The organism is Mesorhizobium sp. CNPSo 4670 (assembly GCF_057784235.1).
Window position 1 is genome coordinate 165,788 of record NZ_JBWJFQ010000007.1, and the last position, 100,504, is coordinate 266,291.

Consider the following 100,504-nt stretch of genomic DNA (forward strand, 5'->3'; position numbering starts at 1 on the left):
CCGCGCCGGCGTCGACCGTGTTCTGACGCTCGACCTGCATGCCGGCCAGATCCAGGGCTTTTTCGACATCCCGACTGACAATCTGTTTTCGGTGCCGGTCATGGCCCGCGACGTGAAGGCGAAGTACAAGCAGCTCGGCAATGTCGTGGTGGTGTCGCCCGATATCGGCGGCGTAGTGCGCGCCCGTGCGCTGGCCAAGCGCTTCGACGCGCAGCTGGCCATCGTCGACAAGCGCCGCGAGCGTCCGGGCGAATCGGAAGTCATGAACATCATCGGCGCCGTTGCCGGCAAGGATTGCCTGCTGATCGACGACATCGTCGATTCCGGCGGCACGCTGTGCAATGCCGCCGATGCGCTGCTGGCCAACGGCGCCACCAGCGTCACCGCCTACATCACCCACGGTGTCCTGTCGGGCGGCGCCGTCGCCCGCATCAGCGGCTCGAAGCTGCAGGAACTGGTGATCACCGATTCCATCCAGCCGACGCAAGGCGTGCTCGACGCTCCGAACATCCGCGTCATCTCGATCGCCGACCTGATGGGCGAGGCCATCTCACGCACGGCAACCGAGGAATCGGTGTCGAGCCTGTTCGACTAGGCCCGCCCGAAACAGCCTCAACCTTCGAAATAGCCGGGACGATCGAGGTCGGCAATCAACCCCGGCTGCATCGGCTGCCATCCCAGCGCCTGCCTGGTCTGCTCGCTGCAAGCAGGCCAATCCATGCCGAAGAAGTGGCCGAGGAAGCCGAAATGGTCGGCTGCTTCCTCGCGGGTTTTGGAGACCACAGGCAGCTTCAGCCGGCGGCCGATGATCTCGGCGATCTCGCGCGTCGGTACACCCTGGTCGGCAACGCCGTGATACCTGGCTCCCCCGGTCCCCTTCTCGAGTGCCAGCCTGAAGAGCCTGGCGGCGTCCAGCCGGTGCACTGCAGGCCAGCGGTTCGTCCCGTCGCCAATATAGGCCGAAACGCCTTTTTGACGCGCGATGCCGATCAGCATCGGTACGAAGCCATGATCGCCGTCGCCGTGGACCGAGGGTGAAAGACGCACCGCCGAGGCGCGCACGCCGCGCGCCGCCAGCGCTTCGGCCGTCACTTCCGAGGCACGGGGATAGGAAGCGGATGGGGGAACAGGCGCGTCGCCCTCGCTCGCCATGCTGCCGGCCGGCGTCAGCAGCGCCAGGCCGGATGTGACGAGCAAGGGCCGCTCGGAGCCTTCGAGTTCCGCCCCGAGCGTCTCGATGGCGCGCCGGTCGGCCTCGCAATTCGCCGCGAATTTCGAGAAGTCATGGTTGAAGGCGGTGTGGATGACGCCATCCGAAAGGGCCGCTCCACTGCGCAGGCTTTCCAGTTCCTCGATATCGCCGCGATGCGCCTTGGCGCCCGCAGCGACAATCGACCTCGCACCTGCATCCGAACGGGCGAGGCCAAGCACCTGATGGCCCGCTCCAATGAGCTCCCGCACAACCGCCGAACCGACAAAACCGGTGGCACCGGTGACAAATACACGCATCGCGATTTCTCCTTTGTTTGGTCAAGGGCCGCACTGGCAGCCCGTTGCCGAGGAGATACGGGATTGAGGAAATACGATCTATGCTGTAAAGTCCGTATTATCTTCGCAATCGTCCGGAATGCTCATGGATCCGCTCTCAGATGTGCTGTCGCTGCTGAAGCCGCGCAATTACCTGTCCGCCGGGCTGGAGGCCGGTGGCGACTGGTCGATCCAGTTCCCCGACCAGCAGGCAGCCATCAAATGCGGTGCCGTGGTATCCGGCCAATGCTGGCTGTCCGTGGACGGCGTCGCGGATCCGGTCCGGCTGGAGACGGGCGACTGTTTCCTGCTGCCGCGCGGGCGACCTTTCCGCCTTGCCAGCGACATGGACCTGCCGTCGGTCGATGCCCGCACCATCTTTTCCCCAGCCCGCACCGGTGGCGTCACCTCGCATAATGGCGGCGGCGATTTCCTTCTCGTCAGCAGCCGCTTTGCCCTATCCGGGGACCACGCCGGCATCCTGTTGCGGATGTTGCCGCCGATCGTCCACATCCGCAGCGACTCCGATCATTCGGCGTTGCGCCGGCCGGTGGAGCGGATGATGCAGGAATTGCGCGAGCGCCGGCCGGGTGGCTTTCTCATCGTCGAGCATCTCGCCCACATGATCCTGATCGAGGCCTTGCGCCTGCATATGGCGGAGGGCTTGCGGGGCGGCGTCGGCTGGCTGTTTGCGCTGGCCGACAAACAGATCGGCGCGGCGATCGGAGCCATGCACGAAGACCCGTCGCATGGCTGGACATTGCAGGCGCTGGCCGAGCGCGCCGGCATGTCGCGGTCGACCTTTGCCCTGAAATTCAAGGCAATGGTCGGCGCTCCGCCGATGGACTACCTGACGCGCTGGCGCATGCTCTTGGCCGGCGACAGGTTGGCGAGTTCCAGCGATCCTGTTTCCGTCATTGCGCTCTCGCTCGGCTACGAATCCGAAAGCGCCTTCAGCACCGCCTTCAAGCGGGTGATGGGCTGTTCGCCACGCCAACACAGTCGTGGCCGGGCGCCGGCTTCCGCCCCGCATGGCGAGGAGATCATCCGCACCAGCCTGCCCGAGCCGGTCGCGGGCTGAAGGCCGCGCATAACGCCGAAATCATGGACTTTCCAACCGAAGCGCAGCGCTTGGCCGACGTATGCCTTCGCCGCTGTCACGCGCACCGCGCATGTAGCCGCGCGGCGACGCGCCCAGCATGCGCTTGAACATGGTGATGAAGGCCGGCACGCTGTCATAGCCGAGATCGAGCGCCACCCTGGTGATCGGCTCGCCGTCGGCCAGCCGCGGCAGGGCTGCAAACAGGCAGGCCTGCTGGCGCCAGGTCGACAGCGACAGGCCGGTCTGGCGCTGGAAGGCGCGTGTGAAGGAGCGGCGGCTCATACCGGCGGCGTCCGCCCATTCGTCGATCGTCGCATGCGGCGAAGGTGCCGCCACGAAGCGCCGGCAGAGTGCCGCCAGCCTGGGATCGGACGGGAACGGCAGGCCGAGTGGCCTTTCCGGCAGGGTCGGGATTTCATGCAGCAGGAGATTCATGATCAGCCCGCCACGCCCTTCCAGCACGCCGCCTTGGGGCAGCTTCTCGGACTCCACGATCAGGCTGTGCATCAGGTCGGTGACGCCGACCACCCGCAAGCCTTCCGGCAGCCCCGGAATAGCCTGCGGCATGACATAGACCGAACGCATCGAGACGTCGCCCAGCATCTCGACCGAATGCTCGGTGCCGGCCGGAATCCACATCGCATGATCGGGCGGCACCATCCAGCGCCCATGGCGCGTGGTCACCAGCACGACGCCGACCAGCGCGTGCAGCAACTGGTTGCGGCTGTGGCGGTGTTGCGGCACATGATAGCCGTCGGGATATTCGGTCGGCAGCGCCACCGCCGGCCCGACTGCTTGCTCCAGCCACAGCCAGCGGCGCTCGTGCAATTGCTCGAGGTTGGCATTACCCGTGTGAAAGATTTCCCTGCCGTGCGGCATTGGGTATGGCCCACTTGCGAAACTATTGGACCAAACCACGAAAGAAGTCGCCCCGCAAGCGGCTTATAAGGCAACCGTCCTAGTGCGGTCTGCAGGAGCGTCCGCCAGAGCTGCCCGCGGGCGTGCCCGCCAAAAAGACCACGGAGCCTACCTTGACCGATACGACAGCCGCCAGCGTCGCGCCACCAGCGACCGTCAGTCACGCTTCAGCCCAGGCGACGGCCTTCACCGTCATCCTGGCGGTGAGCTTCTGCCACTGCATCAATGACATCATGCAGTCGCTGCTATCGGCCATCTATCCCTTGCTGAAAGAGAATTACGGCCTCGACTTCTGGCAGATCGGCCTCCTGACCTTCACCTTTCAGGTGACCGCATCGCTGCTGCAGCCAGTGATCGGCATGGTCACCGACAAGCGCCCGATGCCCTATTCGCTGCCCTACGGCATGGCGTCGTCGCTGATCGGCCTGGTCGTGCTCGCCTATGCCGGGCACTATTCGCTGCTGCTGATCGGCGCCTCGCTGATCGGCATCGGCTCGGCGATCTTCCATCCGGAATCCTCGCGCATCGCCCGCTTTGCGTCGGGCGGTCGCTTCGGCCTTGCGCAGTCACTGTTCCAGGTCGGCGGGAATTTCGGCCAGTCGATGGGGCCGCTGCTGGCTGCCTTCATCGTCGTGCCGTTCGGCCAGACCAGCATCTCGTGGTTCGCCGTCGGATCGCTGATCGGCATCATCGTGCTGTGGCAGGTCGGCGGCTGGTACAGCCGCCTGCGCGCCGCACAGGGCAACCGCAAGACGGCAACCTTCGTCTCGCCCTTCCCGCGCCGCAAGGTGATGAATGCATTGATCGTGCTGACCCTGCTGGTGTTGAGCAAGAACGCCTACATCGCCAGCCTCGCCAGCTACTACACCTTCTATTCCATCCATAAATTCGGCGTTTCCGTGCAGATGTCGCAGGTCATGCTGTTCCTGTTCCTCGGCTCCTCGGCACTCGGCATCCTGCTCGGCGGCCCGTTCGGCGACCGCTATGGGCAGAAAGCGATGATCTGGTTCTCGATCGTCGGCGTGCTGCCCTTCACGCTGGCCCTGCCCTATGCCAACCTCGAATGGACGATGGTGCTGACGGTGCTGATCGGCCTGATCCTGTCTTCGGCCTTCTCCAACATCGTCGTCTTTGCGCAGGAACTGGTGCCGGGACGTGTCGGCATGATTGCCGGCATCTTCTTCGGCTTCGCCTTCGGCATGGGCGGCATCGCGGCCGCCGTGCTTGGCGTCGTCGCCGACATGAAGGGCATCGAGTTCGTCTTCCAGATCTGCTCGTATCTGCCGCTGCTCGGCCTGCTGACGGTGTTCCTGCCGAACATGCGGGAAGCCAGGAAGGCGGCGGCGGCAATCAGCTGATATCAGCCAGTCTTCAGGATTCTGAGTGAGGGCGTGGCAACTGCCACGCCCTCACTGATTCTTTCGTCATGCGCCGGGTAAAAGCCTGTTATTGTTCGAAAAACGTGCAACAAATGGCGCTGACGGCAAGGCTGGGTCAGCGAACGCCTTCAAGTTGAACATAAAGGTACCGGGCTCAGCGCGACTGATCGATGAGCAGCGCTCCGCGTCAGGAAAGGCAATCTGTAATGTCCAGGCTGAAAGACAAGGTCGCGCTGATTACGGGTGGCACCAGCGGCATCGGCTTGGTGACGGCGCGACGTTTCATTGAGGAAGGCGCGCGCGTCGCCATCACCGGTACCAATGCGGGCCGTCTCGAGGAAGCGCGCAAAATCTTGGGCGGCGATGTGCTCATCATCGCCTCCGACGCCGGAGATGCCGCCGCCCAAAGCGACATTGCGGGGCGGATCGGCGAAACCTTCGGCAAGCTCGACGCTCTCTTCCTCAACGCCGGCATCGCCGATCTGCGCCCGCTTGGCGACTGGACCGAGGCAGCGTTCGACAGGAGCATCGATGTCGACCTCAAGGGACCGTACTTCCTGGTCAAGGCGCTCGTTCCGCTGTTTTCGAACCCGTCATCGATCATCCTCAGCGGCTCGGTCAACGCGCATATGGGAATGGCAGGAACGCATGTCTATTCGCTGGCCAAGGCTGGCATGATTTCGCTGGCGCGGACGCTGTCGGGCGAACTGATAGGGCGCGGCATTCGCGCCAATGTAATCAGCCCGGGCCCGATCGACACACCGCTCAATGACAAACTTGGACTGGATCCGGCTGCGGCGAAGGCCCGCGCGAAAGCGGTGGTCGGCCTGGTGCCCGCGGGCCGCTTCGGAACCGCCGAGGAAATTGCCAATGCGGTGGTGTTTCTGGCCTCGGACGAATGCCCGTTCATGGTCGGTGCGGAAATGCTGATCGACGGCGGCTTGAGCATCGCCTGAAATCGGCAGGGCCTTAGCACCCGCCTGATGGCGGGTGCTTTTGTCTGCAACGTCGAAATATCCTATGCCTTGAAGAAGGCAAGCAGGTCGGCGTTGATGATGTCGGCATGGGTCGTGGCCATGCCATGCGGGAAGCCCTTGTAGACCTTGAGCTCGCCCTTCTTCAGCAGCTTGATCGTCAACAGTGCGGAGTCGGCAATGGGGACGATCTGGTCGTCGTCACCGTGCATGACCAGAACCGGCACGTCGATTGTCTTCAGGTCCTCGGTAAAGTCGGTCTCCGAGAAGGCCTTGATGCAATCATAGTGCGCCTTCGTGCCGCCCATCATGCCCTGGCGCCACCAATTGTCGATGACACCTTGCGAGACTTCCGCGCCTGGACGGTTGAACCCGTAGAACGGGCCAGCCGGAACGTCGCGGAAGAACTGGGCGCGGTTGGCTGCCTGGGCGGAGCGGAAACCGTCGAAAACCTCGATCGGCAGGCCGCCGGGATTGGCTGGGGTCTTGAGCATGATCGGCGGCACGGCGCCGATCAGCACCGCCTTGGCGACACGACCACCCGAACCATACTGGGCGACGTAGCGCGCCACCTCGCCGCCGCCGGTCGAGTGGCCGACATGGATCGCGCCCTTGAGGTCCAGGTGCGCCGCGAGTGCCGCGACATCGGCGGCGTAGGTGTCCATCTCGTTGCCGATATCCGTCTGGGTCGAACGGCCGTGACCACGGCGATCATGGGCAATGACGCGATAGCCCTTGGACAGGAAGAACAGCATCTGGGCGTCCCAGTCGTCGCTGCTCAATGGCCAGCCATGATGGAAGACGATCGGCTGACCGGTCCCCCAGTCCTTGTAGTAGATCTGCGTTCCGTCCTTGGTGGTGATCGTGCCGCTGCCTGAGCTGGGCTTGGATTGCGAAGCTTGGTTCATCTCAATCTTCCTTCGATTGTTGTCGCGATAAACAATATCGCGATGTCGACACGCCTAGCGTAGCTCAAACCCCTTGTCCATGGAAATATGTATCGCGATATCATTTTTCGTGGTATGGACTTGGCGCCTGTATTGGCAAGAAGGAATCCGCCGTGCCTCTCCCGTTGGACAATCAGCTCTGTTTCACGCTCTACGCCACCAGCATGGCGATCAATCGCACCTACAAGCCGATGCTGGACGAGATGGGCATCACCTATCCGCAATATCTCGTGCTCAACGCGCTGGCAGAGGCCGACGGCATGTCGGTCGGCACCATCGCGCACCGGCTTGCGTTGGAATCGAGCACGGTGACGCCGCTGGTGAAGCGGATGGAACAGGCAGGGCTGGTGAGGCGCCAGCGCAGCCAGGTTGACGAGCGCCAGGTGCAGGTCGACCTGACCGCAACCGGCCGCGCGGTGCTTGTGCGATGCAACTGCCTGAATGAGACCTTGATCGAGCGCTCGGGCATGACGCTGGCACAGCTTGATGCCTTGAACCGGCAGATCCAGGCGCTGCGCAATGCGCTGACCGGCGACCAATAGCCAGCCGCCAACAGCAGTCTAGGCCAAAGGCCACAGCGCCGCCGCCCGCACGACTATCATGCGGACTTGAGCACGGTGAATGAGCGTTTGCGGAGGGTCCGCTTTGCCTGGAAACTGGCGGCTGGAGCGGGACGGCCGACATGGAAGCCCTGGACTTTGTCGATGCCGAATTCGCGCATAAGGGCCATCTGCTCGTCCGTTTCCACCCCTTCGACCAGGATTTTGTGGCCGCGATTTCGGACCAGGGTGATAATGTCTTGGAGCATTGCCTTGCCGTTCGGGGCGCTGCAGTCGTGCAGAAACGAGCGGTCGATCTTCACCGTATCGAAATCGATAAGACGAAGCCACGAAAGGCCGGCGAAGCCCGTCCCAAAGTCATCGAGCCATATCTTGATGCCGAGCAGCTTCAGGTCGCTGATGCAGCGAAGAATGTCCGAGTGCATCTCCATTTCCAGTCCTTCGGTGATTTCGAAGGCCAGCCTGCTGCCGGCGACGCCGGTCTCGCCCAAAATGGTCGCGACAGACGTTGCGAAGCCCGGTGTCTTGAGCTGAATTGGAGAGACGTTGACACTGACGACGCGGACGTGGTCGTCCGCCAAAAGCTCGGAGCACACCGTCCTTATTGCCCAGCGCCCGAGTTCCAGGATCGCGCCGGTTCGTTCGGCGACGGGAATGAACAGGCTCGGCGGAACCGATGTGCCGTCCAGCATTCTGAGGCGCATCAGAGCCTCTACGGCTTCAACGCGGTCCGATTTGACATCCTGGATAGGTTGATAAACCAGCGAGACGAGATTCTGGCCGATCGCAATCTTCAGCAAAGCCGCGATGTTCTCGCTTTCATCGCTACTCTGGGGATCGGTCGGATCGAACAGCCGAGCGCAATTTCGACCACCGGCTTTTGCCAGATAGAGCGCGCGATCGGCCTCGTGGATGATCTTCTCCAGCTTGGCGCCAGTCTGCGTCCTGGTGAATGCCGCGCCAACGCTCACTGTCACGATCGAGACACCGTCGCGCCGCAGCTCGTGGGTAAGCGCCAGGCTCTCCACCGTGCTGCAAATGGCTTCGGCCAGATCCATGATCTGTTCTTTTCTCTCCACGCGAGCCAGGACAATGAATTCTTCCCCGCCGTAGCGGCCGATCGAGCCGCTATACTGCTTGATCATTTCGCTAAGGGCATTGGCGACATGGATCAGGCAACGGTCGCCTTCTTGATGGCCGTAGCAGTCATTGAACTTTTTGAAGAAGTCCACGTCGATGAGGATCGCCCCAAAACTGGTGCCAACCCGTTGCCAGTCGCTCCAGTAGTCCCGCAGCTTTTCGTCGATCGCCCGCCGATTTTCGAGACCCGTAAGCGGATCGGTCCGCGACAGCCTCAGCAGGGCCTTGCCCCGTTCGGTCGCCTCGTTGTGCTGAATTTTGGCTTCCAGGGCGTTCAGGAAGACGTTGTAGCGCTCCTCATTCAGTTTCCAGTTCACATATGAGGTGAATGTGAAGCAGGAAATGTAGAAAGTTCCAAACACCAGCTTGTATGTTAGCGTAGAAGGCACAAAGTAGTTTACGACATACAATATGCATAGGATTATAGTTGAGGTTATAATAGAAACTTTGAATCTGAACGTGAAGAATAGATTGGCACTCATCATGAAGATGGTGCCGAAGACCATATAATAAGAGACGCTTTCCTTGTCCGCGCCCATAACCGCTGGGGACAACCAGCCGACATAGCCAAAGATAATCGCCCCGGCGCAAGTGATGTCGAGCCATTCCGTCCCGACGCCATGGCGAAGCTGCATTTCCAGGATCAAAAGCGCGGTCAGTCCGACCGCGAAGCGCGCCGTGATCGTGTAGGCGGCCACATCTGGGATAAGCAGCAGGTCAGTTGCCGAAAACAGCACATAGATGGCAACGGCCATCCAAAGCCCGGGCCTGGCTTCTCCTCTTCGCGTCGTTTGGGCTTCCGTTCGGTAAAGGCTGCGAAGCTCGTCGGACGCCAGTTCGTAACGCGGTTCGTACGGCTCGGCATCAGCCGCTTCGGCCAATACGGATGCCACGCGTTCGTCCATCACAACGAACCCCGTCTGAAGAGGATCCTGTAGTCCGAACTCATCTCTAGCTTCTGCCCTCACGCAGGCCGGCTCCTTGGGGCGCAACAGCGATTGCGACGCCGGGGAAACAAATGCAATCGAGCAAGACAAGTTTCCGTTAACTCGAACGCGGAATCCGACCCAGAATCGGCCTAACGATCGAACATGGTTTGCGGGAAATTAATCATACCGATAAAATGCACCCGACCCGCCATTGGCAAATGGAGCATTCTACGCAATAAGTTAACTGACTGTTAACTATGGAGTGATGGGTTGCAAACCGTGTTTGATGGCAAAAGCCTGATTACTGCCAAGATGATCGCCAGCAGTCTCCGTCGGGGAACGATCGAGCATCATGGCGAAGAGTTCGAAAACGCTCGCGCGGAGCTGGCGCTCATTCTCAGCGCGACACAGCAGCAAATCGAACAACGAAAAGACCCCGCCGAGATCATTCGTCGCCTGATGTCGCACCTCAATGCGACGCGTTCCAAGGTTCACCCCGACGTTTGGCAAGCATTGATACCGGTGGTGCAGGGCCACCCGGTCCTGGAGTATTTTCTCGAGGATCCGCTGACGCGGTGGTCCTTCAGCAAGCCCAGGGGGTATTCTGGCGACGCTGAGTTGCTCGATTACATCTATTGTGATCCGCACGTGGCTGAGAGCGTGGAAAACGCCTCGGAGACCGGCAAGGCGCTCTATACCCACACCCAGGACGTGCCGTCGTGCGTTGCGGCACGGGAACGACGCGATCTCTTGACCCGATATGTTGATGAGGCTGCGGCCAAGAACGGACCGCAAACCGAGGTCCTGGCGATCGCGGCCGGCCATTTGCGGGAGGCCAATCGCTCAGTCGCCCTGGCGGAGGGCCGTCTCAAGCGCTGGGTTGCGCTCGATCAGGATCCTCAGAGCGTCGGATTGATCTCGCGCGACTTCCAGGGCACCGCGATCGAGGCCATCGACGGCTCGGTGCGGACCGTGCTCACGAGGGGCCACAAGCTGGGCCAGTTCGACCTGATCTACGCCTCCGGCCTTTACGACTACCTTGCGCACAACGTTGCCGTGAAACTCACGAAGACCTGCCTGCAGATGTTGAAGCCGAACGGGACATTCCTGTTCGCGAACTACGCGGAGGGCAATCCTGACGCCGGGTACCGAGAGACGTTCATGGACTGGGTGTTACTGCTGCGGTCGGAAGTCGACATGTGGAACATCGTCAATGCCAGCGTCGACCGCAACACCGTCGAGGCCAAGGTGTTCTTTGGCGAGAACCGCAACGTGTTGTACGCCGTCATCGAAAAGCGCGGCTAGCCTTTGGCTTGCACCTCCGGCCACCTTCCGCTATAGAGCCGCCACCCGCGTAGACACCCTTGGAGGCAACGCGGCGGAAAGCCGCCTCACCCGGCGGCTTTCGACGTTTACGGCCAAGCACGTTGCCGGCCGCGAACGCTCCAGAACAAACCGAAAGGAAATGCCATGAGCCACGACACTTACGAGCTCAAGGCCGAAGCACGCGAACAGGTCGGTAAGGGGTCCGCCCGTGCAGTTCGCCGCAACGGTAAAGTGCCTGCAGTAATTTATGGTGACAAGCAGCCTCCCCTGGCCATCGCGCTCACCTACAAGGACATCTACTACAAGATCCATGGCGGCGGGTTTCTGACCACGATCGCCACGATCGATGTCGACGGCAAGAAGATCCAGGTCCTGCCGAAGGACTTCCAGCTCGACCCGGTCAAGGATTTTCCTGTCCATGTCGACTTCCTGCGCATCGGCAAGGACACCGAGGTCAATGTCGACGTGCCTGTCCACTTCATCAACGAGGACAAGTCGCCCGGCATCAAGCGCGGCGGCGTGCTCAACATCGTGCGTCACGAAGTCGAGTTCCACTGCCCGGCCAATGCGATCCCGGAATTCATCACCGTCGATCTCACCGGCGCCGACATCGGCGATTCGATCCACATCTCGGCGGTCAAGCTGCCGGCCGGTGTGAAGCCTGTCATCTCCGACCGCGACTTCACCATCGCGACCATTGCCGGTTCGTCGGCGATGAAGCCGGAGACGGAAGTCACGGCCGAAGTGGCGACCCCTGAAGCGGCCCCTGCCGCCGAAGAGAAGTAACTCTTTCACGCCCGGAGCAGGCGATGCTGCTGTTTGCAGGTCTCGGCAATCCGGGCGCGAAATACGCCAACAACCGGCACAATGTCGGCTTCATGGCGGCGGACGCAATCGCCCGCCGCCATTCCTTTTCGCCCTGGTCGAAGAAATTTCAGGGTCTGATTAGCGAAGGCACGCTTGGCGGCGAAAAGATCGTCCTGATCAAGCCGCAGACCTTCATGAACCTGTCCGGCCAGTCGGTCGGCGAAGCGCTGCGCTTCTACAAGCTCGAGCTTTCCGCGCTCACCGTCTTCTACGACGAGATCGACCTTGCCGAGGGCAAGCTGCGCATCAAGACCGGCGGCGGCGCCGGCGGCCACAACGGCATCCGCTCGATCGACGGCCATCTCGGCAACGCCTATCGCCGCGTGCGCATCGGCGTCGGCCATCCCGGCGTCAAGGAAATGGTCCAGCACCATGTGCTCGGCGATTTCGACAAGGTCGACCGCGAATGGCTGGAGCCGCTGCTCGACGCGGTCGCCGACAACGCCGCCATGATCGTCAAGGGCGACGAATCCGGCTTCATGAACAAGGCCAGCCTCGCCGTCCAGGGCAAGGCGGCGCCGGAGCCGGAAAAGCCGGCGCCGAAGCAGCCGGCGCCAAAGCAGCAAAGTCACGTCCGCCAGGCTCGGCAGCAGCAGCCGGCGGTCAAACTGCCGGAAAGCGGCCCGATGGCCGCGATGCTGAAGAAACTCTTCGGCAAGGAGTGAACGCGGCAGGAGCGTGCGGCGTTACAGGGCTTGACGTTGATCACCCCTATCGCCCATAGCCCCTGATCAAATTTCGATTTCCCGATAGGACCGGACAAAATGGGTTTCAAATGCGGCATCGTTGGCTTGCCCAATGTCGGCAAGTCGACGCTTTTCAACGCGCTGACCAGGACGGCGGCGGCGCAGGCCGCCAACTATCCGTTCTGCACCATCGAACCGAACACCGGCGAGGTGGCGGTGCCCGATCCGCGCCTGCAGAAGATCGCGGCGGTCGCCAAGTCGAAGGAGATCATCCCTACCCGCATCTCCTTCGTCGACATTGCCGGCCTGGTGCGTGGCGCCTCGAAGGGCGAAGGCCTGGGCAACCAGTTCCTCGCCAACATCCGCGAGGTTGACGCCATCGTGCACGTGCTGCGCTGCTTCGAGGATGACGACATCACCCATGTCGAGGGCCGCATCGACCCCGTCGCCGACGCCGAGACGGTCGAGACCGAGCTGATGCTCGCCGATCTCGACAGCCTCGAGCGCCGCGTCGTGCAGATCCGCAAGCGCGCCGGCAGCAAGGACAAGGAAGCGACGACCGTGCTGCCGCTGATGGAGGCAGCGCTCGAGCTGTTGCAAGCCGGCAAGCCGACGCGGATCCTGCTCAAGGGTATTTCCGCCGAGGACCTGCGCATCTTGCAGGGGCTGAACCTCCTGACCTCGCATCCCGTGCTCTATGTCTGCAATGTCGCCGAGGCCGACGCCGCCACCGGCAACGAGCACACAAAGGCCGTGGAAAAGATGGCCGCCGCGCAAGGCGCCAGCACCGTGGTGATCTCGGCCGCCATCGAAGCGGAAGTCGCCCAGCTCTCGGACGAAGAGGAGATGGAATTCCTGTCGTCGCTCGGCCTCGACGAGCCCGGCCTGAACAAGGTCATCCGCGCCGGCTACGAGCTGTTGCAGCTGATCACCTATTTCACCGCCGGGCCTAAGGAAACGCGCGCCTGGACCGTGCACAAGGGCGCCAAGGCGCCGCAGGCGGCCGGCGTCATCCACACCGATTTCGAGCGCGGCTTCATCCGCGCCCAGACCATTGCCTACAACGACTTCATCACGCTGGGCGGTGAAGTGGCGGCCAAGGAAGCCGGCAAGGCGCGCGACGAAGGCAAGGAATATGTCGTCCAGGACGGCGACGTCCTGCTGTTCAAGTTCAACACCTGATTTCGTGAGCGTCACGCCTGACGGCAACTCTTCCTGGGGCCGCCTTCCGACGAGTTTTTCGAGCCGCCGAGGGTCATTCGCCCGCCAGTTGCTTGTCTTGATTTTGTCACGCCACAGGTCTAAGCGGCAGGCACACGGTCGGCGCATGCGCCGGAGAGCCGTGCAATCCGACACGACGCGTCCATCTGAACGCACCCTTTAGCTCTAGCAAGGGAGACCCGGCGATGATCAAGGCCTTCGTCGTGGACAATGACCGCTTGCGCGTCATCGACGATCTCCTGGCAAACAGCGAGGGCGTCGTCTGGGCCGATCTGCTCAACCCGACAAAGGAAGAGGAAGCGACCATCGAGAGCTGGCTCGGCGTCGCCATTCCGACGCGCGAGGAGATGGAGGAGATCGAGATTTCGAGCCGCCTCTATGTCGAGGACGGCGCCTACTTCATGACCGCCACCCTGCCCGCCCAAACCGAGGTCGACGATCCCCTGATGTCGCCGGTCACCTTCGTGCTCGCCGGCAGCAAGCTGATCACCGTGCGCTACCACGAACCGAAGGCGTTCAAGACCTTTCCGCAGCGCGCCGAGAAGGTGGCGACCGGCTGCACCAGCGGCGACACCATCCTGATCGGCTTGCTGGAGGCGATCGTTGATCGCCTCGCCGATATCCTGGAGCGCGCCGGCCGCGACATCGAGGCGATCTCACGCGATATCTTCGAGGCGCGGTCGACCAAGGTTTCCAAGCGCAATCGCGACTTCCAGGAGCTCCTGAAAGCCATCGGCCGCAAGGAGGACATCGCCTCCTCGATCCGCGACAGCCTGATCTCGCTGCAGCGCCTCGCCGGCTTTTTCGCCCACGCCTCGACCCGGACCAAGATGAGCAAGGACACCAAGGCGCGCATCAAGACGCTGTCGCGCGACGTGCTGTCGCTCGCCGACCACGCCACGTTCCTGTCACAGAAGATCAGCTTCCTGCTCGACGCCACGCTCGGCATGATCTCGATCGAGCAGAACGCCATCATCAAGATCTTCTCGGTCGCCGCCGTCATCTTCCTGCCGCCGACGCTGGTGGCTTCGATCTACGGCATGAATTTCGACATCATCCCCGAGCTCAAATGGGAGCTCGGCTATCCCTTCGCGATCGGCCTGATGATCCTGTCAGCGATCCTGCCCTTCTGGTATTTCCGCCGCCGCGGCTGGCTTTGACCCGTCCGCCAAAGGCCATGCGGCCACGACGTGGCGCTATAGAAATCTCTTGACCAAACGGCGCCCTGCCTGCATCCGGAAACCCCGATCCGAAATCGTGGGTCTATGAACCGGATTCCAGACCATGACCGCAAAAACTTGGGCCTATGAGGACTTCGTCGAGGGCGCCCTGTTCGACCTCGGCAGCAAGCAAGTGAGCGCCGCCGAAATCGTCGAATTCGCCAGCGAATTCGACGCGCAGCCCATGCATCTCGATGAGGAAGCCGGCAAGGCGAGCATCCTCGGCGGCCTCTCCGCTTCGGGCTGGCATACCTCAGCCATCTTCATGCGCATGCTGTGCGATGCTTTCCTGCTCGACTCCACCTGCCAGGGGTCGCCCGGCGTCGATCAGGTGAAATGGAAGAAGCCGGTGCTGGCCGGCGACACGCTGACAGGAAGCCTGGTGGTTGTCACCAAGCGCCTGTCGCGGTCGAAGCCGCAGCTCGGCTTCGTCACCATGCGCAGCGAACTGCTCAACCAGCGCGGCGAAAGTGTCTTCGAGCTCGAAAACTCCGTCATGTTCCTCACGCGCGACGCTGCCGGGAGCCCAGCATGACACTGGATGAATTCTTCCGCATCGGCACCACCGTTACGCTCGGCTCGCACACATTCGAGCCCGAGGCGATCAAGGCGTTCGCCAGGAAATACGACCCGCAGATCTTCCATATCGACGAGGAAGCCGCCAAGAAGAGCGTGCTCGGCGGGCTCTGCGCGTCGGGCTGGCACACGGCCGCGACCTGGATGAAACTCAATCTGGCAAGCAGCATGGACGCCGAGATCGCTGCGTGGAGCGGCCCCGGCCCGGTGCCGGAATTCGGCCCCTCGCCCGGCTTCAAGAACCTGAAATGGCTGAAGCCGGTCTATGCCGGGCAAACGATCACCTTTACGCGTACGGCACTTTCCCACCGCCCGATCGCCTCACGCCCGGGCTGGCGGCTGCTGGCGCTGCGTTGCGAGGCCTTCGGTTCGACCGGCGACAAGGTGCTGGAGTTCGAAAGCGCAGTGCTGGTGAAGGTGGAGTAAGCCCGGCGCTCCTTCCGTTCTCCGCCTGTGGGAGAAGACGTCGGCGCTCCCTGGAACACCCCTCATCCGACCGAGCTTCGCTCGGCCACGTTCTCCCACAAGGGGAGAAGGCAAGGGGCCCCTCAATGCCCTTCAAACCCGATCAGCGTTCTCACCGGCACGCCGAGCGCTTCGAGCTTGGCGCGGCCGCCGAGATCCGGCAGGTCGATGACGAAGCAAGCGGCAAGGATGTCGGCGCCGATCTGCCGCAGCAGCTTGACCGCCGCTTCCGCGGTGCCGCCCGTGGCGATCAGATCGTCCACCAAGATCACCTTCTCGCCCGGCGAAACGCCGTCCTTGTGCATCTCCATCTCGTCCAGCCCGTATTCAAGGCTGTAGGCGACACGCACAGTCTCGAAAGGCAGCTTGCCCTTCTTGCGGATCGGCACGAAGCCGGCCGAGAGCTGATGGGCGATGGCGCCGCCAAGGATGAAACCCCGCGCCTCGATGCCGGCGATCTTGTCGATCTTTTGGCCGGCATAGGGATGCACCAGCTCGTCAATGGCGCGGCGGAAGGCGCGCGCATTGCCGAGCAGCGTGGTGATGTCGCGAAACAGGATGCCGGGCTTGGGATAATCCGGAATGGTGCGGATCGCGGCAAGCAATGAGTCTTCGAGGGAGGATTTCATGGGTCGAGATTACCTGAAACGGAGATTCTTGCGCGACAATTGTTCGATCGAACTGCAGCCCATCAGCTTCATGCCGCGCTCGATCTCGACCCGCATCTGTTCGAGTGCCCGTTCGACGCCCGGCTGGCCGGCCGCCGCGAGCGGGAACAGATAGTAGCGGCCCACGCCGACCGCCTTGGCGCCGAGCGACAGCGCCTTCAGCACATGCGTGCCGCGCTGCACGCCGCCATCCATGATGACGTCGATCTTGTCGCCGACCGCATCGACGATCTCGGCAAGCTGGTCGAACGCCGCCCGCGAACCATCCAGTTGCCGGCCGCCATGGTTCGACAGCACGATGCCGCTGCAGCCGATCTCGACGGCGCGTTTGGCGTCCTCCACCGACATGACGCCCTTGAGGCAGAACGGACCCGACCACAGCCTGACCATCTCGGCGACATCGTCCCACGTCATCGACGGGTCGAGCATCTCGGTGAAGTAACGGCTGATCGACATGGTGCCGCCGCCCATGTCGACATGCTCATCCAGTTGCGGCAGCTTGAACCCCTCATGGGTGAAATAATTGATTGCCCAGGCCGGCTTGATCGCGAACTGCAGCATTCCGGCCAGGTTGAGCTTGAAGGGGATGGCAAAGCCGGTGCGTTTGTCGCGCTCGCGGTTTCCCCCTGTGATGCTGTCGACGGTCAGCATCATCACTTCGACGCCAACCTCCTTTGCCCGCTGCATCATCGCCCGGTTGAGGCCGCGATCCCGGTGGAAATAGAACTGGTAGACCTGCGGGCCGCTGCTGATCCCGCGCGCCTCCTCGAGGCTGACGGTGCCAAGCGAGGAGACGCCGAACATCGTGCCGTACTTGGCGGCCGCCTTGGCGACCGCGCGCTCGCCCTGATGGTGGAACAGCCGCTGCAAGGCGGTCGGCGAGCAATAGACCGGCATCGCCAGCTTCTGGCCCATCACCGTCACCGACAAGTCGATCTCGCTGACGCCACGCAGGACGTTGGGAACCAGGTCGCAGGTCTCGAAGCTTTCGGTGTTGCGGCGATAGGTGACTTCATCGTCCGCCGCGCCGTCGATGTAGTCGAAGATCGGTCCCGGCAGCCGCCGCTGCGCCATGCGGCGGAAATCGGAAAAATTGTGACAGTCGCTGAGCCGCATCATTGATTTCCAGACGTCATATCGGGGCAATCGCTTCGCCACCGTTTGGTGCGTCGAATATCAACCTGTTGTCTCCATGCCAACGGCCTAATTGCCGAGCTGCCCCACGAGCTACAACCGCACGCACAAAAAGGGGCGCCCGAAGCGCCCCTTGCGTCGAAAACCGGCAACTGGCGAAGATTACATGCCGAGATCGGAACGAAGCTCGGCTTTGGCCACGTCGTATTCGGCCTTGAAGTCGTCCCGGTTGAGCAGGACGGCGGCGATCACGCTGCCGGAAATCTTGCCCATCTCGACGTCGGACGCATAGTGGATACCGCCGACCTCACGATTGTGGGCGTATTCAGCCGCACGCGCCATGATCTCGGCGCGCTTTTCCGGAACCATGTCGGACAGGATGATGCCCATCATGGTGCCGACGGTGGCATGGCCGGAAGGCCACGAACCCGAGCTGGACAGCTTGACCGCGGGCTTGACGAGGTCGCTGAGCTGGTGCGGACGCGGACGCTTCCAGACATCCTTGGCCGGATCGACGACAGCGCCTTCGGTGGCCACCACGCGATCGAAGAAAGCACTGAATTTCGGCAGCGTTTCCTTGTTGAACTTCGGCCCCATGACATTGGCGAAGCGCCAGACATTCTCCTCGGCGTCGGCAACTGCGCTGGCCACCATCTCAGGTGTGCGCGTCACCTGCAGAGTCAGCACCTCGCCAAGTTCGGCCTTGGTCTGCGCCGAGTCGTTTGCCGGCGGCGGCGGCAGGATCATCGTCAGGTCGACATCCTTGTTTGTGACGAAGGGCTGGGCGTCTTCTGCTTGCGCGGCCGAGCCGACGATGAGCAGCAGCAAGCCTGCCGCGAGCGATGCGTATCTTTTCATGAGTGCGATCCTTTGATGAGAGCGGCACAGGATCGCCAGATGCGGTGACGGCCATGTGACACCACGGGCCCCCCAAATACAAAAGGGCGCCTTTCGGCGCCCTTTTGTGATCGTATGGCTGTGCGCGGTTTAGTGCGCCACGCCTTCCCACACCTTGCGCTTGGTGAGATAGACCAGCGCGCCGAACAGGAGCAGGAACACCAGCACGCGGAAGCCAGTCTTCTTGCGGTCTTCCATGTGCGGCTCGGCCGCCCACATCAGGAAGGCCGACACGTCGCGGGCATACTGATCGACCGTCTGCGGCGAGCCGTCATCATAAGTCACCTGTCCGTCGGAGAGCGGCTTGGGCATCTTCAGCGACACGCCCGACACGAAGTATGGGTTGTAATGGGTGCCCTCCGGAATGACCATGCCGGCAGGCGGCGTCTGGTCGTAGCCGGTCAGCAGCGAATGGATGTAGTCCGGCCCGCCCGCGGCATACTGGGTGAAGATGTCGAAGACGAACTGCGGGAAGCCGCGCTCGACGCCGCGCGCTTTGGCTAGCAGCGACATGTCGGGCGGAGCAGCACCACCATTGGCGGATGCAGCCGCCTGCTCGTTGGGGAAAGGCGGCGGGAAATAATCGGACGGCTTGCCGGGGCGATCGAACATGTCGCCGGCATCGTTGGGGCCGTCATGGATCGTGTACCCGGCCGACAGCGACTTGATCTGCGCGTCGGAATAGCCGAGGTCCGACAGCGTACGGAATGCCACGAGATTCATCGAGTGACAGGCCGAGCAGACTTCCTTGTAAACCTTCAGGCCGCGCTGCAACTGCGCTTTGTCATAGGTGCCGAACGGGCCGGCAAAGCTCCAGCTGATTTCCTTCGGCTCATCAATCGGAAAATGCGTCGGCGCGGCCGCGTTGTGTGCCTCTTCGGCTGCGATCGCCCAAGTGCCTGCGGCCCCAGTGCCGGCGGCCACAAGGCCGATCAGCGCCAGCGAGGTGAGAATCTTTTTCATGCCAAATCCCCTTAGATTCTCTACCGCTCAGCCCTTGGTCTCTGGTGAGGCCGCGGCACCCGCCAGATGTCCGCCGCCGCCCTTGTTCTTCTCGAGCACAGCCTCGGTGATCGAATTCGGCAGCCGCCGCGGTGTCTCGATCAGCCCGAGCACCGGCAGCGCGACCAGGAAGAAGGCGAAGTAGAACAGCGTCGCCATCTGCGCCATGAACACATAGCTGCCCTCGGCAGGCTGCGAGCCCAGCCAGCCAAGCAGGACGGCGTCAGCGACGAACAGCCAGAAGAACAGTTTGTACCAGGGCCGGTAGACAGCCGAACGCACCTTCGAAGTGTCGAGCCACGGCACCAGGAACAGCATGACGATGGCGCCGAACATGCAGATCACGCCGCCGAGCTTGGAATTGATCGGCCCGATGTTGAAAGTGATGGCGCGCAGGATCGCGTAGAACGGCAGGAAGTACCATTCAGGCACAATATGCGCCGGTGTCTTCAACGGATTGGCTACGATGTAATTGTCGGGTGCCATAAGAAAATTCGGAATGTAGAAGACGAAATAGGCAAAGAAGAACAGGAACACGATCGAACCGAACGCGTCCTTGATGGTCGCATAGGGGGTGAAGGCGACGGTGTCGGTCTTCGACTTGACCTCGATGCCGGTCGGATTGCTCTGGCCGGTGACGTGCAATGCCCAGATATGCAGAATGACGACCCCGGCGATCATGAACGGCAAGAGGTAGTGCAGCGAGAAAAAGCGGTTCAGTGTCGGATTGTCGACGGCGAAGCCGCCGAGCAGCAGCTGCTGGATCCATTCGCCGACCAGCGGGATGGCGCTGAAGAAGCCGGTGATGACGGTGGCGCCCCAGAAGCTCATCTGTCCCCAAGGCAGCACGTAGCCCATGAAGGCCGTCGCCATCATCAGGAGGTAGATGATGCAGCCGAGGATCCACAGCAGCTCGCGCGGCGCCTTGTAGGAGCCGTAGTAGAGGCCGCGAAAGATGTGGACATAAACGGCCATAAAGAAGAACGAGGCGCCTGTGGCATGGAGATAGCGCAACAGCCATCCAGAATTCACGTCGCGCATGATCTTCTCGACCGAATCGAAGGCGAGAGTGGTGTCGGCCGCATAGTGCATGGCCAGCACGATGCCGGTGATGATCTGCGACGCCAGCATGATCGCCAGGATGCCGCCGAAGGTCCAGGCATAGTTGAGGTTGCGTGGTACCGGATAGGCGATGAAGCTGTCATAGACCAGCCGCGGCAACGGCAGGCGGGCGTCGAACCAGCGTTCGATACCGGTCTTGGGCGTATAGGTCGAGTGTCCCTCGCTCATCGAAATATCCCCTGCCTCAACCGATAAGGATCTTGGTATCGGAAATGAATTTGAATACCGGCACTGCCATGTTCTCGGGCGCCGGGCCTTTGCGGATGCGGCCGGCCGTGTCGTATTGCGAACCGTGACACGGGCAGAACCAGCCGCCGAAATCGCCTTCCTGGCCGAGCGGAATGCAGCCCAGATGTGTGCAGACCTGGACCATCACCATCCAGGCTTCCTTGCCGGGCGTGGTGCGGTTTGCGTCGGTCGCCGGCGCGTCGGCTGGAAGATTGGCGTTGCGGGCGATCGGGTCCTTGAGGTCTGCCAGCTTGACCGCCTCGCCGTCCTTCATCTCCTGCTCGGTGCGGTTGCGCACCACGACAGGCTTGCCGCGCCATTTGACGATCAGCGACATGCCCGGCGTCAGCGAGGCGACGTCGACCTCGACGGAGGCCAATGCCAGCGTCGAGGCGTCGGGGCGCATCTGGTCGATGAACGGCCATGCGAAAGCGCCCGCGCCGACCACAGCGGCCATGCCGGTGGCGACGTAGAGAAAATCACGACGGTTGGGATCCTGGGTGTCGGTTGCGCTCACGAGTGCCTGATCCTTTCGCCTCTTCCGCGCCGGTGGCTGAGCCTTGTTCCCCGCTCAATTGCGCCAACCCGACAGCGCATGGCGAACAGGCTTGCGAATTCCTCCGGCATTTGGACTTCGGTTTATGCGTGAAGCCCGTTTTTGTCCAGACGGGTGAAGGCACAAGGGCAGATTGTCGCGGGGACAAAATCCGCCGCCTGGCAGCGCGACGCCGAATGGCCACTGAGGATCGCTAAACAACAGGGAAACAACCGCAATTCCGGGGTTCGCGTCTACCTCGACACCGGACACCGGCCCGGTTTATCCTTGGCACATGGCACACGTCATAGACCGCGACACATGGGCTGTTCGCTCGGACGGCTGGAAGGGCGAGCTCCAATGCGGCGCCTACGGCTCCAACTCCTGCCTGATCTTCAACTATCTGCCTGATGTCGGCGGCGGTCCCCGGCTCCACACCCATCCCTACGCAGAGATCTTCATCATCCGCCAGGGCACCGGCCTGTTCACGGTCGGCGACCAGGAGATCGAGGCCTTTGCCGGCCAGATCGTGATCGTTCCGCCCAACACGCCCCACAAATTCACCAATCTCGGCCCGGGCCCGCTGGAAACCACCGACATCCACGAGAACGGCACCTTCATCACCGAATGGCTGGAATGACCATGATCTCGAAAAGCGGGAACCGCTTTTCGCTGGAGATCATGGTCGAACATACGAGCTACTTGGCGCCGAGCCTGACCAGAACCGCCTTCGGGATGTTGTATTCACGGATGACGGCGTCATGCCTTCGCAATCCGCACAGTTCGCGCTGGATGAAATAGCCGTGCACCGCCTCTGCGGCTTCCTTGAGGAGCCGGGGACGCAGGCGCTCGTCGCCATTGTCGCGCAGCCTCGCCAGCGTTTCCTCGACCCGCTGGCCGGCGCGGCCGAGCGCGGCCGCCTTCTCGGCCAGGATTTCATGGCCGAGCGCGTCGAAGGCGGCTTCGGCAGCCGAGGCGCCGGCGGATGGCGGACGCAGCGACATTTCAGCCTCCTTTCCCAAAAATCATGCGGTGTGTAACGAATTCTTCGCCCATCACCGGCCGGAAGCCAAGCCGCTCATAGAACGCGAAGGCTTCTTGCGGCGCGCGGGTGTTCAGCGCGGCGAAATGCTGACGCGCCCTGTCGATGACGGTCTCGACCAGCATGCGGCCAAGACCGGTGCGGCGGTGGCGCGCGCTCACGAACAGGTGCCGGACCCGGCCGTGGTCCCTGGCCTCGAAATAAGGATCGATGTTCAGCCCGCACACGCCGGCAAGGTCCCGGCCATGCCATGATCCGTACAGCGCCTCGCCCCGCTTCAGGAACTTGTTGCGGCCGCTCGCCCAGCCATCCGCCAGGCGCACCAGCATCCAGTAGCCCTCCAGCCGGCTCTCCTCCTTCAGCGCATCGAAGGCCGGCGTGGTTGGCCGGAGCCGCTTGAGCACATAGCCGACCTCCGCCGATCCACTCATGACCTCACTCCGCTGCCCCCTATTCCGCCGGGCGTGTCTCTTCGAGCACGCTTTCCTCGTGATAGAGGAAGCCGCCGGACTGCCGCGTCCACAGCCGTGCATAGAGCCCGTCGAGCGCCACCAGTTCGTCATGCGTGCCTTGTTCGACGATGCGGCCGCCGTCGAGCACCACCAGCCGGTCGAGCGCGGCGATGGTCGACAGCCGGTGGGCGATGGCGATGACCGTCTTGTCCTCCATCAGCAGCGCCAGATTCTCTTGGATCGCCGCCTCGATGTCCGAGTCCAGCGCCGACGTCGCCTCATCGAGGATCAGGATCGGCGCGTCCTTGAGGAAGACGCGGGCTATTGCCACGCGCTGGCGCTGGCCGCCCGACAGTTTGACGCCGCGCTCGCCGACAAAGGCCTCGTAGCCGGCACGGTCCCGGTTGTCGCGAAGACCCACGATGAATTCGTGCGCCTCGGCCTTCCTGGCCGCCGCGATCACCTCGGCATCGGTCGCGTCAGGCATGCCGAGCTTGATGTTGTCGCGCAGCGAACGGTGGAACAGTGCCGTGTCCTGGCTGACGACACCGATATTGGCGCGCAGCGAATTCTGCGTCACACCAGCGACGTCCTGGCCGTCGATGGTGATGGACCCGCTTTCCAGATCGTAGAGCCGCAGGATCAGATTGGCGAGCGTCGTCTTGCCGGCGCCGGAGGGTCCAACCAGCCCGACCTTCTCACCCGGCCGCACGACTAGGTCGATGCCGTTGAGCACGCCGAACCCCTTGCCGTAGTGGAACTCGACATTCTTCACCTCGATGCGCCCACCGGCCACCACGAGTCCTTTTGCGCCGGGCGCATCGGTGAGACCGAGCGGCTGCGAGACCAGCGCCTTGGAGTTTTCCAGCACACCGAGATTACGCAATATGCCGTTGAGCTGCATCATCACCCGGCCGAGCAGCATGTTGAGCCGCAGCACCAGCGACAGCGTGAAGGCGACCGCACCGACGGTGATCGAGCCCTCGACCCAGAGATAGACGGCAAAGCAACCGATCGTCGTGATCATGATACCCGACAGTGTTGTCAGCGCCATACGCACGCCGGTCAGCCGGCGGGTGAAAGGGCGCAGCGCGTCGAGATAGATGTCGAAGCCGTTCTTGATATAGCGGTCGTCGCCATCGGCCGAGAACAGTTTCAGCGTCTGCACGTTGGAATAGGAATCGACGATGCGGCCGGTGATCATCGAGCCGGCTTCGGCGGTTTCCTCGGCGTGCTTGCGGATTGCCGGCAGATAGAGCTTGGCCAGCCAGCCGAAGGCGGAAATCCAGATCACCACCAGCACCGCCAGCCTGAGGTCCAGCCCGGCGACCAGCGCCAGCGTCGTCACCGTGTAGACGATCATGAACCAGATGACCTCGATGAAGCTTTCCATCAGGTCGCCGGTGGCTTGGCCCGCCTGCCAGACCTTGGTGGCGATGCGGCCGGCGAAATCGTTCTGGAAGAAGGCGTAGGACTGACGCGACACGTACCGGTGCGCCTGCCAGCGCACCAGATTGTAGAAGCCGGGCGTGATTGTCTGTTCGTCGACCAGCGCCGACAGGCCGACGACGATGGTGCGGATCACCAGCACCACCGCGATCATGAACACCAGTTCGGGGCCGGCGGCATTCCACAGCGCGTGCCAGCTGCGCTCGCCGGGAAGCTGGTCGAGAATGTCGACCAGCCGCCCGACGAAGTAGAACAGGCCCGCTTCGACCAGCGGTGCGATGCCGCCGATGAGCAGCATGGCGAAAAAGGCGAATTTCGCCTGGCCGACATAGTGCCAGAGAAAACCGCCGACGCTGGTCGGTGGCCGAAGATTCGCCGGCTCTCTGAACGGATAGACCCAGTTCTCGAACCAGCGATAGACGGCTGTCATCATGCGGCGGCCATCATTCTGCGGCTTGCCCCTTTGCAAGTGCGTCATTGGCGGCATCGGCCGGGCCGTCGTCGATCAGGAACCCGCCCGACTGACGCTGCCAGAGCTGCGCGTAGAGCCCGCCCTGGGCGACGAGTTCCTCGTGCGAACCTTCTTCGATGACGTGGCCCTTGTCCATCACCACCAGCCTGTCCATCGCCGCGATGGTCGACAGCCGGTGCGCGATGGCGATGACGGTCTTGCCTTGCATGAGCTTGTAGAGATTCTCCTGGATGGCCGCTTCAGCCTCGGAATCGAGCGCGGACGTCGCCTCGTCAAGGATAAGTATAGGTGCGTCCTTCAACATAACGCGAGCAATGGCGATGCGTTGCCGCTGGCCGCCGGACAATTTGACGCCGCGATCGCCGACATGGGCGTCGAATCCCTTGCGGTCCTTGGCATCCGAAAGCCCGGAGATGAAGTCCAGCGCCTCGGCGCGCCGCGCCGCCTCGACGAGCAGCTCGTCGCTGGCGTCAGGCCGGCCATAAAGGATGTTTTCGCGCACCGAACGATGTAGCAGCGAGGTGTCCTGCGTGACCATGCCGATCTGGGCGCGCAGCGAATCCTGCGTCACGCCGGCGATCTCCTGGCCGTCGATCAGGATCCGGCCAGCTTCCAGGTCGTAGAAGCGCAGCAGGAGGTTGACCAGCGTCGACTTGCCGGCGCCCGATCGGCCGACAATGCCGACCTTCTCGCCCGGCTTCACCGTCAGCGACAGGCCCTCGATGACACCTTTCTGCTTGCCGTAGTGGAAACGGATGTCGTCGAAGCGGATCTCGCCCCTGGTGACGGCGATGTCCTTTGCCCCAGGCCGGTCCTCGACCAGGCGCGGCAACGAGATCGAGGCGATGCCGTCCTGCACCGTGCCGATGTTCTCGAACAGGCCCGACATTTCCCACATGATCCACTGCGACATGCCCCACATCCGGAGCACCAGCCCGATGACCACGGCGACAGCGCCGATCGTCACGGCCTGTCCCAGCCACAGCCATAGCGACAGCGCGGTGACGGAGAACAGCAGCAGCGCGTTCAGGATATAGAGGACGCCATACAGCACCGTCACCAGCCGCATCGACCGGTAGACCGTCTCGAGGAAGCCGGCCATCCCCTCCTTGGCGAAGGATGCTTCGCGGCGTGCGTGGCTGAAGAGCTTGACCGTCTGGATGTTGCTGTAGCTGTCGACGACGCGGCCGGTCATGGTCGATCGCGCATTGGCCTGTTCTTCGCCGACCTTGCCCAGCCGCGGAATGAAATAGCGCAGCAGCAGGACATAGCCGACGAGCCAGACGACAAGCGGCGTTGCCAGCCGCCAGTCGGCCGAGCCGACGATGAACAGCATGCCGAGGAAATAGACGATGACGTAGTTCAGCACATCGATCAGCTTGATGACGCATTCGCGCACGGCAAGCGCCGTCTGCATCAGCTTGGTGGCGATGCGGCCGGCGAACTCGTCCTGGTAGAAGCTCATCGATTGCTTGAGCAGGTAGCGGTGCACCTGCCAGCGTATGCGCATGGGATAGTTGCCCATCAGCGTCTGCTGGTTGAGCAGCGAATGGAGCCACACCGTGCCGGGGAGCGCGAACAGCACGATGAACGCCATGCCGGCGAGCTTCCAGGCTTCCGTCTGCAAGAAGGTTTCGCGATTCTGCCCTGACAGCCAGTCGACGATGCGGCCCAGGAAGCCGAACATCCACACTTCGGCGATGGCGATGGCCGTCACCAGCACCGCGTCGAGAAGGATATAGGGCCAGGCCCCGCGTGTGTAATGCACGCAGAAGGCGACCAGCGTCTTGGGCGGCTCGACCGGTTCCGCTGCCGGGAACGGATCGAGCCTTTTTTCAAACCAGCCGAACAACATAAGTCATGCTCACAAATCTGTTTTCCGCTCACGCGGCATGGGAACGTACGAAGTCGCCAGACCGCTCGGCGTCAAGGACCGATGGCTCGGAATCGTCCGAGCCATCGGTCCTGCTTCGCGCTATATAGGGGCTAGCAGGCTTTTCGCCGACAGCCGAGCTTGTCGATCCTGACGGTGCGGGGTCGACAACCCGGATCTTCGGCCCCGGCCGGATCAGCCGGATGATCCGGCGCACCAGCGACGGCCGGCTCGGGTCGGGGACCGCGTGCGAGAAATCGACATCCGGCAGCATGCCGCGATGCGGCCGGCGGCGGACTTCGGCATGAACGGCTGACGAATAGGTGTCGCCGATCAACAGCGCCCAGGTCGGCATCCGGTGGATATGCAGGCTCCTTGAGCCAGGTATTCTGTAGCGATCGAACATCGGTCCGTCCTCCGTGTGAAAATAGAGATAAAAAGGCGAATCCATATCGTCCGCCGGCATTCGGCCGGAGGCACTGATGGCGTCGGTCTGGACATGACGCCGAGCGTCAGTCTGGACACGACAAGCGTCGGTCTGGACACGTTCAGGCGGGGCGTTCAGCCCCTTTGACAGTTTGAAAAACATCGCAGGATTCCTTCGAGAGCCGAAAAAGCGTTTCGGCGGGAATCGGTGCGATCAAGTCTTAGAGAGTCAGGAGAACCGTCGTACCGAAACCGCCGTGGGGCGTGCAAGCCCACAAGAGGGGCGCTGGATGTGCATGGTCATCATGAATTCCCCCTCCATCGGTTCGGGTTGACAATGGACCTGACATATCCGACTTCGCAGAAAATGGCCACCCGCAGGTCCAGCAATTTCCAAAACCGCGAGCCTGCTGTGGCCGATCTGCCACTTATTAGAAGGATGCGGAAATGAACGATCGTCTCCGCGTCGCGCTCTACCAGCCTGACATCGCCGGCAACACCGGCACAATCCTGCGCTTTGCCGCTTGCCTCGGCCTTGGCGTCGACATCATCGAACCCGCCGGCTTTCCGCTCTCCGACCGGGCGCTGAAGCGAGCCGGCATGGATTACCTCGAAATGGCCGACCTGACCCGGCATGTCGATTGGCACGCCTTCGAGGACTGGCGCAGGGCCGGCTCCCGCCGGCTGGTGCTTCTGTCGACCAAGGCCGCGATTCCCTACACGAGCTTTGCCTTCGCCAGCGGTGACATTCTTTTGTTCGGCCGCGAATCCGCAGGCGTGCCGGATGCTGTCCATCAAGCGGCGGATGCGCGGCTGACCATCCCCATGCAGGGTGCCGCGCGCAGCATCAACGTCGCGCTGTCCGTCGCCATGGTGGCGGGTGAAGCCATCCGGCAACTCAGCTAGGAGTTCGCTGGCAACCCCCGTCAATTTGACCCAGGCGCACATCGCCCTCTCCTTTATTTGCACATCCTGGGTTTCTTGCTACAAGCTCAACTTAACTTGAGGTCAAGCGATAAAATCGAGGCGGGAAAGCAAGGATGGCACCGGTAACGGAATTAACGGTCGGCCAGGTGGCGATGCGCAGCGGGGTGGCGGTGTCGGCGCTGCATTTCTATGAGGCGCGCGGCCTGATCCGCAGCCACCGCACGTCAGGCAACCAGCGCCGCTACGGCCGCGACGTGCTGCGGCGCGTGGCGATCATCAAGGTCGCGCAGGAGGTCGGCATCTCGCTGGCCGAGATCGGTGCCGCATTGGAATCCCTGCCCGAGGGCCGCACGCCGACGCGCGACGACTGGAACCTTTTGTCGACCGCCTGGCGTGACGGGCTCGATCACAAGATCGCCCAGTTGAAGAAACTGCGCGACGGGCTGACCGACTGTATCGGCTGCGGCTGCATGTCGATCGACAAATGCCCGTTGCGGAACAAGGGAGACCGCCTAGCGAAGGAAGGCACGGGGGCGAGAAGGTTGGTTGCTGGCTGAACCCCTTTATAGGGAGGCCTGCTGCACTTCAATCCGCCGCCGGCAGCCGCCTGATGGTGAATTCGATCAGGTCGCCCGGACGCTCGAACCAGCTTTCGATCTCGGTCCAGTAGGCCTGCTTGGGAAAGCGCTCGAACCATTCCTTGGCCTTGAGGCGCGCATCGGAGCGCGGCAGCACGAAGGTCTCACGCAAAAACCCGTCGCGCGGCATGCGCGCGCGCTCGTTCCGGCTTCGGTCGAGCCTTTTCTTCAGGCCATCCAGCGGTGGTCTTGCCGGGGTGCGCACGAAACAGCTCCTTGCACCTTAATGACGCTTGGACACTTGACCCTTGCCCCTAAGAGATTAGGGATCGCGCCGGCAAAAGACGAGTCATTTGTAGGGACTCGCCCCCAGCAACCGGAGACGACACTTGGAACGACCTGAAATACCGGCAGGCCTGCCCGCCGACATCGAACAGAAGAAGATGAAGGCGCGCCTGTGGTTCGAGGCGCTGCGCGAACGCATCTGTGACGCGTTAGAGCAGATCGAGCAGGATCTTGGCGGCCCGCTGGCCTCTTGGTCGCCAGGCCGTTTCGAAAAGACGCCATGGGAGCGCGACGAGGGCCGCGGCGGCGGCGGCACCATGTCGATGATGCACGGTCGCGTCTTCGAGAAGATCGGCGTCCACACCTCGACGGTCTATGGCGAGTTCTCGCCCGAATTCAGGAAGCAGATGCCCGGCGCCGAGGAAGACCCGCGCTTCTGGGCCAGCGGCATTTCGCTGATCGCGCATCCCTGGAACCCCAACGTTCCGGCCGTGCACATGAACACCCGCATGGTCGTCACGTCTAGGCAATGGTTCGGCGGTGGCGCCGATTTGACGCCGGTGCTCGACCGCCGGCGCACCCAGGACGATCCCGACACCATCGCCTTCCACCGGGCCATGCAGTTCGCTTGCGAGAAGAGCCCCGAGGTGGCCGATTATCCGAAATTCAAGGCTTGGTGCGACGAGTATTTCTACCTGCCGCACCGCAACGAGCCGCGTGGCACCGGCGGCATCTTCTTCGACTGGCTGCATTCGGGCGAGGACAAAGGCGGCTGGAACGCCGATTTCAACTTCGTCCAGGATGTCGGACGATCCTTTCTCGTCGTCTACGGCCACCTCGTGCGCGCCAACTTCAACGAGAACTGGACCGATGGCGACCGCGACGAACAGCTCATCCGGCGTGGCCGCTATGTCGAATTCAACCTGCTTCACGATCGCGGCACCATCTTCGGACTGAAGACCGGCGGCAATGTCGCCTCGATCCTCTCCAGCCTGCCGCCCGAGGTCCGCTGGCCGTAACAAAAAGGTGAGCGCGATGTGAGCCGCATTGATGTCCCATTTGCTCGAAATGGGCATGGAATGTGGCATGGAGCATCCCGAAAGATTTCTTTTTCGTCTAATAGGCGATTGAAAAGGCTGGCCTATTTGCTGCGCCGGGTCGGGAAGCGCCGGCGGTTCGCCTGAGCGCAATTCTAGGGAAACTGTGAAACCGTTTTCCGTCCGGAATTGCGTCAAAGCAACGCGAGCCGCGACCCGACGCGACCGGACGGCCCAGACGATGCGGGACATCTTCGTCAAAAAGGATACCCGCCTTTTCCAGGAGTACTTCGCAATGCGCAAGATCATTGTTTCGGCGGCCGCCGCTGCCCTTCTCGCTTCCGGTTCGGTGGCATTCGCCGCCGTCAAGCACACCACCGGAACGATCAAGACCTTTGACGCAACGGCCATGAGCCTTGTCCTCGATGACGGATCGTCTTTTACGCTTCCCAAGACCTTCAAGGATCCTGGCCTTCAGGTCGGTGAAAAGGTTCGCGTCTCATGGGAGATGAGCGGCAAGAACAAGGTTGCCGAGGCCGTCAAGATCGCAAAGTGACAGCCTGCCTGCCACAGCAGGACGAGACGATCTCTGGTCCTGTTTCGGGGTAGCGTAAGAGGGCGGAGCAGCGCTGCTCCGCCTTTTCGCCGTTGACTGCGACCAATGCCGCCCCATCTGTGTTATGCTGTTCCCCCGCTCGCGGCCCCAAGTTCCCATCCTGGATTTGGACCATGAGCCAAAAAACTATCGGAGCCTCAGGCTCCGCGGAGGAAAGGAGAAATCCCATGAAACAATTTCACTGCGGGTCGCTCGTGCCCGGCTGTGACTGGCACACGCGTGCCGACGAGGAGGCCGAGGTCATGCGCCGTGCCGTAGAGCACATGCGCGAGACCCATGGCGAGGCGGTCATCCGCGAGACGATGATCGAGGCGATCCGCTCGCGCATCGAGAAGACCCGCGACGCTGCGTGACTTCAGCCTGCTTTCAAGGCTTCCGCGGCGCGTTCAAGCAGCGCGCCGCGATCGGGCGAAAAGCCCGCTTCGACCCATTCCGTCTCAAGGTTCTTGAGGATTTCCCCAAGCTTTGGCCCTGGAGTTGCGCCGAGCCGCGTCAGATCGGCGCCCTTTAGCGGAAACAACGGCTTTTCCCATTTCAGGGCGAAGGCAAGCAGGCGCGAAAAGCCGCCGGCTTCGAGCAGCGCGTCATTGTCCTGGACGGCGCGCATCCGCGCGCCCGCAAGCGACAGCCGCAGGCGGTCGACGAACCCTTGCCGGTCGCCGCGATAGAGCCGCTTTGCCATTTCGCGCTCGGTCGTCTTTGGCTCGGCGGCGGTGGCCAACGTCCAGTGGCGCAGGCGATCCGCTTCGGCGGTCGAAAATTTGAGCCGCTCGGCGAGCGTCTTCATACGCGCGGCATCTGGCGGCACGATCGCTTCCAGCCTAAGCAGCGGGTCAGGTGCCCAGTCCAGATTCTTCTCGGCCTTGGTCAGCGCATGGATCGCGTCGATGCCCCATTTCTCGCTTTCCGGCAGCGCGGCGGTCAACACGCCGGCCTGCCGCATCCAGAGCAACGCCCGCGAAGGATCGGGCGCCGACAGAAGCTTCTTCAGTTCCGACCAGATGCGCTCGGCCGAAAGCTGGGCCAGCCCTTCCTTCAGCCGGGCACAGGCTTTCAAGCCCTCGGCATCCGGCCGGCCATCGCCATACCAGGCGAAGAAGCGGAAGAAGCGCAGGATGCGCAGATAATCCTCGCGGATGCGCGCTTCCGGATCGCCGATGAAGCGCAACCGGCGCGCCTCGATGTCGGCGATGCCGCCGACCAGGTCGATCACCGTGCCATCGGCCTCGGCATAGAGCGCGTTGATGGTGAAGTCGCGCCGCTCGGCGTCAAGCTTCCAGTCGCTCCCGAACGACACCTTGGCGCGACGGCCATCGGTCTCGACATCGGCACGCAAAGTGGTGATCTCATAGGGCTTGCCGCCGGCGACCACGGTGATCGTCCCATGCTCGATGCCGGTCGGAACCGCCTTGAAGCCTTCCGCCTCGGCGCGGCGGATTGTTTCCTGCGGCAGACACGTGGTGGCGATGTCGATGTCGGCGACCGGCTGGCCCATCAGCGTGTTGCGTACCGCGCCACCGGCAACACGCGCCTCTTCACCGCCTTGCGCCAATGCGGCAAGCAGGCGCTGCAGGTGCTTGTCGCCGAGCCACTTGGCCCGGCCCGCGATAGAGACATTCACGCATAGAGCCTTTCGTAAAGCGTACGGATGATGCCGGCGGTGACGCCCCAGATGCGCCGGTCGCCATAGGGCATGTCGTAGAAGAACCATTCGAGATCGTTCCACATGCGGCTGTCGCGCTTGTGGTTGGCCGGGTCCATCAGGAAACGCAGCGGCACTTCGAAGGCGGCATCGACCTCGTCGGCATTCAAGGTGAGCTGGAAACCGGGCCGTACGATGCCCAGCACCGGCGCGATGCGGTAGCCGCTGCCGGCGACATAATCGGGCATGCGGCCGATGATCTCGATGCGATCCTGGGCAAGGCCGATTTCCTCGAAGGTCTCGCGCACAGCCGCCGCTTCCGGACTGGCATCGGTCGCATCGATGGTGCCGCCGGGAAAGGCCACCTGCCCCGAATGATCGCGCAGCCTTTCGGCCCGTTTGGTCAACACAACCGTCGCTTCGCCCTCATGATCGACCACCGGGATCAGCACCGCGGCATTGCGCAGCGGCTTGCCCTGGTTGAGGCGCGGATGGCCGGGATTGAAGCGATGATCGCCATAGTCGTCGCCGGCATGCGCGTCCGGCTGCGCGGCAAAGCGCGCGCGAAAATCCGCTGCGGAAAACGGCGCCGGCGACATCTTGTCCATCACGCGCTCAGCCGCTTCAGCTGGTCCGCCGGCATGATCGCAAACACCGCGCCCTTCGAGCGCACGGCGAACATGGTCTTGCCGTCGATCTCGATCTCCTCGCCATGTCCGACCAGCTCATACATCACCGGCCGCGCAACCAGCGCTTCCAGCCGGCCGCGCACCAGCACATAGGGTTTCAGGCCACCGGTCTCGCTCTCGTCAACGAAGCGCAGCGGCCGTTCCGGTCCGGCTTCGACGACATCGCCGACATTGGTGCGAAAGGTGATGATCTGTCCGTCGCCGCTGCCCGAAACATCCATCTCGACGGCGATGAACGGCGCGTCGGCGACGCGGATGCCGACCCGTTCCACCGGTGTCACCAGATAGGTCCTGCCGTCCGCGTCCTTGCGCAGCACCGAGGAGAAAAGCTGCACCAGCGGCATGCGCCCGATCGGCGTGCCCAGATAAAACCAGGTGCCGTCAGCCTTGATTTCCATGTCGAGATCGCCGCAGAAGTCGGGATTCCAGCGCTCGACCGGCGCCGCGCCCTTGCCGGCGCGGGCCGCGCGCGAAATCAGCGCCTCGAGACCGCGCGCCTCGGTGGCGGTCGTAAGGCTTTGCTGGCGATGTTCGGAGTGTTCCGTCATGGTCACGAAATAGTCACTGTTGTTGCGCTTGTCAGCCTAAGTCTGTGATTTAAGTTTTGACATAGGCGCCACGCGAGGCCGAATCGCGGCAACCTATGCTATGGTGCGTGCCGGTATTTCCAACCATGGTATCTCCAACCAAAGGGATCGAAGCTGCATGAGCGTGATGGTCAAGGAAAGCCCGATGAGCGAAACGGACATGATCGCCGAGGCCGAGAAGGCGCTTGCCGACATCTCCAGGATCCGCGACGGGGTCGGCCGGGTCATCTTCGGCCAGGAGAGCGTCGTCGAGCGTACGCTGGTGGCGTTGCTGGCCGGCGGCCATGCGCTGCTGGTCGGCGTGCCGGGCCTCGCCAAGACCAAGCTGGTCGAGACGCTGGGCGTCGTGCTGGGCCTCGATTCACGCCGGATCCAGTTCACGCCTGACTTGATGCCGTCCGATATCCTCGGCTCCGAGGTGATGGAGCAGGACGAGTTCGGCAAGCGTTCCTTCCGTTTCATCTCCGGGCCGATCTTCGCCCAGCTTTTGATGGCCGACGAGATAAACCGTGCCTCGCCGCGCACCCAGTCGGCGCTGCTGCAGGCGATGCAGGAGTACCACGTCACCATTGCCGGCGCCCGCCACGACCTGCCGGCGCCCTTCCATGTGCTGGCGACGCAGAACCCGCTGGAGCAGGAAGGCACCTATCCCTTGCCCGAGGCCCAACTCGACCGCTTTCTGATGCAGGTCGACATCCTCTATCCCGAAATCGAGGCAGAGCGCCGCATCCTCTTGGAAACCACCGGCATCGAGGACGCCAAGGCGCAGAACGTGCTGCAGCCGGTGCGGCTGAAGGAGATCCAGACGCTGATCCGCCGCATGCCGGTGCCGGAAAGCGTCGTCGAGGCGATCCTGATGCTGGTGCGCTCGGCGCGCCCCGGCCAGGGCAATGCCGAAACCGACAAGCATGTCGCCTGGGGCCCCGGCCCGCGCGCCAGCCAGGCGCTGATGCTGTGCACAAGGGCGCGCGCGCTTTACGATGGGCGGCTGGCGCCCTCCATCGACGATGTCCGTGCGCTGGCCGAACCGGTGCTGCAGCACCGCATGGCGCTGACTTTCGCCGCCCGCGCCGAAGGTACCAGCGTGCGCGACGTGGTGGCGAAGCTGGTGAAAGGGATTTGATGGCGCGCATCGGCGAGGTCCAGGCTCCGGCAGCGACGCGCGACGCGCTCGCTCGTGGCCGGTTGCGGGCTTCGCTTGTGCCTGACCTGCTGGTCGAGGCGCGCCGCATTGTCAACACCGTGATCGCCGGCTGGCATGGCCGCCGCAAGCGCGGCATCGGCGAGAATTTCTGGCAGTTCCGGCCCTATGTCGAAGGCGACGCCTCGCGCATCGACTGGCGCCGCTCGGCCCGCGACGACCACACCTATGTGCGCGACCGCGAATGGGAAGCCGCGCATACAGTCTGGCTGTGGGCCGACCCGTCGCCGTCAATGCTCTACAAATCGACCGGCGCCAGCGTGTCCAAGCAATCGCGCGCGCTGGTGCTGACGCTGGCCATGGCCGAGCTGTTGTCGCGCAGTGGCGAGCGCATCGCCTGGCCCGGCCTCACCGATCCGTTCACCGCCCGCAACGGCGCCGAGCGCATTGCCGCCCAACTCATGCATGCCGGCGAGTTGCCGCCCAAACCCGACCTCTCCGACATCCGCCGCTTCTGCGACATCGTCATCGCCAGCGATTTCCTCGATCCGGTCGAGGAGACGATGGCCTGGCTTGACGTGCTCGCCCGCCACGGCGTGCGCGCCCATCTGATCGAGGTCGCCGACCCGGCCGAGGAAACCTTCCCCTATGCCGGCCGCACCGAATTCACCGATCCCGAGACCGGCGACAAGCTGACCGCCGGCCGCGCTGAAATGCTCGGCGACGAATACCGCCTGCTCTACACCGCCCGCCGCCACGAACTGGCTGCCTGGTGCAGGCGGCTCGGCTGGAGCTTTACCGTCAACCACACCGATCGACTGGCTTCCGACGCGCTCGTGCGCCTGCACATGGCGATGACCGCCGATGGCGGTTATGCCGGGCTGGCCGCAAGCGGCCATGCCGGGCTGGCCACCGGTGGCGGTCGCGCCGGGAAGGCCGTCGCATGAGCTGGCTGCCGCTCTCCTTTGGCGCCCCCATGGTGCTGTGGGGCCTGCTGGCGCTGCCGGTGATCTGGTGGCTGTTGCGGCTGACGCCGCCCAAGCCGCAGACCGAGGTCTTCCCGCCACTCAAAATCCTGGCGCGCGTGTTGAAGCGCGAGGAGACGCCGCAGCAGAGCCCATGGTGGCTGACGCTGCTCAGGCTCTTGATGGCGGCTCTCATCGTCGCCGCCCTTGCCGAGCCGGTGTTCAACCCGCGCGAAAAACTGCCGGCCGAGGGCGCAGCCCTGGCGCTGGTCATCGACAATGACTGGGCAAGTGCCGCCGACTGGAACAAGCGCGTCGCCACCGCCGAGCGGCTGATCAACGACGCCGGCTCGAACGGCGTGCCGGTCGTCATCGCCTTCACCGCCGAAAAGCCCAATTCGGAAATCGGCCCGTTCGATGCCGCCGCTGCTCTCGACCGGCTGCGCGCCGCCAAGCCGCGACCGATCCCGACCGACCGGCCCGCCGTTTATACCCGCGTCGCCGGTGTGCTGGACAGCTTGCCCGGCGCCAGCGTCGCCGTACTTGCCGACGGCCTAGCGGCGAAAGGCGACGAGGCCGCCTTCAACACGCTGTTGTCGAAAAATGCCGCTCGTGTCGTGTGGGCCAGTTCAGACCGGCTGTCGCTGACCGGCCTGACCACCGCTGACAACCAGGTCGATGGCTTTGCGCTGACCGCCATTCGCGCGCCGGGCGACCCGGCACCCGCACAAGTCACTGCCGGTGCTTTCGACGACAAGGGCCGCCGCATCGCCGATGCGACGCTGACCTTTTCCCCTGGCGAAACCACCGCCACCGGCACCATGGCGGTACCGTTCGAGCTGCGCAACGACTTCGCCTCGATCGGGCTTGACGGCGAGCGCCAGGCCGGTGCGGTGCGCGTGCTCGACGAAAGCTCCAAGCGCCGCCGCGTCGGGCTGCTGTCGCAGGCCGAGGCCGACCAGGCGCAGCCGCTTCTGTCGCCGCTCTACTACATCAGGCGCGCGCTGCAGCCCTTCGCCGATCTTGTCGAACCCTCCAGCGCCGACCTCGCCGACGCCATCCCGCAGATCCTCGACCAGAAGCCGGCGATGATCGTCATGGCCGACATCGGCACCATTCCCGCACAGGTTCGGCAAAGGCTGGTCGACTGGGTCGACAATGGCGGCACGCTGGTGCGTTTCGCCGGCTCGCGGCTGGCCGCCGCCGGCAATGACGACGACCTGCTGCCGGTCCGCCTGCGCACCGGTGAGCGTTCGCTCGGTGGCGCCCTCTCATGGACGTCACCGCAACCGGTCACCGAATTCCCCAAGGCCGGTCCGTTCGCCGATCTTGCGCCGCCGACCGAGGTCACCGTCACCAGGCAGGTGCTGGCCGAGCCGACGCCCGACATTGTCGAGCGCACCTGGGCCGCACTCGCCGACGGCACGCCGCTGGTCACCGGACTGAAGAAAGGCAAGGGCACGCTGGTGCTGTTCCATGTCACGCCCGAGGCGACCTGGTCGAACCTGCCGATCTCGGGCAGTTTCGTCGAGATGCTGCGCCGCATCGTGCAGTTGTCGCGCAACCAGGGCGCGGCGATCGCCAATGCCGAAGCCGCGGCCACCTCGCTGGCGCCCTACCGCATGATCTCAGCCGACGGCTCGCTGGTGCCGCCGACGCCGGATGCACGGCCGCTGGTGCCGGGTCCCGCGTTGGCGGTGACCTTCGAGAACCCGCCCGGCCTCTACGGCTCCGAGACCGGCGTCTTCGCCCACAACCTGCTCGAAGCCGCAAGCACGCTGGCGCCGCTGGCGCGCCCGCAAATCACCGTTCCGGTCACATCGATCCAGTATGCCTTTGACGAATCGCGCAACCTGAAGGGCGCGCTGGTCGTCGCCGCTCTGGTGCTGATGCTGCTCGACACGCTGGCGGTGTTCTGGATGGGCGGCCTGTTCACCCGCCGGACGCGCCGTGCCGGTGGCGTGGCCACCACCGCCGCGATCCTGATTGCGCTTGGCGCGCTGTTCGGCCATGCCGATCCTGCCCGCGCCGACGATGCCAAACCGGGCGACGAGGTCGCCATCGAAGCGATATCGAAAACCCGCATCGCCTATGTGCTGACCGGCGTGCCGGGTGACGATTCGATCAGCCGCGCCGGGCTCGAAGGCCTGACCCGATTCCTGGTCGAGAAGACGGCGCTGGAACCCGGTGCGCCGGCCGGCGTCGACATCTCCAAGGACGAGCTGTCGTTCTATCCCTTGATTTACTGGCCGATCGATCCGGCCGCACCGATGCCGAGCCAGGCTGCGATCGCCCGCATCGACGCCTATATGCAGCAGGGCGGCACGGTGCTTTTCGACACCCGCGACCAGTTCGCCAACGGCATCGGCGCCGATTCGACCAGCCCGGCGACGGAGCGGCTGCGCGACATCCTCGGCAACCTCAACGTGCCGCCGCTGGAGCCGGTGCCATCCGATCACGTGCTGACCAAATCCTTCTTCATCCTGCCCGAATTTCCCGGCCGCTTCAGTGGCAGCCCGCTCTGGGTCGAGGCCTCGCTCGACGCCAGCAATGCCGAGAACCGGCCGGTGCGGACCGGCGACGGCGTCTCGCCGATCATGATCACCGCCAATGATTTCGCCGGCGCCTGGGCGGTCGACGAAAATGGCGATCCGCTGCTGCCGACCGTGCCGGCGGACCCGATGCAGCGCATCTACGCGCTGCGCGCCGGCGTCAACATCATGATGTACATGCTGACCGGCAACTACAAATCCGACCAGGTGCATGTGCCCATACTGCTCGAACGGCTGGGGCAGTAGGATGACGTACTTTGTTGCGTTCCCAACGCGGAATTGCCCTCCCCACAAGGGGGAGGCTAATTCATGAACTGGTCGATCTCCCTCGAGCCGCTGATCTCCTGGCCCCTGCTGGCTCTGGTGCTGGTGCCGCTGGCACTGCTGGCGCTCATAGGCCTGTGGTTTCGCCAGCGTGGCGCCGTCTTCCGCTTCGTCGCCCTGCTGGCGCTTGCCGCCGCCCTGTTCAACCCGGTATTTCTCAACGAGGAGCGCGAGCCGCTGAAAAGCGTCGTTGCCCTGATCGTCGATCGCAGCCAGAGCCAGGATATCGGCGACCGCACCAAGCAGACCGACGAGGCACTGGCCGGGCTGCAGCAGCGTCTTGGCCGCTTCAAGCAGTTCGACGTGCGCGTCGTCGAGGCCGGTAAATCGCAAGCCGCCGAGGAGCGCACGGAAACTCGGCTGTTCGGTGCGCTCGAAGGCGCCTTCCGCGACGTGCCGCCGTCACGCATCGGCGGCGCCATCATGATCACCGATGGCGAGGTACATGATGCGCCCGCGCGCGCACCCGATTTCAACGCACCGCTGCATGCCCTGATCACCGGAAACGATCACGAGAAGGATCGCCGCATCCGCTTCGAGAACGCACCGCGCTTCGGCCTTGTCGGCAAGCCGCTCGACATGACCTACCGCGTGATCTCGACGGAAAACGAGACCGGCCCGGTCGAAGTGCGCGTCTCGATCAATGGCGAGCAGGTCGCGGTCGAGCATGCCACCGTCGGCCAGGCCATGCCGCTGCAGGTGACCATTCCGGGTGCTGGCCGCAACATCGTCGAGCTCGCCATCGACCGCGAGCCGGGCGAACTGACCGACACGAACAACCGCGCCATCGCGCTCATCGACGGCATTCGCGAAAACCTGCGCGTGCTGCTCGTCTCCGGCGAGCCGCATGCCGGCGAGCGCACCTGGCGCAATCTCTTGAAATCCGACGCCTCGGTCGACCTCGTCCATTTCACCATCTTGCGGCCGCCGGAAAAGCAGGACGGCACGCCGATCAACGAATTGTCGCTGATCGCCTTCCCGACTCGCGAACTGTTCGTCGAGAAGATCAAGGATTTCGATCTCATCATCTTCGACCGCTACCAGCACCGCGACGTGCTGCCGATCCTCTATTACGACTACATCTCCGAATATGTCGAAAAGGGCGGCGCGCTGCTGATCGCGGCCGGGCCAGAATATGCCGGTGAAAGCTCGATCGCACGCACACCGCTGATGTCGGCCCTGCCGGCGATGCCGACCGGCGAGGTGGTCGACAAGGCCTTCTATCCGCGCCTTACCGACCTCGGCCAGCGCCACCCGGTGACCCGCGGGCTCGACGGTTCGGCCACCGAGCCACCGCACTGGAGCCGCTGGTTCCGCACCATCGGCGTGCAGAATCCCGAAGGCGAAGTGGTGATGAAGGGCGCCGACAACCGGCCCCTGCTCTTGCTCGACCGCAAGGGAGAGGGCCGCGTCGGCATGCTTCTGTCCGACCAGGGCTGGCTGTGGGCGCGCGGCTTCGAGGGCGGCGGCCCGCATGTCCAGCTCTACCGGCGCATCGCGCATTGGCTGATGAAGGAGCCTGATCTCGAGGAGGAGCGGCTGACCGCCGACGGTCGCGGCATGGTGCTGGAAATCCGCCGCCAGACGATGGCCGATGATCCCGGCCAGGCGCAGATCATCACCCCTTCCGGCAAGACCTTGACCGTCAAGCTCGAGAAATCCGAGCCCGGTGTCTTCCTCGGCAGTGTCGAGACCAGCGAAATCGGCCTCTACCAGGTCGCCAATGGCGACCTCACCGCGCTCGCCCATGTCGGGCCGGTCAACGCGCCGGAATTCGCCGATGTCATTTCCACCGAAAACCGGCTGAGGGCGCCGGCGGAAGCCACCGGCGGCAGCGTAAGGCGGCTGGCGTCATCCACGGCCCTTGGCAGCGACATTGCGCTGCCCTCCATCGTGCCGGTGCGGTCTTCCGGTCAGGCCACCGGCAGCGACTGGATCGGCTTGCGCACGACGGACGACAGCGTGCTCAAGGCGGTTTCGCGCGTGCCACTGTTCGGCGGCTTCCTCGGCCTCGGCTTGCTGCTGCTGGCGATGGGTTCGATGTGGTACCGCGAGGGTCGGTAGGGCTACTACTCTTCCGGCTCGGTCGTGAACAGCAGCGGATAGCCCTTGGCCTTGCCGGCATCGGTCGCCCGTGTTGCCTTGGTCTCGGCGACATCCTTGGTGAAGACGGCAACAACGCAGACGCCGCGCCGATGTGCGGTGATCATGATCCTGTGCGCCTGGTCTTCGCTGAGCTTGAACTCGCCCTTCAGCACCGTCACCACGAATTCGCGCGGCGTGAAATCGTCATTGATAAGGATGACCTTGTAGAGCTTTGGCCGCTCGGTCTGCGGCTTGACCTGGGTACGCGGCTTTGTGGTGATTTCAGGCATCGGAACCGACAATTTTGCGCAATCGACCTGGCCCGCATTCTGACACCAGCGAATTCAGCCGTCCATTTTGATTGACGCGCAAAGCCGATCGGGCTGGCGCCGCCATCCGTGACTATGTGGGAAAGTCTCGGTTGCCGTTCAACGGTCCTGGCGGCCGAAGATGCGGCGGCCGGGAATCTGCCGCGCGGCCGTGACGGACGGCATATCGGACCGAAGGCGGTTTCCGCCCGCATCCGCCCGGCGTTCCAGCCATGCCGCAATCGGCCACGCGAGGACGCAGATCAGCGTTGTGCCGGTGAGCACGATCAGCACCCAAGTCTGTGCCGGCGTGATGTAGTCCCAGTTGGTGGAAATCTCCGGTGCGAACAGCGAAGGCTCGGTGCGCCCGCTGGCCGGATCGGGCACCGGGCTGGCAGTGAGCAGGATTAGCACCCTGGCGGCGCCGGTGGCGACCAGACCGCCAAGCACCAACGAACGCAGAGTGGACGAAAGCCGCTTCTTCATGCGGATTGTCCTACATGGCCGGCATTGCAAACGGGTTAAAGTCGGTCGGGGCGGAAGCTGCCGGCGCGAGGCTTCGGCCAAACATCGGTAGGCTAACCGTCCGCTACATCGCCGATATCAGGGCTTGCAGCGGTCGGACAGGAAGAAGGCCGCCCCAGCCGAAAAACAACTGGAACGGCCTTGTCGCGGACGGGCAAGTTATGCCCGATCTGGATTAAGCCTTCGGGGCGTCCTTCTTGACGGCCTTCGTCGGAGCCTTCTTGTGCTTCTTGGTCTTCTTGACGACCTTCTTGGGAGCAGTCTTGGCCGGGGCGGCAGTAGCCGGAGCGGTGGTGGTCGTCGAAGCAGCCGGAGCAGCGGTCGTGGTGGCAGCGGCGTTACCGAGAGCCGGCATCGCGAAGGCGAGAGCGACGGCGAGACCGGTTGCGGAGAGGATGGACTTCTTCATGGCTTCACTTCCTTTTTTAGCGGGTCGAGTTTTCGAGCGTCACTGAACCGGGTCGTTCGGCGTCACTCCAAGCAGCTTCAAAGCGTTGGCGAGCATCCGGATGCCCTGTGCCTGTTTCTTGGCGGCGCAGTACCGGTTACCCTTTCTCTGAAGTGCCTTTGCCGCGGTGACCTGCGTTGCCGCGGCATGGGTTTCGAGGGCTTCATCAAATTGGTGGCTGAGATTGGCGCACCGTTCGCTCCGGGTGGTGGGCGTCACCTTTGCGTCCGATTGTTCGACAGCGGCAGTAACCAGGCAAATGCCCAGCAACGCACCCAACAAACTGATCGACAACCTTGGCATCGGTTTATCCGTAAACCCGGAGACTAGCGTCGCAGCCGATGACCTGACCGCCACGAGACGAGTTATGCCTTTGTATTTTTTCAGGAGTTTTTCTGAACTGTAGAATTTTGTTTCTGGATTGTGTCTGAGAAGCCGATGTGGACGCATCATCACCACTGGCCAACTTATGGCCTGAATTCTATCGTGTGGGTTGCGACAGAACGGCTTGGCAATCAAACAATGACAGGGCTGCTGTGAAATCCGACGCACACATACTGATCGTCGACGACGACAAGGGCATCCGCGACCTGCTGCAGGAATTCTTCCAGAAGCGGGGCCTGCACACCTCGGTTGCCGCCGACGGCACCGAGATGGAGGCCATCCTGCGCCGCGCGCAAGTGGACCTCATCGTCCTCGACGTGATGCTGCCCGGCAAGAGCGGGCTGGAACTGTGCCGCGACCTCCGCGCCCAGTACTCGACACCGATCATCATGCTGACCGCCGTCACCGAGACCACCGACCGCGTGGTCGGCCTGGAGATGGGCGCCGACGACTATGTGCCCAAACCATTCGACCCGCGCGAGCTTCTGGCGCGCATCCGCGCCGTGCTGCGGCGCAACGGCGCCGCCGAGCCAAAGCGCGCCACCACCAAGCAGATCTACCGCTTCGCCGGCTGGACGATGGACTGTTCGCGGCGCCGGCTGATTGCCCCCGACGATGTCAGGGTCGAACTGACCATGGCGGAATTCAACCTTCTGCAGACCTTCGTCAAGAGCGCGCAGCGCGTGCTGACGCGCGACCAGCTCATCGAACTGTCCGGCGGCGACAGCGACTATTCCTTCGACCGCAGCATCGACATCCTGGTCAGCCGGCTGCGGCGCAAGATGGAAGACGACCCGAAGACGCCCAAGCTGATCCTGACCGTGCGCAGCGGCGGCTACCAGTTCCTGCCCGAGACGACCTCCGAATGAGACGTTTCCTGCCGCAGACCCTGCCTGTCTGGGTGCTGCTGATCGTCATCGCCGGCCTGCTGATCAGCCAGGTCGCGACCCTCTACATCGTGTCGCGCGACCGAGCCGCCGCCAACGACGTTGTCGACCTCTACCGTCTCAACGACCGTGCCTTCTCGCTGGTGCAGCTCATGCATGACGCCAGTCCGGAGCAACGCAAGGCGACGGCGACCGGCCTGTTCAATTCCACCTACGCGCTTACCGTCACCGACACGCCCGCGGTCACCTCGTCGATTGCCGGCGACGACGAACTGGCGGAGTTGGAAGACATCCTCGTCGGCCGGCTGTCGAAATTTGGCATCACCGATGCGCGGGTGCGGCGCGACCCGGCGACTCGCGAGGCCGACGATGCCACCGGCATGGCGCCGGGACCGGATATCGGCCAGGTCGAGCGCGACCTGCTGGTGCTGGCTGCCGACTTCGCCCAGAGCGACAAGCTGACGGCGTCGCTGCGTTTTGCCGACGGCCAGTGGCTGAACTTCACCGAGCCGATTACGCCCGTCGGCCCGATCCTGAGCTTCGACAGCCTGCCACTCTATTCGCTGATCGCAGGCCTGGTGGTGATCATGTCGATCTGGTCGCTGCGCCGGCTGACGGCGCCCTACCGGATGATGGAAACCGCCGTGAACCGGATCGGCAAGGATCTCAAGAGCCCGCCGATCGCCGAAAGCGGCAGCCGCGAGGTGCGTGCCGCCGCCAAGGCGATCAACGCCATGCAGGCCAGGTTGCGCGAATATGTCGAGGACCGCGAACATCTGGCGGCGGCGTTGGCACACGATCTGCGCACGCCGATGACACGCATGCGCCTGCGCCTGGAGCTGTTGCGCAAATCGGCGGTTCGCGAGGCGTTGGCGCACGACCTCGCCGATGTCGAGAGCATCGCCAGTTCGGTGATCGACTTCGCCACCTTCGAAGTGACTGAGGAAAAGAGCGAACGCATTGACTTCTGGTCGCTCGTGGAGTCGATCGCCGACAGCTATGACGACGTCTCGTTCGATGACGACACCCGCTCGCGTGGCCTGATCTGCATGGCGCGGCCGGTCGCGCTTAGGCGTTGCGTCACCAATCTGATGCAGAACGCGATCACCTACGGCAAAAAGGCGCATATCAGCTTGCGCCGCTCGGAGAACATGATCCTGCTCACCATCCGCGACGAAGGGCCGGGCATACCGCAGGCGCAGATCGACGCCGTGTTCGGCTCGTTCGTGCGCCTTGAACAATCCCGCAACCGCCAGACCGGTGGTCTCGGTCTCGGCCTGACCATTGCCCGCAACATCGCGCGAGCCGCCGGCGGCGAGATCAGCCTGTCCAACAACCCGGGCGGTGGCCTGCTGACGCAACTGCGCCTGCCGCTGGCGGCGTAGGGCGATCTGGAACCACCAGGCAGCCTTCGCTGCAGCGAAGGCCGCAGCCGAAGCCTGGCGCTACCGCCGCAGCACCGCGCTCAGCACGTCGCGGATGCCGATGGCGCCGACGAAGCGCGACTGGTCGTCGAACAGCGCCACGGGTGCGGTCTGCGAACGGTGCATGGCCAGCATCACGGTTTTCAGCGATGTGCCGGGATTGGCCCAGAACACTTGCGCCGCTTCCTCCGGCTGGCCCTCGACATCGGCGCATGACATCCAGACCGCCGGCTTGCCGTCGCGTTCGGCCGCCGCCACCAGCCCGTGCTCGTCGATCTTGAATCGCGTCGTCTTGCGCCGGTCGAGCCATACCCAGCCATTGTCGCCGTGCTCCAGGTCGCGGCGGTCGCGCATGACGTTCCAGGCGGTCAGCACCGAGAGCGGGTTCACATTGGCGATGAAGTCGCGGACATAGTCGTTGGCCGGCCGCAGCACGATGTCTTCCGGCGCACCGGTCTGCACGATGCGGCCGCCTTCCATGATGGTGATGTGGCTGCCGATCTTCAGCGCCTCCTCAAGGTCGTGGCTGACGAAGATGATGGTCTTCTTCAACTCGGCCTGCAGCTGCAGCAATTCGTCCTGCAGCTTGGTGCGAATCAGCGGGTCGAGCGCCGAGAACGGTTCGTCCATCAGCAGGATCGGCGCCTCGGTGGCGAAGGCACGGGCCAGGCCGACGCGCTGCTGCATGCCGCCCGAAAGCTCATGCGCGTATTTCTTCGACCACTGGTCGAGATGAACGAGCTCCAACTGCTTTTTGACGCGCTCCTTGCGCTCGGCTTCCGGAACACTGGCGAGTTCGAGGCCGAGGCCGACATTCTCCTCGACCGTGCGCCAGGGCAGCAGGCCGAACTGCTGGAACACCATAGCTACCTGCTTCTGCCGCAGCCTTCTCAACGTCACCTCATCGCAGGTGACGACGTCGACGGTCTTGTCGCCGTCCTTGACAAGCACCTGACCGCGCGACACCACGTTCAGCCGGTTCACGGCCCTCAACAATGTCGACTTGCCCGAACCGGACAGGCCCATCAGCACGGAAATCTCGCCCTCGTTCACGGTCAGACTGGCGCCTGCGCAACCCAGCACATTGCCGGTCTTTTCGAGGATCTCGGCGCGGGTGGCTCCAGCGTCAATCATTGCCAGAGATCCGGCCTGGTCGGCGCCGAAGACGATATCGACGTTTCTGAAATCGACGGCGACGGTCATTTCTTGCCTCCAACGGCAATGCGGGTCATCCGGTCAAGCACGATGGCGAGCACAACGATGGCCAGGCCCGCTTCAAGCCCGAGGTCGATGCGGCGCGAGCCGAGCGCCCTGTTGATTTCAGTGCCGAGGCCGCCGGCGCCAATCAGCGCCGCGAACACCACCATCGACAGCGACAGCATGATCGACTGCGTCAGACCGGCCATGATGGTTGGCAGCGCCGAGGGCAGCTCCACCTTCCACAACAGCTGGCTCTTGGTGGCGCCGAACGCTTCGCCTGCCTCTACGATCGACTTCGGTACCGAGACGACGCCGAGATGGGTGAGCCTGACCGCGGTCGGGATGACGAAGATGATGGTGACGATGAGGCCGGGCGCGTTGCCGAGACCGAACAGCGTCAGCACCGGGATCAGGTAGACGAAGGTCGGCAGCGTCTGCATCAGGTCGAGCACCGGCAGCATGATGCGGTAGACCTTCGGCTTGTGCGCGGCCCAGATGCCGAGCGGCACCCCGATGGCCATGGCCATCGCAGCAGCAGCCACCACGAGCACCAGCGTCTGCACCGTCTGCTTCCACAGGTTCTGGTTGATGATGAAGATCAGGCCGAGGAAGACGCCAATTGCGAGCGGCCTTGAGCGCTGCAGCAGCCAGGCGATGGCGGCGATGACAAGCGCCAGCAGCACCGGCGGCACCAGCAGCAAGATGTCGACCAACCCGTCGAGCAGGAAATTGAGGCCATTCGAAAAGGCCCTGAAGACAGTGTCGAAATTGTCGGTGAGGAAGCCGAAGAACGCCTTTCCCCAGGCACCGATCGGAATCTTGTGATCGACCATGAATTTCGAAATCGGATCCATATCGCCCCTCTCATGCAGGAGACCGCCCTGCCCTCGGCCTCTGATGTCGCAACGTCATCTTGTCACAGGATATGAAAAAGGGCAGCCTTTTCCAGAATGGCTGCCCTTTATTTCGGTCATGCCGAAATCACAGTCGGCTCAGCTTCCGAGCGCGGTCTTGATCGCCGCCGCCGCGTCGCCGCCATCAAAGGTGGTGACGCCGGCGATCCAGGGCGCAACCGCTCCGGGATTCTTCTTCAGCCAGTCGCTCGCCACCGTGTTGGCATCGCCGCCCTTGAGGATCGCGTCCATCATCTGGCCTTCCATATCCAGATTGAACTTCAGATTGGCGATGAACTTGCCTGCATTCGGGCACTCCGTGGTGTAGCCCTTGCGCACATTGGTAAACACGGTGGCAGCACCGAAGCCGCTGTCGCCCATGCCGTCGAGATAGGTGATCTTCATGGCGCCCATCACCGGATGCGGCGTCCAGCCGAGGAAGGCGATCCACTCATTGTTCTTCATCGACTGCTCGGCCTGCGTCAGCATGCCGGCTTCCGAGGATTCGACCAGCTCGAAGCCTTCAAGATTGTCCTTCGGGTTCTTGATCATGTCGAGGATGATGCGGTTGCCGTCATTGCCGGCCTCGATGCCGTAGATCTTGCCGTTGAACTTGTCCTTGAACTTGCCGATATCGGTCAGCGACTTGACGCCGGCATCCGCGACATAGGTCGGCACGACGATGCCGTAGCCGGCGCCAGTCAGGTTCGTGCTGATTGTCTCAACCGAACCGTCGGCGGTGTAATCCTTGATGTCGTTGGTCATCGACGGCATCCAGTTGCCGAGGAAGACATCAAGATCCTTGTTCTTCAGCGACGCCATGGTCACCGGCACCGACAGCTGGATCGTCTGCGGCTCGTAGCCGAGCGCGGTCAGCAGAACGGAAGCGACACCGGTCGTCGCCTGGATGTCGGTCCAGCCGACATCGGAAAGACGCACCGCCTTGCAGCTTGCCGGATCACCGGCGAAGGCAGCGCTCGTGGACAACAGAGCCGCCAGGCCGAGGCCGGCGACGAAGGAATTCATGCGCGACATAGATATTCTCCCATTGCGATTCTTTGGCGAAGCGAAGTTACGGTTTCTCTGCCCGCCTTGTTCTATCAGCCAAACACCATTCTGGTGTGGTTTCAAGCATTAAGGCAATCACGATCAACGGCGCAGGCTTGTCAATCAGCGACACGCTTCCTGCTTTTGCACTGCGCGGCTGTCGTTTTTTGGGGGCGGGTTGGTTTTTTGGGGGAATGCGGCTGCGCCCCCTCCCCGCGCCGGGATAAGTCGGCTTAAAAGGGCGGCATGGCCAAGCTCTACTTCCACTATGCGACGATGAACGCCGGCAAGACGACGATGCTGTTGCAGGCGTCGTACAATTATCGCGAGCGCGGCATGCGCACGATGCTGTTCGTCGCCGGCCACTACCAGAAGGGCGACAGCGGCCTGATCTCGTCGCGCATCGGCCTGGAGACGGAAGCCGAGATGTTCCGCGACGGCGACGATTTGTTCGCCCGCGTCGCCGATCATCATGAGCATACGACCGTGCATTGCGTCTTCGTCGACGAGGCGCAGTTCCTCGAGGAGGAGCAGGTCTGGCAGCTCGCCCGCATCGCCGACCGGCTGAACATCCCGGTCATGTGCTACGGCCTGCGCACCGATTTCCAGGGCAATCTGTTTTCCGGTTCGCGCGCGCTGCTGGCGATTGCCGACGATTTGCGCGAGGTGCGCACCATCTGCCGCTGCGGCCGCAAGGCCACGATGGTGGTGCGCCTCGGTGCCGACGGCAAGGTGGCACGTCAGGGGGAGCAGGTCGCGATCGGCAAGGACGTCTATGTCTCGCTCTGCCGCCGCCACTGGGAGGAAGAGATGGGCCGCGCCGCACCCGACGATTTCATCGGCTTCACCCAGGCCTGATAGGGTAACGGCCCAATGCATGTCGCCAAAAAGTGCGCAGCGGTTGGGACAACGACATGCGTAACAACGAAGGCCTCGGCCCGGTGCGGCGAGATCCGGGCAGGCCTCCCAATCCCGCAACGATGCAGCGTTTGTTAAGGCCTCGGTCCTATAAGACCGCCAGCCAGAGCTCTCCGGGGTCAGCCATGTTTCGAGCCGCGTTATCTGCCAGCCTTCTTCTCCTCGCCACCGCACTTGCCGCACAGGCCGGCGGTGACCCGGCGCTGGGCAAGCATGTCTTCAACCGGTGCATGGCCTGCCATGAAGCAGCCACCGACCGCGACAAGGTCGGCCCGCATCTGCTGGGCGTTGTCGGCCGCACCGCTGGTAGCGCCGAGAGCTTCCTTGGTCACTACTCCGAGGCGATGAAGAGCGCCGGTGCTGCCGGCCTGGTGTGGGATGAAGCCAACCTCGCCGAATATCTCAAGGCGCCTCGGCTCAAGGTGCCCGGCAACAAGATGGCCTTTGCCGGCCTGACCAATGACGACGACATCGCCAATGTCATTGCCTATCTGAAGGCCGATCCCAAGCCCTGAGCAACAGCCGGCTGCGTCGCATGACGACGCAGGCTTGGCCGGATATGTTACGCCTGCAACTGGAATTCCAGGGCGTCCGCGCCAGCGGAGATTGACTGCTTTGCCGGCACAGAAGTTCAATGACAGTTGAACTACGCTTGGCCGGTAAGCTAATCACGCCATGACCACACCTTGATTGACTTTCAAGACCGTGGCGAATTCTTTTGTTTTCGGGGCGGGTCTTGTCTTGCGTCTTTCAATCCCCGGATGCCCCACATATATTCGCCGCTGTTCGCGACCAGCGACGTGATGCCGAAGCGGGAGGCCCCAATGGCGACATTGCAGAATTTCGATGCCGAAATTGCCAAAACCAAGCAGGTCGTGCAGGACATGCGCACCAAGATCGAGCAGTCCGGCACCGTGCTTGATACGCTGGCCACCGCCGACAAGAAGATCGGCGACGCCAATTTCGACATCGAGAACGCCCGCATCGAGGACGTACTGAAGCAGCAGAAGGTGATGGAAGGCAACATCGCCGACCTGATCATCGGGCTGGAGGACGCCACCAACGTCTTCGGCGCCGAGTTCGAAAGCATGAAGAACTACACCGGCTGGGAAAACTTCGTCGGCATGTTCTCCAGCCAGAGCAAGCAGCGCATGCGCACCGATCGCGTCCGCAACATGTCGCTGGCTGGCAACCTGCAGGAACTGTTGGCCAAGTCCGACACCATTGTCGGCATCCTGAAGGCGCAGAAAGAAGTCCTCGACCAGCGCTACAAGACCTCCGAGGCCAGCCTGTCGCAGGTCATCGAGCGTCGCAAGACCACCATGTCCAACCTCGAAGCCGTGCAGAAGCGCATCGAGGAACTCAATCCGATGCTGCTCGACATCGAAAACAAGATCGCCGCTTCCACCAGCCAGAAGGACCGCACGCAGCTCGAAGGCGAACGCTCCAAGCTGGCGACGGAATACAATGAAAAGCAGGCCAAGGAGCAGGAGTTGCTGGCCGAGAGCCAGACGCTGGAACGCTACACCTCGATGTTCCAGACCTTCGTCGATTCGCTCAACAACCAGATCGCCGCGCAGTCGACGCTGATCAACAAGCTGACCATCGATACCGAACAGCGCATCGTGCTCTACAAGGCGCTGGAGGATTCGCTGAAGACCGCCGCCCAGCAGGACGTCGCCCACAAGATCAACACGCTTGGCAGCCAGGTCGACAACACCGCCGAGGAAACCATGGCCGGCATCGGTGCCGCCTCGCAGAAACACATCGGCGACCTGCTTGAAATGCACGAGAAGAACATGGTCGCCAGCTCCGACATCCAGCGCCGCAAGAAGTTAGCCGACGATGCCTTTGCCCGCCGCTTCGACGAGGTGCTGAAGAAGCACAACGCGTCAAACTACGTGCAGTCCTAGGGGTGACTGGACTGCCCGCGAGCGCACAGGCATGACCCCCGAAAACGAAGCGGCCGCACGGTATTTCTCGGCCATCACGGCCGCACTGAGCGGCCTTGAAGTGTTCATGCGCGACGATCGCTCGCCGCTCTACCGGCATGGCATCGTCGCCAAGATCGTCGCCGAATACATCGCCCGGCTCGACAAGTCCTTTGCCTGCTGGCGCAACCGGCTAGGCTTCATGGACACGTTCCGCATTTCGCGCGCCGAAAGCGGCTTCCCGGTTTTCCAGAACCTGCTCGAACTCGAAAACGACCGTCGCCAGGCCGACGCGCGGCTTGCCAACATTCCGCTGGCCGGAGAGTTGCGCGAGGAAATGGCCGACTTCATCCTACGCCACAAGGAATTCCCCGAGGCGCTGCAGAAGTCGATGGCCGAGCGGCTCTATCTCGAGGACGTGAAAAGCGAGAACACGTTCGGCCCGTTCACGCTGGCGCAGACGGCCAAGGTCTCGGTCAATCCGAAGACGGCGCGACCCTATTACCTCGTCCACTGGGCGACGTTCGACGGCAGCGCCAACCTGCCGCTGGTCTACATGGTGACGGTGGAGGATTCTTCCGACGCGATGGTGCGTCAGCTCGTCGACAGCAACGGCAAGCTCAATGACAAGGTCGACATTCCGCTGCCGGTCGATGGCTTGCTCAATCCCGAGCTGGCCCACCGTTTCGACGATTTCACCGAGAAGAATTCAGCCTACACGCTGTCGCCGGCGACCATCGCCGTCAACCTCGACAACGATTTCGAGCCGCTGCATCCCAAGCAGTTGCGCCGCGTCGTGCTCGGCCCGTTCTATTCCGCGGGGATCACCGACAACAATTCGACGGTGACCGAGGTTCTGGCCAAGGTGCGCAAGCCGGAAAATGCCTGGCTTCTGACCTGGACCATCCAGGAGGTCTATTCCAAGAGCGAGAAACCCGGCCGCAAGGGGCTGTTTTCGAGCGAGAAGACGACGCAGGAATTCTTCATCAACACCGATGACCTCGAAGCCGCGCGCCAGGGTGTGTCCAGCTACGAGAACCATGCGCTGATCCCGCACGAGGCCTACCAGGCACTCTACGCCGCCGGCGAGGCGCAGAAGATCTTTGCCGGCTACAAGGTCCACATCCTGTCCAACGGACAGGTCATCTCAGACGTCTGACCGTCACACCACGGAGCACTCTTCATGGATACCGGCCTGACCACCATTCCGGAAGCTTCGATCGAAAAGCAACGCGCCACCGCGCAGAGCTTCATCACCCGCATCGTCGTGCTGGAGGATCCCTCGCGCGAGTCCGGCACGGCGCTGGCCGGCACCAACCGCCGCTTCGTCTCGACCGTTTCGGTCGGCTCGGTGCGGCGCACGCGCGAGGTCGAGCTGTCGAAGACCGTCGGCGCCGTCCACCCCGACGACCAGTTGCTGACCATCCCGCAGCACACGCTGTTGTTCCGCGCCCGACGCGGCACGGCCATCGCGCTCGCCATATCGGACGTCTTTGCCGAAGGCTCGGACCTCGAAAGCCTGCAGTCCAGGAACACCCGCGCCCCGCTCGAAGGGGACGAGGCATCCACCTTCAAGAAGCTTCTGTCGGCCTCGGCCTACATCTCGGCCTTCAGCCTCGCTTCCTATCTGTTCCAGTTGATCGACAGCGACGGCGAAGCGCCCAACGACATCCCCGAGCCGGACTTCCTGTTCGACACGCCGCAGGATGCGGTCAAGTCGATCCTGGCCGGCCTCGACAAGGCGATATCGGGCTCGTCCGACGATGCCGATATGATGACCAGGGCACGCGCCTTCGCCCGCGTCGCCATCGACGGGCTGCTGGCGCGCAAGGGTCGCTTCGACGGCATTGGCCCATTCGAGAACGCCCATATCCGCATCGATGCCGATGACTTCACCCTCGACGGTTTCGACGTCGCGCCGGGCAAGCGCTCGAAGCCGCTGGTGATGACTTTCAAGACGCCGGAAGAGGTGGTCGGCAACCACATCGCCAAATACCAGTCGGTCAAGCTCGCCAAGATGCTGATGGCCTACGACTTCGAGCGTGAGCTCAACCCCTTCGTCGAGCTCGGCGGCTTCCTGTTCACCTTCATCGGCGACGGCGCGCCCGGCACCGGCAAGACGACGTTGATCCAGATGATCGCGGGTCTCGTCAACGGCTACTGCCAGGTCGCCGGATATCCCTTCGCCTATGAGAACTTCGGCGTCGACCAGATCTCGTCCTACCAGGGCAAATCAGGCCAGAACTGCCGCCAGTTCATCAACAATGTGCTCAATCCGCGTGTCATCGGCTTCGGCACCATCGACGACATCGACCAGGTGGCGGCGCGCCGCTCCGACGACCGCGCCTCCGCCGGCCAGCAGGAGATCACCGGCGTGCTGATGGATGCCTTCGCCGGTGCCGGCACGGTGGTACGCGGCAACTGCTCGTTCGGCATGTTCTCCAATTACCCCGAAAATGTCGACGATGCGCTGCGCCAGCGCGCCGGCGCCCGCTGGCTGGTCGACGGTCCGCAGACTCGCGACGACTACATCGACATCTTCGTGCTGCTTGCCGGCAAGAACCACAAGATCCCGCTCGGCGACCACGATCTCTACGCCGCGCAGGAGATCCAGCGCGCTGTGACCGAGGCCTACGAGGAGCATGAGAAGCCGCAGGAAGACGGGCTGATGAAGGTCTACGAGCGCTACATGAAGGAGAACGGCGCGCCGAAATCGATGTCCGACATTGGCACCTATCTGCACCTGATCAAGGATGCCGAGCCGCGCTTCACCGGCCGCGCCATCAAGAACGTCACCGACGCCATCAAGATGCGCGCCATGGATATCGAGCTTCCCGACGACTGGTTCGAGAAGCCCGAAGCCTTCATGCACAAGGGCTATGACGAGAAGAAGGCCATGATTGAGGAACTGCGCGGGCCGTTCTCGATGGACATGGTCATGCAGGAGATCAACCGCTACGCCGACAGCGAGTTCCGCTATTCAGACAAGTCCGACAACGCCGCCGTCGAAAAGCTGCTGCGCGACGCACGCCTGCGCGAACGAGCCGCACGCGAGATGGAGGAAATGAAGAAAAAGGGTCTGTGGAATGCGTGAAGGTACGCAATGACCGCCAAGAAACCTGACCTGCTGCGCGACAATGAGCTGATCTATGGCCGGCTGCTGACGGTCGACGAGCCGCATCTGATCCAGCGCTACAACAAGGCGCTGGCCGCGTTCGGTCTGAAGCCGACGAAGTTGAAGAGCTTCCAGATCGACCGCACCGGGTTCTCGCCCGAAGTGGCCGAGGAATGCGGCGACTATGACTATCTCGATCCCAACGAGGTCAATCGCCGCTTCATCATCCTGACGCCGTCGCAGATCGACCTGCCGGTGGTGCACACCGCCTTCTCCAACACCTCGCAGCTGATGTTCGAGTTCATGTCCAAGAACCAGCGCGCCATAGACGCGCTGACCATCAAGGACGTCATCTACGGCGAGATCGAGGATTCCGTCCCCAAGGTCAACGACATCGAGGACCTGCTGTCCATCAGCCAGGTCGAGTTCAAGGTGCTGTCGGCCGAGGATGTGCTGGGCAAGGCCGCTGAACTCGGCAAGCTCGTCGACCGGCTGAAGCAGGAGCCCGACGCCTGGCGCGACAACGCCATGCTGACCCGCATGGTGGAACTGGCCAAGATCTGCGGCGACATCCGCGAGAACGCGCTGGTGCCCGACCAGGTGATCTTCCGCCACAATGCCTACTGGACCAGCCATTTCGGCGGTCTCTACGTGTTCGTCGATCCGGACATGACGACGGTGATCGGTGATCCGGCCGCACCCGGTTTCCGCCGCTCGCGGCCGTGGCAGGTCAGCTATCTCTCGATCAACGACGCCGACAAGGTGTTCAAGTTCCTCGCCACCACCGGCCGCATTGAGCTGCCGCGTGCCTCCTGGATCGAGGCCTCGGGATATCTCGAGCATCGCGCCGAGATGGTGGTGCGCGCGCTGATCCGCGACGCCGAGCCGGACCGCAACCTGACGGATGTCGACAAGGTCTGGCTGCAGACCTGGATCCAGAGCCATGCCGACCTGATCACCAGGGACGGCAATTTTCCCTTCCTCAACGCCGCCAAGCGCGAGATCGCCCAGCTCGGCTACCTCAAGATCGAGGATGTGTTCCCGCAGCAGCGCTTCCTGGTGATCCGCGCCAAATCAGACCATCCCGACGCCTGGCTGACCAACCGGCTGATCTCGGACTTCGTCCCGTCGGACTTCGTCTCGCGCTACATCTTCAACAAGCAGGGCTTCTACAGGGACTATGACGGCTTCAGCGACGCCTGGCGATCGCATGTTGTGGACGTTCTCAAAACCACATATTTGAAGGACAAGGTGGCGTTTCGCACACGCCTCTACGGCCTGACTGACTAGAACGAAATGAACCGTCATTTTGTTCTAACTTGTTGTTTTGGCGCATGATGTTATCCAAAAAGTCTGCAACTTTTTGGCATCATGCTTTGAGGGGGTGACATCGCCATGCTCGATCCGATCGTGAACTTCTTCACCCGGATTTTCCAGTGGATCGGCCGTGGTATCGGCCTCCTGATCGGCGTCATCCTGTGGCCGTTCATGTGGGCCGGGCGCTGGTACACGCAGCGCGGCTGGATCCTCAAGGCGGTGGTCGGCGTCGCCTTGCTGGTGCTGATCGGCCTCTATGCCAACTTCTTCTACGCCACCCAGTGGTGGAACAATTTCAACCCGAATTACCCCGACACCTACACTTTCGAGAAGCGCAACGTGTCCGCGGGCGAACAGGTTGCCGCCGGCTCCGGCACCGATACCGCTAAGACCTGCGGCAACTCCGGTATTGCCCAGATCGCTGCAGACCTGACCGACTTCAACGTCAACCAGAATGCCTGGATCTCGTCGATGATCCTCTACAAGCTCGGCCTGTTCGGCATCGACTGGGACCACACGCCGTGGATGGATAACAAGGCCTCGTTCCAGCGCGGCATCAACCAGGCGGTGCGGCGCACGGCGACGGAACTCGCCGACAATCTCGGCCGTGTCCGCACCACGTCGCAGATCGATGCCGATCTCCAGGACGCGCGCGGCAATCTGCAGTTCGACGAATACACCTGGTATTTCGGCGTGAGCCCGTTCGGCCCGAAGACGCCGACGCCGAGCTATTACCGCGACGCGGTGCGCAAGCTGCGCTCCTTCAACGCCCGGCTCGCCACCTGCCAGGCGACCTTCGATGCCCGCGCCGACAATCTGAAGCAATATATCGACCGTATCTCATCCGACATAGGCTCGACGTCGGCGATCCTCAAGGAGCGCGCCGAGAACCACAACGATGGCTGGTTCGATTTCCGCGCCGACGACCGCTACTGGTTCGCCTATGGCCAACTCTATGCCTACTACGGCCTGATGAAGGGTGCCCAGGCCGACTTCGACGACGTCATCAAGGAAAAGCACCTGCAGAGCCTGTGGGACACGATGGACGCGCAGTTCGTCTCGGCGCTGCGCATCCAGCCCTTCATCATCGCCAATGGCCGCGAGGACGGCTGGCTGTTGCCGACGCATCTGACGACGATGGGCTTCTACGTGCTCAGGGTGCGCTCCAACATGGTCGAAATCAGCAACGTGCTGACGCAGTAAGGCTTGCCGGCCGCAGCCGAAGCGATGGCGAATTTGCGCCGTCGCTTCTGTCGCATTCGGTGCATTGTGCGGCTGTTTTGAGACGGCGGAACGACGCGTCCTCTGGCTTCTATACGGCGCGGCAACGGAGCCGGGAAGAACCGATGACAGGTCGGCCGGTCCGCAGATGAATTTTCTTCATAGGAAACATAGTTGCATGCAAGTTGACGCCGCGGCAGCGACAGGGTTAAAACATGCCCGCGCCCCGGTTCCGGCCCGCATGCGAGTGAGATCAAACCCCGTCCCCTCCACCGACCAATCCAGAGGAAAGCCGTCATGGCCGAAGTGAAGTCCGACATCGAGATCGCGCGCGGCGCCAAGAAGAAGCAGATCCAGGAGATCGGCGCCAAGATCGGCATTCCAACCGAGCACCTTTTGCCCTATGGCCACGACAAGGCCAAGATTTCCGCCGAGTTCATCAAGTCGGTGAAGGGCAACAAGGACGGCAGGCTGATCCTCGTCACCGCCATCAACCCGACGCCCGCCGGCGAAGGCAAGACGACGACCACCGTCGGCCTCGGCGACGGCCTCAATCGCATTGGCAAGAAGGCGATCGTCTGCATCCGCGAGGCTTCGCTCGGCCCGAATTTCGGCGTCAAGGGCGGTGCCGCCGGCGGCGGCTATGCGCAGGTCGTGCCGATGGAGGACATGAACCTCCACTTCACCGGCGACTTCCACGCCATCACCACGGCGCACAACCTTCTGTCGGCGCTGATCGACAACCACATCTACTGGGGCAACGAGCTCGGCATCGACACACGCCGCGTCGTCTGGCGCCGCGTCATGGACATGAACGACCGCGCGCTGCGCGAGATGATCTGTTCGCTCGGCGGGGTCGCCAACGGCTTTCCGCGCGAGGGCGGCTTCGACATCACCGTCGCCTCGGAGGTCATGGCCATCCTGTGCCTGTCGACCGACCTCAAGGACCTCGAGAAGCGCCTCGGCGACATCATCGTCGCCTATCGCCGCGACAAGTCGCCGGTCTACGCCCGCGACCTCAAGGCCGACGGCGCCATGGCCGTGCTCTTGAAGGACGCCATGCAGCCGAACCTGGTGCAGACGCTGGAGAACAACCCGGCCTTCGTGCATGGCGGCCCGTTCGCCAACATCGCGCATGGCTGCAACTCGGTCGTCGCCACCACGACGGCGCTCAAGCTTGCCGACTATGTCGTCACCGAAGCCGGCTTCGGCGCCGATCTCGGCGCGGAAAAGTTCTTCGACATCAAGTGCCGCAAGGCCGGCCTGAAGCCGGCCGCGGCCGTCATCGTCGCCACAGTGCGCGCCATGAAGATGAATGGCGGCGTCAAGAAGGAAGACCTCGGCAAGGAAAACATCGAGGCGGTGAAGAAGGGCTGCGCCAACCTTGGCCGCCACATCGAGAACATCCGCCAGTTCGGCGTGCCGGCGGTGGTTGCCATCAACCACTTCTATTCCGACACCGACGCCGAAATCCAGGCGATGAAGGACTATGTCGCCTCGATGGGCGAAGAGGCGATCCTGTGCAAGCACTGGGCCAAGGGTTCGGCCGGCATAGAGGAGCTCGCCAACAAGGTGGTGGCGCTGGCCGAATCTGGTGCCTCGCAGTTCGCGCCGCTCTACCCCGATGCGATGCCGCTGTTCGAGAAGATCAACACCATCGTCCAGCGCATCTATCGCGGCTCGGAAGCGATCGCCGACAAGTCGGTGCGCGACCAGCTGCACGCCTGGGAGCAAGCCGGCTACGGCCACCTGCCGGTCTGCATGGCCAAGACGCAGTATTCCTTCTCGACCGATCCAAACCTGCGCGGCGCGCCGACCGGCCACACCGTGCCGGTGCGCGAGGTCAGGCTGTCGGCGGGTGCGGGCTTCGTCGTCATCATCTGCGGCGAGGTCATGACCATGCCCGGCCTGCCCAAGGCGCCATCCTCGGAGAAGATCTTCCTCAACGAAGCCGGCCAGATCGAAGGCCTGTTCTGAGAATTTCGAGATCGTTGCGAGATTTGAAAGGGCGACCACTGGCCGCCCTTTCTGCTTTCTGAGGACAAACTCTGGCTACGCGGCGCTGCGCGCCAGCGCCCGTTGGTTGGAGGCATAGATCGTATCGCGCTCGGGCAGAGCGCCCGTCTTCAGGCATTCGACCCATTCGGCGGTCTTCAGCACCGCCGCGAAGCGCGACTGCAGGATGATCGTGACCACGCGGTGGATCTCTTCGGCCGAAGCATAACCAGCGCTGTTGGCATAAGGCACGGAGCCGGTCGCGTCGGACAGGAACTCGACGGCAAAGCCCATGTGGACGGCGTGGATGATGGTCGACAGATCGCAATTGTGCGTCATGTAGCCGACCACCGTGAGCGTATCGATGCCGTTGGCGCGCAGCCAGTCTTCCAGATCGGTGCCGGTGAAGGCGGACGGCAGGTTCTTTTCGACATAGTGGTCGCGCTCACGCCTGGCGATCTCGGGATGGAGCTCGCCACCATGGCTGCCCTTGGCGAAGATCGGCGAAGTCTCGGGCGCCATCTGCTTGACGACCACCACCTTGATGCCGGCTGTCGCCGCCGCGTCCATGGCGCGTGCCACATTGACGACGCTGTCGCGGAACGGCGGATGCTGGATCGCGAGATTGCCGCCATCATAATCGTTCTGGACGTCGACGACGATCAGCGCGCGGCGCGGCGTGGTGTTGGCTGGGTCAGACATGGTGTTTTCCTTTCCGGCTTGAATGCGATGGGTCGAAGATAGGCAGGTCGCCAAGCGGTCGAAAGTGTCCCGATTGACATCATTAGAAAGAATTGGGACAATCCGCATTCATTTGCTTGGAAGCCCCATGACCGACCCCATCATTGCCGTCCTTGCCTTCGACGGCATCAGCCCGTTCCATCTCTCCGTGCCATGCTTGGTGTTCGGCGAGGACAGAACATCTCTTGGCCTGCCGCGCTTCGAGTTCCGCATCTGCGCGGTCAAGGCCGGCCCGATCCACACCGAAGCCGGACTGACAGTTGCCGCGCCGCATGGGCTCGAAGGGTTTGACAGCGCCGACATCGTCATCATCCCAAGCTGGCATCGTCTCGGCGAAGCGCCAGCCCCGGTGTTGATGGAGGCGTTGCGCCGGGCACACGCGCATGGCGCATTGATTGTAGGCCTGTGTCTGGGAACCTTCGCCATCGCCGCGGCCGGGCTATTGTCAGGCCGCGGTGCCGCGACGCACTGGGCCTATTCCGAGCGGCTGCAAAAACTCCATCCCGACATCGCGGTCGATGCCACGGTGCTCTATGTCGACAATGGCGATGTCGTGACTTCGGCCGGCGTCGCGGCTGGCCTCGACTGCTGCCTCCACATCGTGCGCGCCCGCTATGGCGCGGAAGCCGCACTGCGGCTTGCCCGCCAGATTGTCCTTTCGCCGCATCGGCAAGGCGGGCAGGCACAATTCATCGAGCATCCAGTGGCAAAAAGCGCTGATGCCGACCGGTTCACCCAGGCACTTGACGCGGTTCGCGCGACGCTTGGCGAGACGCACAGCCTCGACCGCGTCGCCGAGGCCGCCGGCCTGACCCGGCGCACCTTCACCCGCCGCTTTCAGAAATCGATCGGCACCAGTTTCGGCGAATGGCTGACCAGCCAGAGGATCGAACTGGCGCAGCGGTTGCTGGAGGCAACGGAGAAATCGATGGACATGGTGGCCTTCGAGGTCGGCTTCGGCAGCGCCACGTCGCTGCGCCAGCATTTTTCAGCACGGCTCAAGACGTCACCGGCGCAATATAGGCGCGAGTTCTCGAGGCGAGCCGATCAGGACGAAACAATGGCGCACGCCTTGCCCTCCTGAGAAAGAACGGCCAAAGGCGCCGCATCACTGCGGCGCCTTTGGCATTCCCTGATCCAGGCAGTCAGGCGACGTCTTCCGACGACGGCGCGCGTTTGCGGCCGGTTAGCATGGCGCGAACCAGATTCTCACGATGGCGCAGGCTGGCCAGCAGCACCCCCGCCGACATGAAGCCCGACGAGCACGAGAATTCCATTGCCCAGGATCTTGTGCGTGTCCTCCACCCAGGCCACGCCCCACCAGGCATCGGTGGTCTGCATCCAGCCGGTAAGCGCAATTCCCGCCACGCAGGTGAGAAGCGCCAGCACCATGGCGCCGCCGGCAGGGTTGTGGCCGAGATGACGCCTTTCGCGACCCTGCGCCACGTCGGCTATGTACAAGCTCACCGCGCGCGGCCCGCGCACGAACTGACGGAAGCGCGTATACCCCGATCCCGCCAGCCCTGCGATCAGCCGCGAGGCTATCAAGACCCCCGCGCTGTAACCGGCCAGTTCATGCAGCTTCATGATTTCTCCCGAGGAAAGCCAGGCCACCGCAACGCACAGGACCAGCGACCAATGAAAGAGGCGGACGTAAGAACTCCAGACCCTGACCGAGCCTTCTCGTGTCGACTCGACCGAGGTTTCTCGTGTCGACCCGACCGAGCCTTCTCGTGTCGACCCGACCGAGCCTTCTCGTGTCGAAACGGTGGCGTTCATGGCGATCAACCGTCGTCGGAATCGGCGCCGACCGACTCGAGCGTCTTGGGGTTGAACACGGCCTCCAGCTTCTTGCCGTTGGCGTCGAGTGCCTTGGCTTCGTAGCAGCCGTTCTCGGTCTTGATGCTGCGAACCTTCCAGCCTTCGCTTTCAAGCTTCTTTTGCAGCGCCTCGCGTGGTTGCCACTGGTCGGTCGGCACATCGCATTTGTCGGCAGCGAAAGCCCGTCCGGCAACAGCCATCACCAGCGCGGTCAGGATCAAGGTCTTCATCTTGTTTTCTCCATCGGCCAATTCCGATGTCACGGACCCTGAGCGTGAAACCTGACAGCAGCCTGAACGCGTATCGTATCGCTCAAAAGCCGCAGTTGGCTTTCGTTCAGGTTCCTGTCAGCCTTGTTCCGCATGGAGGTGGCGTGTTGCTGAACACGGAGGCAAGGTGCGCGTTCTGCTGATCGAAGACGACCCCGTGCTGGGCGAGGCGGTGCGCGATCATATCGCCGCCGACGGTCATGCCGTGGACTGGAGCACGACGCTTGGCGATGCCGGCGATCACCTTCATGTCGTCTCCTATGAACTCGTCCTGCTCGATCTCCATCTGCCGGACGGCAAGGGGCTCGAATTGCTGAAGACGCTGCGCCGTGAAGGCACCGATACGCCGGTCATCATCCTGACCGCGCGCGACCAGCTCTCCGATCGGATAGAGGGGCTGAATTCCGGAGCAGACGACTATCTGGTCAAGCCCTTCGATCTCGGCGAGTTGTCCGCGCGCCTCGCTGCGGTCGCGCGCCGCTATGCGGGAAACCCGAATCCTCTGGTTCGGCTCGGGCCGGTCGAAATCGACCAGGCCGCCCGCCGCGTTGTCGTGGACGGCAGGGAGGCCATGCTGACGTCCCGCGAGTGGGCGGTGCTCGAGCAGTTCTTGCGCCGGCCCGGCATGACCGTCGGCAAGAACCAGATCGAGGATGCGCTCTATGCCTTCGGGGCGGAGATCGAAAGCAACACGGTCGAAGTCTATGTCAGCCGCCTGCGCAAGAAGATCGGGCGCGAGGCCCTCACGACCGTAAGGGGGCTGGGCTACCGTCTGGCATTCCCATGAGGTTCTTCGACAGCCTTGCCGGTCGTCTCGTTGCCTCGCTGATCCTGGTCACGGTCGCCTTCGGCCTGGTCGCCGCGGGCACGGGAAGCATCACCCTGCATCGTGAAATCAACGAAGCCATGGACAATTCGATGCAGGAAGCGGCCCGCCGGCTGCTGCCACTGGTCATCGACGATCTTTTCGGGCGCGAGGTTTCGCAATCGCCCCGCAGGCTGGCAGAGGCCGTCTCAGGCGATATAGTCGGTCGCCTCATCTTCCAGGTGCGGGACGGCAGTGGCCGTGTTCTCCTGCACTCCTACAATGCTCCCGCGGAGCCGCTCACGGCTGAACTCGCGCAGGGCTTTGCGGAGGCCGCCGGATGGCGCATCTACACCGAGCCCGCGGTTGGCGGCACGATCTTCATCCAGGTCGCCGAGCTCGATGCACGGCGCAACGAGGAAACCTTCGAAGCCGCCACCGGCTTCCTGATACCGATGGTCATCCTGATCCCGTTGAGCGCACTTGTCGCGTGGCTGACCCTGGCGCGTTTCCTGAGGCCGATTGCAACATTGCGCGGCGAGATCAGCGCACGTCACGGCGACAACCTCGCTGCGATCCGCACCACCGAACTGCCTTCCGAACTCGCCGCCATTGCCAAGTCGGTCAACAGCCTGATGCGGCGCCTGCACATGGCGCTTGAGGCGGAAAAAGAATTCACCGCGAATGCCGCGCATGAATTGCGCACGCCGATTGCCGGCGCACTGGCACAGACGGAGCGCCTGATCGCGGAAGCTCCGGACGACGCGGCAAGAAAACGTCCACGCCAGATCAAGGCAGCCCTGTCCAATCTCGCCGGCCTGTCCGAAAAGTTGATGCAGCTGGCGCGTGCCGACGCCGGAATGGCCGCCGCCGGAAAGCCTGCCGACCTTGCCGCGGTCGCGGCACTGGTGGTCGAAGACTTCGAGCAGCACAGCGAAAACAAGGGCCGCCTTCGCCTCGAAATGCCGGTGAAAGGCAAGGCGCTGGCCGCGATCGACACCGATGCGCTGGCCATCGTCCTGCGCAACCTTATCGAGAATGCCTTGCGGCATGGCCTCGAAGGTGGAGAGGTTGTCGTGCGCATCGACGAAGACGCCCGACTTAGCGTGATCAACCAAGGTCCGGTGGTTCCAGCCCCAGGCAGCCTGATCAAGCGGTTCGAACGCGGCGCAACGCGCGCCGAGGGATCGGGCCTCGGGTTGGCGATCGTGAGCCGGATCCTGCAACAGATCGATGCGACGCTGGTTCTGAATTCACCGGCATCCGGGCGGCAAGACGGGTTCGAAGCGACGATCCGGTTTCCCGCCGCCTAGAGCCGAACTCGAAGAGATAGAGCATGATGTCGTCCGAAAACCGCTTCACACTTTTCGGCACCATGCCAGAGCAATTCCAGGAAAAGTGTGAAACGGTTTTCCGTCCGGATTTGCGTCAAAACAAAGAGATAGAGCGGTTCGGCGTTTCCGTGAAACGGTGAACCGCTCTAGCGTCAGCCGCGCTTGACCGCCCGCGCCGGATTGCCGACAACCGTGGTGTTCGCGGCGACGTCGCGCGTCACCACCGCGCCGGCGCCGACGATGGCGCCCTCGCCGATGCTGACACCGCCAAGGATGATCGCGCTGCCGCCGATCCATGCATTGGCGCCGATCTCGACAGGCCTCGCGATTTCCAGCCCCGCTTGCCGCCCGGCGGCCTCCTTGTGGTGCTCGGCGCAATAGATCTGGACATTGGGGCCGAGCAGCGTTCGGCTGCCGATGCGCACGCTTGCCGTGTCGAGAATGGTGCAGCCGGCGTTGAGAAAGGCGGCATCGCCGAGAAAGATGTTGAAGCCGTAGGCGCAGTGGAACGGCGCCTCGATGCGGGCGCCCTCGCCCACGCCGCCGAGCAATGCCTTCAAGCCCGGCCCGAGGTTTCCGCGCTGCCGGGGTGGCAGGCAATTGTGCTCGAACACCGCGTCGCGCGCCATGACGCGCAAGGCCTCCAGTTCGTCATCGAGGCAGGTGTACCATTCGCCGGCCGCCATCTTGGCCCGCTCGCTTCCAGCCATGACGGTGTCCTCCCTTTGGCATCCCCGCCAAAGCACAAATGCCGCGGACGGAGAAGTGCCAGCTTCTGCCAATTCCGGGCGCAAAATCCATTCCGATTTTTCGAAGTCATGTCTGGTCAAAGGCCAAGCCTATGCTAGCCTGCTCTTGCTGGGCTGTCCTGGTCCGGCGATGAGGGGATCAATCATGCTGTATATTCTCGCACTTCTGATCGGCGTCATTGCCGGTCTTCGCGCGATGACCGCGCCGGCCGCCGTCGCCTGGGGCGCTTATCTCGGCTGGCTGCCGGTCGCCGCCACCTGGGCCAGCTTCATGAGCCACTGGGCGGCTGTCGGCATCTTCACCATCCTGGCCATCGTCGAACTGGTCACCGACCAGTTGCCTTCGACGCCGAGCCGTAAAGTGCCGCAGCAATTCGGCGCCCGCATCATCATGGGCGCTTTTACCGGCGCCGTCATCGGCGCCACCGGCGGTTCCACCATCGGCGGCCTGATCGCGGGCGCCATCGGCGCTGTCATCGGCACGCTGGGCGGCGCCGAAGCGCGCGGCCGGCTGGCCGCCGCCTTCGGCAAGGACCCGCCCGCCGCCTTCATCGAGGACGCGGTGGCGATCATCGGCGGCCTGCTGATCGTGGCGGCGGTGGCATGACGGCAAAGACCTTCGACGCCATCATCATCGGCGCCGGACAGGCCGGCCCGTCGCTGGCCGGCCGGCTGAATGCCGCCGGCATGAGCGTGGCGCTGATCGAGCGCAAGCTGGTCGGCGGCACCTGCGTCAACACCGGCTGTATGCCGACCAAGACCATGGTCGCCAGCGCCTATGCCGCGCATCTGGCGCGCCGCGCCGCCGACTATGGCGTGACGATCGGCGGTCCCGTCGGCGTCGATTACATGGCGATCAAGGCGCGCAAGGACAAGGTGTCGAACGACGCCCGCATCGGGCTCGAAACCTGGATCGCCGGCATGGACAAATGCACGCTCTATCGCAGCCATGCGCGTTTCGAATCCGCCAACACCGTGCGCGTCGGCGACGACCTTTTGGCCGCCGAAAAAATCTTCCTCAACACCGGCGGCCGCGCCTCGGTGCCCGACCTGCCCGGCATCCACGATATCGACTATCTGACCAACTCCTCGATGATGGATCTCGACGTGCTGCCGCGCCATCTCGTCGTCGTCGGCGGCAGCTACATCTCGCTCGAATTCGCGCAAATGTTCCGCCGCTTCGGCAGCGACGTCACGGTGATCGAGAAGTCTCCCAGGCTGACCGGCCGCGAGGACGAGGATGTTTCCGACGCCATCCTTTCCATCCTCGAAAACGAGGGCATTACGGTCCATCTCGGTGCCGACGACATCGCCTTCGCCAAACAAGGCAACGACACTGCCGTGACCTTCTCCGCCGGCAAACCTCCGGCGGTCGGCTCGCATGTGCTGTTGGCTCTGGGACGCGTGCCCAACACCGACGATCTCGGCCTCGACAGAGCCGGCGTCGAGGTCGACAAGCGCGGCTTCGTCACCGTCGACGACCAGCTGCGCACCAGCGTGCCCGGCATCTGGGCGATGGGCGATTGCAACGGCAAGGGCGCCTTCACTCACACGTCCTACAACGACTACGAGATCGTCGCCGCCAACCTGCTCGACAATGATCCGCGCAAAGTCAGCGACCGCATCGAGGCCTATGCGCTCTACATCGACCCGCCGCTCGGCCGCTGCGGCATGACCGAGACCGCGGTGAAGAAATCCGGGCGCCGGGCGCTGGTCGGCCAGCGGCCGATGACCCGCGTCGGACGCGCCGTCGAAAAGGGCGAGACGCAGGGCTTCATGAAGATCCTCGTCGATGCCGACACCAGGGAGATCCTCGGCTGTTCGGTGCTTGGCCCCGGCGGCGACGAGGCGGTGCATTGCGTGCTCGACCTGATGTACGCCAAGGCGCCCGTCGACACGCTGGCGCGCGCGGTGCACATCCACCCGAATGTCTCGGAACTGCTGCCCACCATCGCCCAGGAGCTGAAGCCGCTGGTGTGAGACACTCACTCTCGCGCCAGGCTCTGTACTTTATGCATTGCTGCTTTGCAGCAATGCATATTGCGTGGAACAGGGCTACGCGTTCAGTCTGCTTTGAACCGATTCAGTCTGGACTCCTCATGCCCTTGCCGATCCTTGCGCTTGCCATTGCATCCTTCTGCATCGGCACCACCGAATTCGTCATCATGGGCCTGCTGCCGGAGGTCGCCGCCGATCTCGGCGTGTCGATCCCCTCGGCCGGCCTGCTGGTCACCGGCTATGCGTTGGGCGTCGTCTTCGGCGCGCCGATCGTTGCCATGGCGACCGCGCATCTGCCGCGCAAGCCGGTGCTGGTTGGGCTCGCTGCGCTGTTCGTCGTCGGCAATCTGTTCTGCGCCATCGCGCCCAACTACTGGATGCTGATGGCCGCGCGCGTCTTCACCGCCTTCGGCCACGGCGCCTTCTTCGGCATCGGTTCGGTCGTTGCTGCGAGCCTGGTGCCGCGCAACAAGCGCGCCAGCGCCATCGCGCTGATGTTCGCCGGGCTGACGCTGGCCAACATCCTTGGTGTTCCCGCCGGCACCGCCCTTGGCGAAGCCTTCGGCTGGCGCGCCACCTTCCTCGCCGTGGTCGGCATCGGCCTGATCTCGGTCGCTTGCATCGCCTGGCTGGTGCCATCCGACGTCGCTGAACCGAGCGGTGGCGGCCTGCGCGGCGAGCTGCGCGTGCTGGGCAAGCTGCAGGTCTGGCTCGCCATGCTGATCGCCGCTCTTGCCTCGGCCAGCCTGTTTTCCGTCTTCACCTACATAAAACCCTATTTGACCGACGTTTCCGGCCTGTCCACCTCGGCCGTCACCTGGGTGCTGCTGCTGTTCGGCGCCGGCATGACCATCGGCAACATCATCGGCGGCAAGCTCGCCGACTGGAAATTGATGCCGACGGTCATCGGCACGCTGCTGTTGCTGGCGCTGCTGTTTGTCGGCTTCATGCAGTTCGGCGCCATAGCCGGCGTTGCCATCGGCATCGTTTTCCTGTGGGGCCTGCTCATCTTCGTCGTCGTGCCGCCGCTGCAGATCCGCGTCGTCGAGGCTGCCTCCGAAGGGCCGAACCTTGCTGCCACGCTGAACCAGGGCGCCTTCAATGTCGGCAATGCCAGCGGCGCGTGGATCGGCGGCGTGGCCCTTTCCGCCGGTGTTTCCTATGCCAACCTGCCGCTGGTCGGCGCGGCATTGGCGCTGCTGGCGGTAATCGTCGCGGTGCTGTCGCAGACATTGGATAGGCGTGCGCCTGCCGTCCCGCTTCAGGCTGCCGCGGAATAACCGCTTGCGCCCATAGCGCGGCAGGCTGGACCAATCGACATCGGCACCTTCAAATGGGCATGTCTCGTCGCTCTTGATGGAGGAAGGTCATGCAAAAATCGATCGAGCGCATTGCCGGCGAAAGCGAAGGTGTTTCCTACGAATTTCCGCTGTTCCGGTTTGCCGGAACCGGCAAGGCCGCTCCTTCAGCCTATCTGCAGGCGGCACTCCATGCCGGCGAATTGCCGGGCGTTGTCGCCATCGACGCGCTGATGCCGATGCTGGCCAAGGCCGAGGCCGAAAGCCGCATCAAGGGTGACATCACCGTAGTGCCCTGGGCAAACCCGATCGGCCGCGCCCAATATCATTTCGGCGAGCTTCAAGGCCGCTTCCATCTCGGCACCCGCACCAACTTCAATCGCGGCTTTCCGCTGCTTGCCGCACCCGACGCAGCACTCTTGCCCAACGTCACGCTTGGCCCCGTCGACCAGCGGCTGAAGACCCGGCTGGTGCAGCTTTCGCTCGGCCACGACATCGTGCTCGACCTGCATTGCGACGACGAGGGCCTCGCCTATCTCTATGTCCATACCAGCCTGTGGCCGGCGATGGCCGACTGTGCCGCCGCCATGGGTGTCGATGCGGTGATGCTGTGGAGCGAAGACACCGACGGTACGTTCGAGGGCGCCTCGATCATGCCCTACCAGAACGTTCCCGATGACGTGGCCAAGCTCGACCGTCGCGTCGCCACGACGGTCGAATATCGCGGCATCCTCGATGTCGATGGGGCCCTGGCCGCCGCCGACGCCGAAGGCCTTTACCGGCTGCTGGTGGCGCGCGGCGTGATCGCCGATACCGCCCTGCCCGCACCCGGTCCTTTCACCGGTGTCGTCGCACCGCTCGAAAACATCGAGATGATGCCGGCACCCCGGGCAGGTGCCGTGCTTTACGACGTGAAGCCCGGCGACCGCGTCGCCAAGGGCGCTCGCCTCGCCACCATCGTCCATGCACCGGGTGAAACCGATGGCCGCACCGAACTCTTCGCACCGCAGGATGGCATCATCCTGACCCGCCGCTCGCGCCGCATCATCCGCGCCGGCGAAGACTTGTTGAAGCTGGTCGGCGACAGCAAGAGCGCCGACGCCAGGTCGGGAACGCTTGAGGACTGAGAGCAGAACGGCCCAGCCTCTATTCGAAATGCTTCAGGGCATGTTGAGATTCAGGTCAGGCCGAGTCGAAAATGGCGGGTTCCGAGAACCGGAGCGGAGCGTACTTTTGGGTACGTGAGCACCGGAAGCGCAGGAAACCACCATTTGCAGGCCGGCATCACCTGAATATCAGCATGCCCTAGCCTGAAATAGCCAGCCGCGCTTTCGCCTCCAGCCATTCGGCCATCTGCCGGTAAGGCACCGGGCCGTGGCTGATGCGGGCGACGCCGAGTTCCGCCAGCCGCTGGCGCGGCGGCACATGCGCCAGTGCGATGATGTTGACCGGCAACGCGATTGCCTTGCAGAGCGACTCGATCAGGCGCTCATCGCCAAGGCCCGGCGCAAAGAAGCCGTTCGCTCCGGCCCTTTCATAGGCATGTGCCCGTTCGATCGCCTGGTCGAGCAGCGCCTTGTCGTGCGCATCCGGCTTGGCCTTGAGGAAGATGTCGGTTCGGGCGTTGAGGAAGGCCGGGATACCCGAGGCCTTGACCGCTGCGGCGGCGGCTTCGATCCGCTTCACCTGCACGGCGATGTCATGCAGGCCGGTGCCGCCAACGATCTGATCCTCGAAATTGAAGCCGATGGCGCCGGCCTGCACGGCACGCGTCACGGTCCGGGCGACGGTTTCCGGTTCAACGCCGTAGCCGCCCTCGAGATCCATGGTCACCGGCAGGTCGACCGCCCCCACGATGCGCCTGATGTTGTCGAGCGCCAGCTCCAGCGGGATCTTCTCGCCATCGGCGTATCCGAAGGCGGCCGCCACCGGCCAGCTTCCCGTGGCGATCGCCTTGGCCCCTGCTTTCTCGACGATCTTGGCCGAGCCCGGGTCCCAGGCATTGTAGAGAACGATCGGGTTTCCCCTAGCGTGGAGGGAATGGAATGCGCGCGCACGCTCAATCTGCTCGGTCATTGCTGTTTTCCCATGTTTCTGCCGTTGGACATCCAGCCTAAGCAGGACCGCCGGCTCTGGCGATGTGCCATGACCCGCAGAAGCGGCGGCCACCGAGCAGAATTTTCAAACCTGTTGCGCATCCGGTTTTTCGCAGCTATGGATTTCGCCATGAACATGCGTTCGACCAAGACCATTTGGTGGTGGGCCAGCTGACAGCGGCCTGTTCGAACGCGTACGCGTGAAAATAGAAGGTGGCCGCAACGGAATGTCCGGGCGGCCATTTGTTTTTCAAGCCATTCCCGGGTCCGTTGCCCCAAGAAGCTGATGGAGACGGCAGTGACGATGAAGGTTCTGGAAAACGGGGCGGAAAGTTTCGTGACCGCGGGTGGCATCACCATTACCCGCGAGCGCCACGACCAGCCCTATGCGGGCGCCATCGACGCTTACGTCGATGGGCTGAATGCGCGCCGCGGCGCGGTGTTTTCCTCGAATTACGAATATCCCGGCCGCTACACGCGCTGGGACACCGCCATCATCGATCCGCCGCTGGTCATTTCGGCGCGTGGCCGCGCCATGCGCATCGAGGCGCTGAACGGTCGTGGCGAGGCGCTGTTGCCGGTCATCGGCAAGGCGATCGGCAGCTTGGCCGATGTCACCATTGCCGAAACTTCGAAGAAACTGATCCGCCTCGACGTCGCCAAACCCGGCCGTGTCTTCACCGAGGAGGAACGCAGCCGCGTTCCCTCGGTCTTCACCGTGCTGCGCGCCATCACCGCTCTGTTCAAGACCGAGGAAGATGCCAATCTCGGCCTTTACGGCGCCTTCGGCTACGACCTCGCCTTCCAGTTCGACCCGGTCGACTACAAGCTCGAGCGCAAGCAGAGCCAGCGCGACCTCGTCCTGTTCCTGCCTGACGAGATCCTGGTCGTCGACCATTACTCGGCCAAGGCCTGGACCGACCGCTACGACTATTCGGGCGATGGGTTTTCGACGGAAGGCCTGCCGCGCGACGAAATCGCCGAGCCGTTCAAGACCGCCGACCGCATCCCGCCGCGCGGCGACCATGAACCGGGCGAATACGCCAACCTGGTTCGCAAGGCCATGGATTCGTTCAAGCGCGGCGATCTGTTCGAGGTCGTGCCCGGCCAGATGTTCTATGAGCGCTGCGAGACGCAGCCGTCCGAGATTTCGCGCAAGCTGAAGTCGATCAACCCCTCGCCCTATTCCTTCTTCATCAATCTGGGCGAAGGCGAATATCTGATCGGCGCCTCGCCGGAAATGTTCGTGCGCGTCAACGGCCGCCGTGTCGAGACCTGCCCGATCTCGGGCACCATCAAGCGCGGCGACGATGCCATTTCCGATAGCGAGCAGATCCTGAAGCTGCTCAACTCCAAGAAGGACGAATCCGAGCTCACCATGTGCTCGGACGTCGACCGCAACGACAAGTCGCGGGTCTGCGAGCCGGGCTCGGTGCGCGTCATCGGTCGCCGCCAGATCGAGATGTATTCGCGCCTGATCCACACGGTGGATCACATCGAGGGGCGGCTGCGCGAAGGCATGGATGCCTTCGACGCGTTCCTGTCGCACGCCTGGGCGGTCACCGTCACCGGCGCGCCGAAACTGTGGGCCATGCGCTTCATCGAGCAGAACGAGAAGAGCCCGCGCGCCTGGTATGGCGGCGCGATCGGCATGGTCAATTTTAACGGCGACATGAACACCGGCCTCACCCTTCGCACCATCCGCATCAAGGACGGCATTGCCGAGGTCCGCGCCGGCGCCACTTTGCTCTTCGACAGCATTCCCGAGGAAGAAGAAGCCGAAACCGAACTGAAGGCATCCGCCATGCTCTCCGCCATCCGCGACGCCAAGACAGGCAATTCCGCCAGCACCGAACGCACCACCGCCCGGGTCGGCGACGGCGTCAACATCCTGCTCGTCGACCACGAGGACAGCTTCGTCCACACGCTGGCCAATTATTTCCGTCAGACCGGCGCCAACGTTTCGACCGTACGCACGCCGGTGCCGGAGGAAGTCTTCGACCGGCTGAAGCCCGACCTCGTCGTGCTGTCGCCCGGCCCCGGCACGCCGAAGGATTTTGATTGTGCCGCCACCATCAAGAAAGCCCGCGCCCGCGAGTTACCGATCTTCGGCGTCTGCCTTGGCCTGCAGGCACTGGCCGAGGCCTATGGCGGCGAGCTCAGGCAACTGCATGTGCCAATGCACGGCAAGCCGTCGCGCATCCGCGTCTCGAAGCCGGGCATCATCTTCTCCGGCCTGCCTAAGGAAGTCACCGTCGGCCGCTATCACTCGATCTTCGCCGATCCGGTGCGCCTGCCCGATGATTTCATAGTCACGGCCGAGACCGAGGACGGCGTCATCATGGCCTTCGAACACCGCAAGGAACCGATTGCCGCGGTGCAGTTCCACCCGGAATCGATCATGACGCTCGGCCACAATGCCGGCATGCGCATCATCGAGAACGTCGTTGCCCACCTGCCGCGCAAGGCCAAGGAAAAGGCCGCCTGACGACCATGGCCGAAACCGAGAACACGATGGCGATCGCGGCCAAAGCCGCGGCGAAGCGCAAGGTCGCCAACCTTGCGTTCTGGTCGATCATCATTGCCGCAGTCGTGCTCGGTCTAAAGCTCGTCGCCTGGTACATCACCGGCTCGGTGGCGCTCTACTCGGACGCGCTGGAATCGATCGTCAACGTTATCGCCTCGATGGCCGCCTTCTGGGCGATCCAGGTCAGCTACAAGCCTGCCGACCAGGACCATCCCTTCGGCCACCACAAGGCCGAGTATTTCTCGGCTGTGCTCGAAGGCGTGCTGATCGTTCTCGCCGCGCTTTTGATCCTCAACGAGGTCTGGCGCGCCTGGCAGGCGCCGGCGCCCATCGAAAAGCCCTGGAACGGCCTAGCGGTCAACGGCGTCGCGACGGTGATCAATGCCTTCTGGGCCTGGACGCTGATCCGCGCCGGCAGGGCCGAGAGATCGCCTGCGCTGGTTGCCGACGGCAATCACATCATGACTGATGTGGTGACCTCGATCGGCGTCTTCGGCGGCCTGGTCGGGGCGATCCTCACCGGCTGGCACATCCTCGACCCGGCACTGGCCGTCATCGTGGCGCTGAACATCCTGTGGCAGGGCTGGCACGTCATCGGCTCGTCGATGAACGGCCTGATGGACCGTGCCGTCGACACGCAGGCGCACATGCGCATCCGCGACGTCATCTCGGCCAACTGCAAGGGCGCGCTGGAGGTGCATGACCTCAAGACGCGCATCGCCGGCCGCGCCACCTTCATCGAGTTCCATCTGGTCGTCGACGCCGACATGTCGGTCGGCGCAAGCCATGTCATCTGCGACCGTATCGAGGACGCGCTGAAAGCCGAAATCCCCTCGGTGCGCGTCACCATCCATGTCGAGCCCGACGACGAAGCCAAGCTGCCGAAAGGCACTACTGCCGTGCCGTTCGCCTGAGGTCAGCTCACGGCGCGCAGGCCGATTGCGGCATCGGCTGCAGCCGATAGACCTTGTCGTCGGATTTCGTCTTGCCGTCGGCGGCCTTCGAACACAGATCGACGATCGCCAGGCTGCTGTTGGGATTGGCCAGCATCATCGTGCCGTTGACGCCGCGCTTGAGGAAAATCTCCTTCTGCGCGATGTCGCAGGAAAAATCGCTCATCTTCGAACTCGCCGCGCAGCGCCACTGGTCGGCCTCGCCCTGGCAGGAATAGGTCTGCGTAGCCTTGGCCGATTTCTGCCGCGTGGTGACGGTGACGGCAATGTCGGCGCCATCGGGCCAGTTGGCTGCGTCGCCTCCCGAAGCAAAAGACGCCAGTTCCACCGAGCCGCGGAAAACCCGGATCGACTGCGTCAACTGATCGGGGTGCGAGGCCAGGTGCGACGCGTCATAGTCGCGCCCATAGCAGAAGGCCTGGTCCGGCTTCAGCCGCTCACGCAGCGGGGGGCCGAGCGCCGGGTCGATCGGATCGATGCGCGCGAACTCCGCCTTGCAGGTCGCGGCCGGCATCGGGTCGAGGCGGAAATTGTCATCCTCCTTGCCCAGCGCCTGCCTGTCGTATTCCGCTGCACCCAGTTCCTCTTCCGCCCCTGCATCGAGATAGATATCGGACTGCAGATCCGAGAGGATCAGCCGGCCCTTGTCGTCAACCTTGAGCGACGCCAGCGTCCGGTCGCATTCCATGCCGCAATGGATCGGGCCTGTCTTGCCGTCCTCGGACTCGTGATTGCACCAGCCGCCGGCCCATTCCGGCGCCTTGGCGCCGCGCACGGTCGTGGCGACGAAGGCGTTGTAGGACGAGTCGGAATTCGCCTTCGGCTCCTCGTTCGGCCGGCTGACCGGATCATGGCCATAGTAGAAGAAGATCCGCGCCACCTTCTGCTTCGGATGCGCCTTGAGATGTGCTGCGTCATAGACGCGGCCGAAACAGGCATCGGCACCGTTGGGGCTGAGTTCGGTGAGCTTGAGTGCGTCATCGGCGAAGGCTGGGCCGGCAAGCAGCACGACGCCAAATCCGGCGCTGGCTACTGTCTTCCATTTCCCAGATGCCATGTTACCCCTCCTCCGCATCGACAGGACGTAGCGTCAATTTATGCTAGTATTGCGGCCGCAGCCACGCATTTTGCGGTGCGCCGTCAAGCGGAGGAGAATGCGATGCGCCGGCGCGATATGTTCCGCGCGGTTCTTGCCGGTACCGGAACGTTTCTTGGCCTGCGGGTGGAGCAGGCAGCCGCCACGGAGCCCGCCAGGCAGAAGGTCGCCTATCATCTCAGCGATCTCGACAAGGTCAATTTCGTTCTCGGCAACATCAAGAACCACTATGACGGCACCGGCGGCAATGTCGACATCGTGCTGGTCGTGCATGGTCCAGCGCTTGCCGCCTTCGAGTCCAAAGGCATATCGGCCGCTATCTCCGGCCGCTTCGCCAGCCTGGTGCAGCAGGGGCTCGATCCGCACGCCTGCGCCAACACCATGCAAGGCATGGATATTTCCTTGACCGACCTGCTCGACGGGTTCCACGCCGCCGACAAGGGTGGCGTCGTCAAACTCGCGGAACTGCAGGGCCAGGGCTACGTCTATCTGCGCCCGTGAGGCTTGAACATCTGGGCACCAAAGGCCTACGAAGGACCGGTAGAAATCCCGGAGGACACGCGTGCCAGCCACCACCACACTCAGCATTCCCGATCTCGCCGGCAAGGCAGTACTGGTTACCGGTGCATCGACCGGCATAGGCGCGGCCCTGGCGTCGGCCTACGCCGCACAGAAATGCCGCGTAGCACTGCACTACAATTCGAGCCGCGACGCCGCCGAGGCTCTGGCCAAGACCATTGCCGACAAGGGCGGCGAGGTGTTCCTCGTCCAGGGCGATTTCTCGGTTCCCGCCGATGTCGAACGCGTCGTCGAGGACAGCGCGCAGCATTTCGGCCGCCTCGACGGGCTGGTCAACAATGCCGGCGGCATGCTCGGTCGCGTGCCCTATGCCGAGCAGACCGAGGCGCACTACGACGCGGTGATGGACCTCAATGCGCGTTCCGTGCTGACCGCCTCGCGCAAGGCGATCCCGTGGCTGAAGAAACAGGGCGGCTTCATCGTCAACACCTCGTCGATCGCCGCGCGCAACGGCGCCGGCGGCGGCGCCGGCCTCTACGGTTCGGCCAAGGCCTTCGTCTCCAACGTGACGCGCGGCATGGCCAAGGAACTGATCGGCTTCGGCGTCCGCGTCAACGCGGTGGCGCCCGGCACCATTCTCACGCCGTTCCACGAGCGCTATTCGACCGACGAGCAGATAAAGGGCATGGTCGCCACCATTCCACAGGGGCGTGCCGGCACCGCGCAAGATTGCGTCGGCGCCTACCTGTTCCTCTCTTCCGACCTTCTGAGCGGCTACATCACCGGCCAGGTGATCGAGGTGAATGGCGGCCAGTTGATGCCTTGACTGGCTATCTGCATACTGACGATCTGCATATCTTGTCGAAAACCTCGAAGGGAGACAAAGGAATGTATGGACTGATCGGCAAGATGCGGGCGTCGCGCGGCCAGCGCGACGCGGTCATGGAGGTCCTGCGCGCCAGTACCAGCACCGGTGCCCTGCCGGGTTGCCTGAGCTACATCATTGCCCGCGACCCCGCGGATGCCGATGCGATCTGGGTCACCGAAGTGTGGACCGACGCCGAAAGCCACAAAGCCTCGCTGCAGCTTCCCGAAGTCCAGGCGGCGATCGCCAAGGCGCGGCCGTTCATCGCCGGCTTTGAATTCCAGGTCGAAACCCACCCTGTCGGCGGCTTCGGCCTGGCCGACGGCAAAAAAGCCTAAGCTCACGCGAGGCATCCTTTTTCGGCGCAGCGGGGTTCGCATCGCCCCGCTTCGAGTCTAAGACCAAGACATGGATTCCCCGGACCAGCCCGTTGTCGAGCGCATGGCGCGAATGCGCAAGGCTTGGCAATGGCTGGCGATCCTGACCGTCTCCGCCCTGTTTGCCGGCGCGCTGGAGCTCGCCGCTTTGCCGGCCGCACTGCTGATCGGACCGATGCTGGCGGCCATCGTCGCCGGCACCAATGGCGCCACGGTGCGCGTGCCGCGTCTTTTGTTCGGCGCCGCCCAGGCAATTGTCGGCTGCCTCGTCGCCAGCTCGATCTCGGCCGACATCTTTCCGGTATTCTACCAGGAATGGCAGCTGTTTCTCGGCGTCGTGGTGGCGACGGTCACGGCCTCCAGCCTGCTCGGCTGGCTGATCAGCCGCTGGCGCATCCTGCCCGGCACCACCGCCGTCTGGGGCTCCTCGCCAGGTGCCGCCACCGCCATGGTGCTGATGGCCGGTGCCTTCGGCGCCGACCAGCGGCTCGTCGCCTTCATGCAGTATCTGCGCGTCATCTTCGTCTCGATGACGGCGGCTCTCGTTGCCAAGATGTGGGTCGACACGTCGGGGGTCGAAATCCCGCCCATCGTCTGGTTTCCGCCGATCGATACACAAGCCTTCGCCGCCACCATCGGCATCGCGCTTGTCGGCGGTCTGGCGGGAAAGCTTTGCCGGCTGCCTTCGCCTTTCTTTCTCGGCACCTTCATCTTTGGCACGGTGATCCATCTCGGCCTTGGCGTGGAGATGCAATTGCCGCAATGGCTGCTGGCGGTGAGCTACGCGATGGTCGGCTGGTCGATCGGCCTGAACTTCACCCGGCCGATCCTGCGCCATGCGACGCGTGCCTTGCCGCAGATCATCGCCTCGATCGTGGCGTTGATTGCCTTTTGCGGCGGCCTTGCCTTCATGATCAGCCATCTCTTGGGCATCGACCCTTTGACCGCCTACCTGGCGACCAGCCCCGGCGGCATGGACAGCATCGCCATCATTGCCGCCGCCGCGCAGAACGTCGACATCTCCTTCGTCATGGCGCTGCAATCGGCGCGCTTCCTGATCGTACTGCTGGTCGGCCCGAGCGTGGCGCGGTTGGTGGCGAGAAGCGTCAGGCAGTAGCCAATGCTCCCTCTGAAATCACAACCAGGTTGTGATTTCACAGCCAGGGAAGCCCGTCAGCGGCCGGCGTACAACAGCCCACCGACGTTTCAGGCCGACATCACCCGAATATCAATGCGCCCTAATCCAGCCTGTGCATCAGGTCCTCATCCAGCCAGCGGCCGAAGAAATAGACCAGTTGCTTGTGCCACCACGGCCAGTCATGGCTGACATCGCCGCCCCAATAGTCGACCCAGGCGGGAATGGACCTGTCGCGCAGGATCTGTTCCAGCTTGCGCGTCTCGACCAGCATCCGTTCCTCCCAGGCGCCCTGTCCGCAGCAGAAGATCAGCCTGAGCGCCCTAAGGCGGGCAAGCAGTTTGGGATCGACAATGCCGGGCAGATAGTCGAGCGGCGAGTTGTAGAAGATGTCGCCTTCAAGCGCCTTGCCGAAAAAGTCGCGGGCCGAATAGACGCCCGACAGCGAGATGACGCCGCTGGCGAGCTCGGGAAAGCGGAAGACGAAGTTCGACGAGTGGTAGCCGCCCATCGAACAGCCTGTGAACAGCGGCTTCAGCTTGCGCCCGCCATTGGCCTGCGCGGCCGTGGACAGGAATTCCGGCAGCGCCTCCTCGCGCACATAGCGGAAATAGGCCTCGTGCCGGCCGATGCGGTGTGCGGCGTCGGCATGCTTGTCGAAGAAGGATTCCGAATCGATGCCGTCGACCGTGAACAACTGGATGCGGCCGGTGTCGATGAACTCGGCCAGCGCCCCCACCCCGCCGGAATCCTCGAACTGGTAGAACCGCCCTTGCGAGGTCGGGAACACCACCACCGGCCGGCCGGCATGGCCGTAGCGCTTGTATTCCATGTCGCGGCCGAGATTGCGGGCGAAAGTCTTATGATAGGAAACGTCCATCGCCTCACGCCTTTTCCGCGTGGATGTAGGCGACCGCTTCGCGCAGCGCCGCTTCGTCCTTCGAACGCATCTGGTAGGCGTAATTTCCCATGGCGCGGCTGAAAACCTCTTCGATGGCCTGATGGTGGACGATCTTGTCGCGATGGGCGGCTAGCACGTCCTCATGGCTGTGCAAATAGCTGAGGCGCCGCTTGCGGCTGGCATAGGCGGTGAAATACTTCCCCTCATAGGGGCCGCCGGCGGCATCTTTCACCACCATGTCGGCCCAGGCTCCGTAGACATCGATGTCGAAGGTGTAGTTGATGGCGTCGGTCATCCAGGCGCCGGGCGGACGCATGTTGACCTCCAGCGCGATGACGCGGTCGTCCTTGGTCTCGAACAGCTCGATGTGGAAAAAGCGCTCGCGCACGTCGAACGCCTTTAGGATCTTGCGGCCGGCTTCCTCGACCGCAGGGCTGATCCGTGGAAAACAGGTGTAGCTCATGTGGCGGTCCTTGTTGACCACCTCCATGACACTCTGGTCGTAGCGGTGGCTGGCGGCCAGCACCACCTCGCCATCGCGGTTGACCAGCCCGTCGAAGGTCACCACCAGCCCCTCGATGAACTGCTCCATGACGAAGGTCACATCCTCGGGCTTGTCCCTAAAGAATTGGTCGAGCTCGCCAGTGTTGGAAATCTTGAAGGTGTTCGAGGCGCCCGAGCCGCTGTCGGGCTTGACCACCACCGGATAGCCGACGCGGCGGATGAACGTCATGGCGCCGGCCCGGTCGGAGCATTTCCTTTGCGCGATGGTGTCGACGCCGCTCTTGCGGAAGAAGGCGCGCATGCGGCTCTTGCGCTTCAAATTCTTCACGAAATCGAGCTTGGTACCGTAGACGTTGAAGTCAGTGCGGATGTTGGCTTCCAGCTCCAGCCAATGTTCGTTGAGCGATTCAAAACGGTCGATACGGCCCCATTTGTGGATGAAATGCCCCATCGCCCGGAACACCGGATCGTAATCCTCCATGTCGGCAACACGGTAATATTCGCTGAGCGCCGCCTTCAGCTTGCCGTCGAGCGCCTCGTAGGGTGCGTCGCCGATACCCAGCACCCTGGCTCCGGCCTTCCTCAACCGGTCGCAGAAATCCGCGCCATTGACGGGAAAATGCGGCGAGAAGAACACGAAATTCATGGATGACCCCCCTGCCGATAGTGACCCCGACAAGGCCAAGTCTGGCGCATTTGCAGCGCGTGGGGAAGAGCGCACATGTTAGGGATGATTTCCAACAGAAGCTCGGCCCGCCATGCGGCCCCACTTGCCTCCCACAAGCCGCTCCTGTATGAGAACCGCCATGAACACGCGCGCCACCAACGCTTCCTGTCCGACCGGTTTTTCCGGCGAGGCCGTGCGTGCACTGGCTTCGACCCTGCTTCTTCTCGGCCTTATCGGCGATCGCCGGGTTCGCTGAAGGAGCGCCCGGCGGTCGAACCGCCGCGCAAGCGCATGCTCCTTGGCCAGTCACAAAATTGGCACGTCACATCAAGCGAACGAAATTCTGGTAAAGGCGCCGCTCGCCATCAATCCATCTGAGGGTGGATCCGTGAGCCGCCGGGAGAAACGACGATGAACGCACGAGAAGAAATCCGCCCCGATGCCGCGGTAGCTGGCAAGGATGCGGCAAAGGGCACGCCCGAGGCAGCCCGGGGCATGCCGGACGCGGCGCGCAAATATCAACCCTACCCCACGGTTGGCCTCACCGACCGCACCTGGCCCTCGAAGGTCATCGACAAGGCGCCGATCTGGTGCTCGGTCGACCTGCGTGACGGCAACCAGGCGCTGATCGATCCGATGGGTCATGAGCGCAAGGCGCGCATGTTCGGCCTGCTGCTCGACATGGGCTTCAAGGAGATCGAGATCGGCTTTCCGTCGGCCTCGCAAACCGACTTCGACTTCGCCCGCTGGTGCATCGAGGAAGGCAACGTACCCGCCGACGTCTCGCTGCAGGTGCTCGTGCAGTGCCGGCCCGAACTGATCACCCGCACCTTCGAGGCGCTCAAGGGCGCCACCAATCCGATCGTCCATTTCTACAACTCGACCAGCGAGTTGCAGCGCCGCGTCGTCTTCGAAAAGGACGTCGGCGGCATCAAGCGCATCGCCACCGATGCGGCCAAGATGATCACCGACATGGCGGCCAAGGCCGGCGGCGGCTACCGTTTCGAATATTCTCCGGAGAGCTTTACCGGCACCGAACTCGAAGTGGCGCTGGAGATCTGCAACGCCGTCACCGAGATCGTCAGGCCGACACCCGACAACAAGCTGATCATCAATCTGCCGTCGACGGTCGAGATGTCGACTCCCAACATCTACGCCGACCGCATCGAATGGATGTGCCGCAACCTCGACAACCGCGAAAACCTGCTGGTCTCGCTGCATCCGCACAATGACCGCGGCACCGGCATCGCCACCACCGAGCTCGGCCTGATGGCCGGCGCCGATCGCGTCGAAGGCACGCTGTTTGGCAATGGCGAGCGCACCGGCAATGTCGACATCGTCACGCTGGCGCTCAACATGTACACGCAAGGTGTCGATCCGGGGATCGACTGCTCCGACATCAACCGGATGAAGGATGTCTACGAATATTCGAACCAGTTGAAGATCCCCGAGCGCCATCCCTATGTCGGCGAACTCGTCTACACTGCCTTTTCCGGCTCGCACCAGGATGCCATCAACAAGGGTATGAAGGCGCTGAAGAAGGCCAACACGAGCCTGTGGGAAGTGCCCTATCTGCCGATCGATCCGGCCGATGTCGGCCGCAGCTACGAAGCGATCATCCGCATCAACTCGCAATCCGGCAAAGGCGGCATCGCCTATGTGCTGCAGGCCGATCACGGCCTCAACCTGCCGCGCAATCTGCAAATCGAGTTCAGCCAGGAAATCCAGGCGATCACCGATGCCGAGGGCAAGGAAGTGCCGGTCAGGCGCATCTACGAGCGCTTTCTCGAGACCTATGTCGACCAGCCGCGCGCGCGGCTGAAATTCCTCGACCACCACACCTATCCCAGCACCGAGACCAAGGGCCGTCGCGTCGTCGAGGCGGTCATCGTCGACAACGGCAAGGAGGTGACGATTACCGGCACCGGCACCGGCCCGATCGACGGCTTCGTCGATGCACTCTCGCGTCACCTCGGCATCGAGATGTCGGTGCTCGATTATTCCGAGCACTCGATGCAGCGCGGCTCGAACGCCTCGGCCATCTCCTATGTCGAGATGGAACATCCTGATGGCAAGCTGTTCGGCGCCGGGATCAACACCAACATCGTCGCCGCCTCGCTAGAAGCGGTGATGTCGGCGGCGAACCGCATCGTCGTCAAAAAGGCCGGTTGACGCACGACCAGAACGAAGGTCGGAACCCTCCCCCATTCGGTGATCGGTTCCGACCCTTCGCATCATTAACCACCGAAGAATTATCCGGTGGGGTACGTGATCGCATAATGGGTGCATACTTGTACGGCGGTGCGGGAACTATATGATCGCGCCTCAACCTGTGCCGAGTTCGAGAGGATCGACACTTGCAGCATGCCACGCCTGCCGCCCCCGCAGTGCGCGAAACACTGGAGCGACTTCTTGCCAGCCAGACGTTCGGGCGATCTGAACGCGCGCGCAAGTTGCTCCGTTACCTTGTCGAACGCGAACAAGCCGGCGAAGCCGACAGGCTCAAGGGCTTCTCCATCGCCATGGATGTTTTCGGCAAGGACGGCGATTTCGATCCGTCGACCGACGCCGTGGTGCGGGTTCAGGCGGGCAGGCTGCGCGAGCTTCTGCAGCATTATTTTGCCAATGAGGGCGTTGCCGAGCCGGTCCGCATCGCCATTCCGCGAGGCGGCTATGTCCCTGCCTATGAACTGAATGCGATCCGGCTGCCGGCCGAGGTTGTCCCCGAACTCAGGCTGGATGGCGCCACGTCCGCCGATCGTGCCAACGAGGCCAGCACGGGTATGCCGGATGCGGTGTCGCCGGCTTTCGCGAAGCCCACCCCCTCGGTGGTGCGCCAGCTCCGCTTCTTCTGGATGGCGATCGCCCTGGTCATCGCCATGCTGGGCCTGCTGATCCTTCGTCAGGGCGGCAGCGCCTTGCTGACCGGTGGCGGCGACATGTCGGCGACCCTCGAGACCGCCGGCGCAACCAGCAGCATAGCGCCGTCGGCAACGGCCGACGCCCTGCCGCTGGTCTATATCGACGTCAAGGCCGAAGGCGCCGATGCCAGCCGCGTCGCAGCCTCGCTGCGCGCCGGCCTGAGCGGCTTCGATACGATCGATTTCATCGGCCGCGACACATCAACCGATCCGGCCGACGACGCCACCAGCTTCATATTCGACATCCTGCCTGGCCCGAACGCTGGCGATATCACGATCGAACTGCAAAGCATGGCGTCCGGACGGGTGCTTCTTTCGCGCAATCTGACCCCTGCCGACAGCGCACCGGCCGCGGTCGAAGACCGGATCGCCGACATGCTGAGTTCGGCGCTTCCGGCCTCGGGCACGATCTACAACTATATCGAGCAGACCGGCGCCCCAAATGGCCTGACGCAATGCCTGCTGCTCAACGACAAATATTATCTCGACCAGAACGCCAGAACCCATGAGGCTGCCTATCGCTGCCTCGAAAATTTGGTCAATGGCGGAGCGAAATCCTCGCTCGTCTATTCGGAACTCGCGTCTCTGCAGCTCGAGGCGGTCTCCGATCATTATGCCTATCCGCCGAATGCGACGATTGAAAAGGCCGTGGAGTTTGCCCATCGCGGCGTGCAGATGGGGCCGACCAGCCCTTATGCGCATCGCTCCTACGGCTATGTCAGTTCGCGTCTCGGCAATACGGATGAAGCGATCCGCTGGATGCGCAAGGCCTATGAACTCAATCCCTACGATCTCGGCATGGCTGCCGCCTACGGCTACGGGCTGATCTTCGCCGGTCGATACGCGGAGGGAACGCCGATCCTGGCCCATGCGGCGGAGACCTTCAGCGGCCACTCGACATGGTGGGACTACGGGCTGTTCGTCGGCGAATTCATGCTCGGCAACACGAACAAGGCGGTCGCGGCCAGCATGGCACTGAGAACGACGGCAACGAAATCGCACTATCTTGCGGCGCGGTTGATCGGTGCGAAGGCTGCCGGACAGGACCATCTGGTCAGCACGCTGCTGGGTGAGCTGAACACCCAGTTCCCTAAATTTGCCGCCGATCCGCGCGCGACCTTCGTCGAGCGGAAATATCCGGCCGACCTGACCGACCGGCTGGTCCAGGCTCTCCGCGCCGCAGGTCTCGGCAACGCGAGCTGACATCAATCGATATCCACAGACTAGGCGCACCGGCTCTGTCCGCGACCGTGCAAATCGCGAAGATTTTACTGGTCATCAAGCTAGACTAGGCGCAATTCAGCCACGGTTGGTGTCGCGCATTCTGCAATAACAAAAAAATCAGCTTTCATGACCGCATCGCTTTTTGCCGCCGAACAGGGTGTTGGCTCGAAGGCCATCGTCCTGCTGCATGGTTTCGGCGGCTGCCACGATGTCTGGCGTGAGGTGATTTCTTCCCTGGCGCCTGCCACCCACACGCTGGCCTATGATCTGCCGGGGCATGGGCTGTCGCTCGATTTTCCCGGAGCCGGTCCGGCCAAGGTGGCGGCTAGGGCCGTGCTCGCCGATCTCTCGGAACGCAGACTGAAGCGTGTTCATCTCGTGGGCCACTCGATGGGCGGTGCGGTGGCAATGCTGATGGCGCTGGCCGAGCCTGGAAAAGTCGCCTCGCTGACGCTTCTGGCGCCGGGCGGTCTTGGCCCCGAGATCAATGGACCGTTGTTGCGCCGCTATGGCGGCGCCGCGGACCGGTCCGAGATCCGCGCCTGCCTTGCCGCCATGTCCAGGCCCCACAGCCCGCCCCGGAAGCGTATCGTTGACGTGCTTTGCCGAATGCGCGGACGTCCAGGCCAAGTGCCGAAGCTGGTCGAGATCGCAGCCGCCATGACCATGGACGATCGGCAAGGCGTCATCCCGCACGAACGTCTCGACGGGCTGAACATGCCGGTGATGGTGGCGTGGGGAACCGACGACGCAGTGTTGCCCTTTACCCAGGCAGATGAGCTGCCGGCGCATTTTCATGTCCACCATGTGCTGGAGGTCGGCCATATGCTGGCCGAGGAAGCACCCGACCTCGTCGCCGAGATCATTCGCCGCAACACCAACCGGCGCGCCAGGCCGCAGCGCCAGAAATTCGCCGCTGCTGCCAGCTGACCTTTTTTCGCGCACGACCGCCTACTGAACACGCCTCGATCCCGTTGCTCTCGCCAGTGCATTTTACCGGCGGCTGTGTTAACCCCGTGTTAACCAAACCCGCGAGGCGAACGCCGATGAAGGAAGCAGGCGAGAAGACCATCGATCAGTCGAGGAAACTGTCCGATGCCGTCCGTGATGTGAAGAATGCCTTCGCCGACCGGGACGACGTCGTCGTCGATATGCGCGAAGCCCATCGCATGCGCCTCGATCTGCTTGCTGCCGAACTGGCGCCGGTTTTTGCCGATGTTCCCGCCGACATGGACAATTTCGACTTTGTCGTCTCGTCCGGCTTGCAGCCGCGCCTGTGGATCGACGCCGTCAGCCATGTCGCCATGGGGCGCGATCGCCGCACCTATCGCTTTGTCAGGGACACCCGCATCGGCCGGGTGGTGCTTGCCGAATCGACCGACATGAAGCCTGTTGCTGATCAGGTGACGCGCTATGTTGCCGAGCGGATCGTCGAGCGCCAGAAGATGATGGAAGGCGGGGTCGAACCGGCCGTCGCCGGCATGAAACGCGCCGATGTGCCGGAAGCCGAACCGCCACTGCGCTCGAAGACGCGCAGCAAGGCCTGGTCGGCGTTTCTGTCCGGCCTTGGCCTGGTCGCCGCCGGCGCTCTGGTCGGACTTGTGGTGTCGGTCATCCTGTTGTGGGACCGCATCGTGGCCATGGTTCTCAACGTGCGGCCATAGCCGCACCGGCCTCCGCGCCAAGCTCCAGCGTCTGCAGATCGGATGGCGGTATGGACGGCCCGGTCAGGCCGCGCCGTGTCAGCCGGATCCGCCAATTGCCCTTTTCCCCGTCGATGTCGAACAGATTGTACTGCGCCGCCGGGTGCTTGCCGCCCGGCGCCTGGCCGGCGGCGGCGACGCCGACCACCGGAACCTTGGCGCCCCGGTTGCCGATGAAGAACAGCGACGGCAGATGCGAATGGCCGTGCAGGACAAGTTCGGCGCCATGGCGGCGAATGATCTTGTGGAAGCGGGCAATGCCGAACAGCCGCTTGTGCTGCGAGACCGCGCCGCGCACCGGCGGATGATGGATCATGACCGCGCGAAATAGCCCTTGCCCGGCCGTGGTGTCGAGCAGCTTGCCAAGCCGTTTCGCCTGACCCTCCATGAAGAAGCCGTTGGCCATGAACGGCGCCGTGGCACGCGCTGTCGAGATGCCGATCAGCGCGACATCGCCGCGCACGCGCAGATAGGGGAATGCGTTGCGGTCGACCGGCGTATTGACACCGTCGCCACTCATCCACGCCGCCCAGGACCGGCAGACCTTGTCGAAGGCGCCGGGCACATAGGCATCGTGATTACCGGGAACGACCGAGACATCCTGCGGCGATCCCAGCGTTTCCAGCCAATGCTTGGCCATCTCGATCTCGCCGTCGAGCGCCAGATTGACCAGGTCACCGGTGACGGCCAGGTGGTCAGGCGTGTTCGCCTTGATGTCGGCGACGATCGCGTCGATGACGGCATCATGCATATGGCGGCGGCGGTTGCGCTGCCAGTTGACGTAGCCGAGCACGCGCTTGGAGGCGAGATCGCGATAGGATACATCGGGGAGCGGCCCCAGATGGACATCGGAAATATGCGCGAGCCTGAACATCCATCCTTCATATGCGACGCGCCCCCCGCTTTCCACCACGGTTTCGCACCTGATGGAGACTGATCCGGAGAAGACCTTCCGTCAGACCGGTTGGGCGGGCCTCCGGGCCCGGTTGTTCCATCTCTATTTCGTGCTGCGGCGGCCGATGACGCTTGGCGTGCGCGGTCTGGTCCACGACACGGCATCCAATTCCATCTTCCTCATTCGCCACACTTATGTGCCGGGCTGGCAGCTTCCCGGCGGCGGCGTCGAAGTTGGCGAGACGCTTGGTGAGGCACTGGCGCGCGAACTGGCCGAGGAAGGCAACATCACACTGACGTCACCGCCGGCGCTGAGGTCGATGCATTTCAACCGTCGCGCCAGCAGGCGCGACCATGTCGGTCTCTATCTGATCGAGCATTTCAGCCAGACGGCACCGAAGCTGCCGGACCACGAGATCGCCGAATCCGGCTTCTTTCCAATGGACCGTTTGCCGGAAGGCACGACACCAGCCACGCTACGGCGGATCACCGAGGTTTTTGGCGGCGCGCAGCCCTCGCCCTACTGGTAGATCACGCCGCCTTCTTGAACCGTCCCCGGTCATGCCTCGCGTCATAGTCCAGTTCCGGCCCTACCGGCACGATCCGTGTCGGGTTGATCGACTCGTGGCTGCCGTAATAATGCGCCTTGATGTGATTGAGGTTCACGGTCCCGGCGACGTCAGGCACCTGGTAGAGGTCGCGCAGATAGTTGGACAGGTTCGGGTAGTCGGCGATGCGGCGCAGATTGCACTTGAAGTGGCCGACATAGACCGGGTCGAAGCGCACCAGCGTGGTGAACAGCCGCCAGTCGGCTTCGGTGATGCGATCGCCCACCAGATAACGCTGCTTTGAGAGGCGGTCTTCCAATGTGTCGAGAGCCGCGAACAACTCGCCGAACGCTTCTTCATAGGCGCCTTGCGTGGTGGCGAAGCCGGCGCGATAGACGCCGTTGTTGACGGCGGGATAGACCAGCGCGTTAATCGCATCGATCTCGCCGCGCAGCGCCTTGGGGTAGAAATCGATGCTAGCATCGCCCCATTCGTCGAAGGCCGAATTCAGCATCCGGATGATCTCGGAGGATTCGTTGGAGACGATGGTCTGCTCCTTTTTGTCCCACAGCACCGGCACCGTCACGCGGCCGGAATAGGCAGGATCGGCCTTGGTGTAGATCTGGTGCAGAAAGTCGAGGCCGTAGAGCGTGTCGCCGGTCGCGCCATCCTGCGCCACGAACGTCCAGCCATTGGCGCCCATGAAATGATGCACCACCGACACCGAAATGATGCCTTCCAGCTTCTTCAGCGCGCGAAAGATCAACGTCCGGTGCGCCCACGGGCAAGCGAGCGAGACATAGAGATGGTAGCGGCCGGGCTCCGCCTTGAAGCCGCGGCTGCGGCCCTCGGCAGGCGTCCCGTCGCGGGTGATCCAGTCGCGCCAATGCGATTGCGCCCGCACGAACTTGCCTCCGCTGTCCTTGGTGTCATACCAGCGGTCCTGCCATTTGCCTTCGACCAGCAATCCCATCGCATGTCCTTTCCTGCTTGCATCCCATGTAGGGCACGAAGGCACGCCGTGGAATCACCTGGCGCTGAACAGACCGTCAAGCGGTCGGGTGGACCATCAAGCCGCCGATTGCAGCGGCAGGAAATTGATGCTAGCGGACAATCCGCATGTTCGACTTTGCTTTGATCCGGTTTGACCGACGACGAAAGGGCGCCCGCGCTTGATGAAGCGCTGACTGGCGAATGCTGCCGTTTGCAGCAAACCTTTCCTCCCTATCGGAACGCAAAGACCATGAGCCTTGCCGACGTGAAATACCTGCCGGAAACCCCGGCGCATGACCTCCAGATCGAAGCGATCAACGACGAAGCCTTCGGGCCCGGCCGCTTCGTGCTGGCCGCCTACAAGATCCGCGAGGCTGGCGGGCACGAACGCCCGCTGTCGTTCGTCGCCGTCGACGGCGACCTCGTCGTCGCCTCGGTGCGCATGACCCGCATCGCCGCCGGTGCCGGCCGCGCATTGATGCTTGGCCCGCTTGCGGTGCGGCCAGCCTTCAAGAACCTCGGCATCGGCCGTCGGCTGGTTGCGATCGCGCTGGAGGCGGCCGCCAAGGCCGGCGCGCCCGCCGTGATGCTGGTTGGTGACGAGCCCTACTACGGACCGCTCGGTTTCAAGCGGATTCCGCGCGGCCAGATATCGATGCCGCGCCCCGTCGATCTCGACAGGCTGCTGTCGCACGAGATCGCGCCGGGCGCGGTCGCCAGGCTTTCGGGCGAGGTCTGCCACGCCGATCAGGCCAGGGTTGGCGACCATATAGCAGCGATGGCTTGACCTTCCCCGCCGATCTGGCGCCTGATCCGTCCCACTGTCCCTGAGATTAAAAGGATGTCGGCATGAACCCGAATGGCCAGATCGCGATCATTACCGGCGGCGGCTCCGGTCTTGGCGAGGCAACGGCGCGCGCGCTGTCCGCCAAGGGCGCCCGCGTCGCCATCTTCGATGTCGGTATCGATCGCGCGGCGAAGGTCGCGGCCGAGATCGGCGGTATTGCCGTCCAGTGCGACGTCAGCAACGCCGATAGTGGGACCGCCGCTCTTGCCGAGGTCGCGGCCAAGCTTGGCGAGCCGCGTATCCTGGTCAATTGCGCCGGCATCGCCATCGGCGTGAAGACGATCGGCAAGGATGGTCCGCATCCGCTCGATCAGTACCGCAAGGTGATCGAGGTCAATCTGATCGGCACGTTCAACATGATCCGCCTCGTCGCCGACCGCGCCGCGAAGCTCGACCCGCTGCAAGGCGGCGAGCGTGGCGTCATCGTCAACACCGCCTCGGTCGCCGCCTATGACGGCCAGATCGGCCAGGCCGCCTATGCAGCCTCCAAGGGCGGCGTCGTCGGCATGACACTGCCGGTGGCGCGCGATCTCGCCCGTTCCGGCATCCGCGTCTGCACCATCGCGCCCGGCATCTTCAAGACGCCGATGATGGCCGGCATGCCACAGGATGTGCAGGATTCGTTGGGCGCCGCCGTGCCCTTCCCGTCCCGCTTGGGCGAGCCATCCGAATATGCGGCGCTTGCGCTGCATATCATCGAAAACCAGATGTTGAATGGCGAGACCATTCGTCTCGACGGCGCCATTCGCATGGCGCCGAAATAGCCGGTCGTGAGCGCCGGTCTGTCAGCTGCCGGGAAGACCGGTCCACTTGCCGGACTGAAGGTGATCGAGATGGCCGGGCTTGGTCCCGTGCCGCTGGTCGGCCTGATGCTGTCGGAGATGGGCGCCGAAGTGCTGCGCATCGAACGGGCGGGGACGAGCCGGCCTCTCCAGTCGCTGCCGGATGAATATGACATCGACCGTCACGGCCGCGCCATCCTGCGCCTCGACCTGAAGCACCGGCAAGGCACCGATCTGATGCTGCGCCTTGCCGAAAAGGCGGACATGTTGCTCGAAGGGTTTCGCCCCGGTGTCATGGAGCGGCTGGCGCTCGGCCCGGAAGCGATGCTGGCACGCAATCCGGCGATGATCTACGGCCGCATGACCGGCTTCGGCCAGGACGGGCCGCTCGCGGGCCGCGCCGGCCATGACATCACCTACCTTGCCTATTCGGGCCTTCTGCACGCAGTTGGCCACGCCGGCGGCCGTCCTGTCCCGCCGCTCAACCTCGTCGCCGACTACGCTGGAGGCGCCATGATGCTGGTCGCCGGCGTGCTGGCCGCCCTTTTCCAACGCTCGCGCACGGGCAAGGGCGAGGTCATCGACGCCGCGATCGTGGAAGGCGCCTCGATGCTGGCGGCACCCTTGCATGCCCTCATGGCGGCCGGCTTGTGGAACGACCGGCGCGGCGCGAACCTGCTCGATTCCGGCGCCCCCTTCTACGACACCTATGAGACATCAGACGGACGCCATGTCGCCATCGGCTGCCTTGAGCCGCAATTCTTCACCGAATTCGCCAGTCTGCTGCCGCTCGACGAGCGCTTTGTACGCGGCCAGTACGACAAGGCACTGTGGCCGCCGATGCGCGCCGCCATTGCCGATCGGGTCCGGCAGAAATCGCGCGACGACTGGGACCGGCTGTTTGCCCAAACCGATGCCTGCGTTGCCCCCGTCCTGTCGCTGCAGGAGGCAAAGCATCACCCACAAAATCGGGCGCGCAAGGCCTTTGTAGCGGCGGGTGGATTTGAGCGCCCGGCCCCAGCGCCGCGTTTCTCCGGCTCACGGCCGACAGTTTCGGCAAGGCCCGCCGACAATGATCTCGTCCCGTCGACAGTGCTTGAACGTTTCGGGTTTTCGAAAAACGAGATTGACGACCTTGTCAAATCCGGTTTGTTTGACAGATAAGCGGAGAAAGAACATCAACTTATTGTGGTGATGCCTTGGACGAACCGAAGAAGGACGTGATCCGCGAGACAGATGCCGAGGCGATTCGACTGGCCAAGACACTTCTGCGCAGCGCCCGCTTTGGTGCGCTGGCGGTGCTCGAACCTGAGACAGGGTCGCCGCTGGCCAGCAGGGTCGGCGTAGCCACCGACATCGACGGCGCGCCGCTGATCCTGGTGTCTATGCTCTCGGCGCACACTGGCGCGCTGCTTGCCGATGCGCGCTGTTCCCTGTTGCTTGGCGAACCCGGCAAGGGCGACCCGCTGGCGCACCCGCGCCTGTCACTGGCCTGCCAGGCAAAACGGCTTGAGCGCGGATCGAGCGAGCACGCCGGTTGCGAGCGCCGTTATCTCAACCGCAATCCCAAGGCGAAACTCTACGCCGGTCTCGGCGACTTTTCGATCTTCCGCCTCGAGCCGCAACGCGCCAGCCTGAACGGCGGCTTCGGCAAGGCCTATCAGCTCGATCGGTCGGATCTGCTCACCAGCGGACCGATCGTCGAGGAACTGGCGGCGAGCGAACAATCCGCCATCGACCACATGAACGCCGACCATCTCGACGCGATTGGGGTTTATGCACAGCATTTCGCGAAAGTGTCCGGCAACAGCTGGATTGTTGCCGGATTCGATGCCGATGGTATGGATCTGGTGTCGGGTGACGATGTTTGCCGGGTTTTCTTCCCGCAAACTTTGCAGGCGGCACGCGAATTGCGGCCTGTTCTGGTCGAAATGGCCAGGAACGGGCGGGCCGCGGCCGACGCGGAGACTGGGCTTAATTACATTACATAAAAAGCAACACTTGAGATTTGAAGGAAATGCTCTACCTTTTGTCAGTGACGCTGAATCGCAGCGGCTATACGCAACTGAGTTTATGGAATCAGATGCCATTGCCCCCATGGCGTCAGGATGATCAACAAGCATGGGGGATCGATGGTCTCGTCTAAGCTAATCGCCAATGCCGGATCGGCAGCCGAATTTCTCATGCTGATGGGCAATGAGAAGCGGCTATTGATCATGAGCCATCTGATCGACGGTGAAATGTCGGTCGGCTCCATCGCCGAGAAGGTGATGCTCAGTCAATCCGCCCTGTCGCAGCATCTGGCTAAGTTACGGGCGCTGGACCTCGTCGACACCCGCCGCGACCGGCAGATGATCTACTATTCCTGCAAATCGGATGCCGTGCGCGAACTGCTCGCCATGCTGGACGGCATTTTCGGCAGCGGCAAGGAGGACCTCTCCCAGATGGCGCACCGTTTGCGCCGCGCCGGAACGTGACCGTCCTGTAGCCACTTACCTCGCAACGCTTTCAGGGCGATGTGCGTCCATCCGGACGCACAGAGGTAGCTGATCGTCCTGAATTGTCGCATCGTGGTTCCCAGCCAACGGTGTGCGCCGGCAATCCATGCGGATTTTCGGGCCGCTGCTGTGACCACGAGGAATGCATGGATCCCATTCGCATCGACGACCCGCAAGACCCGCGCGTTGCCGCCTATCTCGATATCCGCGAGCGTGACCTCGCCGGCCGGCAAGGCCGCTTCGTCGCCGAAGGCAAGGTAGTGCTCAACCTCCTGCTCTCGGCTGGGCGTTTTGGCGCCGAATCGGCGCTGGTCCTGGAAAACCGGCTGGCCGGGCTCGAGGACATCCTGCGCAAGGCGCCGGCGGACCTGCCGGTCTATGTCGCCACCGGCGCGGTGATGGATGCGATCGCCGGGTTTCATATGCATCGCGGCATCCTAGCCATAGGCCGCAAGGGCGCGCCGCGGTCGGCCGAGGCCCTGCTCGATGCCTTGCCGGCCCGGGCGCTGGTCGTGGTGCTTGTCGGCATCGCCAACCATGACAATATGGGTTCGATCTTTCGCAACGCCGCCGCCTTTGGAGCCGATGCGGTACTCATGGATGCGACATGCTGCGATCCGCTCTACCGCAAGGCGATCCGGGTTTCCGTCGGCGCCGCGCTCAAAATCCCCTTCGCGTCGTTCACCGACGCCGCCGGCTTCACGGCAACGCTTGACCGCCGCGGCTATGGCCAGTTTGCGCTGTCGCCGAGCGGGCACACCGACATTCGCGATGCGCTGCGGAGCGAACGCCTTGCGCTCTATCTCGGCACCGAGGGTGAAGGCCTGCCCGAAAGCCTGCTCGCGCGCCTGCAAACGGTACGGATCACCATGTCTGAGGGCTTCGACAGCCTGAACGTCGCGGCGGCGTCGGCCATCGCGCTGCATCACTTCTCGGCAAACAGGAACTGATTTCAGCTTGCTGCGTCCGCCTCCTGCAGCGCCCGCACGCGATCTGCAAGACTGCGCTCACCATTGCCGGAGCGTGCATCCGACGGTACGGCCAATGCCTTGGCGATGGGCGAATCAGGTCCCTCGAGCTTGGCCGTCAGATGGACGACCTCCGCTGCCAGTTCGTTCATCTGCTCACGCAAGGCGGAGCTGCCATCCGCGGGGTTGGGCACGACCAGCGCGGTGAGATCCGCCTTCAGCTGCTTGTTCTCGCGCGCCAGCACCGTCAGCCTCGCCTCCAACCGCTCACGGTCGCTGTCGAGCTTGGCGATTGCCTTGTCGACGTCATCGCTCTTGGCGACATCGCCGCCCCTGCCGACCAGCCGCAAGGCCGGCGTGCTATCCTCGGCTTTCGACTTTTCTCGCAGCCGCGCCAGTTCCTTTTCGCGGCGGTCGAGCTTGTCCTCGCGATCGGCAAGAGTGGCCAGCAGCCGTTCGACCTTCTTGTCGAGCTCGGCGGTCTTTTTCTTCTCGGCTTTCACGGCATCGCGCGCAGCCTTGCTTTCGGCCGCGATCTCCTGGCCGCGCCTGTCCGCCTCCTTGCGCTGGCCGCGCAGCAACGCAATGTCGCTCGCAAGTTTCTGCATCTCGGATTCGCGCGCCACGAGTTCGATCTGTCGGCTGCTGGAGGAGAAGCTGGCGTCGTCATACATGCTCTCCAGCTTTTCAAGCTCGAGCGCGCGCTTCTCCAGCTTGCGCTCGGTTTCCTTGAGCAGGTCCGACAGACGGTGCAGCTCTTCCTCGCGCCGCCGCAGCATTTCGCTCGTGGCCCCCAGTTCGCTCAGTACCTGGTTCTTCTCCATGCGCTCTATCGCCAGGCCCTTCATCGCCTCGTGGCCGCGGCTGATCTCGACGAGCTGTTCGGCCACCTTCTCGCGCAGCGCCTTGACGCTGATTTCGAGGCGGCGCGTCGACATGGCGTACTCGGCGCGAACGCGATCCTTGTCCGCCAGGATTTCGGTTTGCGTCAGAGGTATCGAGGCTTCGATGCGCTTGCGCGTCAGGGCGACTGCGCGGCGCCATATGGCGGGAGCAATCATAAGCGCCAGGAAGCCGGCGCAGAGAAAGCCGAGGACGAAGAACAGGACCGATTGGACCAAGTGACTACCCGTTGTGGACGGCAACCGCTAAGACTGGACTGTGCCACGTTGACATGGCGGAAATCCAGCGTTGCGGCAAGGCTTTGCCGCAACGGAACGGGATTAGCTCAGAACGGATTCCACGTGGCGCGTTCGGTGAGCTTCAGATAGCCGAGATTGACGCCGAGCCGGGCACCGACGCCGGTGCGGATCGGCACCAAAAGCACATTGTTGTTCTTCAGCACGTTGAAGCCGACGCCGGCCACCACATAGGCCGAACCGGCGACGCCGCCATAGCGGTTGTAGAGGTTGGTCACATCATCGAGATTGTAGACCAGCATCATCACCCGCGACCCCTCGCCGCCGAAATCCCAGCCGAGCGACGGGCCTTGCCAGAACACTTTGTGATCGCCGGCATTCTTGGTGTAGAGCGTGCCTTCGCCATAGGTCAGGCCGCCGATCAGCGCGCCCGAGCCCTCTTCGCCAAGCAGATAGCCGTTGGGCAGGCCGTAGGAAGCAAAAATCTTCTCGATAACCGTGGCCAGCCCGCCCGATGTCGCGCCGAAGAACTTGTGCCCGGAATCGACAATCTCCTGAGCGGTGTATTCCTGGGCCCGCAGGGCCGAAGTCGAGAAGACGAGAACGCCCATGAGCGCTATCGCCATTGAGATGACACGGAGAAAACTCCGGTCTTGGACGACACGGACAAAAGTCCGGTCTGGGATGACACGGAAAAAAGTCCGGTCGCAGAATCGGGAAAACATGCTTCCAATCTCCGTCAGGGAGCACTTTCGCCGACGCCTCACACCCCGTACGGCTCTTTTAGCCGGCCGTTAAGGGTAACTGTTACGGGCAAACTATGCCGTAATCCTTTTTCAACCATTAAGCTCCCACATGAACATGGCGGTTCAAAGGCTGTTTGGGACGCTCAGGTGGGTCGGCAGCCTGTGTGAACACGCCATTTGCCACCACAATTTTGGATTTGTTGCCGCACGCGCGGGCGCTGTGTATTCAGAATGCCCGAGGAGAGTGCGTGATTCGTGTGGGCAAGCGACGAATCGATCGCTCGGCCATGAGTTATGAAATTTTGCAGGGATTTTCGCTGATGGCCGATCTGTTTGCCCTTTCCGCACCCGATCTGGCGGCACTTTTGTGCAGCCGGGTGTGCCACGACATCATCTCGCCGGTCGGCGCGATCAACAACGGGCTTGAACTGCTCGACGAAGGCGGCGCCGACGAGGACGCCATGAAGCTGATCCGCCAGAGCGCCCGCAACGCTTCTGCCCGCCTGCAGTTCGCCCGCATCGCTTTCGGCGCCGCCGGCTCGGCCGGCATGCTGATCGATACCGGCGATGCCGAAGCCGTCGCCATCGCCTTCCTCAAGAACGAGAAGCCGGAACTGAGCTGGAACGGGACCCGCGCGCTGCTGCCCAAGAACAAGGTCAAGCTGCTGCTCAACCTGCTCCTCGTCGCCAACGCAGCCATTCCGCGCGGCGGCAAACTTTCCGTGACGCTGGAAAACCTCGAAACCGAGCCGCGTTTCGCGCTTGCGGCGAGCGGCCCGATGCTGCGCGTGCCGCCGAAATTCCTCGAGCTGCATTCCGGCCACAAGCCGGAGGAACCGATCGACGCGCATTCCGTGCAGCCCTATTACACGCTTCTCCTGGCGCGCGAAGCCAACATGACGATCTCGATCCATGCGACGCCGGAAGAAATCGTGCTTTCAGCCGCCTGAATTCACATCACTTCCCTAAAGAAGCGAAGTATTTCGATCCGCAATACCTGCGGCGGCGCTTCGATCGAGTCGGATGAGCTTCACCGGGCTGGTCGCGCCGAAGCATTGCTAAGAACAGCCCGCAAACGGCATCTTTGCAAAAATTTTACCTAAACGCTTTTCGGCTTCTTTACCAGATCGGCCTATGGTGCCTTTCAGATGCCCCGACGCCACCGGATTGCCAACAGGCAAGAGGACCCGGAAATGAAACGCTGCATGTTCGTCGACGATTCAAGCGTCATCAGGAAGGTTGCAAAACGCATCCTGGGCGGCTCGGACATGGTTGTCATCGAGGCAGCCAGCGGGCTTGACGCGCTGGAGATGTGCGCTGCCGACATGCCCGACATCATCGTCGTCGACGGCGCCTTGCCGGACGTGGCGGCGGTCGATCTCATCCGCCGCGTGCGCGCCATGGAGAGCCCTGTACGGCCGCAGATCCTGATTTCGCTGGTCGAGCTCGATATCGCTTCGATCATGCGGGCCAAGCGCGCCGGCGCCCAGGGCTATCTCCTGAAGCCGTTCAACCGTCCGCAATTGCTCGAGCGTTTTCGCACCTTGAAAATCGCCGCCTGATTCGGGCGGCCTAGAGCAATCTTCCAGGAAAAATGTGTAACGGTTTTCCGTCCAAAATTGCGTCAAAACAAATAGTTATCAGCCCATCACGCAAAAAACCCAGCCGGAGCCGGGTTTTTGTCGAAGAAAAGTTCGGACTCTGCTCGCCGCTCAGGCGCTGACGCGGATGTCTTCCGGTTCGCGCAGCACATAGCCGCGACCCCAGACCGTCTCGATGTAGTTCTCGCCGCCGGATGCCGCGTCGAGCTTCTTGCGCAGCTTGCAGATGAAGACGTCGATGATCTTCAACTCGGGCTCGTCCATTCCGCCATAAAGGTGATTGAGGAACATTTCCTTGGTCAGTGTGGTGCCCTTGCGCAGCGAGAGCAGCTCCAGCATCTGATATTCCTTGCCGGTGAGGTGCACGCGCTGGCCGCCGACTTCAACGGTCTTGGCGTCGAGGTTGACCACCAGGTCGCCCGTGGTGATGACCGACTGGGCATGGCCCTTGGAGCGCCGCACAATGGCATGAATGCGGGCGACCAGCTCATCCTTGTGGAACGGCTTGGTCATGTAGTCGTCGGCGCCGAAGCCGAGGCCGCGTACCTTGTCCTCGATGCCGGCCATGCCGGAGAGGATGAGGATCGGCGTTTTCACCTTGGACAGGCGAAGCGTTCTCAAGACTTCATAGCCCGACATGTCAGGCAGGTTGAGATCGAGAAGGATGATGTCGTAGTCGTAGAGCTTGCCTAGATCGACACCCTCTTCACCGAGATCGGTCGTGTAGACATTGAAACTTTCCGATTTCAGCATCAGTTCGATGCTTTGTGCGGTTGCACTGTCATCTTCTATCAGCAGAACACGCATTTCATTCCCCTTTTCTGCTGCCGGACCATTTCACGACCCGTCCGGACCCGGAGCAGTGGTTGCCTTGTGCAGAGGCTGCCATCAAATGGTTAACAAAACCTAATTTCCCGTCGACTACGGTACCAGATTTTTTAACCTCTTTCTACACCCTCTTGAATCTAATAACGAATCCCGGAACCAAATTCCTAATGCAACACATTAACAACCTGGACTAAGCGACTCCAGAGACTCATTGACGCGGCTCCCGCATCGGCGGCCGGAATTTTTACCCGGCCTTAAGTCCTGAGCCGTATGATTAACAATGCCCGTAAACGAATGGTTACCGCCGGCAAAAAACTTTAGGGTTTTGTTTCCTATAGTTCGGGGAAAGCCGGTGGACACGGGCAAGGCCTGGGCCTTTCCAGGCGGTTTGGACGATATGTGCGGGTGTGCGTTTCCGGGAGTACCGAATCATGAAGTCACGTGAAAACCTCGTTCGACTGAAACAGTTTCAGGTGAATGAGAAGCGGCGGCAGCTGCTGCAGCTCGACATGATGATCGCCGAGTTCGAACGCATGGCCGTCGAACTGGAGCTTCAGATCACCGCCGAAGAAAAGAAAGCCGGCATCACCGACATCAACCATTTTGCCTATCCGACCTTTGCCAAGGCGGCGCGTTTGCGTCGCGACAACCTCAGGAATTCGCAAAGCGACCTCGCCCACCAGCGAAGCACTGCCGAATCATTACTCGGCGAAGCTGAAGCGGAGCTTTCCAAGGCTGAGATGCTCGAATCACGCGACACCAAGATTCGCGAGGCCGAGGTCGGCGGCCGCAGCGCCATGATCGGCTGAAGTCCGGCCTGTCCGCGACGTCGGCGCTTGCCGGCGAGCGCAAAATCCCGCTTCCGGCCTTTTGCCGGACGGCTACGAAAGACTCGATCGAAGCTAGGCGGCCCAGTCGCCTTCATTTTCAGCAGCCGCCCGCGCCCTGGCTTCCTTGATGTCGGGCGCATGCTGTTCCGACCACGACCTGATCTGGTTGAGCAGCCCCGCCAGGTTCTGGCCAAGTTCGGTCAATTCATATTCAACGCGCGGCGGAATGACCGGGAAGATCTCGCGCCGCACCAGGCCGTCGCGCTCGAGCACGCGCAATGTCTGCGTCAACATCTTCGGCGTGATGCCTTCGAGCTTGCGGGCAAGCTCGCCATTGCGCAACCGGCCTTTGCGCAGCGCGCAAACCACCAGATAGACCCATTTGCTGGCAAGCATCTCGAGCACGGTGTGCGAAGCGCACGTCCGCCGGTACGCATCATAGCCGAATGGAGACTCGTCATCACTATCCATGGGGTACCTATATATCAAAAAGGTACATACTGGAAAAGAGACTATTACTATCCAAATGATAGCGGCACCAACCAAGCAGGAGACATCCCATGCGTGCCGTTATCCAGAATTCCGTCGGCGGACCTGACGTTCTTGCCATTGCCAATCGGCCCGACCCGGCGCCAAAGGCCGGCGAGGTGCTGGTCCGTGTCAAGGCAGCCGGGATCAATCCGGTCGATGGCTCCGTCCGCGCCGGCTATTATCCTCTGCTCGGCGAACCGCCATTCATCCTGGGCTGGGATATCTCGGGAACAGTCGAGGCGCTGGGCGCCGGCGTCACCGGCTTCAAGATCGGCGACGAAGTGTTCGGCATGCCGCGATTCCCCAAGCAGGCCGCCGCTTACGCCGAACTGGCGGCTGTGCCAGCCGATGAAATCGCGCTGAAGCCGAAGCGGGCCGACCACATCCAGGCAGGCGCATTGCCGCTGGCCGGCCTCACCGCCTGGCAAGGTCTGGTCCGCCATGGCGGGTTGAAGTCAGGCCAGCGCGTGCTGATCCACGCGGCAGCCGGCGGCGTTGGCCATCTGGCGGTGCAGATCGCCAAGGCGCGCGGCGCCTACGTCATCGCCACCGCCAGCCCGCAAAAGCTCGATTTCGTCCGCTCGCTCGGCGCCGATGAAGTTCTCGACTACACCAAGGGCGATTTCGCCGACACGGTTGGCGACATCGATCTGGTGCTGGAGCCCATTGGCGGCGACCATGCCGATCGTTCGCTAAAGGTGGTCAGGAACGGCGGCGTGCTGGTGTCTTTGCTGAACGTGAACGATGCCACTAGGGCGCAGGCCAGCGCGCGCGACATTAGGGTCGAGCGCATGTCCGTGGTACCCGATCGCGAAAGCCTGGTGGAACTCGCCCGGTTGATCGATGCCAAAAAGCTCGCCGTCCATGTGGCGAAAAGCTTCCCGCTCGAGCAGGCAAGTGCTGCTCACGCCTTTCTCGCCACCAAGCCGATCGGCAAAGTGGTGCTGACGGCCTGAGTGCCAAAAGCCGCGCTTCGAAAACAAAAGGGCGCGGAGTGCCGCGCCCTTTGATCTTTGTTCTGACCGGCTCGATCTCAGTGGTTGAGCACGATGTTTTCCGAAAACCGGATTCCGGTTTTTGGGGTCATTGCCCTAGTGCCGGTATTGCTGGATGCGCGTCGTGCGCAGCCCGGCAAGGCCATATTCGTCGATCGACGCCTGCCAGGACAGGAATTCCTCGGTCGTTAGCTTGTAGCGCTGGCATGCCTCTTCAAGGCTCAAAAGCCCGCCGCGCACCGCCGCAACCACTTCCGCCTTGCGCCGGATAACCCAGCGACGTGTATTCGTCGGCGGCAAATCGGCAATCGTAAGAGGGCTGCCGTCAGGCCCGATAACATATTTGACTCTCGGTCTAACCAGATCGGTCATCGTACTCTCTACAAAAAACTCAAAGACCCAATCCCCGCCACGTTACCGCCACAGCTTTAAAAATTGCCTAAGCAGACCCTAATGACTAGGTAAGGATCATGAACGCCGCGTTAGTCTTTTCGTCGGCATTTGAAACATCCGCCGCGAAGCGCCAGCGCCATGCCGAAAAAATCTCTCCATTCGCCGGAACCGGCCGCTGCCTGTCGATCGGCGCTGCAAGCTGGCGTAGCCGGAAAGCTTGACCTATATTCTCGTCATTGGCATTCAGGCGCCGCGCAGAACGAAAGAACCATGAACAGCCTCGATCTTCCCGGACGTCCCGAAAACACCCGCATCGTCGTCGCCATGTCGGGCGGTGTTGATTCATCGGTCGTCGCTGGCCTGTTGAAACGCGAGGGCTATGACGTCGTCGGTGTCACCTTGCAGCTCTACGACCATGGCGCGGCAACGCACCGGGCCGGCTCATGCTGCGCCGGGCAGGACATCGATGATGCCCGCCGAGTGTCGGAGACGCTCGGCATTCCCCACTATGTGCTCGACTACGAGGAACGCTTCCGCAAGGCGGTCATTGACCCCTTTGCTGAGAGCTACGTCGCTGGCGAGACGCCGATCCCCTGCGTTTCCTGCAACCAGACAGTGAAGTTCGCCGATCTTCTGGCCACCGCCAAGGAGCTTGGCGCCGACGCGCTGGCCACCGGCCACTATATCCGCTCCGGTGCCAATGGCGCCCACCGCGCGCTCTACCGGCCGGTCGACGCCGACCGCGACCAGAGCTATTTCCTGTTCGCCACCACACAGGCGCAGATCGACTATCTGCGCTTCCCGCTCGGTGGCCTGTCGAAGCCGCAGGTTCGCGCTATCGCCGAGGAGATGGGGCTGACGGTTGCCGCCAAGCAGGACAGCCAGGACATCTGCTTCGTGCCGCAGGGCAAATATTCCGACATCATCGCCAAGCTGAAGCCGGCTGCTGCCAATCCGGGTGACATCGTCCACATCGACGGCCGCGTGCTCGGCCGCCACGAGGGCATCCTGCGCTACACGATCGGCCAGCGCCGCGGCATCGGCATCGCTTCCGGCGAGCCACTTTACGTTGTCCATCTCGACGCCGACCGCGCCCGCGTCGTGGTCGGCCCGCGCGAGGCGCTGGAGACGCACAAGATCTATCTGCGCAACATGAACTGGCTGGGCGATCGCGCGCTGGCCGATGTCCCCGCCGGTGGCCTGGAGCTGTTCGCCAAGGTCCGTTCGACC

Annotated in this window: 103 protein-coding genes and 1 pseudogene (1 of these 104 only partly in view); 63 read left to right on the top strand and 41 right to left on the bottom strand. The window is 63.1% G+C overall.

Annotated elements, in window-relative coordinates:
- Window positions 1–595, top strand: partial view of a ribose-phosphate pyrophosphokinase gene (locus AC0ZT5_RS14610; protein ID WP_019860650.1) — the 3' portion only. 341 nt of this gene lie to the left of the window's left edge; 595 of the gene's 936 nt are visible here — the last part of the coding sequence; the start codon falls outside the window, past its left edge; it ends in the stop codon at window positions 593–595.
- Window positions 596–612: 17 nt separating this feature from the next.
- Here the strand turns inward: AC0ZT5_RS14610 and AC0ZT5_RS14615 are convergent, their stop codons facing one another.
- Complete coding sequence (locus AC0ZT5_RS14615; protein WP_488497004.1) at window positions 613–1,509, bottom strand: SDR family oxidoreductase; 897 nt, start codon at window positions 1,507–1,509, stop codon at window positions 613–615.
- 124 nt (window positions 1,510–1,633) lie between these two features.
- Here AC0ZT5_RS14615 and AC0ZT5_RS14620 point away from each other — a divergent pair, with 124 nt between their 5' ends.
- The gene (locus AC0ZT5_RS14620; protein ID WP_488497005.1) at window positions 1,634–2,608 is read left to right on the top strand and encodes an AraC family transcriptional regulator; all 975 of its coding nucleotides are present in this window, start codon (window positions 1,634–1,636) and stop codon (window positions 2,606–2,608) included.
- A gap of 21 nt (window positions 2,609–2,629) precedes the next feature.
- Here AC0ZT5_RS14620 and AC0ZT5_RS14625 read toward each other — a convergent pair whose 3' ends face one another.
- A complete protein-coding gene (locus AC0ZT5_RS14625) occupies window positions 2,630–3,508 on the bottom strand; it encodes an AraC family transcriptional regulator (RefSeq protein ID WP_488497006.1) in 879 nt (292 codons plus the stop codon).
- A gap of 152 nt (window positions 3,509–3,660) precedes the next feature.
- Here AC0ZT5_RS14625 and AC0ZT5_RS14630 point away from each other — a divergent pair, with 152 nt between their 5' ends.
- Window positions 3,661–4,905, top strand: a complete 1,245-nt coding sequence (locus AC0ZT5_RS14630; RefSeq protein ID WP_488497007.1) for an MFS transporter — start codon at window positions 3,661–3,663, stop codon at window positions 4,903–4,905.
- Between the two features lie 227 nt (window positions 4,906–5,132).
- Window positions 5,133–5,882 (top strand): SDR family oxidoreductase, encoded by a 750-nt coding sequence (locus AC0ZT5_RS14635; RefSeq protein ID WP_488497008.1) that lies wholly within the window; start codon window positions 5,133–5,135, stop codon window positions 5,880–5,882.
- A gap of 62 nt (window positions 5,883–5,944) precedes the next feature.
- Here the strand turns inward: AC0ZT5_RS14635 and AC0ZT5_RS14640 are convergent, their stop codons facing one another.
- Window positions 5,945–6,808 (bottom strand): alpha/beta fold hydrolase, encoded by an 864-nt coding sequence (locus AC0ZT5_RS14640; RefSeq protein WP_488497009.1) that lies wholly within the window; start codon window positions 6,806–6,808, stop codon window positions 5,945–5,947.
- Window positions 6,809–6,960: 152 nt separating this feature from the next.
- On the opposite strand from AC0ZT5_RS14640, the gene AC0ZT5_RS14645 reads away from it, so the two are divergent.
- Entirely contained in the window at window positions 6,961–7,389 is a 429-nt protein-coding gene (locus tag AC0ZT5_RS14645) for a MarR family winged helix-turn-helix transcriptional regulator (protein ID WP_488497010.1), read from the top strand.
- Window positions 7,390–7,445: 56 nt separating this feature from the next.
- On the opposite strand, the gene AC0ZT5_RS14650 is transcribed toward AC0ZT5_RS14645, so the two are convergent.
- Window positions 7,446–9,440, bottom strand: coding sequence for a putative bifunctional diguanylate cyclase/phosphodiesterase (locus AC0ZT5_RS14650; protein WP_477289592.1), 1,995 nt, complete (start codon window positions 9,438–9,440; stop codon window positions 7,446–7,448).
- Between the two features lie 306 nt (window positions 9,441–9,746).
- On the opposite strand from AC0ZT5_RS14650, the gene AC0ZT5_RS14655 reads away from it, so the two are divergent.
- The 7 genes from AC0ZT5_RS14655 to AC0ZT5_RS14685 all read left to right on the top strand — a co-directional run bounded on the left by AC0ZT5_RS14655 (window position 9,747) and on the right by AC0ZT5_RS14685 (window position 15,798).
- On the top strand, window positions 9,747–10,781 hold the full coding sequence (locus AC0ZT5_RS14655; RefSeq protein WP_488497011.1) for a class I SAM-dependent methyltransferase: 1,035 nt from the start codon (window positions 9,747–9,749) through the stop codon (window positions 10,779–10,781).
- 165 nt (window positions 10,782–10,946) lie between these two features.
- Window positions 10,947–11,588 carry a 50S ribosomal protein L25/general stress protein Ctc gene (locus tag AC0ZT5_RS14660; protein ID WP_184874668.1) on the top strand — a complete coding sequence of 214 codons (642 nt, stop codon included), beginning with the start codon at window positions 10,947–10,949 and terminating at the stop codon, window positions 11,586–11,588.
- A gap of 23 nt (window positions 11,589–11,611) precedes the next feature.
- The gene (gene pth, locus AC0ZT5_RS14665) at window positions 11,612–12,334 is read left to right on the top strand and encodes an aminoacyl-tRNA hydrolase (protein WP_488497012.1); all 723 of its coding nucleotides are present in this window, start codon (window positions 11,612–11,614) and stop codon (window positions 12,332–12,334) included.
- Between the two features lie 99 nt (window positions 12,335–12,433).
- Window positions 12,434–13,537 carry a redox-regulated ATPase YchF gene (gene ychF / locus AC0ZT5_RS14670; RefSeq protein WP_488497013.1) on the top strand — a complete coding sequence of 368 codons (1,104 nt, stop codon included), beginning with the start codon at window positions 12,434–12,436 and terminating at the stop codon, window positions 13,535–13,537.
- Between the two features lie 224 nt (window positions 13,538–13,761).
- Complete coding sequence (corA, locus tag AC0ZT5_RS14675) at window positions 13,762–14,736, top strand: magnesium/cobalt transporter CorA (RefSeq protein WP_488497014.1); 975 nt, start codon at window positions 13,762–13,764, stop codon at window positions 14,734–14,736.
- 124 nt (window positions 14,737–14,860) lie between these two features.
- Complete coding sequence (locus AC0ZT5_RS14680) at window positions 14,861–15,331, top strand: MaoC family dehydratase (RefSeq protein WP_488497015.1); 471 nt, start codon at window positions 14,861–14,863, stop codon at window positions 15,329–15,331.
- Entirely contained in the window at window positions 15,328–15,798 is a 471-nt protein-coding gene (locus tag AC0ZT5_RS14685) for a MaoC family dehydratase (RefSeq protein WP_488497016.1), read from the top strand. The genes AC0ZT5_RS14680 and AC0ZT5_RS14685 overlap by 4 nt, the downstream gene beginning before the upstream one ends.
- A 122-nt stretch (window positions 15,799–15,920) precedes the next feature.
- Here the strand turns inward: AC0ZT5_RS14685 and AC0ZT5_RS14690 are convergent, their stop codons facing one another.
- From AC0ZT5_RS14690 to petA, 6 genes are all read right to left on the bottom strand, one after another.
- A complete protein-coding gene (locus AC0ZT5_RS14690; RefSeq protein WP_488497017.1) occupies window positions 15,921–16,466 on the bottom strand; it encodes an adenine phosphoribosyltransferase in 546 nt (181 codons plus the stop codon).
- A gap of 9 nt (window positions 16,467–16,475) precedes the next feature.
- Window positions 16,476–17,621, bottom strand: a complete 1,146-nt coding sequence (locus AC0ZT5_RS14695) for an alpha-hydroxy acid oxidase (RefSeq protein ID WP_488497018.1) — start codon at window positions 17,619–17,621, stop codon at window positions 16,476–16,478.
- A 180-nt stretch (window positions 17,622–17,801) separates the two neighbouring features.
- The gene (locus AC0ZT5_RS14700) at window positions 17,802–18,497 is read right to left on the bottom strand and encodes an acid phosphatase (RefSeq protein ID WP_184874675.1); all 696 of its coding nucleotides are present in this window, start codon (window positions 18,495–18,497) and stop codon (window positions 17,802–17,804) included.
- A 129-nt stretch (window positions 18,498–18,626) separates the two neighbouring features.
- Entirely contained in the window at window positions 18,627–19,499 is an 873-nt protein-coding gene (locus tag AC0ZT5_RS14705; protein WP_488497019.1) for a cytochrome c1, read from the bottom strand.
- A gap of 27 nt (window positions 19,500–19,526) precedes the next feature.
- Entirely contained in the window at window positions 19,527–20,828 is a 1,302-nt protein-coding gene (locus AC0ZT5_RS14710; protein ID WP_477289524.1) for a cytochrome b, read from the bottom strand.
- A 16-nt stretch (window positions 20,829–20,844) separates the two neighbouring features.
- Window positions 20,845–21,405, bottom strand: coding sequence for a ubiquinol-cytochrome c reductase iron-sulfur subunit (gene petA / locus AC0ZT5_RS14715; protein ID WP_013529984.1), 561 nt, complete (start codon window positions 21,403–21,405; stop codon window positions 20,845–20,847).
- Between the two features lie 313 nt (window positions 21,406–21,718).
- Between petA and AC0ZT5_RS14720 the strand changes: the two genes are divergently transcribed.
- Window positions 21,719–22,063: a cupin domain-containing protein gene (locus AC0ZT5_RS14720; protein WP_477289526.1), complete on the top strand. Its 345-nt coding sequence runs from the start codon at window positions 21,719–21,721 to the stop codon at window positions 22,061–22,063.
- A gap of 58 nt (window positions 22,064–22,121) precedes the next feature.
- Here AC0ZT5_RS14720 and AC0ZT5_RS14725 read toward each other — a convergent pair whose 3' ends face one another.
- Genes AC0ZT5_RS14725 through AC0ZT5_RS14745 form a run of 5 tightly spaced genes read right to left on the bottom strand, consistent with a single transcriptional unit; the run spans window position 22,122 to window position 27,162 of the window.
- On the bottom strand, window positions 22,122–22,427 hold the full coding sequence (locus AC0ZT5_RS14725; protein ID WP_488497020.1) for a DUF6665 family protein: 306 nt from the start codon (window positions 22,425–22,427) through the stop codon (window positions 22,122–22,124).
- 1 nt (window position 22,428) lies between these two features.
- The gene (locus tag AC0ZT5_RS14730; protein WP_488497021.1) at window positions 22,429–22,896 is read right to left on the bottom strand and encodes a GNAT family N-acetyltransferase; all 468 of its coding nucleotides are present in this window, start codon (window positions 22,894–22,896) and stop codon (window positions 22,429–22,431) included.
- A 19-nt stretch (window positions 22,897–22,915) separates the two neighbouring features.
- On the bottom strand, window positions 22,916–24,799 hold the full coding sequence (locus AC0ZT5_RS14735; protein ID WP_488497076.1) for an ABC transporter ATP-binding protein: 1,884 nt from the start codon (window positions 24,797–24,799) through the stop codon (window positions 22,916–22,918).
- Window positions 24,800–24,809: 10 nt separating this feature from the next.
- On the bottom strand, window positions 24,810–26,693 hold the full coding sequence (locus AC0ZT5_RS14740) for an ABC transporter ATP-binding protein (protein WP_488497022.1): 1,884 nt from the start codon (window positions 26,691–26,693) through the stop codon (window positions 24,810–24,812).
- A 28-nt stretch (window positions 26,694–26,721) separates the two neighbouring features.
- Window positions 26,722–27,162, bottom strand: a complete 441-nt coding sequence (locus tag AC0ZT5_RS14745) for a hypothetical protein (protein WP_488497023.1) — start codon at window positions 27,160–27,162, stop codon at window positions 26,722–26,724.
- Window positions 27,163–27,584: 422 nt separating this feature from the next.
- Here AC0ZT5_RS14745 and AC0ZT5_RS14750 point away from each other — a divergent pair, with 422 nt between their 5' ends.
- Window positions 27,585–28,043: a tRNA (cytidine(34)-2'-O)-methyltransferase gene (locus tag AC0ZT5_RS14750; RefSeq protein ID WP_488497024.1), complete on the top strand. Its 459-nt coding sequence runs from the start codon at window positions 27,585–27,587 to the stop codon at window positions 28,041–28,043.
- Between the two features lie 134 nt (window positions 28,044–28,177).
- On the top strand, window positions 28,178–28,621 hold the full coding sequence (gene soxR, locus AC0ZT5_RS14755) for a redox-sensitive transcriptional activator SoxR (RefSeq protein ID WP_488497025.1): 444 nt from the start codon (window positions 28,178–28,180) through the stop codon (window positions 28,619–28,621).
- Window positions 28,622–28,649: 28 nt separating this feature from the next.
- Here the strand turns inward: soxR and AC0ZT5_RS14760 are convergent, their stop codons facing one another.
- Complete coding sequence (locus tag AC0ZT5_RS14760) at window positions 28,650–28,907, bottom strand: hypothetical protein (RefSeq protein ID WP_477289533.1); 258 nt, start codon at window positions 28,905–28,907, stop codon at window positions 28,650–28,652.
- 124 nt (window positions 28,908–29,031) lie between these two features.
- Here AC0ZT5_RS14760 and hemF point away from each other — a divergent pair, with 124 nt between their 5' ends.
- From hemF to AC0ZT5_RS14775, 3 genes are all read left to right on the top strand, one after another.
- Window positions 29,032–29,946, top strand: coding sequence for an oxygen-dependent coproporphyrinogen oxidase (hemF, locus tag AC0ZT5_RS14765; protein ID WP_488497026.1), 915 nt, complete (start codon window positions 29,032–29,034; stop codon window positions 29,944–29,946).
- A 313-nt stretch (window positions 29,947–30,259) separates the two neighbouring features.
- A complete protein-coding gene (locus AC0ZT5_RS14770; RefSeq protein WP_095091696.1) occupies window positions 30,260–30,520 on the top strand; it encodes a DUF1344 domain-containing protein in 261 nt (86 codons plus the stop codon).
- Window positions 30,521–30,747: 227 nt separating this feature from the next.
- Window positions 30,748–30,933 (top strand): DUF1059 domain-containing protein, encoded by a 186-nt coding sequence (locus AC0ZT5_RS14775; protein WP_095090837.1) that lies wholly within the window; start codon window positions 30,748–30,750, stop codon window positions 30,931–30,933.
- 2 nt (window positions 30,934–30,935) lie between these two features.
- On the opposite strand, the gene AC0ZT5_RS14780 is transcribed toward AC0ZT5_RS14775, so the two are convergent.
- The 3 genes from AC0ZT5_RS14780 to AC0ZT5_RS14790 are packed head-to-tail and all read right to left on the bottom strand — an operon-like array spanning window position 30,936 to window position 33,459.
- Complete coding sequence (locus tag AC0ZT5_RS14780; RefSeq protein ID WP_488497027.1) at window positions 30,936–32,201, bottom strand: CCA tRNA nucleotidyltransferase; 1,266 nt, start codon at window positions 32,199–32,201, stop codon at window positions 30,936–30,938.
- The gene (locus AC0ZT5_RS14785) at window positions 32,198–32,830 is read right to left on the bottom strand and encodes a CoA pyrophosphatase (RefSeq protein WP_488497028.1); all 633 of its coding nucleotides are present in this window, start codon (window positions 32,828–32,830) and stop codon (window positions 32,198–32,200) included. The genes AC0ZT5_RS14780 and AC0ZT5_RS14785 overlap by 4 nt, the downstream gene beginning before the upstream one ends.
- On the bottom strand, window positions 32,830–33,459 hold the full coding sequence (locus AC0ZT5_RS14790) for a DUF1285 domain-containing protein (protein WP_488497077.1): 630 nt from the start codon (window positions 33,457–33,459) through the stop codon (window positions 32,830–32,832). The genes AC0ZT5_RS14785 and AC0ZT5_RS14790 overlap by 1 nt, the downstream gene beginning before the upstream one ends.
- A gap of 157 nt (window positions 33,460–33,616) precedes the next feature.
- On the opposite strand from AC0ZT5_RS14790, the gene AC0ZT5_RS14795 reads away from it, so the two are divergent.
- The 4 genes from AC0ZT5_RS14795 to AC0ZT5_RS14810 all read left to right on the top strand — a co-directional run bounded on the left by AC0ZT5_RS14795 (window position 33,617) and on the right by AC0ZT5_RS14810 (window position 40,544).
- On the top strand, window positions 33,617–34,621 hold the full coding sequence (locus AC0ZT5_RS14795) for an AAA family ATPase (RefSeq protein ID WP_488497029.1): 1,005 nt from the start codon (window positions 33,617–33,619) through the stop codon (window positions 34,619–34,621).
- The gene (locus tag AC0ZT5_RS14800) at window positions 34,621–35,586 is read left to right on the top strand and encodes a DUF58 domain-containing protein (RefSeq protein WP_488497030.1); all 966 of its coding nucleotides are present in this window, start codon (window positions 34,621–34,623) and stop codon (window positions 35,584–35,586) included. Before AC0ZT5_RS14795 ends, AC0ZT5_RS14800 begins: the two co-directional genes overlap by 1 nt.
- Window positions 35,583–38,402 (top strand): DUF4159 domain-containing protein, encoded by a 2,820-nt coding sequence (locus AC0ZT5_RS14805; RefSeq protein ID WP_488497031.1) that lies wholly within the window; start codon window positions 35,583–35,585, stop codon window positions 38,400–38,402. The genes AC0ZT5_RS14800 and AC0ZT5_RS14805 overlap by 4 nt, the downstream gene beginning before the upstream one ends.
- 63 nt (window positions 38,403–38,465) lie before the next feature.
- A complete protein-coding gene (locus AC0ZT5_RS14810; protein WP_488497032.1) occupies window positions 38,466–40,544 on the top strand; it encodes a hypothetical protein in 2,079 nt (692 codons plus the stop codon).
- 5 nt (window positions 40,545–40,549) lie between these two features.
- On the opposite strand, the gene clpS is transcribed toward AC0ZT5_RS14810, so the two are convergent.
- From clpS to AC0ZT5_RS14830, 4 genes are all read right to left on the bottom strand, one after another.
- A complete protein-coding gene (gene clpS / locus AC0ZT5_RS14815) occupies window positions 40,550–40,855 on the bottom strand; it encodes an ATP-dependent Clp protease adapter ClpS (RefSeq protein ID WP_477300305.1) in 306 nt (101 codons plus the stop codon).
- A 138-nt stretch (window positions 40,856–40,993) separates the two neighbouring features.
- Window positions 40,994–41,359: a hypothetical protein gene (locus tag AC0ZT5_RS14820; RefSeq protein ID WP_488497033.1), complete on the bottom strand. Its 366-nt coding sequence runs from the start codon at window positions 41,357–41,359 to the stop codon at window positions 40,994–40,996.
- 214 nt (window positions 41,360–41,573) lie between these two features.
- Complete coding sequence (locus tag AC0ZT5_RS14825; protein ID WP_095090827.1) at window positions 41,574–41,807, bottom strand: hypothetical protein; 234 nt, start codon at window positions 41,805–41,807, stop codon at window positions 41,574–41,576.
- Window positions 41,808–41,846: 39 nt separating this feature from the next.
- On the bottom strand, window positions 41,847–42,149 hold the full coding sequence (locus AC0ZT5_RS14830) for a hypothetical protein (protein ID WP_457151218.1): 303 nt from the start codon (window positions 42,147–42,149) through the stop codon (window positions 41,847–41,849).
- Between the two features lie 233 nt (window positions 42,150–42,382).
- Between AC0ZT5_RS14830 and AC0ZT5_RS14835 the strand changes: the two genes are divergently transcribed.
- Together AC0ZT5_RS14835 and AC0ZT5_RS14840 are read left to right on the top strand one after the other, a co-directional pair.
- A complete protein-coding gene (locus AC0ZT5_RS14835; RefSeq protein ID WP_095090825.1) occupies window positions 42,383–43,099 on the top strand; it encodes a response regulator in 717 nt (238 codons plus the stop codon).
- A complete protein-coding gene (locus AC0ZT5_RS14840; protein ID WP_477396813.1) occupies window positions 43,096–44,502 on the top strand; it encodes an ATP-binding protein in 1,407 nt (468 codons plus the stop codon). The genes AC0ZT5_RS14835 and AC0ZT5_RS14840 overlap by 4 nt, the downstream gene beginning before the upstream one ends.
- A gap of 60 nt (window positions 44,503–44,562) precedes the next feature.
- Here AC0ZT5_RS14840 and choV read toward each other — a convergent pair whose 3' ends face one another.
- The 3 genes from choV to AC0ZT5_RS14855 all read right to left on the bottom strand — a co-directional run bounded on the left by choV (window position 44,563) and on the right by AC0ZT5_RS14855 (window position 47,669).
- On the bottom strand, window positions 44,563–45,744 hold the full coding sequence (gene choV, locus AC0ZT5_RS14845; protein WP_488497034.1) for a choline ABC transporter ATP-binding protein: 1,182 nt from the start codon (window positions 45,742–45,744) through the stop codon (window positions 44,563–44,565).
- The gene (choW, locus tag AC0ZT5_RS14850) at window positions 45,741–46,595 is read right to left on the bottom strand and encodes a choline ABC transporter permease subunit (RefSeq protein ID WP_095090822.1); all 855 of its coding nucleotides are present in this window, start codon (window positions 46,593–46,595) and stop codon (window positions 45,741–45,743) included. Before choW ends, choV begins: the two co-directional genes overlap by 4 nt.
- A gap of 138 nt (window positions 46,596–46,733) precedes the next feature.
- Entirely contained in the window at window positions 46,734–47,669 is a 936-nt protein-coding gene (locus tag AC0ZT5_RS14855) for a choline ABC transporter substrate-binding protein (protein WP_095090821.1), read from the bottom strand.
- A gap of 258 nt (window positions 47,670–47,927) precedes the next feature.
- On the opposite strand from AC0ZT5_RS14855, the gene AC0ZT5_RS14860 reads away from it, so the two are divergent.
- The 8 genes from AC0ZT5_RS14860 to AC0ZT5_RS14895 all read left to right on the top strand — a co-directional run bounded on the left by AC0ZT5_RS14860 (window position 47,928) and on the right by AC0ZT5_RS14895 (window position 58,160).
- On the top strand, window positions 47,928–48,539 hold the full coding sequence (locus AC0ZT5_RS14860) for a thymidine kinase (protein ID WP_488497035.1): 612 nt from the start codon (window positions 47,928–47,930) through the stop codon (window positions 48,537–48,539).
- 185 nt (window positions 48,540–48,724) lie between these two features.
- Complete coding sequence (locus AC0ZT5_RS14865; protein WP_488497036.1) at window positions 48,725–49,114, top strand: c-type cytochrome; 390 nt, start codon at window positions 48,725–48,727, stop codon at window positions 49,112–49,114.
- 309 nt (window positions 49,115–49,423) lie between these two features.
- Window positions 49,424–50,512 (top strand): hypothetical protein, encoded by a 1,089-nt coding sequence (locus AC0ZT5_RS14870; RefSeq protein ID WP_095091695.1) that lies wholly within the window; start codon window positions 49,424–49,426, stop codon window positions 50,510–50,512.
- Window positions 50,513–50,543: 31 nt separating this feature from the next.
- Entirely contained in the window at window positions 50,544–51,689 is a 1,146-nt protein-coding gene (locus AC0ZT5_RS14875) for a hypothetical protein (protein WP_477289545.1), read from the top strand.
- A gap of 24 nt (window positions 51,690–51,713) precedes the next feature.
- A complete protein-coding gene (locus tag AC0ZT5_RS14880; protein ID WP_488497037.1) occupies window positions 51,714–53,624 on the top strand; it encodes an AAA family ATPase in 1,911 nt (636 codons plus the stop codon).
- A gap of 9 nt (window positions 53,625–53,633) precedes the next feature.
- On the top strand, window positions 53,634–54,935 hold the full coding sequence (locus tag AC0ZT5_RS14885) for a DUF6638 family protein (RefSeq protein WP_488497038.1): 1,302 nt from the start codon (window positions 53,634–53,636) through the stop codon (window positions 54,933–54,935).
- 105 nt (window positions 54,936–55,040) lie between these two features.
- Entirely contained in the window at window positions 55,041–56,165 is a 1,125-nt protein-coding gene (locus tag AC0ZT5_RS14890) for a DUF2333 family protein (protein WP_488497039.1), read from the top strand.
- A gap of 315 nt (window positions 56,166–56,480) precedes the next feature.
- Window positions 56,481–58,160: a formate--tetrahydrofolate ligase gene (locus tag AC0ZT5_RS14895; protein WP_095090813.1), complete on the top strand. Its 1,680-nt coding sequence runs from the start codon at window positions 56,481–56,483 to the stop codon at window positions 58,158–58,160.
- A 75-nt stretch (window positions 58,161–58,235) separates the two neighbouring features.
- Here AC0ZT5_RS14895 and AC0ZT5_RS14900 read toward each other — a convergent pair whose 3' ends face one another.
- A complete protein-coding gene (locus AC0ZT5_RS14900) occupies window positions 58,236–58,880 on the bottom strand; it encodes a cysteine hydrolase family protein (RefSeq protein WP_488497040.1) in 645 nt (214 codons plus the stop codon).
- A gap of 127 nt (window positions 58,881–59,007) precedes the next feature.
- On the opposite strand from AC0ZT5_RS14900, the gene AC0ZT5_RS14905 reads away from it, so the two are divergent.
- Complete coding sequence (locus tag AC0ZT5_RS14905) at window positions 59,008–60,003, top strand: GlxA family transcriptional regulator (RefSeq protein ID WP_488497041.1); 996 nt, start codon at window positions 59,008–59,010, stop codon at window positions 60,001–60,003.
- Between the two features lie 61 nt (window positions 60,004–60,064).
- Here the strand turns inward: AC0ZT5_RS14905 and AC0ZT5_RS14910 are convergent.
- A pseudogene (locus AC0ZT5_RS14910) lies at window positions 60,065–60,698 on the bottom strand (cytochrome b/b6 domain-containing protein).
- A 5-nt stretch (window positions 60,699–60,703) separates the two neighbouring features.
- Window positions 60,704–60,970 (bottom strand): PepSY domain-containing protein, encoded by a 267-nt coding sequence (locus AC0ZT5_RS14915; protein ID WP_488497042.1) that lies wholly within the window; start codon window positions 60,968–60,970, stop codon window positions 60,704–60,706.
- 166 nt (window positions 60,971–61,136) lie between these two features.
- Here AC0ZT5_RS14915 and AC0ZT5_RS14920 point away from each other — a divergent pair, with 166 nt between their 5' ends.
- Genes AC0ZT5_RS14920 through AC0ZT5_RS14930 form a run of 3 tightly spaced genes read left to right on the top strand, consistent with a single transcriptional unit; the run spans window position 61,137 to window position 63,288 of the window.
- Complete coding sequence (locus tag AC0ZT5_RS14920; RefSeq protein WP_488497043.1) at window positions 61,137–61,796, top strand: response regulator; 660 nt, start codon at window positions 61,137–61,139, stop codon at window positions 61,794–61,796.
- Window positions 61,793–63,127: an ATP-binding protein gene (locus AC0ZT5_RS14925; RefSeq protein WP_488497044.1), complete on the top strand. Its 1,335-nt coding sequence runs from the start codon at window positions 61,793–61,795 to the stop codon at window positions 63,125–63,127. The genes AC0ZT5_RS14920 and AC0ZT5_RS14925 overlap by 4 nt, the downstream gene beginning before the upstream one ends.
- Window positions 63,128–63,150: 23 nt before the next feature.
- The gene (locus AC0ZT5_RS14930; RefSeq protein WP_488497045.1) at window positions 63,151–63,288 is read left to right on the top strand and encodes a hypothetical protein; all 138 of its coding nucleotides are present in this window, start codon (window positions 63,151–63,153) and stop codon (window positions 63,286–63,288) included.
- A 12-nt stretch (window positions 63,289–63,300) separates the two neighbouring features.
- Here AC0ZT5_RS14930 and AC0ZT5_RS14935 read toward each other — a convergent pair whose 3' ends face one another.
- On the bottom strand, window positions 63,301–63,858 hold the full coding sequence (locus tag AC0ZT5_RS14935; RefSeq protein WP_488497046.1) for a sugar O-acetyltransferase: 558 nt from the start codon (window positions 63,856–63,858) through the stop codon (window positions 63,301–63,303).
- A gap of 184 nt (window positions 63,859–64,042) precedes the next feature.
- Here AC0ZT5_RS14935 and AC0ZT5_RS14940 point away from each other — a divergent pair, with 184 nt between their 5' ends.
- The 4 genes from AC0ZT5_RS14940 to AC0ZT5_RS14955 all read left to right on the top strand — a co-directional run bounded on the left by AC0ZT5_RS14940 (window position 64,043) and on the right by AC0ZT5_RS14955 (window position 68,320).
- Entirely contained in the window at window positions 64,043–64,504 is a 462-nt protein-coding gene (locus AC0ZT5_RS14940; RefSeq protein ID WP_095090807.1) for a DUF4126 domain-containing protein, read from the top strand.
- On the top strand, window positions 64,501–65,877 hold the full coding sequence (locus AC0ZT5_RS14945; RefSeq protein WP_488497047.1) for an FAD-containing oxidoreductase: 1,377 nt from the start codon (window positions 64,501–64,503) through the stop codon (window positions 65,875–65,877). The genes AC0ZT5_RS14940 and AC0ZT5_RS14945 overlap by 4 nt, the downstream gene beginning before the upstream one ends.
- 119 nt (window positions 65,878–65,996) lie before the next feature.
- Window positions 65,997–67,175, top strand: coding sequence for an MFS transporter (locus AC0ZT5_RS14950; RefSeq protein WP_488497048.1), 1,179 nt, complete (start codon window positions 65,997–65,999; stop codon window positions 67,173–67,175).
- A gap of 89 nt (window positions 67,176–67,264) precedes the next feature.
- Window positions 67,265–68,320, top strand: coding sequence for a M14 family metallopeptidase (locus tag AC0ZT5_RS14955; RefSeq protein ID WP_488497049.1), 1,056 nt, complete (start codon window positions 67,265–67,267; stop codon window positions 68,318–68,320).
- Window positions 68,321–68,498: 178 nt separating this feature from the next.
- Here the strand turns inward: AC0ZT5_RS14955 and AC0ZT5_RS14960 are convergent, their stop codons facing one another.
- Window positions 68,499–69,269 (bottom strand): isocitrate lyase/PEP mutase family protein, encoded by a 771-nt coding sequence (locus tag AC0ZT5_RS14960; protein WP_488497050.1) that lies wholly within the window; start codon window positions 69,267–69,269, stop codon window positions 68,499–68,501.
- A 69-nt stretch (window positions 69,270–69,338) separates the two neighbouring features.
- Here AC0ZT5_RS14960 and AC0ZT5_RS14965 point away from each other — a divergent pair, with 69 nt between their 5' ends.
- The 3 genes from AC0ZT5_RS14965 to AC0ZT5_RS14975 all read left to right on the top strand — a co-directional run bounded on the left by AC0ZT5_RS14965 (window position 69,339) and on the right by AC0ZT5_RS14975 (window position 72,730).
- Window positions 69,339–69,464 (top strand): hypothetical protein, encoded by a 126-nt coding sequence (locus AC0ZT5_RS14965; protein WP_488497051.1) that lies wholly within the window; start codon window positions 69,339–69,341, stop codon window positions 69,462–69,464.
- A gap of 123 nt (window positions 69,465–69,587) precedes the next feature.
- Complete coding sequence (locus AC0ZT5_RS14970) at window positions 69,588–71,777, top strand: anthranilate synthase (protein WP_488497052.1); 2,190 nt, start codon at window positions 69,588–69,590, stop codon at window positions 71,775–71,777.
- A gap of 5 nt (window positions 71,778–71,782) precedes the next feature.
- On the top strand, window positions 71,783–72,730 hold the full coding sequence (locus AC0ZT5_RS14975; protein ID WP_488497053.1) for a cation diffusion facilitator family transporter: 948 nt from the start codon (window positions 71,783–71,785) through the stop codon (window positions 72,728–72,730).
- A gap of 7 nt (window positions 72,731–72,737) precedes the next feature.
- Here the strand turns inward: AC0ZT5_RS14975 and AC0ZT5_RS14980 are convergent, their stop codons facing one another.
- Complete coding sequence (locus AC0ZT5_RS14980) at window positions 72,738–73,826, bottom strand: hypothetical protein (protein WP_488497054.1); 1,089 nt, start codon at window positions 73,824–73,826, stop codon at window positions 72,738–72,740.
- 102 nt (window positions 73,827–73,928) lie between these two features.
- Here AC0ZT5_RS14980 and AC0ZT5_RS14985 point away from each other — a divergent pair, with 102 nt between their 5' ends.
- The 4 genes from AC0ZT5_RS14985 to AC0ZT5_RS15000 all read left to right on the top strand — a co-directional run bounded on the left by AC0ZT5_RS14985 (window position 73,929) and on the right by AC0ZT5_RS15000 (window position 76,743).
- A complete protein-coding gene (locus tag AC0ZT5_RS14985) occupies window positions 73,929–74,366 on the top strand; it encodes a DsrE family protein (protein ID WP_488497055.1) in 438 nt (145 codons plus the stop codon).
- 61 nt (window positions 74,367–74,427) lie between these two features.
- Complete coding sequence (locus AC0ZT5_RS14990) at window positions 74,428–75,210, top strand: SDR family NAD(P)-dependent oxidoreductase (protein ID WP_488497056.1); 783 nt, start codon at window positions 74,428–74,430, stop codon at window positions 75,208–75,210.
- 62 nt (window positions 75,211–75,272) lie between these two features.
- Window positions 75,273–75,587, top strand: a complete 315-nt coding sequence (locus tag AC0ZT5_RS14995) for a putative quinol monooxygenase (protein WP_184874721.1) — start codon at window positions 75,273–75,275, stop codon at window positions 75,585–75,587.
- A 70-nt stretch (window positions 75,588–75,657) separates the two neighbouring features.
- A complete protein-coding gene (locus AC0ZT5_RS15000; RefSeq protein ID WP_488497057.1) occupies window positions 75,658–76,743 on the top strand; it encodes an AbrB family transcriptional regulator in 1,086 nt (361 codons plus the stop codon).
- A 121-nt stretch (window positions 76,744–76,864) separates the two neighbouring features.
- Here the strand turns inward: AC0ZT5_RS15000 and AC0ZT5_RS15005 are convergent, their stop codons facing one another.
- Entirely contained in the window at window positions 76,865–77,641 is a 777-nt protein-coding gene (locus AC0ZT5_RS15005; protein WP_488497058.1) for an esterase family protein, read from the bottom strand.
- A 4-nt stretch (window positions 77,642–77,645) separates the two neighbouring features.
- The gene (locus AC0ZT5_RS15010; RefSeq protein WP_488497059.1) at window positions 77,646–78,812 is read right to left on the bottom strand and encodes an ATP-grasp domain-containing protein; all 1,167 of its coding nucleotides are present in this window, start codon (window positions 78,810–78,812) and stop codon (window positions 77,646–77,648) included.
- 432 nt (window positions 78,813–79,244) lie between these two features.
- Here AC0ZT5_RS15010 and leuA point away from each other — a divergent pair, with 432 nt between their 5' ends.
- From leuA to AC0ZT5_RS15030, 4 genes are all read left to right on the top strand, one after another.
- Window positions 79,245–81,005, top strand: a complete 1,761-nt coding sequence (gene leuA / locus AC0ZT5_RS15015) for a 2-isopropylmalate synthase (RefSeq protein ID WP_095090795.1) — start codon at window positions 79,245–79,247, stop codon at window positions 81,003–81,005.
- A 185-nt stretch (window positions 81,006–81,190) separates the two neighbouring features.
- Window positions 81,191–82,957, top strand: coding sequence for a tetratricopeptide repeat protein (locus AC0ZT5_RS15020; RefSeq protein WP_477289568.1), 1,767 nt, complete (start codon window positions 81,191–81,193; stop codon window positions 82,955–82,957).
- Window positions 82,958–83,104: 147 nt separating this feature from the next.
- Entirely contained in the window at window positions 83,105–83,908 is an 804-nt protein-coding gene (locus AC0ZT5_RS15025; protein ID WP_488497060.1) for an alpha/beta fold hydrolase, read from the top strand.
- Window positions 83,909–84,024: 116 nt separating this feature from the next.
- Window positions 84,025–84,642 (top strand): hypothetical protein, encoded by a 618-nt coding sequence (locus tag AC0ZT5_RS15030; protein ID WP_488497061.1) that lies wholly within the window; start codon window positions 84,025–84,027, stop codon window positions 84,640–84,642.
- Here the strand turns inward: AC0ZT5_RS15030 and AC0ZT5_RS15035 are convergent.
- Window positions 84,626–85,555, bottom strand: a complete 930-nt coding sequence (locus tag AC0ZT5_RS15035; RefSeq protein ID WP_488497062.1) for a metallophosphoesterase family protein — start codon at window positions 85,553–85,555, stop codon at window positions 84,626–84,628. The two genes, AC0ZT5_RS15030 and AC0ZT5_RS15035, sit on opposite strands and share 17 nt — an antisense overlap.
- 52 nt (window positions 85,556–85,607) lie before the next feature.
- Between AC0ZT5_RS15035 and AC0ZT5_RS15040 the strand changes: the two genes are divergently transcribed.
- Complete coding sequence (locus AC0ZT5_RS15040) at window positions 85,608–86,105, top strand: NUDIX domain-containing protein (RefSeq protein ID WP_488497063.1); 498 nt, start codon at window positions 85,608–85,610, stop codon at window positions 86,103–86,105.
- 1 nt (window position 86,106) lies between these two features.
- Here the strand turns inward: AC0ZT5_RS15040 and AC0ZT5_RS15045 are convergent, their stop codons facing one another.
- Window positions 86,107–87,096 (bottom strand): glutathione S-transferase family protein, encoded by a 990-nt coding sequence (locus AC0ZT5_RS15045; protein WP_488497064.1) that lies wholly within the window; start codon window positions 87,094–87,096, stop codon window positions 86,107–86,109.
- 270 nt (window positions 87,097–87,366) lie between these two features.
- Between AC0ZT5_RS15045 and AC0ZT5_RS15050 the strand changes: the two genes are divergently transcribed.
- From AC0ZT5_RS15050 to AC0ZT5_RS15075, 6 genes are all read left to right on the top strand, one after another.
- A complete protein-coding gene (locus AC0ZT5_RS15050; protein WP_488497065.1) occupies window positions 87,367–87,903 on the top strand; it encodes a GNAT family N-acetyltransferase in 537 nt (178 codons plus the stop codon).
- A gap of 62 nt (window positions 87,904–87,965) precedes the next feature.
- Window positions 87,966–88,727, top strand: coding sequence for a 3-hydroxyacyl-CoA dehydrogenase (locus AC0ZT5_RS15055; RefSeq protein ID WP_488497066.1), 762 nt, complete (start codon window positions 87,966–87,968; stop codon window positions 88,725–88,727).
- Between the two features lie 6 nt (window positions 88,728–88,733).
- The gene (locus AC0ZT5_RS15060; protein ID WP_488497067.1) at window positions 88,734–89,909 is read left to right on the top strand and encodes a CaiB/BaiF CoA transferase family protein; all 1,176 of its coding nucleotides are present in this window, start codon (window positions 88,734–88,736) and stop codon (window positions 89,907–89,909) included.
- A 35-nt stretch (window positions 89,910–89,944) separates the two neighbouring features.
- A complete protein-coding gene (locus tag AC0ZT5_RS15065) occupies window positions 89,945–90,736 on the top strand; it encodes a HugZ family pyridoxamine 5'-phosphate oxidase (protein WP_488497068.1) in 792 nt (263 codons plus the stop codon).
- Between the two features lie 141 nt (window positions 90,737–90,877).
- Complete coding sequence (locus AC0ZT5_RS15070; protein ID WP_488497078.1) at window positions 90,878–91,222, top strand: ArsR/SmtB family transcription factor; 345 nt, start codon at window positions 90,878–90,880, stop codon at window positions 91,220–91,222.
- A gap of 167 nt (window positions 91,223–91,389) precedes the next feature.
- Window positions 91,390–92,193, top strand: a complete 804-nt coding sequence (locus AC0ZT5_RS15075) for a TrmH family RNA methyltransferase (protein WP_488497069.1) — start codon at window positions 91,390–91,392, stop codon at window positions 92,191–92,193.
- Between the two features lie 2 nt (window positions 92,194–92,195).
- On the opposite strand, the gene AC0ZT5_RS15080 is transcribed toward AC0ZT5_RS15075, so the two are convergent.
- Window positions 92,196–93,332 (bottom strand): coiled-coil domain-containing protein, encoded by a 1,137-nt coding sequence (locus AC0ZT5_RS15080; protein ID WP_488497070.1) that lies wholly within the window; start codon window positions 93,330–93,332, stop codon window positions 92,196–92,198.
- 107 nt (window positions 93,333–93,439) lie between these two features.
- Window positions 93,440–93,976 (bottom strand): DUF1134 domain-containing protein, encoded by a 537-nt coding sequence (locus tag AC0ZT5_RS15085; protein ID WP_477289580.1) that lies wholly within the window; start codon window positions 93,974–93,976, stop codon window positions 93,440–93,442.
- Between the two features lie 440 nt (window positions 93,977–94,416).
- On the opposite strand from AC0ZT5_RS15085, the gene chpT reads away from it, so the two are divergent.
- Together chpT and AC0ZT5_RS15095 are read left to right on the top strand one after the other, a co-directional pair.
- The gene (chpT, locus tag AC0ZT5_RS15090) at window positions 94,417–95,046 is read left to right on the top strand and encodes a histidine phosphotransferase ChpT (RefSeq protein WP_095091686.1); all 630 of its coding nucleotides are present in this window, start codon (window positions 94,417–94,419) and stop codon (window positions 95,044–95,046) included.
- A gap of 243 nt (window positions 95,047–95,289) precedes the next feature.
- A complete protein-coding gene (locus AC0ZT5_RS15095) occupies window positions 95,290–95,658 on the top strand; it encodes a response regulator (RefSeq protein WP_184874745.1) in 369 nt (122 codons plus the stop codon).
- A gap of 150 nt (window positions 95,659–95,808) precedes the next feature.
- On the opposite strand, the gene ctrA is transcribed toward AC0ZT5_RS15095, so the two are convergent.
- Window positions 95,809–96,504, bottom strand: a complete 696-nt coding sequence (gene ctrA / locus AC0ZT5_RS15100; RefSeq protein ID WP_488497071.1) for a response regulator transcription factor CtrA — start codon at window positions 96,502–96,504, stop codon at window positions 95,809–95,811.
- 452 nt (window positions 96,505–96,956) lie between these two features.
- Between ctrA and AC0ZT5_RS15105 the strand changes: the two genes are divergently transcribed.
- Window positions 96,957–97,334, top strand: a complete 378-nt coding sequence (locus tag AC0ZT5_RS15105; RefSeq protein WP_095090783.1) for a flagellar export protein FliJ — start codon at window positions 96,957–96,959, stop codon at window positions 97,332–97,334.
- 93 nt (window positions 97,335–97,427) lie between these two features.
- Here the strand turns inward: AC0ZT5_RS15105 and AC0ZT5_RS15110 are convergent, their stop codons facing one another.
- A complete protein-coding gene (locus tag AC0ZT5_RS15110) occupies window positions 97,428–97,826 on the bottom strand; it encodes a winged helix-turn-helix transcriptional regulator (RefSeq protein ID WP_488497072.1) in 399 nt (132 codons plus the stop codon).
- Window positions 97,827–97,915: 89 nt separating this feature from the next.
- On the opposite strand from AC0ZT5_RS15110, the gene AC0ZT5_RS15115 reads away from it, so the two are divergent.
- Entirely contained in the window at window positions 97,916–98,842 is a 927-nt protein-coding gene (locus AC0ZT5_RS15115; protein ID WP_488497073.1) for an NADP-dependent oxidoreductase, read from the top strand.
- A 135-nt stretch (window positions 98,843–98,977) separates the two neighbouring features.
- Here the strand turns inward: AC0ZT5_RS15115 and sciP are convergent, their stop codons facing one another.
- On the bottom strand, window positions 98,978–99,253 hold the full coding sequence (gene sciP, locus AC0ZT5_RS15120; RefSeq protein ID WP_006203587.1) for a CtrA inhibitor SciP: 276 nt from the start codon (window positions 99,251–99,253) through the stop codon (window positions 98,978–98,980).
- A gap of 291 nt (window positions 99,254–99,544) precedes the next feature.
- Here sciP and mnmA point away from each other — a divergent pair.
- A partial coding sequence (mnmA, locus tag AC0ZT5_RS15125; RefSeq protein WP_488497074.1) for a tRNA 2-thiouridine(34) synthase MnmA occupies window positions 99,545–100,504 on the top strand: 960 nt, incomplete at its 3' end.

Excerpts from the sequence above, each read along its gene's own strand:
- AC0ZT5_RS14615 (WP_488497004.1), bottom strand. The coding sequence starts at position 1,509 with ATGCGTGTATTTGTCACCGGTGCCACCGGTTTTGTCGGTTCGGCGGTT.
- AC0ZT5_RS14620 (WP_488497005.1), top strand. The coding sequence starts at position 1,634 with ATGGATCCGCTCTCAGATGTGCTGTCGCTGCTGAAGCCGCGCAATTAC.
- AC0ZT5_RS14625 (WP_488497006.1), bottom strand. The coding sequence starts at position 3,508 with ATGCCGCACGGCAGGGAAATCTTTCACACGGGTAATGCCAACCTCGAG.
- AC0ZT5_RS14635 (WP_488497008.1), top strand. The coding sequence starts at position 5,133 with ATGTCCAGGCTGAAAGACAAGGTCGCGCTGATTACGGGTGGCACCAGC.
- AC0ZT5_RS14640 (WP_488497009.1), bottom strand. The coding sequence starts at position 6,808 with ATGAACCAAGCTTCGCAATCCAAGCCCAGCTCAGGCAGCGGCACGATC.
- AC0ZT5_RS14660 (WP_184874668.1), top strand. The coding sequence starts at position 10,947 with ATGAGCCACGACACTTACGAGCTCAAGGCCGAAGCACGCGAACAGGTC.
- pth (WP_488497012.1), top strand. The coding sequence starts at position 11,612 with ATGCTGCTGTTTGCAGGTCTCGGCAATCCGGGCGCGAAATACGCCAAC.
- ychF (WP_488497013.1), top strand. The coding sequence starts at position 12,434 with ATGGGTTTCAAATGCGGCATCGTTGGCTTGCCCAATGTCGGCAAGTCG.
- corA (WP_488497014.1), top strand. The coding sequence starts at position 13,762 with ATGATCAAGGCCTTCGTCGTGGACAATGACCGCTTGCGCGTCATCGAC.
- AC0ZT5_RS14680 (WP_488497015.1), top strand. The coding sequence starts at position 14,861 with ATGACCGCAAAAACTTGGGCCTATGAGGACTTCGTCGAGGGCGCCCTG.
- AC0ZT5_RS14685 (WP_488497016.1), top strand. The coding sequence starts at position 15,328 with ATGACACTGGATGAATTCTTCCGCATCGGCACCACCGTTACGCTCGGC.
- AC0ZT5_RS14690 (WP_488497017.1), bottom strand. The coding sequence starts at position 16,466 with ATGAAATCCTCCCTCGAAGACTCATTGCTTGCCGCGATCCGCACCATT.
- AC0ZT5_RS14695 (WP_488497018.1), bottom strand. The coding sequence starts at position 17,621 with ATGCGGCTCAGCGACTGTCACAATTTTTCCGATTTCCGCCGCATGGCG.
- AC0ZT5_RS14700 (WP_184874675.1), bottom strand. The coding sequence starts at position 18,497 with ATGAAAAGATACGCATCGCTCGCGGCAGGCTTGCTGCTGCTCATCGTC.
- AC0ZT5_RS14705 (WP_488497019.1), bottom strand. The coding sequence starts at position 19,499 with ATGAAAAAGATTCTCACCTCGCTGGCGCTGATCGGCCTTGTGGCCGCC.
- AC0ZT5_RS14710 (WP_477289524.1), bottom strand. The coding sequence starts at position 20,828 with ATGAGCGAGGGACACTCGACCTATACGCCCAAGACCGGTATCGAACGC.
- AC0ZT5_RS14720 (WP_477289526.1), top strand. The coding sequence starts at position 21,719 with ATGGCACACGTCATAGACCGCGACACATGGGCTGTTCGCTCGGACGGC.
- AC0ZT5_RS14725 (WP_488497020.1), bottom strand. The coding sequence starts at position 22,427 with ATGTCGCTGCGTCCGCCATCCGCCGGCGCCTCGGCTGCCGAAGCCGCC.
- AC0ZT5_RS14730 (WP_488497021.1), bottom strand. The coding sequence starts at position 22,896 with ATGAGTGGATCGGCGGAGGTCGGCTATGTGCTCAAGCGGCTCCGGCCA.
- AC0ZT5_RS14735 (WP_488497076.1), bottom strand. The coding sequence starts at position 24,799 with ATGATGACAGCCGTCTATCGCTGGTTCGAGAACTGGGTCTATCCGTTC.
- AC0ZT5_RS14740 (WP_488497022.1), bottom strand. The coding sequence starts at position 26,693 with ATGTTGTTCGGCTGGTTTGAAAAAAGGCTCGATCCGTTCCCGGCAGCG.
- AC0ZT5_RS14745 (WP_488497023.1), bottom strand. The coding sequence starts at position 27,162 with ATGGATTCGCCTTTTTATCTCTATTTTCACACGGAGGACGGACCGATG.
- AC0ZT5_RS14750 (WP_488497024.1), top strand. The coding sequence starts at position 27,585 with ATGAACGATCGTCTCCGCGTCGCGCTCTACCAGCCTGACATCGCCGGC.
- soxR (WP_488497025.1), top strand. The coding sequence starts at position 28,178 with ATGGCACCGGTAACGGAATTAACGGTCGGCCAGGTGGCGATGCGCAGC.
- AC0ZT5_RS14770 (WP_095091696.1), top strand. The coding sequence starts at position 30,260 with ATGCGCAAGATCATTGTTTCGGCGGCCGCCGCTGCCCTTCTCGCTTCC.
- AC0ZT5_RS14775 (WP_095090837.1), top strand. The coding sequence starts at position 30,748 with ATGAAACAATTTCACTGCGGGTCGCTCGTGCCCGGCTGTGACTGGCAC.
- AC0ZT5_RS14785 (WP_488497028.1), bottom strand. The coding sequence starts at position 32,830 with ATGGACAAGATGTCGCCGGCGCCGTTTTCCGCAGCGGATTTTCGCGCG.
- AC0ZT5_RS14790 (WP_488497077.1), bottom strand. The coding sequence starts at position 33,459 with ATGACGGAACACTCCGAACATCGCCAGCAAAGCCTTACGACCGCCACC.
- AC0ZT5_RS14795 (WP_488497029.1), top strand. The coding sequence starts at position 33,617 with ATGAGCGTGATGGTCAAGGAAAGCCCGATGAGCGAAACGGACATGATC.
- AC0ZT5_RS14800 (WP_488497030.1), top strand. The coding sequence starts at position 34,621 with ATGGCGCGCATCGGCGAGGTCCAGGCTCCGGCAGCGACGCGCGACGCG.
- AC0ZT5_RS14805 (WP_488497031.1), top strand. The coding sequence starts at position 35,583 with ATGAGCTGGCTGCCGCTCTCCTTTGGCGCCCCCATGGTGCTGTGGGGC.
- AC0ZT5_RS14810 (WP_488497032.1), top strand. The coding sequence starts at position 38,466 with ATGAACTGGTCGATCTCCCTCGAGCCGCTGATCTCCTGGCCCCTGCTG.
- clpS (WP_477300305.1), bottom strand. The coding sequence starts at position 40,855 with ATGCCTGAAATCACCACAAAGCCGCGTACCCAGGTCAAGCCGCAGACC.
- AC0ZT5_RS14820 (WP_488497033.1), bottom strand. The coding sequence starts at position 41,359 with ATGAAGAAGCGGCTTTCGTCCACTCTGCGTTCGTTGGTGCTTGGCGGT.
- AC0ZT5_RS14825 (WP_095090827.1), bottom strand. The coding sequence starts at position 41,807 with ATGAAGAAGTCCATCCTCTCCGCAACCGGTCTCGCCGTCGCTCTCGCC.
- AC0ZT5_RS14830 (WP_457151218.1), bottom strand. The coding sequence starts at position 42,149 with ATGCCAAGGTTGTCGATCAGTTTGTTGGGTGCGTTGCTGGGCATTTGC.
- AC0ZT5_RS14840 (WP_477396813.1), top strand. The coding sequence starts at position 43,096 with ATGAGACGTTTCCTGCCGCAGACCCTGCCTGTCTGGGTGCTGCTGATC.
- choV (WP_488497034.1), bottom strand. The coding sequence starts at position 45,744 with ATGACCGTCGCCGTCGATTTCAGAAACGTCGATATCGTCTTCGGCGCC.
- choW (WP_095090822.1), bottom strand. The coding sequence starts at position 46,595 with ATGGATCCGATTTCGAAATTCATGGTCGATCACAAGATTCCGATCGGT.
- AC0ZT5_RS14855 (WP_095090821.1), bottom strand. The coding sequence starts at position 47,669 with ATGTCGCGCATGAATTCCTTCGTCGCCGGCCTCGGCCTGGCGGCTCTG.
- AC0ZT5_RS14860 (WP_488497035.1), top strand. The coding sequence starts at position 47,928 with ATGGCCAAGCTCTACTTCCACTATGCGACGATGAACGCCGGCAAGACG.
- AC0ZT5_RS14865 (WP_488497036.1), top strand. The coding sequence starts at position 48,725 with ATGTTTCGAGCCGCGTTATCTGCCAGCCTTCTTCTCCTCGCCACCGCA.
- AC0ZT5_RS14870 (WP_095091695.1), top strand. The coding sequence starts at position 49,424 with ATGGCGACATTGCAGAATTTCGATGCCGAAATTGCCAAAACCAAGCAG.
- AC0ZT5_RS14875 (WP_477289545.1), top strand. The coding sequence starts at position 50,544 with ATGACCCCCGAAAACGAAGCGGCCGCACGGTATTTCTCGGCCATCACG.
- AC0ZT5_RS14880 (WP_488497037.1), top strand. The coding sequence starts at position 51,714 with ATGGATACCGGCCTGACCACCATTCCGGAAGCTTCGATCGAAAAGCAA.
- AC0ZT5_RS14885 (WP_488497038.1), top strand. The coding sequence starts at position 53,634 with ATGACCGCCAAGAAACCTGACCTGCTGCGCGACAATGAGCTGATCTAT.
- AC0ZT5_RS14890 (WP_488497039.1), top strand. The coding sequence starts at position 55,041 with ATGCTCGATCCGATCGTGAACTTCTTCACCCGGATTTTCCAGTGGATC.
- AC0ZT5_RS14895 (WP_095090813.1), top strand. The coding sequence starts at position 56,481 with ATGGCCGAAGTGAAGTCCGACATCGAGATCGCGCGCGGCGCCAAGAAG.
- AC0ZT5_RS14900 (WP_488497040.1), bottom strand. The coding sequence starts at position 58,880 with ATGTCTGACCCAGCCAACACCACGCCGCGCCGCGCGCTGATCGTCGTC.
- AC0ZT5_RS14905 (WP_488497041.1), top strand. The coding sequence starts at position 59,008 with ATGACCGACCCCATCATTGCCGTCCTTGCCTTCGACGGCATCAGCCCG.
- AC0ZT5_RS14915 (WP_488497042.1), bottom strand. The coding sequence starts at position 60,970 with ATGAAGACCTTGATCCTGACCGCGCTGGTGATGGCTGTTGCCGGACGG.
- AC0ZT5_RS14925 (WP_488497044.1), top strand. The coding sequence starts at position 61,793 with ATGAGGTTCTTCGACAGCCTTGCCGGTCGTCTCGTTGCCTCGCTGATC.
- AC0ZT5_RS14930 (WP_488497045.1), top strand. The coding sequence starts at position 63,151 with ATGATGTCGTCCGAAAACCGCTTCACACTTTTCGGCACCATGCCAGAG.
- AC0ZT5_RS14935 (WP_488497046.1), bottom strand. The coding sequence starts at position 63,858 with ATGGCTGGAAGCGAGCGGGCCAAGATGGCGGCCGGCGAATGGTACACC.
- AC0ZT5_RS14940 (WP_095090807.1), top strand. The coding sequence starts at position 64,043 with ATGCTGTATATTCTCGCACTTCTGATCGGCGTCATTGCCGGTCTTCGC.
- AC0ZT5_RS14945 (WP_488497047.1), top strand. The coding sequence starts at position 64,501 with ATGACGGCAAAGACCTTCGACGCCATCATCATCGGCGCCGGACAGGCC.
- AC0ZT5_RS14950 (WP_488497048.1), top strand. The coding sequence starts at position 65,997 with ATGCCCTTGCCGATCCTTGCGCTTGCCATTGCATCCTTCTGCATCGGC.
- AC0ZT5_RS14955 (WP_488497049.1), top strand. The coding sequence starts at position 67,265 with ATGCAAAAATCGATCGAGCGCATTGCCGGCGAAAGCGAAGGTGTTTCC.
- AC0ZT5_RS14960 (WP_488497050.1), bottom strand. The coding sequence starts at position 69,269 with ATGACCGAGCAGATTGAGCGTGCGCGCGCATTCCATTCCCTCCACGCT.
- AC0ZT5_RS14965 (WP_488497051.1), top strand. The coding sequence starts at position 69,339 with ATGACCCGCAGAAGCGGCGGCCACCGAGCAGAATTTTCAAACCTGTTG.
- AC0ZT5_RS14975 (WP_488497053.1), top strand. The coding sequence starts at position 71,783 with ATGGCCGAAACCGAGAACACGATGGCGATCGCGGCCAAAGCCGCGGCG.
- AC0ZT5_RS14980 (WP_488497054.1), bottom strand. The coding sequence starts at position 73,826 with ATGGCATCTGGGAAATGGAAGACAGTAGCCAGCGCCGGATTTGGCGTC.
- AC0ZT5_RS14985 (WP_488497055.1), top strand. The coding sequence starts at position 73,929 with ATGCGCCGGCGCGATATGTTCCGCGCGGTTCTTGCCGGTACCGGAACG.
- AC0ZT5_RS14995 (WP_184874721.1), top strand. The coding sequence starts at position 75,273 with ATGTATGGACTGATCGGCAAGATGCGGGCGTCGCGCGGCCAGCGCGAC.
- AC0ZT5_RS15000 (WP_488497057.1), top strand. The coding sequence starts at position 75,658 with ATGGATTCCCCGGACCAGCCCGTTGTCGAGCGCATGGCGCGAATGCGC.
- AC0ZT5_RS15005 (WP_488497058.1), bottom strand. The coding sequence starts at position 77,641 with ATGGACGTTTCCTATCATAAGACTTTCGCCCGCAATCTCGGCCGCGAC.
- AC0ZT5_RS15010 (WP_488497059.1), bottom strand. The coding sequence starts at position 78,812 with ATGAATTTCGTGTTCTTCTCGCCGCATTTTCCCGTCAATGGCGCGGAT.
- leuA (WP_095090795.1), top strand. The coding sequence starts at position 79,245 with ATGAACGCACGAGAAGAAATCCGCCCCGATGCCGCGGTAGCTGGCAAG.
- AC0ZT5_RS15025 (WP_488497060.1), top strand. The coding sequence starts at position 83,105 with ATGACCGCATCGCTTTTTGCCGCCGAACAGGGTGTTGGCTCGAAGGCC.
- AC0ZT5_RS15030 (WP_488497061.1), top strand. The coding sequence starts at position 84,025 with ATGAAGGAAGCAGGCGAGAAGACCATCGATCAGTCGAGGAAACTGTCC.
- AC0ZT5_RS15035 (WP_488497062.1), bottom strand. The coding sequence starts at position 85,555 with ATGTTCAGGCTCGCGCATATTTCCGATGTCCATCTGGGGCCGCTCCCC.
- AC0ZT5_RS15040 (WP_488497063.1), top strand. The coding sequence starts at position 85,608 with ATGGAGACTGATCCGGAGAAGACCTTCCGTCAGACCGGTTGGGCGGGC.
- AC0ZT5_RS15045 (WP_488497064.1), bottom strand. The coding sequence starts at position 87,096 with ATGGGATTGCTGGTCGAAGGCAAATGGCAGGACCGCTGGTATGACACC.
- AC0ZT5_RS15050 (WP_488497065.1), top strand. The coding sequence starts at position 87,367 with ATGAGCCTTGCCGACGTGAAATACCTGCCGGAAACCCCGGCGCATGAC.
- AC0ZT5_RS15055 (WP_488497066.1), top strand. The coding sequence starts at position 87,966 with ATGAACCCGAATGGCCAGATCGCGATCATTACCGGCGGCGGCTCCGGT.
- AC0ZT5_RS15070 (WP_488497078.1), top strand. The coding sequence starts at position 90,878 with ATGGTCTCGTCTAAGCTAATCGCCAATGCCGGATCGGCAGCCGAATTT.
- AC0ZT5_RS15075 (WP_488497069.1), top strand. The coding sequence starts at position 91,390 with ATGGATCCCATTCGCATCGACGACCCGCAAGACCCGCGCGTTGCCGCC.
- AC0ZT5_RS15085 (WP_477289580.1), bottom strand. The coding sequence starts at position 93,976 with ATGGCGATAGCGCTCATGGGCGTTCTCGTCTTCTCGACTTCGGCCCTG.
- chpT (WP_095091686.1), top strand. The coding sequence starts at position 94,417 with ATGGCCGATCTGTTTGCCCTTTCCGCACCCGATCTGGCGGCACTTTTG.
- AC0ZT5_RS15095 (WP_184874745.1), top strand. The coding sequence starts at position 95,290 with ATGAAACGCTGCATGTTCGTCGACGATTCAAGCGTCATCAGGAAGGTT.
- ctrA (WP_488497071.1), bottom strand. The coding sequence starts at position 96,504 with ATGCGTGTTCTGCTGATAGAAGATGACAGTGCAACCGCACAAAGCATC.
- AC0ZT5_RS15105 (WP_095090783.1), top strand. The coding sequence starts at position 96,957 with ATGAAGTCACGTGAAAACCTCGTTCGACTGAAACAGTTTCAGGTGAAT.
- AC0ZT5_RS15110 (WP_488497072.1), bottom strand. The coding sequence starts at position 97,826 with ATGGATAGTGATGACGAGTCTCCATTCGGCTATGATGCGTACCGGCGG.
- AC0ZT5_RS15115 (WP_488497073.1), top strand. The coding sequence starts at position 97,916 with ATGCGTGCCGTTATCCAGAATTCCGTCGGCGGACCTGACGTTCTTGCC.
- sciP (WP_006203587.1), bottom strand. The coding sequence starts at position 99,253 with ATGACCGATCTGGTTAGACCGAGAGTCAAATATGTTATCGGGCCTGAC.